This is a genomic window from Sphingomonas panaciterrae, assembly GCF_036890205.1.
GTDB lineage: Bacteria > Pseudomonadota > Alphaproteobacteria > Sphingomonadales > Sphingomonadaceae > Sphingomonas > Sphingomonas panaciterrae.
The window spans coordinates 55,436-156,433 of the sequence record NZ_JAKNQR010000006.1; the positions used below are offsets into that span (position 1 = coordinate 55,436).

A 100,998-nucleotide genomic window follows, 5' to 3' on the forward strand; every position below is an offset into this window, starting at 1 on the left:
GGCCGGGCGCGTCGGTTACGCTACCGCTTATCCCCATGTTATCCACAGATTCATGCCGATGACGGTTAAGCTGCATCTGCACCTTTTGTCGGATTCCACCGGCGAGACGCTGGAGAACATCGCAAAGGCGGCGCTCTCGCAATATGACGACGTGGAAACCGTCCGCCATTTCTGGCCGATGGTGCGCACCGAGGCGCATCTCGACCGCATCCTGCAGGAAATCGCGCAGAACCCGGGGCTGGTGATCTACACGCTGGTCAATCCGGCGACGCGCCGCGCGCTGGAGCAGCGCTGCCAGTCGCTGGGCCTGCCGCTGGTCGCGCCGCTCGACCCGGTCAACGACGCATTGTCCGCGCTGCTCGGGCAGCAGGCCAAGAACAAGCCGGGGCGCCAGCACGTGCTGGACGCGGCCTATTTCGCGCGCGTCGATGCGATCCAGTTCACCATTGCGCATGACGATGGCGTCCTGTGGGAAGAATGGGAGGACGCCGACATCGTGCTGGCCGGCGTCTCGCGATCGTCCAAGACGCCAACGTCGATCTATCTCGCCAATCGCGGGTTCAAGGTCGCCAATATCCCGATCGTGGTGGAAAGCCCGCCGCCCGCAAGCCTGTTCACGCTGAAGAACCCGCTGATCGTCGGGCTGACCACCAGTCCCGACCGGCTGATCCAGGTGCGGCGCAACCGCTTGCTGTCGCTGAACCAGGCGCCCGAGACATCCTATGTCGATCAGGAAGCCGTGATCCACGAGCTGAGCTATGCCCGGCGCATGTTCGCCGACCATGGCTGGCCGGTGATCGACGTCACCCGCCGCTCGATCGAGGAAACGGCCGCCGCCGTCATTTCCTTGTTCAACGAGCGCGCGGGCGGCACCGGCATGATGGAACGCTGAAGGAATAAAGACGCCGTGACGCCTGCTGCCCCCGGTTCGAGCGCGCTGACGCTTGTGCTTGCCTCCCAATCCGCCTCGCGCATGGCGATGCTGACCGCCGCCGGCGTGCCGTTCCACGCCGAGCCGGCGATGGTGGACGAGGATGCCGCCAAGGCGGCGCTGGGTGCGATCGCGCCGCGCGACCTGGCCGACGCGCTGGCCGAGATGAAGGCGCTGAAAGTGTCGCAGCGCCATCCGCAGGCACTGGTGCTGGGATCGGACAGCCTGGCGGTGCTGGAGGATGGCACGATCCTGTCCAAGCCGGAAAGCCGCGAGGATGCCGCGCGGCACCTGGCGATGATGTCGGGCAAGCGCCACGACCTCGTCAGCGCGGCGGTGATCGCCGAGGGCGGCCGCCCGGTGTGGCGGCATGTCGATCGCGCGCGGATGATGGTGCGGCCGCTGTCCGACGCCTTTATCGACACCTATCTCGGCGCCGAATGGCCGGCGATTTCGGGCTGTGTCGGCTGCTACCGGATCGAGGGGCCGGGCGCGCAATTGTTCAGCCGGATCGAGGGCAGCCAGTTCACCGTGCTGGGCATGCCCCTGTTGCCGGTCCTCTCTTACTTGCGTGAACGGAGCGTGTTGCCGGCATGACCAGGCCCTATGCCGAAGTGATCGGGGATCCGATCGCCCATTCCAAGTCGCCGATCATCCACGGCTTCTGGCTCGAGAAGCTGGGGATCGACGCCGAGTATCGCGCGACGCGCGTCACCAGCGATGACCTGCCGCGCTTCATTGCCGAGCGGCGCGCCGATCCGGCGTGGCGCGGGTGCAACGTGACCATCCCGCACAAGGTGGCGATGCTCGACCTGGTCGATGACCCTGGCGGGGTGCGCGATAGCATCGGGGCGATGAACACGGTGGTGCGGCAGGGGCCGGACACGCTGTTCGGGACCAATACCGATGCTGCGGGTTTCTATGCGCCGATCGCCGACGTCGACCTGACCGGCGCGCCGGTGGCGATCGTCGGCGCGGGCGGGGCGGCGCGCGCGGTGCTGTTCGCGCTGTCACGGATGAAAGTCGGCCCGGTGACGATCCTCAACCGATCGCCGCTGAAGGCCGCGGCGTTGCTGAGCCGCTTCAGGCTGAAGGGCGAGGTGCTGCCGCTCACGGGGCGGCTGCCGGCGGCGAAGCTGCTGGTCAACACCAGCGCGCTGGGGATGGAGGGGCAGCCGGCGCTCGACCTCGACCTGCTGCCGCTCCCCGCCGACGCGCTGGTCTATGACATCGTCTATGCGCCGCTGCACACGCCGTTGCTGGATGCGGCCGAGGCGCGCGGGCTGGAGACGATCGACGGGCTGGAAATGCTGGTCGGGCAGGCGGCGGCGGCGTTCGAATTGTTCTTCGGCCAACCGGCACCGCGCGAGCATGACGCCGAATTGCGCGCGCGGCTGATCGGCGGCGACGCCTGACGGCACGATGAAGCGCCGCCGCACGGGCGGGCGATGAGGGGAGAAAAGGGAATGCTGAAAGTGGGGCTCACCGGATCGATCGGCATGGGCAAGTCCACCGTCGCGGCGATGTTTGCCGACGAAGGCATTCCCGTGTTCGATGCCGATGCCGAGGTGCACAAGCTGCAGGGGCCGACCGGCCGCGTCGTTGCCGCGATCGAGGCGCGTTTTCCCGGCACGACAGGCGCGCAGGGGGTCAATCGCACCGCGCTCGCCGAGGCGGTGCTTGGCGACGATGCGGCGATGAAGGCGCTGGAGGCGATCGTCCACCCGGCGGTGGGGGAGGAGAGGGCGGCGTTCCTGGCGGCCAATGCCGATGCGCCGATGGTCATCTTCGACGTGCCGCTGTTGTTCGAGACCGGCGGGCAGCGCGCGATGGACAAGGTGGTGGTCGTCTCCGCCGCCCCCGAGGTGCAGCGCGCCCGAACCTTGCAGCGGCCGGGCATGTCGGAAGCGAAGCTGGACGCGATCCTGGCGCGGCAGGTGCCCGACGCCGACAAGCGCGCGCAGGCCGATTTCGTCATCCCGACCGACGTCCCCATCGAGGAAACACGTAGCCATGTTCGCCGGGTGATCGCTTGCCTGAACGAGGTGGAAGTCCGATAATCAGCGCATGCGCGAAATCGTCTTCGACACCGAAACCACCGGCTTCACCTTTGGCGAGGACCGGATGGTCGAGATCGGCTGTGTCGAGCTGATCAACCGCTGCGAAACAGGGCGCACCTTTCACGCCTATTTCCATCCCGAGCGCACGATGCCGCCGGGCGCGTTCGCGATCCACGGCCTGTCCGACGCGTTTCTCGCCGACAAGCCGTTGTTCCCCGCGGTGGCGGAGGAGCTGATCGCCTTTGTCGGCGACGCGCCGCTGATCGCGCACAATGCCTCGTTCGACTTCGGCTTTCTCAACGGCGAACTGGGGCGGTGCGGGCGCGACCTGATCTGCACCAGCCGGATGGTCGACACGCTGGCGATCGCCAAGCAGCGCCATCCCGGCGCGAAGCTGACGCTGGACGCCTTGTGCTCGCGCTATGGCATCGACCGGTCGCACCGCGTGCTGCACGGCGCATTGCTCGACGCGCAACTGCTGGCGCAGGTCTATGTCGAGCTGATGGGCGGGCGGCAGATCGGCCTGTCGCTGGTCAGCGATCTGGTGGTGGAGGAGGTGGCCGTCGCCGACGCTCCGCCGCGCCCGGTGCGCGCCCCGCGGCATTTCGCACCCAGCGATGCGGAACTTACCGCCCATTCAGCGTTCATGACAAAGATCAAGAATCCGATCTGGGGGGCCGCGGCGTCCGGTTGACGCCCAACGCACCGGCGCAAGCACGCCGGGCCAGCAATGGAGAATGAGTCGATGGAAATCCGGGTATCTGGTCACCAGGTGGAAACGGGTGATGCGCTGAAGGATCATGTCGACACTCGGCTGCAAGGCATGGCCGAGAAATATTTCAGTCGCGCGATTTCGGCGCAGGTGACATTTGGCCAGGGACCCAATGGCGGGTTCAGTTGCGACATCGTCGCGCATGTCATGCAGGGACTGGTGCTGAAGGGCCGGCATGACGCGCCGGACGCGCACCTCGCCTTTGACGGTGCGGCGGAGAAGATCGAGAAGCAGCTGCGCCGCTACATGCGCCGGCTAAAGGACCGCAACGCCGGGCAGGCGCAGGCGCTGGCGGAGAATGGCGCCTACGACAATCTGGACAATGCCGGGTACACGCTGTTCGCCGAGCGGATCGGCGAGGACGAGGAACAGGACGCCCCGCTGATCATCGCCGAAACGCGCGTCGACGTGCCCGATGCGACCGTGTCCGACGCGGTGATGATGCTCGACCTGCGCAACACCAATGCGCTTTTGTTCAAGAACAGCGGGACGGGCTCGTACAACATGGTCTATCGGCGCGGCGACGGCACGATCGGCTGGGTCGAGCCGCAACGAGCGGGGTAACGCCGACTACGATGGCGAGCGATTTGAGTGACCTCCTCCACCCCGACCTGGTCGTGGTCGGGGTGATGGCGAACAACAAGAAGATCCTGTTCCAGCAGCTGGGCGCGCTTGCCGGCCCGCCGCTGGGGCTGGATCCCAGCATGGTAACCAATGCGCTCGCCGAGCGTGAGAAGCTGGGCTCGACCGGCTTTGGCGGCGGCGTGGCGATCCCGCATGCGCGGCTGCCGGGGCTGTCGCGCATCGTGGTGATCGTCGCGCGGCTGGCGCAACCGATCGAGTTCAACGCGATCGACGACATGCCGGTCGACATCGTCGTCGGGATGCTGTCCCCCGCCAGCGCGGGAGCGGATCATCTGAAGGCGCTGGCGCGAGTTTCGGGCCGGTTCCGCGACCATGGCTTCGTCGCCAAGCTGCGCGGCGCGGGATCGCGCGATGCGATCTACGCCCTGCTGACGGCGGACGAGCCGGGGATGGGCCGGGATGCAGCCTGAAGGCGCCGAGGCGCATCATCGCGCGCTGGAATCGCTTTATGCGGCGGCGCCGATCAACCGCCTGTTCGCGTCCACCCTGTCGATTCCCGAGCCCGGCGTGGCGCGGATCAGTTTCGAGGTGACGCGCGATCATTACCATGCCGCCGGCGCGGCGCATGGCACGACCTATTTCAAGATGCTGGACGATGCGGCCTTCTATGCCTGCAACAGCCTGATCACCGATCGTTTCCTGCTGACCACGCAGTTCAACCTGCTGCTGACCCGCCCGCTGTCGGCGGGGCCGGTGGTCGCCGAAGGACGCTGGGTCAACGGCCAGCGGCGCGTGTTCGTCGGCGATGCGCGGCTGATCACGGCGGATGGCGAGGAGGTCGCGCGCGGCACCGGCACCTTCATGCGCAGCCGAATCGCGCTGGCCAGCCTGCCCGGTTATCGCAGCGCCTGACCCTATGACACGCCGCCTGCCCACCCATCTGCTGGTCGCGGCGCTGATCCGCCGCGTCAACGATGCGGGGGGAATCGCCGTCGTGCGGGCGCGCGGGGATGCCGATGCCGGCGCGATCCTGATCATCCTGGAGCGCGAAAACACCGTCGTCGAACGCGCGATCGGGCCCGATGGCGGGGACATTCTGGTCGAGAGCGGGCCCGGCGCGACGGGGGACGAGTCGATCGAGGATTATTGGAAACGGCGGCGCCAGCGCGATCCCGATCTATGGGTAGTGGCTCTGGACGTCGCGGACTCACAACGGTTCGCCGCTGAAACGATCCTGGCTTGATTGACTCGCCGCGCGGCCGGGGCAAATCCCGCCAGCATAGTTTCAAAGCGTTGTGCCGCGGTGGGTGCGATCCACATCGGTGACGCAGTCGGGGGGGTCCCGGTCGATCGCTGTTTCCACGGAAACCCGGTCGTGTCCGCGTAACCACCGCACTTGAATGTAGAAGATGTCGTTTCTTTCGCGGGCCGCGCTTGCCGCAGCCATGACGATCACCTTTTTCGGCCTGACTGCGCAGAGCACGGCCGGACTGGCTGCCGAGGTTGAGCACATGCTCCCCCAGCCGAACGCTACCGCACCGATGACCGCGACGGTTTTCACGCCGACGCCGACGACGGTACAGGTTCCCAATCCTACCGACCTCGCCGATGATGAACTCGCGAACGAGGAAACGGTTGCATATCCGTCGCTTGCCGCCGCCGTGGCTGCCCAGTCGACCCATGATGGCGACGATGAGGCGCTGCAGTGCCTGGCCGGTGCGATCTACTTCGAAACCCGCGGTGAGCCGCTGTCGGGCCAGCTGGCAGTGGCCGAGGTCATCCTGAACCGCGCCAAGTCGGGCCGTTTCCCCTCGGACGTCTGTGACGTGATCACGCAGCGTGGCCAGTTCGGCTTCGTGCGTGGCGGCCGCATCCCGTCGATCAACGAGGACAGCAAGGCCTATCGTACCGCCGTCGCGGTGGCGAAGGTCGCGCTGAACGACGCATGGGACGATCAGGCCGGTCCGGCGCTGTATTTCAACCGTGGCCGTCCGCCCGCATCGGGGCTGAAGAAGGTCGCGTCGATCGGCAACCACATCTTCTGGCGCTGAGCCGCCGTTGATGCCGATTGCGGGCTGAGCCCTTCTCATTGTTCCTGCAATGTTCTATGAAGCGGGCGTGCTGACCACGCCCGCTTCTTGCGTTGACGATCCCGATTCGCCGCTGTGCGCCGCCGATGTGGCGCGCGGGGTGACGCGATTGCTGCTGCGCCACGAACTTGTCGCCATGCCCGAGGTGCCGCTGGACGGCGGGCGGCGCGTCGACCTGATGGCGCTCGACGTGCGCGGCCAGATCACGATCATCGAGATCAAGGTGTCGCGCGCCGACCTGCTTGGCGACAACAAGTGGCAGGAATATCTGCCGCATTGCGACCGCTTCTTCTGGGCGGTGCCGGCCGGGTTCGATCACGGGCCGATCGCCGGCCCCGCCTTCCTGCCCGAGCGTACCGGGCTGATCGTCGCCGATCGCTATGACGCCGCCGTGGTGCGCGAAGCGAAGACCGAGGCGATGAACACGCATAGCCGCAAGAAATGCACGCTGGCGTTTGCCCGGCGTGCGGCCCGGCGGCTGATCGCCCAGGTCGATCCCGACGCGATCCAGGGCTGGTAGGCCAGCCGCGGTTCCAGGCTGGTAAGCCGCACACGGCCCCGGCTGGTAAGCCATACACGGCATAGCGTTGCTGTTGCCCCCCTGACGGATTCGTCATTTGCCTCCACCGCCGCGACGGCGCAGGACATTTGCCATGAGCGAGGGGGCGTCATGAGCGGGGCGGCGGGGGAGGGGCACCGAGCCCCCGATCCGCTGCGGGCGCGCTTTGCCGCCGCAGCAGCGCAGCATGAGCGGCACCGGCTGGCCGCGTGCGAGCGGCTCGGCACCCTGTTCGATGAGGGCACGATGATGCCGATCGCGGTCGGCGCGGGCGTGATCACCGCCGCCGGTCTGGTCGGCGGGCAGCGCGTGATGGCCTTTGCGCAGGACGTGACCGACCAGGGTGGGATCGCCACTGCCGATCAGGCCGCGCACATGGCAGAATTGCTGGCGCGGGCGCAGGCGGCGCAGGCGCCGGTCGTCGGCCTGTATGATTCGGGCGGGCTCGCGCTGGACGAGGCGCAGGCGGCGCTGGCCGGACAGGCGACGATCCTTCACGCATTGGCGAATGGCGGCCGCCGGCGTGTGCCGCATCTGGCGCTGGTGTTCGGCGATGCGATCGGCGCGGCAGCCTTCGCCCCGGCGATGGCGCATCTCACCTTCATGCTGGAGCGCGCGAGCCGGCTGTATGTGTCGGGGCCCGACGTGCTGCGCGACGCCACCGGCGAATTGGCGACGGCGGAGGCGCTGGGCGGGGCGATGCTCCACGCAACCACCAGCGGGATTGCGGATCGCATCTTTGCCGATGAGATCGAGCTGCTGTTCGCCGCGCGGATGGCGATTGGCTTGTTGGTGCGCGACGTCGCACCATCGGTTGATCCAGCCACCCGGGTCGCGGCGCATCTCGATACGCTGGTGCCGGCGGATCCGGCCGAACCCTATGACATGCGCGAACTGGTGCAGGCGATCTGCGATGATCGCGCGTGGCTCGAGCTTCAGCCCGATCGTGGCGGCGGGATGCTGTGCGGGATCGCCCGCATTGGTGGCCGCAGCATCGGCATCATGGCGAACCAGCCGATCGTGGCGGGCGGGGTGATCGACCGTGCCGGCATCGCCAAGGCGACGCGGCTGGCGGCGCTATGTGCCACCTGCCGGTTGCCGATCGTGACGCTGGTTGATTCGCCCGGGTTGATGCCGGGCGCGCAGGAGGAGGCGGGCGGGATCGTCGCGGCGGGCGCGGCGCTGCTGGCGACGGTTGCGCGTGCCGACGTGCCGGTGATCACCGTCGTCACGCGGCGGGCAACCGGGCCGGCGTGGCTGATGATGGCGCCGCGCGGCGCGGGCGGCGCGCGCTTCGCCTGGCCGACCGCGGAGATCGCCGCGATGAACGCCGCTGGCGCCGCGCGGCTGCTGCTGCGCCACGGTGATGATGCGGCGACACGCGAGAAAGTGCGTGACTATGCCGCCAGCATCGCTGATCCGGTCAATGCCGTAGCGTCAGGCATCATCGATGCGGTGATCCGCCCCGCCGATACGCGGGGCGCGATCGCACTGGCGCTGGCGCGCCATGATGCGCAAGGTTCCGGCAGATCACTGCCACACCCGGATCCCCAGGGGAGCGGGACATTGAAGGAGAGAGACCGAAATGGCTGATTACGAAACGATCCTGACCGAAAAGAAGGGCGACGTCCTGGTCATCACGCTCAACCGTCCCGAGCGGCTAAACGCGGCGTCGATCCAGCTGGCGGAGGATCTGACGGTCGCGCTGTACGATCTTCAGGGGGCGCGCGCCGTGCTGCTGACCGGCGGGGGCCGGGCATTCTGTTCGGGTGCCGACCTGCAGGCGCGCGGCGGCGGGGAAACCCGCATCAAGGGCGGCGACACCAGCCACCGGGCATTGATGAACTTCTACAACCCGCTGATGAGCCAGATCCTGAACCTGTCGGTGCCGGTGGTGACCGCAGTGAACGGTCCGGCGGCGGGCGTCGGCTGCTCCATGGGCCTGGCCGGTGACTTCGTGTTCGCGGGCAAGAGCGCCTATTTCCTGCAGGCGTTCGTCAACATCGGCCTCGTGCCCGACGGCGGTTCGACCTGGCTGCTGGCCAAGACGATCGGCAAGGCGCGCGCGACTCAGATGATGATGCTGGGCGAGCGGATCAGCGCCGAGCAGGCCGAGCAATGGGGCCTGATCTACAAGGCGGTCGATGATGCCGTGCTGATGGACGAGGCGCTGGCGCTGGCGACGCGCCTGGCGGCCGGCCCGACGGTCGCGCTGTCGGCGATGCGCCGCAACATCATGACGGCGCTCGACGGCACGTTCGACCAGGTGCTGCGCGCCGAGGCCGAGGGCCAGCGGCTGGCGGGCGGATCGGAGGATTCGCGCGAGGGCGGCATGAGCTTCCTCGAAAAGCGCAAGCCCGTGTTCAAGGGGCGGTGAACCGTTGGCGGCCGCCGTGCCGCCAGTGAACATCCATGGCGTTCCGGTGCGTTGAGCATCGGAACCGCTATGGAGACGATGATGATCAGGATGCTCACCCTTGCGACCGCGGCGACGCTGTCGATGGCAGCGCCGGCCGGCGCGCAGACCCAGGCGAGCATGAACGCGCAGGCCGCACAGGACCTGCGCCGCGCCGATGCGGCGCTCAACGCCCAGTGGAAGCGCACCTATGCGCAGATGAAGCAGCGCGATGCGCGCGGCGGGGCGGGTGGTTTCGGCTATGCGGCGGCGACGCTTGCCAGCCAGCGCGCGTGGCTGCAATTCCGCGACAAGCAATGCGTGATCGAGGGTGGCGAGTTCGCGGGCGGATCGCTGCAGGCGATGACGCGTGCGCAATGCCTGACCCGGCTCACCCAGGAGCGGACGGCGCAATTGAGGAACATGATGTGGACACGTTGAACCGGACGCACGCGAGCCCCAGCGACGGGACCCGCACCGACTGGACCCGCGAGGAAATCGCCGCGCTGTTCGACCTGCCGTTCGACGAGCTGATGTGGCAGGCGCAGGGCGTCCACCGCGCGCATCACGCGGCGGGGCAGGTGCAATTGTGCACGCTGCTGTCGATCAAGACCGGCGGCTGCCCGGAGGATTGCGGCTATTGCTCGCAATCGGTGCATGCCGACAGCGGGGTGAAGGCGACCAAGCTGATGGACGTGCGCGCCGTGCTGCAACGCGCGGCCGAGGCGCGCGATGCCGGCAGCCAGCGGTTCTGCATGGGTGCGGCATGGCGCAACCCCAAGGACCGCGACATGGACGCGATCGTCGCGATGATCGAGGGCGTGCGCGCGATGGGCATGGAAACGTGCATGACGCTGGGCATGCTGACGCCCGAACAGGCGGAGCGGCTGAGCCAGGCGGGGCTCGATTATTACAACCACAATATCGACACCGCGCCCGAGCGTTATGGCGAAGTGATCACCACGCGCAGCTTCGACGAGCGGCTCGACACGCTGGCGCATGTGCGCGACGCCGGGATCAACGTGTGCTGCGGCGGGATCGTCGGGATGGGGGAGACGCGCGCCGATCGCGTCGGGTTCGTCCATGCGCTCGCCACGCTGCCGCGCCATCCGGAAAGCGTGCCGGTCAACGCATTGGTGCCGGTGAAGGGCACGGTGCTGGGTGACATGCTGGCGGATACGCCGCTGGCCAAGATCGACGACATCGAATTCGTCCGCACCGTGGCGGTGGCGCGGATCACCATGCCGCGCAGCATGGTGCGCCTGTCCGCCGGGCGTGAATCGATGAGCGAGGCGACCCAGGCGCTGTGCTTCATGGCGGGCGCCAATTCGATCTTCACCGGCGACAAGTTGCTGACCGCGGGCAATCGCGGCGACAGCGCCGACGCATCGCTGTTCGCCAAGCTGGGGCTGCAGCCGATGGTGGCGGAGGAGCCGATGCGGGTGTGCGAAGCGGCTGCCTGACCGGGCGCTGGCGGCGGGCATGTTCGGCAAGATCCTGATCGCCAACCGGGGCGAGATCGCGTGCCGCGTGATCCGCACCGCGCGGCGCATGGGGATCGCCACCGTCGCGGTCTATTCCGACGCGGACGCGCGCGCGCCGCATGTCGCGATGGCGGACGAGGCGATCCGGATCGGGCCGGCACCGGCCGGCGACAGTTATCTTCACGGCGACCTGATCCTGGCGGCGGCGCGGGACAGCGGGGCGGAGGCGATTCACCCCGGCTATGGCTTCCTGTCGGAGCGGGCAGATTTCGCCGAGCAATGCGCGGCCGCGGGCGTGACCTTCATCGGCCCGCCGGCGCAGGCGATCGCGGCGATGGGCGACAAGATCCGGTCGAAGCAGATCGCCGCGGCGGCGGGCGTCAACGTGGTGCCGGGCCATCCCGGCCCGGTCGACGACCTGGCCGAGGCGCTGCGCGTCGCCGAAGCGATCGGCTATCCGGTGATGATCAAGGCGTCGGCCGGCGGCGGGGGCAAGGGGATGCGGCTCGCCCGGGACGCGGCGGGCGTGCGCGACGGTTTCGACGCCACCCGGCGCGAGGCCGCGGCGGCGTTCGGCGACGACCGCGTGCTGATCGAGAAGTTCATCGATCGGCCGCGCCATATCGAGATCCAGCTGCTCGGCGACCGGCACGGCAACATGGTATTCCTCGGCGAGCGCGAATGTTCGATCCAGCGCCGCCACCAGAAGGTGGTGGAGGAGGCGCCGTCGCCGTTCGTCACCCCCGCGATGCGCCGCGCGATGGGGGAGCAGGCGATCGCCCTCGCACGCGCGGTCGGCTATCATAGCGCCGGCACCGTCGAGTTGATCGTGTCGGGCGCCGATGCGAGCGGCAGCGGTTTCTACTTCCTCGAAATGAACACCCGGCTTCAGGTGGAGCATCCGGTGACCGAGGCGATCACCGGCATCGACCTCGTCGAGCAGATGATCCGCGTGGCGGCGGGTGAGCGGCTCGCGTTCACACAGGATCAGGTGGTGCTGAACGGCTGGGCGATCGAGACGCGCATCTATGCCGAGGATCCGTATCGCGATTTCCTGCCCAGCATCGGGCGGCTGACCCGCTATGCGCCGCCGCCGGCCGGCACGGACGGCGCGGGCGCGACGGTGCGCATCGACGATGGCGTGGCGGAAGGTAGCGCGATCATGCGTTTCTACGATCCGATGATCGCCAAGCTGATCACCTGGGCACCGGACCGCGACGGCGCGATCGACGCACAGGCGCGTGCGCTGGATTCGTTCGACATTGAGGGACCGGCGACCAACCTGGATTTCGCCGCCGCGCTGATGCGCCATCGGCGGTTTCGTGGCGGCGACCTGGAAGCCGGGTTCATTGCGCAGGAATATCCCGATGGCTTTGCCGGTGCGCCGGTCGATCCGGCGCGGCGACGCGGGTTGATCGGGCTGGCCGTTCTTCTGGAGGCAGAGCGGCTGGGCGGACGGATACCGCGCGACTGGTCGGTGCGGGTCGGCGCGGACGAGGTGCCGGTGAAAGTGACCGATGACGGCGTGCTGATCGATGGCGCGGCGCTGGCGATCGATCACGCCGCCATGCCGGGTACCGATACGATCCACGCCACCATCGATGGCGTTTCGGTCATCGCGCGGATGGTGCGAACGCCGCTGGGGATGGTGATGCGCAGCGGCGGCGCGCGTCTCGACATGCGCGTGCTGCCGGCGCGGATCGCGGCCTATGCCGATCATCTGAGGCACGGCGCGGATGACGACGCTGCGCGCCGCCTGACCGCACCGATGCCCGGCATCGTCGTGCAAGTCTCGGCGCGTCCGGGACAGCACGTACAGGCAGGTGAGCCGCTGGCTGTTATCGAGGCGATGAAGATGGAGAATGTCGTGCGCGCCGATCGGGACGGCATTGTTGCCGCGGTGCTGGTGACGCTGGGCCAGAATGTCGCGGCCGATCAGGGGATGATCCAATTCGCCTGATCCGCGTTGTGCTGCGTTCGGGTGTGGGGAATCTGCCGTGCGACATTTCGCGACACTAAAATGCTGGACCGTTTTTGCCGGCGCGGTCATGCCACGATGATGATGCGATCCAGGTCACCGTTTCTGCTGGCCGCCGTTGCGCTGGGCGCGCTGGTGCTGAGCGGCTGCACCGTCGGGCCGGATTACCGCCCGCGCGCGCCGGCCGAACTTGGCGTGCCCGATGCCTATTCGATCACCGCGCCGCCGACGCGGGAGGATCTGACGCGCTGGTGGCGCAGCTTCGACGATCCGGTGCTGGGCGACCTCGTCGAACGGGCGGCGGACGCCAATCTCGACATTGTGCAGGCGACCGCGCGGCTGCGGCAGGCGCGCGAGGCGCTGGTGCAGAGCCGCGCCAGCCTGCTGCCGACGATCAATGGTTCGGCGGGCTACAGCCGTTCGGAAACGCTGCGCGGCGGGACGACGGTGATCACGCTCCCCGACGGTACGACGCAAAGCATCGGCGGCGGCAGCGGATCGAACTTCTCGCTGGGGCTCGACGCGCAATATCAGCTTGGCCTGTTCGGCGAGATCCGCCGCACGGTGGAGGCGACAAGCGCGCAATATGAGGCGTCGGGGCTGGACCAGGCGACGGTGCTGCTGTCGGTGCAGGCGGAGGTTGCCCGCAATTACGTGCTGGCGCGGCTCTACCAGTTGCAGCTGGCCAATGCGCGCGACAGCCTGGCGTTGCAGGACGACAATCTCGAGATCGCGGGATTCCGCGTGCAGGCAGGGCTGGTATCCAGCCTCGACCAGGAACAGGCACGCGTGCAGCGCGCACAGACCGCCGCGTCGGTGCCGCTGATCGAGCAGCAATATAATGCCGCCGTGTCGCGGCTGGGCGTGCTGACCGGGCAGGCGCCCGGCGCGCTGAAGCCGATGCTGGCGGCGGTGAAGCCGATCCCGCGCGGGCCCGACACAGCCGGCGTCGGCATCCCGGCCGACGTGCTGCGCCAGCGCCCCGATGTCCGTTCCGCCGAGCGCAACCTGGCGGCGGCGACCGCGCAGATCGGCGTTGCCAAGGCGCAATTGTATCCGGCGCTGGCGATCAGCGGCAACATCAGCTCGCGCGCGGGGAATCTTGGCGGGCTGCTCGACACGATCACCGGCGGCCTGTTCGCCGGACTGACTCAGGCGATCTTCAACGGCGGCCGGCTGAACAGCCAGGTGCGCAGCGCGCAGGCGGCGACCGATGCGGCGCTGGCAGCCTATAAGCAGGCGGTGCTGACCGCGCTGGAAGATGTCGAGAACGCCGTGGTTGCGCTGCGTACCGCGGAAGCAAGGGAGCGCGAGTTCGCGGTGGCGCTGGAGGCGGCGAACAATTCCGCGATCCTCAGCCGCAGCCAGTATCGCACCGGCCTCACCGATTTCACCACGCTGAGCCAGCAGGAGGCGGCGTTGCTGTCCGCGCGCAACAGCGCGGCGCAGGCGCGCGCCGACCATGCCAATTCGCTGGTGCAGCTATATTCCGCGCTGGGTGGCGGCTGGGACGCCAATGTCATTCCGACGGCCCCCGAAGCGCGGGGCATTAGCCAGGACGAGAACCGCTGATGGCGACCGAGCAGCTCGACGAATTTCTTGGGACCAAGGAGCAGCCGGCGTGGCGGCGCTGGGTCAAATGGATCGCGATCGCGGTCGGCGTGATCCTGCTGGTGCTGCTCGCGTTCCGGCTGTTCGGCAAGGCGGAGGCGCCCGGCTATGCCACCGCCCCGGTGCGGCGCGGCGACCTGACCGTGACGGTGTCGGCCACCGGCAAGCTCGCGCCGACCAATCAGGTAACGGTGGGTTCGCAATTGTCGGGGCTGGTCACCCGCGTCGTCGTCGACGTGAACGATCGGGTGAAGGCGGGCCAGGCACTGGCGCTGATCGATCCCGAGCAGATCGACGATCAGATCCGCGCCGGGCAGGCGCAGCTCGCCGCGCAGGTCGCGGGGGTCAATCAGGCGCGCGCCACCGTCGCTGAGGCGCAGGCGCAGCTCGCGCGATTGCAGGAAGTGTACCGGCTGTCGAACGGGCGCGTGCCGTCCAAGACAGAGCTTCAGACCGGGCAGGCCAATGCGCAGCGCGCGGTCGCGGCGTTGCGCGTTGCCGAGGCGAATGTTGCGGCGGCCCGCGCGACTCTGGCGCAGAGCCAGACGCAGCGGCAGCGCGCGATCATCGTGTCACCGGTCAACGGCGTGGTGCTCGCGCGGCAGGTCGATCCCGGCCAGACCGTCGCGGCATCGTTCAACACGCCGACGCTGTTCGTGATCGCCGAGGATCTCAGCAAGATGAAGCTTGAGGTCGCGATCGACGAGGCGGATGTCGGATCGGTGAAGGAAGGGCAGCCGGCGACCTTCACCGTCGATGCCTTTCCCGGGCGCACCTTCCCCGCGGCGATCACCCGCGTCGATCTGGGATCGAACCTGACCGCGAGCACGGCAAGCGCGTCGAGCAGCACGACGGGAACGACCAGCACGGCGGGGCAGGTGGTGTCCTATGCCGCAGACCTGTCGGTGGCGAACCCGACGATGGAGCTTCGCCCCGGCATGACCGCGACGGCGGACATCGTCACCAGCGACAAGAAGAACGTCCTGCTGGTCCCCAATGCGGCGTTCCGGTTCAAGCCGACGCAGGCGGCAGCGGGCGGTGACCAGGGCGGCATCGCCGGGTCGCTGACCTTCCGCCCGCGTCGCGGCAGCCGGCCCGAGCGGGAGGCGACGCTGGGGCGTGGCGCGCAGCAGACGGTCTATGTGAAGGGTGCCGACGGCCAGTTGCAGCCGGTTCAGGTGACCACCGGCGATACCAACGGCAATGTGACCGAGGTGCTGTCGGGCGGGCTGAAGCCCGGCATGGAAGTGGTCACGGGCCAGCTTTCCGGCACTGAGGGCAGGGCGGCGGCCAAGGGCGCCGGGCAGCGGAGCGGCCAGCGTGCGGGAGGCGCCGGTGGCGCCTGACGCCCCCGCCGCGACGAATCACGCCCCCGCCGCTGCCGGGCGGGCGCCGGGCATGGCCGAACCGATAATCTCGCTGCGCAACGTGACCAAGGTATATGGCACCGGGCCGACCGCGTTTCAGGCGCTGAGGGGCGTCAACCTGGATATCTCGGCGGGTGATTTCGTCGCGGTGATGGGGCCGTCGGGATCGGGCAAGTCGACGACGATGAACATCCTCGGCTGCCTCGACGTGCCGAGCGGCGGCACCTTCCTGTTTCGCGGCCATCATGTCGAAACGCTGAGCCGCGACCAGCGTGCGCTGTTGCGACGGCGCTACCTCGGCTTCGTGTTCCAGGGGTTCAACCTGCTGAGCCGGACGAGCGCGCTGGAGAATGTCGAGCTGCCGCTGATCTACCGCGGCGACGATCGCAAGGCGCGGCGCGAATTGGGCATGGCGGCACTGGAAAAGGTCGGACTGGCGGATTGGTGGGACCATACGCCGGCGGAATTGTCCGGCGGGCAGCAGCAGCGCGTGGCGATCGCGCGTGCGATCGTCACGCAGCCCGAAGTGCTGCTGGCGGACGAGCCGACCGGCAACCTCGATTCGGAGCGGTCGGTCGAGATCATGCAATTGCTCACCAACCTGAACCAGGAAAGCGGGATCACCGTGCTGATGGTGACTCACGAACCCGACATGGCCGCGTTCGCGCACACCGTGATCCACTTCAAGGACGGGTTGGTGGAGCGGATCGAGGCCAACGATCACCAGCGCGGCGGCGCGGCATGAGCGCGCGCGCGCCCATTGCGGATCGGAGGTAGGCGAATGTTCGGCACGACCTTCGTCCTCGCCATCCGCTCGATCCGGCGGCACCTGCTGCGTTCGTTCCTGACGATCCTCGGCATCGTCATCGGTGTCGCCGCGGTTGTCGCGATGGTGACGCTGGGCAAGGCGACGACCAGCGCGGTGCAGGAGCAGATCTCCGCGCTCGGCACCAATGTGCTGCAGATCCGCCCGGGCCAGGGCTTCGGCCGCGGCGGCGGTGGCCCGCGCCCGCCCGACTTCGATCCGGAGGACGTAACCGCGATCGCGCGGCAGGTGGCGGGCGTCACGGCGGTTGCGCCGCAGGTGTCGACCAGCGCCACCGCGATCTACGAAGGGGCGAACTGGTCCACCACGGTGCAGGGCACCACCAACGACATCTTCGTCGTCCAGCCCTGGCCGCTGGCGCTGGGGCGGACATGGACGCCGGCGGAGGAGCAGGCGGGCAAGTCGGTCTGCATCATCGGCAATACCGTGCGGCAGAATCTGTTCCGCGGCGGCGATCCGATCGGCCGGCGGATGCGCATCGGCGCGATCAGCTGCGACGTGATCGGCGTGCTCAGCACGCGCGGGCAGGCGGGTTTTGGCGGCGATCAGGACGATACGGTGGTGATGCCGATCAAGGCGGTGCAGCGCCGCTTCACCGGCGACCGCAAGGTCCGACTGATGATGGTCGGAGTCGACCAGGCCTATTCGACCGAGGCGGTGCAGGCGGCGATCACCGACCTGTTGCGCGAGCGGCGCCATATCAGCGGGACCAAGCAGAACGATTTCAACATCTTCGACACCAAGCAGATCAGCGACACGCTGACCGGCACGACGACGCTGCTGACCCGCATTGTCGCGGCGGTGGCCGCGATCAGCCTGGTTGTCGGTGGCATTGGCATCATGAACATCATGCTGGTGTCGGTGACCGAGCGGACGCGTGAGATCGGCATCCGGCTGGCGATCGGTGCGGTCGCCAATGAGGTGCTGATGCAATTCCTGGTCGAGGCGGTGGTGCTGTCGATGCTGGGCGGGCTGATCGGGCTGGCGCTGGCGCAGGTGGTGATCCTGATCGCGACGCCGCTGATGCAGGTGCCGTGGACGTTCGATCCGCAGATCAACATCATCGCCTTTGCCATCTCCGCAGTGATCGGCGTGGTCTTCGGCTACTTCCCCGCGCGCCGCGCGGCATCGCTGAACCCGATCGACGCGCTGCGCCACGAATAGCGCCGCCTGACCGATCGGGCGGTGGCCGTGGCTGCGTGGCTCGCCTACATCATCGGGCATGAACACGCGCTTCGACAATGTGCCCAACCGTCGCGCGATCGTGGATCGCCGCGCGCTCGCCGAGGAAATCGCCGCGATCGCCACCGACGATCCGGCGCTGCTGCGCCGTGACGCGATCGGCAAGCTGAAGGACGCGCTGGACGCCGGCCGCGCGGAAATCGCGCGGCGGCTCGCCGACCGGCCCTCGCGCGGGCTGGAGGCGGCGAATGCGCAGGCGTTCCTGATCGATCAGCTGTTGCGGCTGCTCTACGATCTGGCGACTCAGCGGCTGTACCCGCTGAGCAACCCGACCGCGTCCGAACGGCTGACGCTGATGGCGGTCGGTGGCTATGGCCGCGGCGAGATGGCGCCGTTTTCCGACGTGGACATCGCCTTCCTCACCCCGTGGAAGCAGCCGCCCTGGGCGGAGCAGGTGATCGAGACCCTGCTCTATTCGCTGTGGGACATGGGGCTGAAGGTCGGCCATTCGTCGCGCTCGCTGGACGACATGGTGCGTCAGGCGAAGGGCGACGTGACGATCCGCACCGCCCTGCTCGAGGGGCGCCACGTCTGCGGCGACGTGCCGCTGTACGAGGAGGCGATCGGCCGCTTCAAGGCGGAGGTGACGCACGGGACCGAGCGTCAGTTCATCGCTGACAAGCTGGCCGAGCGCGAGGCGCGCCACGTGAAGATGGGCGACACGCGCTATGTCGTCGAACCCAATGTGAAGGAGGGGAAGGGGGGCCTGCGCGACCTCCACGCCCTCTTCTGGATCGGCAAATATGTCTATGACGTCGATCGCGCGGCGCAGCTGGTCGACGTCGGCCTGTTCACCCCGGCCGAATATAAATTGTTCCACCGCGCGGACAATTTCCTGTGGGCGGTGCGCTGCCATTTGCACCTGGCGGCGGGGCGCGCGGAGGATCGGCTGACCTTCGACATGCAGCGCGAGATCGCCGAGCGGATGCGCTATTCCGACCGGCCGGGGAAGGCCGCGGTCGAGCGGTTCATGCAATATTACTTTCTGCAGGTGAAAACCGTCGGCGCGCTGACCGGCACCTTCCTGACGCATATCGACGAGCAATTCGCCGCGCGCGGCCGCCGGTTCGGCCTGCCACAGCTGCGCCGACGCCCGCGCAAGCTCAACGGTTTCGTGCTGGAGCGGGGGCGACTGGCGCTGCCGAGCGATGATTTCTTCATCGAGGATCCGGTGCGCCTGATCGAGATCTTCCACCTCGCCGACCTGCACGAGCTGGAGATTCACCCGCAGGCGCTGCGTGCCGCAACGCGCGACGCGAAGCTGGTCGACGATGTGCGCACCGATCCGCGCGCCAATGCGCTGTTCCTCGACGTGCTGACCAGCCGGCGCGACCCGGAACTGGTGCTGCGCTGGATGAACGAGACGGGCGTGTTCGGCCGCTTCGTGCCCGATTTCGGCCGTGTCGTCGCGCAGATGCAGTTCGACATGTACCACCATTATACCGTCGACGAACACACCATCCGCGCGATCGGTCTGCTGGCGCGGATCGAGCGCGGCGATCTGGCGGCGGAGCATCCGCTGGCCACCGCGATCATGCCGCAGATCGTCTCGCGCCGCGTATTGTATGTCGCGGTGCTGCTGCACGATATCGCCAAGGGGCGCGGCGGCGACCATTCGATCCTGGGCGCCGCGGTGGCGCAGAAACTGTGCCCGCGTTTCGGCCTGACGCGCGCGGAGACCGAAACCGTATCGTGGCTGGTCCGCTACCACCTGCTGATGTCGGCGACCGCGTTCAAGCGCGACCTGTCGGATTTCAAGACGATCCTCGATTTCACCGCCACCATCCAGTCGCCGGAGCGGCTTCGCCTGCTGCTGGTGCTGACCATCGTCGATATTCGCGCGGTGGGGCCGGGGACGTGGAACGGGTGGAAGCGCCAGTTGCTCGGCGATCTGTTCGAGGCGGCGGAGGAAGTGCTTCGGCTGGGCCACAAGCAGCGCGGCCGCGAGGAGCGGATCGCCGCCAAGCAGGAGGCGCTGGCCGAGGCGATGGGCTGGAACGAGGCGCAGATGTCCGCCTATGTCCGCCGCTTCCCGGAGGCCTATTGGATCGCCGAGCCCGACGACGTGCTGGCGCATAACGCGCGCTTCGTGGCGTCGGTGGGCGATGCGCAGCTGGCGATCGACGCGCAGGTCTATGCCGAGCGTGGGGCGACCCTGGTCACGGTCTATGCCGCGGACCATCCGGGCATCTTCTATCGCATTGCGGGCGCGATCCATGTCGCGGGCGGCAACATCATCGACGCGCGGATCCACACCACGCGCGACGGCATGGCGCTGGACAATTTCCTGGTGCAGGACCCGGTCGGCCGCCCGTTCGACGACGAGGGGCAGCTGACCCGGCTGCGCACCGCGATCGAGGATGCGCTCGCCAATCGCGGCAAACTGGTCGAGCGGCTGAAGGCCAAGCCGCTGCCGCGGATGCGCGCCGACGCCTTTCGCATCGAGCCCAATGTGCTGGTCGACAATCGCGCGTCCAACCGCTTCACCGTGGTGGAGATCAACGCGCGCGATCGGCCAGCGCTGCTCAACCAGCTCGCCCATGCGCTGTTCCAGTCCAAGGTGACGATCCATTCGGCGCATGTCGCGACCTATGGCGAGCGCGCGGTCGACACTTTCTATCTGACCGACCTGACGGGCGACAAGATCGCCAGCGGGCCGCGGCTGAAGACGCTGGAGCGGCGCTTGCTGGACGCGGCGGCGGGCAAGCCGCTGGACGAGGCGGCCTGATTCACCGCGCCGCGTCGGCCGCCCGCTTTTCCTGCCAGACAAAAAGAAACCCCCGGGGGCGAACCCGGGGGTGAAGGTGTCCGTAATGGACGGGCGCCGGCGGGCGGCGCCCGATCCGATCAGAAGCGCTTGCGCAGCGTCAGACCGTAGGTGCGCGGCTCGGCGAGGAACGACGAGAAGATCTGGTTCCCGACCCCGCCGAAGCGCTGCACCTGAGCCAGGCTGCCTGCACCCTGGAACGGCGCGTTGAAGGCGACCTGCTGATAGTTTTCGTTGAGCAGGTTCTGCGCGAAGGCTTCGATCGCCCAGTTGGAGTCGAGGCCGCGCAGGCCGATGCGGGCGTTCATCACGAAGAAGCCGTCCTGCTCCTTCTCGATGAACAGGTCCGAGCCGGTGTTGTAGTCGCTCGACAGACGGCCATCGACATAGAACAGCGCGCTGAGGCCCGAGTCACCGATTTCCGGCGTCCAGCTGACCGACGAGGTCACCACGTTGCGCGGCGCGTTCGACATCTGGCGACCGGCGAGCAGGAACAGCGCCGGATCGAGCGGCTCGCCCGAGGCCGAGCCGACCAGGTTGCGGCGGAACTTGGTGTCGGCCAGCGTGTACCCGAGGTTCACCGCAAAGTTGCGCGCCGGATAGATGCCAAGCTCAAGCTCGACGCCCTGGCTGCGCACGCCCGGACCAACGTCACCCGAGCAGGCGCCCGTGGTGGCCGAATTGTCCTGATCCGCACCGTTCAGGCTGACCGAGCACGAGCCGATGTTCTGGACGACGAAGTTCGTGCCGTTGAACGTGTTCAGCTGGAAGTTCTCGAAGTCCGAACGGAACACGGTCAGGTTCGCGGTGAACTGACGCGTGGCGTATTTGATGCCCGCTTCGTAGCTGTTCACCAGTTCCGGATCGAAGCGCAGGCGCGCCGCGCCGGCGTTGGTCACCGGGGTGAAGGCGTTGGGCGCCAGTTCCGAACGATCGAGGTTGTAGCCGCCCGCCTTGTAGCCGCGCGAGTAGCTCGCATAGACCATCAGGTCGCGCGTCGGCTTCCACGAGATGACGCCGGTGCCGGTGAACTCGCTCTCGTCGAAGCTGTTGCGCAGGTCCAGCCCGTTGAGGGCGGTCGACGAATTGCCGGTGCAGCCCAGCGTGATGATGCCGCCGGCGAGTGCCGCGGTCGCCGGGTTGGCGAGCAGCGGGCCGAGGCCCTGCTGAAGCTGCGGGCAGACGGTGTTGGTGTTGTCGAAGTTGGCGCGGAAGTCCTTCGACTCATGCGTCCAGCGCAGGCCGGCGGTGATCGACAGCGTATCGGTCAGCTTGAAGATGTTGTGCGTGAAGAACGCGTAATTCTCGCTGTCCTGGTAATAACGCGCGTTGCGATCGCCCAGGTTGTTGAGCGTCGACAGCGTGCGCAGGCCGTTGAGCAGTGCCGGGCCGGCGATCGGACCAAAGGCGCCGCTCAGCGTTGCGGTGCCGGCGGGGCTGAGGCAGCCCGGTGCCGCCGGGTTGCGCAGCGCCGCGACCGGGCTGACCGTGGCGACGATGCGGCAGGCGGCAAAGGCACCGTACTGCGAACCGAACTGGAGGTTGTCGCCAATCACCAGGTCTTCGTTCGAGTAGAAGCCGCCGACGAGCCAGTCGAGGCGATCGTCGAACAGCGAACCCTGCAGGCGGACTTCCTGCGTGAAGGTGTGGAACTGGCGGAAGGCGCGGCCGTCGTCGGCGCGATAGCCCAGGTCGACATTGCCATAATCGATGTCGGCGGCGTTGCCGGCCTTGTACTCACGATAGGCGGTGATCGACGTCAGCGAGGCGTTGCCGAAATTGTAGTCGATCTGCATCGACCCGCCGTAATCCTTCGTCTCGTTCGAATACGCACGACCCGGCGAGAAGGCGATGCGGCGGTTGTACGGATCGCCCGCGCTCGGGAACACGCCGCCCAGGCTCTGCAGCACGTCGACGATGCGGTTGCCGGCGGGGTTGATCGTGACCTCGCCCGGCTGGCCCGGCACGGCCTGCTTCTCGCGCAGGTCGACATAGACCGCGCCGCAGCACTTTTCGTCACGCCACGTATAGTCGCCGATCAGGCGGACCGACAGGTCGGTGGTCGGTTCGAACAGCAGCTGGCCGCGGACAAACCAGCGGTTGCGGTTGTTGTAATCGGTGTCGTTGACGACATCGCGGTAGAAACCGTCGCGCTTGTTCCACACGCCGTCGAGGCGGAACGACAGCACGTCCTCCACCACCGGGCCGGTGATCGCGCCGGCGATGCGGACGTTGTCGTAATTGCCGTAGGTGCCCTCGACATAGCCGCCGAAGGTCTGCGACGGCGCCTTGGTGTAGACGTTGATCGCGCCGGCCGATGCGTTGCGGCCCGACAGCGTGCCCTGCGGCCCGCGCAGCACTTCGATCCGGTCGACCTCGCCGATGTCGTTGAGGCCCGAGCCGGTGCGGCTGCGGTACACGCCGTCGATGAACACCGCGACCGAGCTTTCGAGGCCGGGGTTGTCACCCACGGTGCCGATGCCGCGGATACGGGCAGAGGCGTTCGCCTCGCTGCCGGTGGAGGAGATCAGCAGCGACGGGGCGAGCTGCACCACACCGCGGATGTCGTTCGCGCCCGAATTCTGCAGCGATGCCTGGCTGACCGCGGAGACGGCGATCGGCACGTCGGCAAGGCGCTCGGCACGGCGGGTCGCGGTAACGACGATGTCACCGGCGCCGGTCTGGCTCTGGTCAAGATCGGTATCCGCGGCGGGAGCGCTCTGCGGCTGCTGGACCGAACCGGCGGCGAGCGGATCAGCGCTGGGCTGTTCCTGCGCGAGCGCGGGCAGGGCAACGAAGATCGCGGCAGTAGATAGAAGCGAAGCAACGCGGCGCATGAGCTCTCCTGAATCTCGTTTTTGAACTTTGGGTTTGGAGCGCAGCGTTTAGTGGGAGTGCGGTTCACGCCTAAGTGATTTTCACGCAACCTCTTGTTTTTAAATGTGGCTGTCGCGGAAATGCAACCATTGGTCCGAAACGGTACTGTCACAAATGACAGTTGACGCTACGGCAACACGCAAAAAAGCCGCGCCCGGTGGGGGGCGCGGCTCTTTTCAGCCGGTGGTGGCGAAAAATTTTACTTCGGTGCCAGGACCATCAGCATCTGGCGGCCTTCCATGCGCGGGTAAGCCTCCACCTTGGCGACCTCGGCCACCTGCTCGGCAACGCGCTGCAGCACGTTCATGCCCAGCTGGCCATGGCTCAGCTCGCGGCCGCGGAAGCGCATGGTGACCTTCACCTTGTCGCCTTCCTCGATGAACTGCACGACCTTCTTCATCTTGGTGTCATAGTCGTGGTCATCGATGTTCGGACGCATCTTGATCTCCTTGATCTCCTGCGTCTTCTGGCTCTTGCGGGCGAGATTCGCCTTCTTCTGGGCCTCGTACTTGTACTTGCCCACGTCCAGGAACTTGGCGACCGGCGGATCGGCGTTCGGCGACACCTCCACCAGGTCGAGCCCGACCTCCTTCGCCTGCGCAATAGCCTCGCGAGTGTACATCACGCCGAGATTCTCGCCCTCGTGATCGATCACGCGGACCTTCTGGCTCTGGATCCACTCGTTGAATCGGGGGCCGTTCATCGGCGGCGCCTGCATTGGCCGGCGCATCATGGGCGGACGTATGGTCAATTCTCCTGTTGCTTCAATCTCCCATATATAATGCCTGATGCGGCCAATCAAAAGGCATCAATCGCGGGGCCGGTGCGAGAAGATGCGCGCAGCCCTCAGGCGGTCATCCGGCGGCGGTTGCGCAGCACCTGCGCGCTGTGGCCGATCGTCGCGCGCGGGCTGCGGGTGCGCACCGTGTCGACGAAATGCCAGTCGTTGCTGACCCGGTCGGGCGCGACGGTCAGCGTCATGTAGCCGCGCCGGCTGGTGTCGCACCATTTCAATTCCGGGCTGGCGGCGACCAGCGCGCGCGCGACGGTGGCGGGATCGACCGCCAGCGCCGTCTCGAACCCGCTGGAGGTGACCGACTGGCCGGCGAACTCCACACCGACAGGCGCGCCCTTGCCGCCGTCCAGCGCCAGATCGAACGCCCAGGCATTGTGGCTGTCGCCGCACAGCACCACCAGATTGGCGTCCGCTGCCTGCGCGGAGCCGAGGAACCGCTGGCGCGCCGCGGGATAGCCGCCCCAATTGTCGAGGTCGGTCGGCAGCCCCGCCTGCCCCGCGGCGACCGCGGCCTGGATATAGGGCGCGGCGCCGGGGCGTGCCTGCGAGATCCAGCCCGCGGTTTCGGGCGGCACGCGCATCGTGCCCATGATCGTGCCGAAGCCGACCAGCTGCCACGCCGCGCCGCGCTTCACCGATTGCGCCAGCGCATGGTGCAGCCATGCCTCCTGCTGGGTCCCAAGCATGGTGCGCGCCGGATCATGCCATTCACTGTCGCGGTACTGCGCCATCGCGCGCACCGGATCGCCCGAGCGCAGCATGGTGGAGAGTTCGGGCGAGGCCGAGCGGCCGGCGAGCCGCGTGTCGGTGCGGAACAGTGTCGCCAGCGTGCCGATGTCATAGGCCTTCCACGGCTCGTCGGAGACCGGCATCCATTCGCGCCATGCCTGGATCGCGGCGGCCTTTCGTTCGTGCCATGCGCCCTCGCTCGCCGGATCATGGTTCTGCGCGCCGCCTTCCCAGCTGTTGTTCGCGCTTTCATGGTCATCCCAGGAGGCGATCATCGGCAGGCGCGCATGGAGCGCCTGAAGGTCCGGGTCGGCGCGGTAGCTGGCGTAGCGCAGGCGATAATCGGCCAGATGGATGCTCTCGCCCTTCGGCTGGGGCAGGCGATCGGCGATCACCTCGGCCAGAGCCGGGTAGGTGCCATTGGCATATTCGTAGAAATAATCGCCGAGGTGCAGCGCGAGATCGAGGTCGTCGCGCGCCGCGGCATGGGCGTAGGCGTTGAAGAAGCCGAAGCCGATGTTGGAGCAGGAGAAGATCGCGGTGCGGAACCGCTGCGCGCGATCATCGGGCAGGGTGCGCGTGCGGCCGACCGGCGAGACGGTGCCGTCGGGCGCAACGAAGCGATAATGATAGGCGCGGCCCGGCTGGAGCCCCAGCACCGTCACCTTCGCCGTCCAGTCGCGCCACGGCCCCGTCACCGCCTCCACGCCAGCGGCGATGCGCGCGAAATCAGGCGTCTCGCTCAGTTCGACCCGCAGCCGGGCATGATCGCCGCTGGCAGGAACGTAGCGCGTCCATAGCAGGATCTCGTCCGCCCCCGGCTCACCGCTCGCCACCGAATGGGTGAAGCCGCGCGCCGCCAGGATCGTGTCGGCGGCAGCAAGACCGCTGATGCCGAGCGCCCCCGCGCCGAACATTCCGGTGGCGAGAAGGCTGCGGCGGCTCAGGTCGATCATCTGTTCGCTCCCGACAAGGAGGGTTGGTCAGCGGCCCATGGCGCAGGAAGGTGACAGATCGGTGTCGCGGGGCAATAGTCGGCGGCGATGGAAGGGCGCGGCGCACAGCGGCATCGCGTGGCGATCTTGACCGCGGTCGCGGTGGCGGCGCGCGCGGGCACGTTCGGCAACCCCAACATCCATGTCGACGAGCAATTCTACCTCTATGTCGCGCGCCGCATGCTGGAGGGCGCGCGGCCGTTCGTCGACGTGTGGGATCGCAAGCCAATCGGGCTGTTTGCCCTGTACCTGCCGGCGGCGGCGCTGCCCTATTCCTGGTCGATCTGGGCCTATCAGGCGCTGGCGCTGGTCGCGGTGGTCGCGACCGGCTGGCTGGTCATGCGGATCGCCCAAGTGGTCGGCTGGGGCCGCGGCGCGCTTGCTGCCGGTCTTGCCTATATCCTGCTGCTGAACTGGTTCGGCGGGCAGGGCGGGCAGGCGCCGGTATTCTACAATACGCCGGTCGCGCTCGCCATGCTGCTGATCCTGCGCGGCGGCGCACGGCGGGAACTGGCCGCCATGGCGCTGATCGGCCTTGCGCTTCAGATCAAATATTCGGTGGTGGTCGAGGGCGTGTTCGCCGGCCTCTGCATATTGTGGCGGCATTGGCGCGCGGGGGAGCGTGGCGGGCTGCTGCGGCGCGCCGTGTTGCTGGTGCTGGTGGCGCTGGCGCCGACCGCGGCAGTATGGCTCTGGTACGCGGCGCAAGGCCAGTCGGCGGCGTTCGTCCATGCCAATTTCGTGTCGATCCTGCAGCGCGGCGGTGATCCGGCGGCGCCTCGGCTGGCGTTGCTGCTGACGCTGCTCGGCTGGATGGCCGTGCCGGTCGCGATGGCGGTGATGGGCCTGCGCGGCGGTGATGCGGGGGGGCGGCGCTTCGTCGCCGGATGGCTGGCCGCCGCGCTGGTCGGCGTCGCCGTACCGGGCGGGTGGCTGCTCCATTATGCGCTGCCGGTCATGCTGCCGGTGTCGGTGGCGATCGCCGGGCTGTTCTGCGTGCGCCCGCGGCTGACGATCGGCTTCCTCGTCGTCGCCGCGTTGGTGGGGCAGGGCGTCCTGTGGTCGAACCGGCAGGGGCGCGGCACGCCTGCCGCGTTCGACGCCCTCGCCGCTCGCCTGCGCGCGCCGCCGCCGGGTTGCCTTTATATCTATTCGGGTCCGCCCGGCCTGCTCGATGCCAGCGGGCGCTGCGCCTCGTCGCGCTATGTCTTTCCCGCGCATCTCTATCGTATCCACGAATCGCGCGCGGTCGGCGTCGACCAGGCGCAGGAGGTGAAGCGAATCTTCGCCCGGCGACCGGCCGTGGTCGTGCTGCGACCATTTTCCCCCGGTGAGCGGCCGGAAATCCGCGCGCTGGTGGAATCGCACCTCGCCAGCGCCTATCGCCCGTTGCCGCCGGCACGATTGGGAAGCGAGACGCTGCAGATATGGGTTCACCGATGACCGGCGCGGCCGCACGTTTCGGCTGGCACGCCGACAGCTACGACACATCGCTCGCCTCGATCCGCTATCGCCTGCTGATGCCGCTGGAGGCATTGCAGGCGCAGGGCGTGCCGATCGCGCGCTTCGATCCCGCGCGTGATCCCGCAAGCTATGATGCGGTGATCTTCTCCAAGTCGCACTCCGCCGGGGCGGTGGCGGCGGCGCAGGCGCTGCGGGCGGCGGGGCGCGGCGTGATCTTCGACCTGTGCGACAATCTGATCGCTGCCCATGCCGTGCGGCATGTCAGCGACGCGCGGCTCGCCCGCTTTCGCGCGATGCTCGACGCGGCGACTCACCTCACCTTTTCCACCGCCATGCTGGCCGAGCAGATCGGCGCTGCCGTGCCCGGTGTCACCGCCGATCGCCGGGTCATCCCTGATGCGCTCGACATGCCGGATACGCTGCCGCCGCCCAGCTCGCGCGATGGACTGCGGCAGATGGCGGCGCTCGACCGCTTTCTCGCCCGCCGCCCGGATGCGCTCCACGCCATCTGGTTCGGCAAGAGCCTGGGCAGCGTGTCGGGCTATGCCCACCTTCACGCCGTCGCCGACCTGCTCGCGGCGCAGCCCTTCCCGATCACGCTGACCGTGGTCAGCAACGCGCCGCTGCGCTGGCTGCTCGGCCGCTGGCGCTGGCGGCTGCAGGTCCATTATGTCGGCTGGCGGCAGGAGACGGCGCATGCCGTGCTGCAACGGCACCGGGTCGCCGTGCTGCCGGTCGCGTCGAACGATTATACCGTGGGCAAGACGATCAACCGCCCGGCCACCGCGCTGCTCGCGGGGCTCGGCGTCGTGGCCGATTCGATTCCCTCCTATGAGGAACTGCGCCCGTTCGTCGCGCTCGACGATTGGGAGGGGGGACTGGCCCGCTACCACCACCAGTGGGAGGCTGAACAGCCGCTGCTCGCGGCGGGCCGCGCGCATCTTGCGGCGCGTTACAGCCCGCTGGCCGTCGCGCGCCAGTGGCGGGTCGTTCTCGACCGCCTCTAGGCCGCGCGCGCCTGCTTTGCGGCCAGTTGCGCGGCATAATAGGCCATCAGGTCGACGGTATGCTCGCGGTCGGTGCGCACCTGGCCGGCGGCGACGATCGCCGCCCGGCGCAGCATCGCCGGGTCGCGCGCCTGCATCCGGGTGATCGCGCGGGCGCAGTCGATCGGGTCGCGCGCGGTGTACAATTCGGCGCAATGCGGATCGGCCACCTCGGCGCAGCCGCCGGTGTCGGGCACGATCAGCGGCAGCCCCGACGCCATCGCCTCCGACGCGACCAGCCCGAACGGCTCCGCCTCCGACCCGTGGATCAGCGCGTCGCAGCTCGCCATGATCCGCGCCAGCCGGTCGCGGTCATAGACCGGCCGGAACAGGCGGATATGCGGCGATCCCGCGATCCGTTTCTCCATCCGCTCGGTATCCACGCCCTGCCCCAGCAGGATCATGCCGACCGGCAGGCGGGCGCCCGCGCGCTCGACCGCGTCGATCACCATCGGCCAGCGCTTTTCGGGATGGTGGCGGCCCAGCCCCAGCAGCAACAGGCCGTCCGCCGGCAGCCCGCATTGCGCCAGCAGCGCCTCGCGCAGCCGTTCATCGCGGAAGGTGGGTGAAAAGTGGCTGCGCTCGATCCCCAGCGCCATCGCCGCATCGATCCTGAGGCCGCGCGCGCGCAGCCGCTTTTCCAGCGCCGGGCCGTTGGTCACCACGCAATCATACAGGTCGAGGAAGCGCGCCATGTAGCGCGTGTACCAGCCGAACGCCCGCTCGATCCGCTCATGGCTGGCGACGCCTTCGAACCAGCGCTGCGCATAAGCGGCCATATTGTCATTGTGCATGAAGAAGGACTTGAGCGCGCGTCCTTCCCACTGGCCGACGAACCACGCCGGGCGCCACGGTGACGAACACTCGACCACATCGGGATCATAATGGTCGAGCAGCCGGGTGATCGCCTCGCGATCCCAGAACAGGCCGTAATTGCTGTCGAACGGCAGCCGCGGCGAGCGAACGTAATGGATCGCGCCGCCGCCGGGGCGCTCCTCGATCCGATCCTCGGTCCCCGCGGCGAGCACGATCAGCTCATGCCCCAGATCGTTCATGATGCCGATCTTGCGGTCGATATACGTCCGCACCCCGCCGCCAGTGGGGGAGTAGAATTCGTTGACGTCGACGACGCGCATGATCAGCGCCCCACCGGACCGAAGCTGGGGATGACGCCGCGCAGATATTGCGCGCGCACGGTGACTCGCGCGACGCCGCGCGGCACGGTGACGATCGCCTGCGACAGCTTGGGCTTTGATCGGCCGAGCCGCTCGTTCGATGGCACGCCGGCGCCGTCGGTCCAGACGTTGAACTTGTTCTTGCCGTCGCGATCATGCGTCACGAACAGCGCGTAGCGGCCCGGTGCGGGCGCCTTGATGCACAGGGTGATCGGGTCGGCGGACGGTGTCGGCACGCGTACCCGGCGGAAGAACTTGCCCTCCTTGATCAGATCGCGGTCGTCCTTGAGGAAATCCTCCTCCGTCGCGGGGTACAGCTCCAGCTTCAGCGATCCGGTGCGATCCTTCAGCCCCTGGATCGTGACCTCGATCGCCGACCCGTCGCGCTGGACACAGGAGGCCGCGTCACTGCCGAGCACGCGCGCCTGCGCCGCCAGCGGCATGGAGGCGGCGGCGAGCGCAGCCGCGGCGAGGATCATGCGCGCCATAGCTTCAGTCCCTTCCATCCGGCGACAGCCGCAAATGCCGCCATCAAAATCACATGCACGCCCAGCGTCAGCGCCGAGACAAAGGCGATCATCTCGCTGAGCGCCTGATCCTGGCCAATCAGTAGGATCGCGAAGCTGGCGAACAGCAGGTCCTTGTTGGGCACCAGCGGCAATCGTGACACCAGCAGCCGCGCGGCCGACAGGAACAGCCACATCCACAGGGGAACGTCGGGCATCGCGAAATGCCACGCCAGCGCCAGCAGCATCGAGCTGACCGCGATTCGCGCGCAATGGACGAGGAAGATGAACCACAGGTCGCGGCGCGGCAGCGAGAAGACGCGCTTGGAAAACAGCAGCAGGGCAAGGCTGATGCCCAGCGTGATGATAGCGGAACCGACGATGGCGTGCAGCACGGTCGCCGGCATCAGCTGATAGCCGACCGGCAGCGCCAGCGCGCACAAGAGGATCGTCGCGGCGTTGCCGGCAATGGCCGACAGCAGCGATACGTCCTTCACCGCGCCGAACGGCGCCGCCACCAGCCGAGCGCGCGCCCGCGCCCAGGCGTAGAAATAGGCCTCGCCCGAATAGCCGAGCACCACGTCGTTCGCGATCCGCTTCTTGTGGAGCGCGACAAAGCCGGCGGCGGGAATCCGCCACAGCCGGCGAAAGATGATGAAATCCCCGGTCGGCGCCGTCATGTAGAGCGCAAGGAAGGCGACGTAGAACCAGGGGGAGGTGGGCGTGGCGCGGCTGAGCCCGGCCAGCCCGGAATCCAGCAGCTCACGACCGAGCATCACCACCATGGCAACGCTCAGCACGCCGCCAAGGATGGTGGGCCAGCGACGCTTCAGCGTCCGGGTCGGTTCCAGAGCGGCGATGTCGGGCAGATCGCTGTCGATCACGCCCGCCGGCACGCTGGTGGCTTTCGCGGTCAAAACGTTGAACTTCCTTTGCACGCATTCCGCATAACGCCCCCGCGGAATGGTTCGGGCAGATGCCGGGGGAATGTGGTTTCTTTTCGGCGGAAATCTGGGCGGGAGGTAGCAGGATACAAGATGAGCAGCGCCGAACACATCCTCAGCTACGCCCAGACGCTTCGTGGCGGCGGGGTGGAACGGGCATTGTTGCGGCTGGCTGGCGAGTGGATTGCGCTGGGGCGACGCGTCACGCTGGTGATCGGAAGCAAGGAGGGGCCGCTGGCACGCGAGCTTCCCGGAGGCGCCGATGTCCTGTTGCTCGATTCGCCCGCATACCGCGCCTTGCTGTCGCTGCCGCGCCATGTGCGCGCGACGCGCCCCGACGTGATCTTCTGCCCCGGCAGCCATTATACCGGCGTCGCGGCCTGGACCCGCTGGCGGCTCGGCGGGGCGACGCCGCCGATCGTCGGCAAGGTTTCCAATGCGCTCGCCCGGCCCGATCATGGCGCCGTGACCGGCCTCGCCCATGCGCTGTGGCTGCGGCAGCACCCACGATTCCTTGACCGGGTGGTGGCGATGACCCCGGCGAGTGCGGCGGAAACGGCGGCGGCGATGCGGCTGACGCCATCATCGGTGCCGATCATCCCCAACCCGCCGGCGCGGCCGATCGCGGGTGCCCCCCAACTCAATCTGCCGCCGCGCTATGTGCTCGGCGTCGGCCGACTCGCGCCGCAGAAACGGTGGGACCGGCTGGTGTCGGCGGTCGCCGCGATGCGTGAGCGCGTGCCGCTCGTCATCCTGGGCGAAGGGGAGGGACGCGACACGTTGATGGCGCAGGCGCGCGCGGTCGGCGTCGACCTGATCCTCCCCGGCCATGCGGCCGATCCGCTGCCCGCCATGGCCGGCGCCGCGCTCCTCGCGCTGACCTCCGACTTTGAAGGCACGCCGGGCGTGCTGCGCGAAGCGCTGTCGATGGGGGCGCCGGTGGTATCGACCGATTCATCGCCCGCCGTGGCGGAGATCATCGCCGACCCGGCCTGGGGTGCGGTGGTGCCGCGCGAGGATTCGGCAGCGTTGGTCGCGGCACTCGACCATTGGATGGCCGCGCCGCGCCCCGCGCCGGTCACGCCGCCGGGCAGCGATTCGGCGGCGCGCTACCTCGCGCTGTTCGATTCGCTCATGCCGGCTTGACCCGCTCCGGGGCGGCAGCCTGCACCGCGGGCAGCGCCAGATTGGCTGCCTCGGCGGCGCACAGCCGGGGATAAGGCGTCAGATCCATCTCGAACCGGCGTGCATTGTACAATTGCGGCACCAGGCAGATGTCGGAAATGTCCGGGCTGTCGCCGCCCAGGAAAGGGCCATCGCCGGCCATTTGCTCGAGCGCGGTCAGCCCCTCGGCCACCCAGTGGCGGTACCATGAATCCTTGGCCGGCTGATCGGCGCCGAATTGTGATTCCAGCCGCTTCAGCACGCGCAGATTGTCGATCGGGTGGACATCCGCCGCGATCACCAGCGCGCGGGCGAGCTGGCCGGCGCGCACGAACGGATCCTTCGACACCATCGGGGGATCGTCGAAGTTTGCGTCCAGCCAGTCGACGATGGCCAGGCTCTGCACCAGCGGACGGCCATCGACGACCAGCGTCGGAACCAGCCCCTGCGGGTTGAGCGCGCGGTTCGCCGCCGCCGCCTGCTCCCCCGCCACCAGGTTCACCGGCACGCTGTCGTACCGCACGCCCTTCAGGTTGAGGCAGATCCGCACGCGATAGGCGGCGGACGAGCGCCAGTAATCGTGCAGGACGATCTTCATGCTTCTGGCGCCTCGTCATCGTCGCGCACCGTTTCGCTGCGACGCTCCATCGCCGCCTTGATCATCGCGGTCATCGGGTCGGCAAGCGCCAGGCCGAGGATGCCGAACAGCGCGCTGGCGAGGATCTGCGCGCCCAGCGTCAGCGCCGGCGGCATGTCGACGGTGCGCTTCGCCACCATCGGGATCAGTACATAGCCGTCGAACGTCTGCACGATCACATAGGTGCCGATCGCCCACAGCCCGGTGTCGACCCCGGCGGAAAAGCCCACCGCGATCATCAGCGCGCCCGAGATGAAGGCGCCGATATTGGGGATGAAGGCGAGGATACCGGTCAGGATGCCAAGGATCATCGCCATCGGCACGCCGCCCAGCATCAGCGCGAGCCAGGTCAGCACGCCCTCCGCGATCATGCCGAGGATGCGGCCGAACAACAGGCGGCGCAGCGTGTCGCCCATCCGTTCGGTGGTGATGGCGAATTCCTCGCGCTGATCCTGCGGGATCATCCACTGCAGCCCACGTTCGTACACGCGCGGGTCCATCGCGATGAACAGGCCGATCACGACGATCATGAACAAGGTGGTGAGCGCGCCCACCGCGGTGCCAACCCAGGAGGTCAGCCGCCCGACGGAGCTCATCGCTTCGCGCGCGAGGCCGCTGAAATCGGACGCGCCCGGCATCAGCCCCTGTTCGGAGAGGAAGCTGGTGAGCCTGATCGCCTGCGCCTCCAGCGTGGTGCGCAGTTCGTTCACCTGCTCGGCCACCTGCACGCCGGTGAGGACAAAGGTGCCGACCAGGAACACGACGGTCAGCAGGCAGACGATGAGCAGGCGCCACGCCCGGCCGATGGGAAGAACCCGGCCCAGCAGGCGTACCCCGCCGTCCAGCAGCGAGGCAAAGACCAGCCCGGCGAAGATGATGAGCAGCGGCTGCACCAGCAGCACGACGAGCGCAATCGCCGATGCCATGCCCAGCCATACTGCCGCTCGTCTTATTTCCCGGCGTGTCTCGGGATTGCGCACTTCATTCGGGCTGGCACCTTCGACCAGCCTGACCTGCCCCTCGCTCACTCGCCCTCCGGTCGCAGCGAAGTGCCGGCACGGCCGCTGCGCAGCGATCCAAACCATGTCAGCGGGTTAATGGTTGCCGATCCATCGACGGAGAAGGTGATGAATTCGGCACGACCGCCGATATTCTCCCACGGCACCGGCCCGCCGAGCCCCTTTTCGCTGCCACCAAGCGCGAAGCGGCTGTCGGCCGAACGATCGCGATTGTCGCCCATCAGGAAGACGTGATCGGCCGGAATCTTGATCGGACCATAATAGTCACCCGGGCTGGCGCCCAGCTCGACCGTGTCGAAGCGGCGACCGTTGGGCAGCGTCTCGGTGACGATCGGCAGGCGGCAGACGATCTTGCCGTCTGGGCGGGTGATGCGCGCGCCGGGATATTGCCAGGGATCGCAGGTCGCATTCTTGTCCACCGGCATGTCGCGATAGTGGATCGGGCCGCGCTCGACCGGCTTGCCGTTCAGGATCACCGTGCCCGCGCGCACCTCCAGCGTGTCGCCCGGCAGGCCGATGACGCGCTTGATATAGTCGCTGGTCTGGCCCGGCGGGGTGACGATGACGACGTCGCCGCGCTCGGGCATCTTGCCCCACACGCGGCCGCGCCACGCCGGGAGCTGCACCGACCAGCTTTCCACCGGCCGCCGCAGCACCACGTTCTCGACGATCGCGGCCGGATTGGGGATCGTCGGCGACACGAACGACCAGCCATAGGCATATTTGGACACGACGAGGCGGTCGCCGACCTCCAGCCCCGGCAGCATCGATTCGCTGGGGATGTAGAACGGCTTGGCGAGCAGGCTGTGGAAGCCGAGCACCGCGATGATCAGCCAGAACATCCCCTTGGCCTCGCCCCACCAGTCGAACCGGCTGGCGTGGCGACGCGGCGCGTCGTCGGCGGGCGGCTCGGTCGTCTGCAGTTTTTCAGCCAGGTCGTTCACAGGATGGGGATCACTTGTCCGGGATCGCCTCGATGATCACAAAGGCCTGCGCCCAGGGATGATCGTCGGTCAGGGTGAGGTGGATGGCGGCGCGGTGGCCGAGGGGAATCATCGCGTCGAGCCGCGCCTTGGCGCCGCCGGTCAGCGCCAGCGTCGGCGCGCCCGATGGAGCGTTGACCACGCCAATGTCCTTCATGAACACGCCGCGGCTGAAACCTGTGCCGACCGCCTTGGAGAACGCCTCCTTGGCGGCAAATCGCTTGGCATAGGTGCCCGCGACGGTGAATGGCCGGCGGCGCGCCTTGGCACGCTCGACATCGGTGAAGACGCGGTTTTCGAACCGTTCGCCGAAGCGGTCGAGCGAGTTGCGGATCCGCTCGATGTTGCAGAGGTCGGATCCCAGCCCGATGATCACCGCGCCACGTCCATCGCCGCGCGCATGCGGCGGATCGAGTCCGCGAGGCCGATGAAGATCGCCTCGCCGATCAGGAAATGGCCGATGTTGAGCTCAACCACCTGCGGGATCGCCGCGACCGGCGCAACATTGTCGAAGGTGAGGCCGTGGCCGGCATGAACCTCGATCCCGTTCTTCGCGGCCAGCGCGGCGGCATCGGACAGGCGGCGCAGCTCCTCGGCGCGGGCCGGACCGTCGAGCTCGCAATAAAGCCCGGTGTGAAGCTCCACCACGGGCGCACCCAGGCGCAGCGCAGCGTCGATCTGGCGCGCGTCGGGCTCGATGAACAGCGACACGCGCGAACCAGCGGCGGTGAGTTCCGCCACCATCGGCTGCAGGCGATCGTGGAGCCCGGCGGCATCGATGCCGCCCTCGGTCGTCCGCTCCTCGCGCTTCTCGGGGACGATGCACACCGCATGCGGCCGGTGCTTCAGCGCGATGGCGAGCATTTCCTCGGTCGCCGCCATTTCCAGGTTCAATGGGATGGTCAGTTGCTCGGTCAGCCGCGCGATGTCGTCATCGGTGATGTGGCGCCGGTCCTCGCGCAGGTGAGCGGTGATCCCGTCCGCGCCCGCGTCCGCCGCCAGCAGCGCGGCGCGCACCGGATCGGGGTACGTACCGCCGCGCGCATTGCGCACGGTGGCGACGTGATCGATGTTGACCCCCAGGCGCAGCTTCTGGCTCACGCGGCGGCCCGGCTCCCCGGCTTGATCGCCGGAATTGCCGCCAGTTCGGGCGGAACCTCATCCGGCTGGTAGGTCGGAACCTCCAGCTTGATCAGCGGGAAGAACGGGACGCCGATGTCGGCAGCGCCGTTCGAACGATCGACCAGCGCGGCGCCGGCGATGACCCGGCCACCTGCCGCCTCGATCGCCTTGATCGCCTCGCGGGAGGACAGCCCGGTGGTGACGACGTCCTCCATCATCAGCACTTCCTGCCCCTCGCGCAGGCGGAATCCACGGCGCAGCTCAAAGGTGCCGGTCGGGCGTTCGACGAACATCGCCTCGACGCCCAGCGCGCGGGCCATCTCGTGCCCCGCGATCACCCCGCCCATCGCCGGGGAAACGACCGCCGTGATCCGCTCGCGCAGGTCGGCGGGCAGGCGCGCGGCCAGCGCCTCGGCCAGGCGCGCACCGCGGCGCGGGTCCATCAGGACGCGGGCACATTGCAGGTAGCGGGACGACCGTAGGCCCGATGACAGGATGAAATGCCCCTCTAGAAGCGCGTCCGCCGCGCGAAATTCGGCCAGCACATCGTCGTCGGTCACTCTACGCCCTTTCGTAATGTCTCGATGAATAAGGTCGCGCCGGGCGCCGCGCAACAAAGCGAAACGCCCTGTGGGCAAATAATGGCACATGCGTGCTTGAGGCGCGCGAAACCCCTCCGTATAGGCGGCAGAGTCTAAGGGTCTGCGCAGGGGGTGCGCTGGCCGCACACCGGAGAGGTAAGGTTACCGCACGGATGAGAAGCGCGTTCAAGGGATGGATGCTGGCCGCTGGGCTCGCGCTGGCAGGCCTTGCGCCTGCGGCTGCCCAACCGGCCGCAACGGAGGGCAATGCCGCAAGCGCGCCCGCAGCAGTGGGCACGATCGGCAATTCGGCCAACACGGCAGAGCGGGCGCCTGACCAGGCACCCACCGCGCCGCAAGTTGCCGCCGACGGCGCACCGGTATTGTCGGCGGAACCGATCATCGGCCAGCCGACCGATCGCCTGATGTCGATCCAGCCGCAGGTGACCAAGAACGGTCAGCGCGCGATGGGTTTCCACAACAACATCCTGCTGCCGCTGATCGTCATCATCTGTCTGCTGGTGCTGGTGCTGCTGGTGTGGGTGGTGATCCGCTACCGCCAGGCCGCCAACCCGATCCCGTCCAAGACCAGCCACAACACCATCATCGAAGTCGTGTGGACGCTGGCGCCGGTGCTGATCCTGGTGGCCATCGCGGTGCCCTCGATCGGTCTGCTCTCCGCCCAGTACAAGCCTGCCCCGGCGGGCGCGGTGACGCTGAAGGCGATCGGCAACCAATGGTATTGGAGCTATCAGTATCCGGATCATGGCGGCGTCGAAATCACCGCCAACATGCTGAAGGAAAAGGACGAGGTCGCCGCTGGCGAGCGCTTCCGCACCGACGCTGACGGCCCCCGCCTGCTTGCCACCGACAACCGCGTCGTCCTGCCGGTCGGCGTGCCGATCCGCCTCATCACCACGGCCAATGACGTGATCCACAGCTGGGCGATCCCGGCCTTCTGGATCAAGCTGGACGCCGTGCCGGGCCGCCTCAACGAAACCAGCTTCACCATCGAGAAGCCGGGTGTCTATTTCGGCCAGTGCTCCGAACTGTGCGGCGCGCGCCACGCGTACATGCCGATCGCGGTCGAAGCCGTCCCGCCGGCGCAGTTCGCGGCGTGGATCCGTTCCAAGGGTGGCTCGATGCCGGGTGCGGCGCAGCCGTCATCGGCCGAGATTCCGCAGCCGGGCGCCGACAATTCGGCGAGCGTCGCGGCTGACGCGAACACCGCCGACATGATGACCGGCCCGACGCAGAACGCGACGGCCGAACCCGCCACCTCGCCTCAGGGCGCCACCGGCAATCCGGGCGGCACCGGCGACACGGGACGCTGAGACCATGACCGATACCGCACTTCAACCATCCGCCTTCCAGGCGCATGACGATCACGCGCACCACCATGACGCGGATCACAAGCCGTCGTTCTTCGCGCGCTGGTTCATGTCGACGAACCACAAGGACATCGGCACGCTCTACCTGATCTTCGCGATCTTCGCGGGGATCATCGGCGGCGCGATTTCCGGCCTGATGCGCGTCGAGCTGCGCGATCCGGGCATCCAGTATCTGCCGACATGGCTCGCCATGCTGCATGGTCCCGGCACGTTCGACGACGCGCTCCACCTGTGGAACGTCCTGATCACCGCGCACGGCCTGATCATGGTGTTCTTCATGGTCATGCCGGCGATGATCGGTGGCTTCGGCAACTGGTTCGTCCCGCTCATGATCGGCGCGCCGGACATGGCGTTCCCGCGCATGAACAACATCAGCTTCTGGCTGCTGGTCCCATCGTTCATGCTGCTCCTTGCCTCGCCGTTCTTCGGCGCGGGGGCGGGCACCGGCTGGACCGTCTATGCGCCGCTTTCCACTTATGGTGAGCCGGGGCCGTCGGTCGACATGGCGATCCTGTCGCTGCACCTGTCGGGCGCCTCGTCGATCCTGGGTGCGATCAACTTCATCACCACCATCTTCAACATGCGCGCGCCGGGCATGACGCTGCACAAGATGCCGCTGTTCGCCTGGTCGGTGCTGGTCACCGCGTTCCTGCTGCTCCTGTCGCTGCCGGTTCTCGCCGCGGCGATCACGATGCTGCTGACCGACCGTAACTTCGGCACGACCTTCTTCGATCCGGCCGGCGGTGGCGATCCGGTGCTCTACCAGCACCTGTTCTGGTTCTTCGGCCACCCCGAAGTGTACATCATGATCCTGCCGGGCTTCGGCATCATCAGCCACATCATCGCGACGTTCAGCCGCAAGCCGATCTTCGGCTACCTCGGCATGGCCTATGCGATGGTTGCGATCGGCGTCGTTGGCTTCGTCGTGTGGGCGCACCACATGTTCGCCACCGGCCTCAGCGTGAACACGAAGATGTACTTCACCGCGGCGACGATGGTGATCGCGGTGCCGACCGGCATCAAGATCTTCTCGTGGATCGCGACGATGTGGGGCGGCTCGCTCACCTTCAAGACCCCGATGGTCTGGGCGATCGGCTTCATCTTCATGTTCACCGTGGGCGGCGTGACGGGCGTCGTGCTCGCCAACGGCGGCGTCGACGATTACATGCACGACACCTATTACGTGGTGGCGCACTTCCACTACGTGCTGTCGCTGGGCGCGGTGTTCGCGCTGTTCGCGGGCTTCTACTACTGGTTCCCCAAGATGTCGGGGAAGATGTACAACGAGTTCCTCGGCCAGCTGCACTTCTGGGTGTTCTTCGTCGGTGTGAACATCCTGTTCTTCCCGATGCACTTCCTGGGCCTGCAGGGCATGCCGCGGCGCTACCCGGACTATCCGGACGCCTATGCCTATTGGAACCAGATCGCGACCCACGGCTATGAGATCATGGCGCTGGGCATGGTGATCTTCTTCATCAACCTGATCTGGTCGCTGGCGGCCGGCAAGAAGGCGCCCGACAACCCCTGGGGTGAAGGTGCGACGACGCTGGAGTGGACGCTGTCCTCGCCGCCGCCGTACCACCAGTTCGAGACTCTGCCGGTGATCGAGGACAGCAAGCACCATTGATCCCCAGCCGTCACGGCACCAACGAAGCGCCCCGCGAGGAAACTCGCGGGGCGTTTTCGTTTGGGGAAATGGCCGGGTGGCGCGCGCTGCCGTCGGCGGCACGCGCAGGCCGACCTGGGGCACGAACGGGCCCAGCCACGACCAGGGCAGCAGGAAAGGGCCAGACGCGCGTGCAGCGCGCCACATGTGCCGTGAGATAAGAGGGGCAGCCGGCACGCCACATCGCGCCGCAGGCATCACGCTGCGGCTACCGGGTCACCATCGCTGTCAGGAAGAAGATGGTGCCCAGGGACGGGATCGAACCGCCGACACTGCGATTTTCAGTCGCATGCTCTACCAACTGAGCTACCTGGGCACACCGACAGAACGTCGGGGAGCGGTCCCCCTAGTCGGCTGAAGCGCCGCTGTCCAGCCCATCCGGGTCGATCTGTCGTCCGGGAATGCGATATCCTTCACCCAGCCATTGCAGCAGGTCGCGATCCTTGCATCGGCGGGAGCAGAACGGGGCATTGGCGGCGTCGCTGGGCTGCGCGCACAGGGGGCAGGTGTCGGTCATTCGTCGAATATGGGAACGCGCCCGGTGCGTTGCAGCAGGGCGGCGAGCCAGTCGGGGCGGGCAAGGATTCGCGCGCGTACCGCCGGCGGCAGGCGGAAGCGGTTGGGTGACGACGCTGGCGTGCGCTCGATCTGGCGCAGCGCCGCCCGTGCGGCGGCACCGACGGGGTCCGCACGAAGCAATTCGGGCAGCGAGGCGCGCGACCGGCCGCTCACGATCTGCAGGAAGCCGAAGCCGTTGACCGCGGTACGCTCGAACGGCTGCGTCAGCCGCGAATCGATCGCCGCAGCCACCGCCTGCCGCGCCTCGCGCCCCGCCAGCGTCGGAAAGTCGATCCCGATCGATCCGCCGATGTCGAGCCGCTCGATCGCGGCGGCAACCGCGGCCGCGGCGCGCACTGCCAGCACGTCGAGCGGCGGATCGCCATCAACGTCGAACAGCGCCATTGCCGGCGTCGGCCAGAAGCGCAGCATGCCCCCGGGGAAGGCTATGTCGCCCGTCACCGCTTCCTCCAGCACCTCGGACCATCCCGCAGCCTCCAGCGCGTCCGGTTCGTGCGCCCGCAACGTGCGGACCGGTGCGTCGCGCAGCCGCTCCAGCAGCGTCGGGGCGGGGCAGGGGGCCGCATCAGTGATCCGGCCCCGCGGCGGCTTGGGGCGGCCGGGCTCGGGGATGGCAGCGCGCGTCACCTCGACCCGGACCGCGGCGCCCAGCGTCGCGCCAGCGGCGGGGCGGACCAGCGCAATGTCCTCGCCGGAGTCGAGCCGGGCAAGATCGCGTTCGATGAGGCGGGCGGGCGCGATCAGCCCGGGTTGCGGGCCGGCATCGTCGCACGCGATGCGGGCGCGAAGAATATGGCCGTCATCGTCGATCAGGGCGGCGCGCTGCTCGCCGATCCCCGCTTCGTACAGCCACTCAGCCAAGGATCACGCCGGCCGTGGCCAGCAGCGTGCGCGTTTCGAACAGCGGCAGGCCGACGACACCGGAATAGGAGCCGTCGATGCGGCGCACATGGGCCTCCGCGCGGCCCTGGATGGCATAGCCGCCTGCCTTGCCCAGCCCCTCTCCGCTCGCGACATAGCTGCGGATCTCCGCCTCCGTCAGCGGCTTGAAGGCGACCATCGTGTCGGAGAGCCGCGTGCGCATCGTGCCCTCGCTGTCGACGACGACCACGGCGGACAGGCAATGGTGACGCCGGCCGGACAGGAGCCGCAGCATCCGCGCGAGATCGTCCTCGTCGGTGGGCTTGCCAAGGATGCGGGGTCCGACTGCGATGCTGGTGTCGGCGGCCAGCACGACTTCGCCGTCGCGGCGCGGCACCGCGGCTGCCTTGGCGGCAGCGACGCGCAGGACATAGTCGCGCGGGCGTTCCGCCTTCAGCGGCGTTTCGTCGACGTCGGGCGCGACCACGCGCGCGGGCACGACGCCGATCTGCGCCAGCAGCGCGAGGCGCCGCGGCGAAGCGGAGGCTAGGATCAGATCGGCCGCCATGCGCCGACCCCCGTTACGTTACAGGCCGCGCTTATTGCGGGCCGGGGCCGCCACGGCCGGGCATGAAGCGGTAGGTGATGCGCCCCTTGGTCAGATCATAAGGGGTCAGCTCGACGAGCACTTCGTCACCGACCAGCACGCGGATGCGGTTCTTGCGCATCTTGCCTGCCGTATGGCCGAGGATCTCGTGATCGTTCTCCAGCCGGACGCGGAACATGGCGTTGGGCAGGAGCTCGACCACCTGGCCGCGCATTTCGAGGAGTTCTTCTTTCGCCAAAAAATCGATCTTTCTGCGGATAAGGGCGCGCGGGCGCTTAGCCGAAGCAACGCCAAAAGAAAAGGCGCGCGGCGAAAGCGCAGGCGGCAACGCAGCCAAAATGTGGCTGGGCGGGGAATGTTTCAACCACCGTGGCGCAATTGCCGCGGTGGTGCCGGTCGGTGGCGACCGGCACGCCAGCGCCTAGCGCGTCGGGACGGGCGCGTCGCCGCTATAGTCGTAGAAGCCGCGCCTGGTCTTCTTCCCGTACCAGCCGGCCTCGACATATTTCACCAGCAGGGGGGCCGGGCGGAACTTGGGATCGCCGGTCGACTCGAACAGCACGCGGGTGATTTCCAGGCAGGTGTCGAGGCCGATGAAGTCGGCCAGCGTGAGCGGCCCCATCGGGTGGTTCAGGCCGAGCTGGCAGGCAAGATCGATGTCGCGGATCGTGGCGACGCCCTCGCCCAGCGCGAAGCACGCCTCGTTCAACATCGGCATCAGGATTCGATTGACGATGAAGCCCGGCGCATCATTGGCGTGGACCACGGCCTTGCCCAGCGCGGTGGCATAGGTCTCGACCGTCTTGACCGTCTCGTCGGCAGTCGCGAGACCGCGGATCACCTCGATCAGGCCCATGACCGGCACCGGATTGAAGAAATGCACGCCGATGAAGCGCGCGGGATCGGGCGAGGCCTGCGCCAGCCGCGTGATCGGGATCGACGAGGTGTTTGAAGCGAGGATCGCCTGATGGCCGAGCACGGTGCCGACCTCGGCGAAGATCGCGCGCTTCACTTCCTCGCGCTCGGTCGCCGCCTCGATGATGAGGCCGCACGACGACATGCCCTGCACGCCCTCAATCGGCTCGATCCGCGCCAGCGCCTGTTCGCGCGCCTGCGGCTCGATCTTACCCTTCTCGACCGCACGATCGAGTTGCCGCGCGATGCCGGCCTTGCCGGCCTCGGCGCGCGCCTTGTCGACGTCGGTCAGGAGGACGCGATAGCCGGCCTGGGCGGAAACCTGCGCGATCCCCGCGCCCATCTGCCCTGCGCCGATGACGCCGACTGCCTGCATGATTGTCTTCCCTTGTTCGAACTCACGAGGGGAGCGCTCTAGCCGCTTGTGACACGATTTGTCGAAGCGGGAATCAACGACGGGTGCGGTTCGGCGTGCGGCGCAGCCCGGTCAGGAAGCGGAAAGGAGAGCGTGCCGCTCCCCGTCTTGATTGTCGCTCAGGCGGCCTTGCGCAGGTCCAGCCGGTCCCAGATCTCGACCAAGGCGTCGGTCAGTTCCTGCATCATCGCTTCGCTGTGCGCAGGACCCGGCGTAAAGCGCAGCCGCTCGGTACCGCGCGGGACCGTCGGGTAATTGATCGGCTGAACGTAGATGCCGTATTCGGCCAGCAGCACGTCGCTGATCTTCTTCGCCTTTACCGGGTCGCCGACCATCACCGGCACGATATGCGTGTCGCCGATCATCACCGGCAGGCCGGCCTCGGTCATCATTTCCTTCAATCGTGCAGCCGCAGCCTGCTGGCCCTCGCGCTCGACCGAGGAGCTCTTGAGGTGGCGCACGCTCGCCAGCACGCCGGCGACCAGCACGGGCGAGAGCGAGGTGGTGAAGATGAAGCCGGGCGCATAGCTGCGGATGACGTCGATGATCGTCTTGTCCGCGGCGATATAGCCGCCCATCACGCCGAACGCCTTGCCCAGCGTGCCCTCGATGATGGTCAGCCGGTGCGCGACCTCGTCACGCTCCGAAATGCCGCCGCCGCGCGCGCCGTACATGCCCACGGCATGGACTTCGTCGAGATAGGTGAGCGCATTATACTTGTCGGCGAGGTCACAGATCGCCGCGATCGGGGCGACATCGCCCTCCATCGAATAGACGCTCTCGAACGCGATCAGCTTGGGCGTCGCGGGATCGTCGGCGGCGAGCAGTTCCTCGAGATGCGCCAGGTCATTGTGGCGGAACACGCGCTTCTCGCAGCCCGCGTTGCGGATGCCGGCGATCATCGAGGCGTGATTCAGTTCGTCGGAATAGATGATGCAGCCCGGCAGCACTTTGGCCAGCGTCGCCAGCGTCGCTTCGTTGGAAACATAGCCCGACGTGAACAGCAGCGCGCCTTCCTTGCCGTGCAGGTCGGCGAGCTCGGCCTCCAGGTCGACATGATAATGCGTGTTGCCACCGATGTTGCGCGTGCCGCCGGAGCCCGCGCCGACATCGTGCAGCGCCTCTTCCATCGCCGCGATCACCTTGGGGTGCTGCCCCATCGCGAGATAATCGTTGGAGCACCAGACGGTGATCGGCTTCGGGCCATTGTGGCCGGCGAAGCACCGCGCGCTGGGATAATGGCCCTTGTTGCGCAGGATATCGATGAAGACGCGGTAACGGCCTTCGGCGTGGAGACGGTCGATCGCCTGCGAAAAGGCGCGGGTGTAATCGACCGGCTTGGCCGAAAGAGCGTCGATGGACATGGGGGCGCACTTACTCTCCCCAACCCGCAGTTTCCAGCGGATTCGGGCTTTTTCAGTGATCGGCCGGGTCGCTAACTCGGCTCCGCGGCATCGGTTCCCGCCGGCATGTGGCGGAATCAGAGCCGCTCGACGCGATCGAAACCATAGCGTGCCAGCGCCCGATCGAGCCCGGGCGCAACATCGCCGGTGAAGACCGCGAGGTCGGCCTGATCGCGGGCGAACGTCTGCCCCTGCGTCAGATAGGCGACGCGCCGCGCAATGCCCGGACCGCCATCGACAAAGGTGACCGGCCGGCCTACGGCCTCGGCCAGTTCCTCGCTCAGCAGCGGGAAATGGGTACAGGCGAGCACGATAGTGTCGATCGCGTCGCCGCCGGGCGCGGCGAGCATCGGCGCGATCGCGTCGCGCACCGCGTCGGGCGACACCGCCTCACCGCGCAGCTTCGCCTCCGCCAGCGTGACCAGGTCGGCCGAGCCGTGGCGGATGACCTGGCAGTCGCTGGCGAAGCGGGTGGCGAGGTCGTCGACATAGGCCTGCCGCACCGTCGCCGCCGTGCCAAGGACGCCGATCACGCGCGTCCGGCTAATCGCCGCGGCCGGCTTGATCGCGGGCACGGTGCCGACGATCGGCACGTCGAGCGCGATGCGCACGGCGCCCAGCGCAATCGTCGAGGCGGTGTTGCACGCGATCACGATCAAGCGAGGCCGATATCGCTCCGCAAGGCGGCCGAGCAGCGCCGGAACGCGGCCGGCAATCTCCGCTTCCTGCTTCACCCCATAGGGAAAACCGGCCGAATCGGCGGCATAGATCAGGCGCGCGGCGGGCAGTTCGCGGCGGGCGGGGGCGACGATCGACAGGCCGCCGACACCCGAATCGAAGAACAGGATCGGGCGCGGATCGCTCATCCCCGCCTCTTACGGATCCGACGCGCGGGGGAAAAGCGCGAGTCGCGGCCGGCCCTGTCGCGTTGCTCGCCAAAGGGCGGCATTAATGCATGTTAGTAGTAACAGCCGTTTCGTTCGGCTAACGTCACGAGCAACGGAGGAAATGTCTCTGCCGACCGAGATCATCTGGGGACCACCGCTTCTTGCGCTGGTGATTGGCTATCTGCTGGGATCCATTCCCTTCGGCGTTCTGCTCACCCGGGCGAGCGGCGCTGGGGATCTGAGGCAGATCGGCTCCGGCAATATCGGCGCGACCAATGTGCTGCGCACCGGCCGCAAGGGGCTGGCAGCCGCCACGCTGCTGCTCGACCTTGCCAAAGGCTGGGCGGCGGTGGTGATCGTCGCAGCGCTGCTACCGGGCGACGAACAACTCGCCGCGGCCGGTGCTTTCGTCGGCCATTGCTATCCCGTGTGGCTGCGTTTTCGCGGCGGCAAGGGCGTCGCGACGTTGATGGGCATCGTGCTGGCGCTGCATCCGCCGCTGGCCTTGGTCTATGCGATCGTCTGGCTGGGTTTGCTGGCGACGCTGCGCATTTCCTCGGTGGCGGGGATGGCCGCTGCGGCCAGCGCGCCGGTGGCGGCCGCCGTGTGCGACCGGTTCGATCTGGTCCCCCTGCTGCTCGCGCTCGCGCTGATCGTGATCTGGAAGCATCGTGACAATATCGGGCGATTGCTCGACGGGGCGGAGCCGCGGGTCGGCCGCAAGGGTGGCTGACGCCGATCCGCGCGACGATGGTGCCGACCGACTTCGGCTGATCCGGACGCCGGGCGTCGGGCCGGTCACCTACCGCCAGCTGCTGCGCCGCTTCGGCACCGCGCGCGCCGCCATCGAGGCGCTGCCTGAGCTATCCCGCCGCGGCGGTGGGCGGGTGCGAACCGCGGCCGATCCGCGCGTGATCGCTCGCGAGATGGAGACGGTGGCGCGGCTCGGCGCGCGGCACGTGTTCCATGACGATCCCGACTATCCGGCGCTGCTTGCCACCTTGGCTGATGCGCCTGCGGTGCTGACGGTTCGCGGGCATTTCCCTGACCCTGCCGCCAACAGCGTCGCGATTGTCGGTGCCCGCAACGCCTCGGCCGCGGCATGTCGCTTCGCACGCGGTCTGGCGCATGATCTGGCCGCGGAGGGCACGGTGGTCGTGTCAGGACTGGCGCGCGGGATCGACACCGCCGCCCATGTCGGCGCCGGCCCTGCCACGGTCGCGGTCATCGCGGGCGGGATCGACGTCGCCTACCCGCCCGAAAACGCCGCGCTGCAGGAACGGATCGCGGCGGAAGCGCTGCTCGTCGCCGAAATGCCGGTCGGTACCGAGCCGCGCGCGCGCCACTTTCCCCACCGCAACCGGATCATCGCCGGCTGGGCGCAGGGCACGTTGGTGGTGGAGGCGGCGCCCAAATCGGGCTCGCTGATCACCGCGCGGCTGGCGGGCGAGGCGGGGCGCGACGTGATGGCGGTGCCGGGCAGCCCCCTCGATCCACGGGCGCAAGGGTGCAATCTTCTGATTCGCGACGGGGCCACGCTGATCCAGAACGCCCACGACGTGCTGGAGCAGATCCGGCCGTTCGATCCCCGCGTCGTCCGCGCGCCATTCGTGCCGTTCGAGGCGCAGCCGCCCGCCGACGCCGATGATCAGGCGCGCCGCGCCGTGGTCGCGCTGCTCGGCCCGGTGCCGACCCCGGTGGACGAGGTGATCCGCCAATCCGGTGTGCCCGCCGCGGTGGTGCAGATGGTGCTTCTGGAACTGGAGATCGCCGGTCGGCTCGATCGTCATGCCGGCGGGCGAATCAGCCTGACGATGTGACCGGCGCGCCCGCGTCGATCAGGCCGCGGGCGGCAGCCACGACAGATCGAGCCCCGCCAGCCGGTCGGTGTAATTGGCCGACCGCCCCAGCCGTCCTTCATCGAGAAGCGTCACACGGCCCGAATCGCGCCGGATCAACGCCTCGTCCTCCAACTGGCGCAGCATGCGGTTGACGTGCACCGCAGTCAGCCCGGTCGCATCGCCAATCTCTTCCTGCGTCAGCCCCAGGATGAAGCTGTTGTCGATCGTAGGATCGAGCCGCCTCAGGCGATTGCGTACGTCGAGCAGCACCGAGGCAACGCGCGCCTTGGCCGACGTGCGGCCGAGCGCGGCGATCCGATCGGTCAGCATCGCCCGTTCCGCCTGATCGAAGGCGACGATGACCGCGAACAGCCGCGGCTGTTCGAGTGCAAGCTGAGTCATCAACGGCCGGTCGAATGGGCACACCACGCTGTCCGCCAGCGCGCCCACCGTCTCCGGCACGCGTGAGAACACCAATGCAGGCAGTGCGATGACGTCGCCGGGAAAAATGAAGCGCAGGATCTGACGACTGCCATCGGGCAGGATGACATAGCTCATCATCATGCCGCTGCGCAGGATGAACAGCTCCCCGGCCGGGTCATTCTCCCGCACCAGCGTCGCGCCGCGGCGAAGCGTGCGCTCACGCTCCTCCAGACGCAGAAGCGCTGAGCGTTCGCCAGTGGATAATGGGACAAAGTCACCGAGACGTTCGGCAAAACAGCTACTTGGCACGCGTGGAGGGCCCCCTTGGGAACAAAGAACGCTAGTCGCCTCGGGGCCGGTGCTGCATTAAAGTCGATCAACATCGTTACGCGGCCGTCGCTTGGCGAGCGCGCCTGCGTTCGGTAGATGCGTGCCGATGGACCGTATCCTTATTCGCGGTGGCAATCGCCTGTCGGGCAAGCTGCCGATCTCCGGCGCGAAGAATGCAGCGCTCACCCTCATGCCCTGTGCGCTGCTGACCGATCAGCCGTTGACGCTACGGAATCTGCCGCGGCTGGCCGATGTCGATGGCTTCGGCCACTTGCTCAATCAGCTTGGCGCCTCCACCGCGATCGAGGGGACCCGCCCCGAGGAATTCGGCCGCGTCATGACCATCCGCGCGGGGCAGCTGACCTCTACCGAGGCGCCCTATGACATCGTGCGAAAAATGCGTGCGTCGATCCTTGTGCTGGGGCCGATCCTGGCGCGGGCCGGCGAGGCGCGGGTGTCGCTGCCGGGCGGCTGCGCGATCGGCAACCGCCCGATCGACCTTCACCTGAAGGCGCTGGAGGCGATCGGCGCCGAGCTGGAGATGAGCGCGGGCTATGTCACCGCGCGCGCGCCCAAGACGGCGTCCGGCAGCGCCCGGCTGAGCGGCGGGCGCTATCGATTCCCGGTGGTGTCGGTCGGCGCGACCGAGAATGTCGTGATGGCGGCGGTGACGGCCAAGGGCAGCTCGCGGATCGAGAATGCCGCGCGCGAGCCGGAGATCGTCGACCTGTGCCGCTGCCTCGTCGCGATGGGCGCGCAGATCGAGGGGATCGGCACCGAGACGCTGGAGATCGAGGGCGTCGATCGGCTTCACGGCGCCACCTATGCCGTGATGCCGGACCGGATCGAGGCGGGCAGCTATGCGTGTGCGGCCGCGATCACCGGCGGCAGCCTGGAACTGGTCAACGTCGACGCCGAAAGCATGGGTGCAACGCTGACCGCGCTCGCCGATGCGGGCGTGCTGATCGAGCTGAAGAAGAATGCGGTATGCGTGACGGCGCAGGGGCCGCTGCAGCCGCTGACGCTGACCACCGCGCCCTTCCCGGGCTTCGCCACCGATATGCAGGCGCAGTTCATGGCGACGCTGTGCAAGGCGGGCGGTGCCAGCGTGCTGACCGAGACGATCTTCGAGAACCGCTACATGCACGTGCCCGAACTGGCGCGGATGGGCGCGGACATCACCGTCAGCGGGCGGACTGCCGTGGTGCGCGGCGTCGAGCGGCTGGTCGGCGCGCCGGTAATGGCGACCGACCTTCGCGCATCGATGAGCCTGATCCTCGCTGGCCTCGCCGCCGAGGGTGAGACCTCGGTCAACCGCGTCTATCACCTCGACCGCGGCTATGAGCGGCTGGAGGAAAAGCTGTCGGCGGTGGGTGCGGATATCGAGCGCGTCAGCGACGGCTGAGACGGGAGCTGATGTCTTCCAGCCTCTCCCCTGACGGGGAGGGGCTGTTCCCCGATCACCGCAGCGCGACGGCCTCGCGGTCAAGCTCCGCAGTCTCGGCCGCGTAGCTGGCGCAATCGCCGGCCCAATTCTGGTACACGCGGCCGTTGGCGGCCTTGTACCAACTGCGGCAGTGCGGGTCCGACCAGACGGTCGCGGACAACAATTGCGTGATCCGCTCGTTGAAGCGGCGCTGGCCATCGGGGGTGACGCCGGCCGCCTTGGCCTCTTCCGCCTCCAGTGCCGCCAGCGTCTTCAGCATGTAGCCGACCTGCTGTTCGATCATGAAGCTGATCGAATTGTGCCCCAGGTTGGTGTTCGGGCCGTACAGCATGAACATGTTGGGGAAGCCCGACACCATGATGCCGAGATAGGCCTCAGGCCCTTCCTTCCACGTTTCCTTGAGCGTCGCGCCATTCTCCCCGACCACGTCCATGGACCAGTCCCATTGCGTGGTTTCGAAGCCGGTGGCGAAGATCAGCACGTCGAGTTCGTGGAAGCCGTCCCTGGTGCGCACGCCATTGGCCTCGATCGCCTCGATCCCGGCGGTTTCCAACGTCACGTTGTCGCGCATCAGGGCGGGATAGAAATCATCGGTAATCAGGATTCGCTTGCACCCGATCGGATAGTCCGGCGTCAGCTTTGCCCGCAGTTCGGGATCGGGCACCTGCGCCTCGAGATGGTCGAGCGCGGTGCGGGTGTAGGCGGCGCGCCCCTCCGGCGTCCATTTGAACGCCTGCCAGAAATAGGTGTCGGCATTGTCGAAGATCGCCGCACGCTGCTGCGCACCGAGCTTCATGGCCATTTCGAGGTTGGTCGCCATCAGCGCCTTCACCTCGGGCGTGACGTGGCTGTCGTTGCGCGGCACCACCCAATTGGGCGTGCGCTGGAAGACGGTGAGGTGGCCGGCAATCTTGGCCACCTCCGGGATGAGCTGCACGGCGCTGGCGGCCGATCCGATCACGCCGACCCGCTTGCCCGTCAGGTCGACGCTGTCGTCCCATTCGGCGGCGTGCCATTTCGGCCCGGCGAAATCATGAACGCCGGCGATTTCAGGAAAGCAGGGGCGGCTGAGCTGCCCGAGCGCAGGGACGATCGCGTCGAAGGTTTCGCGCGCGCCCTTTTCCGTTTCGATCGTCCAGGTGCCGTCGCTCTCGTTCCAGGCCGCCTTTGTCACCCCTTCGTTGAGGCGCAATGCGTCCGCTAGGCCGAACTGGTCGACGAGGCTCTTCGTATAATCGTGGATTTCCGGACCGCGCGCGTAATTGTGGCTCCAGTTCGGATTGGGCGCGAAACTGAACTGGTAGAGAATGGCCGGTACGTCGCAGGCAACGCCCGGATAGCGATTGGCGCGCCAGGTACCGCCAACCGAGTCGGCATGTTCGAACACGGTCACGTCATGGCCTGCCTCGCGACCCTTGATGGCCGCGCACAAGCCGCCCATGCCTGCACCGATTACCGCGATCCGCTTGCTCATCCACTCTCTCCGCTCGCGGTCTTTGCCGCTCTGCGTGCACGATGCCGCGTCCTGCCGCGGGAGGGAAGAGGTTTTAAGTCGATCGCGTTAGATCTCGCCCGCCTGACCGCGCGATGCGGGCAGGCAGGCGAGCATCTATCTTAACGGCAGCGGACGTTGTCCTTGTCGATCGCCTGGCCCAGCGCTGCGCCGCCCGCACCGCCCAGGATCGCGCCCAGCACGCCCGAGCCGCCGGGCTTGATCACGGTGCCGAGCACGCCGCCGGCGATACCGCCAACGATCAGGCCGGTCGTGCCATCGTCGCGACGGCAGTAGTATCGACCATCACGGCCGGCGTAGATGCGATCGTTAGCACCCAGGCGGCGCTCACGATAGCGGCGGTCGTCGCGATAATAGCGTGCCGCATCATAATCGCCGTAGGCGGGATCGGGCCGGTTATAGTCATAGCCGCCGTAGCCGCCGCCCCAGCCGCTACGCGGACCATTGTCGTTGACACACCCAGTTACCATTACCGCCGCGCCGATGGCGGCCAACGCAACACTCCGCATCGCTTCCTCCGTTCCGTTTTGGATGAAGCGGTAATGGCTGGAGCAGGAAAATGGTTGCGCTACCGATATCGAGTTTGCGCAGCCAGGCCATTGCCGCGATGTGCCAGACTCGCGTCGGGGCGAGGCCGGGCGGCTGGGGCCTCAACGCCCCCGCCGCCCGGTATGTCACTGAATCAGCGCGCGATCCCGCCCGCCGCCAGTACGGCCAGCGTCATCAGATCGCTGGCGGTCGACGTCATGGGCGCGATCTGCACCGGCTTCTCCATCCCGATCAGCATCGGGCCGATCACGCTGTCGCCGCCCAGCTCGCGCAGCAGCTTGGCGGAGATGTGCGCCGTCTGCAGCCCCGGCATGATCAGCACGTTGGCGGGGCCGGACAGGCGCGCGAACGGGTAATTTGCCATCTGCTTGGGGTTGAGCGCGACGTCGGGCGTCATCTCGCCCTCATATTCAAATCCGACGTTGCGCTTGTCGAGCTCGGTCACGGCATCGCGGATCCGCTCCAGGAACGTGCCCTTGGGATTGCCGAAGGTCGAATAGCTGAGGAACGCGACGCGCGGCTCATGGCCCATGCGACGCGCAACTGCCGCGGTCTGCTCCGCGATGTCGGCCATCTGCTCGGCGGTGGGCCGCTCGTTCATCGTCGTGTCGGCGATGAAGACGGTGTGGCTCTGGCCGACCATCAGGTGGATGCCGAACGGCGTGCGGCCGGCCTCCGGATCGATCACGCGGCGCACTTCGCGCATCGACTGTGCCCAGGTGCGGGTGATGCCGGTGATCATCGCATCGGCATGGCCCAGCTGCAGCAGCACCGCGCCGAAGATGTTGCGATCCTGGTTGATCATCCGCTCGCAATCGCGGCGCAGATAGCCGCGGCGCTGGAGGCGGGCGTAGAGGAAGTCGACCATCTGCGGCACCAGCGGCGAGATGCGACTGTTGTGCAGCTCATATTCCTCTGGATTGCGGATGCCGAGCGCGCGCAGCCGATCAGGCACGTCGTCGCGCCCGACCAGCACCGGCGTGCCATAGCCGCCTTCCTTGAAGGCGATGGCGGCGCGCAGCACGACTTCTTCCTCGCCCTCGGCGAACAGCACGCGCTTGGGATGCGCGCGGGCGCCCTCGTACGCGAGGCTGAGGACCGAGGTGGTGGGGTTGAGCCGCGCGCGCAGGCTCTGGCGATAGCCTTCCATGTCGAGGATCGGGCGCGTCGCGACGCCCGAATCCATCGCTGCCTTCGCCACGGCGGCGGGCACGATCTCCATCAGGCGCGGGTCGAACGGCGCCGGGATGATATATTCGGGGCCGAAGACGTGCTGCACCCCGTATGCCGCCGCCACTTCCTCCGGCACCCGCTCACGCGCCAGCTCCGCAATCGCCTGCGCCGCGGCGATCTTCATCGCATCGTTGATCGCCGAGGCGCGCACGTCGAGCGCGCCGCGGAAGATGAACGGGAAGCCCAGGACATTGTTGACCTGGTTGGGATAATCCGACCGGCCGGTGGCGATGATCGCGTCCGGGCGCGCTTCCTTGGCCACTTCGGGGCGGATCTCCGGCTCCGGATTGGCCATGGCGAAGATGATCGGCGCCGGCGCCATGTCCTTCACCATCTCCGGCTTCAGCGCGCCGGCGGCGGAAAGGCCCAGGAACACGTCGGCGCCGTGCAGCGCCTCGGTCAGCGTGCGGCGGTCGGTGACGGCCGCGTGCGCCGACTGCCACTGGTTCACGTCCTCGCGGCCCTGGTAGATGACGCCGGTGCGATCGCACATGATGACATTGTCATGCTGCACGCCCATCGCCTTCATCAGCTCGGTGCAGGCGATCGCGGCCGCGCCCGCGCCGTTCACGACGATCTTGACGTCGCGCAGCGACCGCTTGGTCAGCAGGCAGGCGTTGATGAGGCCGGCGGCGGTGATGATCGCGGTGCCGTGCTGGTCATCGTGGAACACCGGAATGTTCATGCGTTCCCGAAGGGTCTGCTCGATGATGAAGCATTCGGGTGCCTTGATATCCTCAAGGTTGATGCCGCCGAACGACGGCTCGAGCAGGGCGACGCAGTTGATGAAGGCGTCGACGTCCTCGGTCGCGACCTCGAGGTCGATCGAATCCACATCGGCGAAGCGCTTGAACAGCACCGCCTTGCCTTCCATCACCGGCTTTGACGCGAGCGCGCCGAGGTTGCCCATGCCCAGGATCGCGGTGCCGTTGGAGATAACGGCGACCAGATTGCCCTTGGCAGTATAGTCGTAGGCGGTGGCGGGGTCGTCGGCGATCGCCTGCACCGGTACCGCGACGCCGGGCGAATAAGCGAGCGACAGGTCGCGCTGCGTCGCCATCGGCTTGGACGCGATGATCTCGATCTTGCCGGGGCGTCCTTCGGAGTGGAACAGCAGCGCCTCGCGCTCCGAGAACTGGATGGTGTTGCTGGTCTTGTCGGTCATTGCGCCCCCGGCCCACGGTTTCGAGCCGGACCTTTAGGGCGAAGGCGGGAGGATGAAAACCGCAGGAATGGGATCAAAGCAGCGCGGCTTCTCCGCGTTCGAGCGCGAGCAGCAATTGCTTGTTCGGCAGCCCGCCGCCGAAGCCGGTGAGCGTGCCGTTGCTGCCGATCACGCGGTGACAGGGCGTGACGATGGGGAGCGGGTTGCGCCCGTTCGCGGCGCCGACCGCGCGGGTGGCGGTGGGGCGGCCGATCGCGCGGGCGATGTCGGCGTAGCTGCGCGTCTCGCCATAGGGAATCGTCAGCAGCGCGCGCCACACGTCGCGCTGGAAATCCGTGCCGACCGGATCGAGCGGCAGATCGAAGGTGGTGCGAGTGCCGGCGAAATATTCCTCCAGCTGGCACACGGTGGCGGCGATCACGGGGTGATCCGGATCGGCCCGCCGGGGTGAATAGCGCGCCTGCATCGCCGCATTGTCATCCCACAGGATCGCGGCGAGGCCGGTGTCGCTGGCGATCAGCGTCAGATCGCCGGTGGGCGAGGGGATGGTGGCGGTCGCAAAGGTCATGGCGCGGCTCCTTCGGCGTCACCCCTAATAGCGGCACGGCGAGCGTGCGTCCCGCTGCTTGCGGCCAAAGCGCCACTCGTCAGCGGCGGCATGTCTGGCTAGACGGGGGTGATCCGGCGGGTGGCGTGACATCTGCCGACCCGCATCCGCACCTCATCCGTTTCGACACCCGGAAACCATGGCCGAACCCACCGCTCCGACGCCGATGATGGCGCAATATCTGGCGCTGAAGGAAGAAGCGGGCGATTGCCTGCTGTTCTATCGCATGGGCGATTTCTTCGAATTGTTCTTCGAGGATGCGCGGATCGCAAGCCAGGTGCTCGACATCGCGCTGACTGCGCGCGGCGAACATGCCGGCGCGAAGATCCCGATGTGCGGCGTGCCGGTCCATGCGGCGACGGCCTATCTCCAGCGGCTGATCAAGGCGGGCCATCGCGTCGCCATCGCGGAGCAGACCGAAAGCCCGGAGGAAGCGCGCAAGGCGCGTGGATCGAAGGCGCTGGTCAATCGCGCGATCATCCGCTTCGTCACCGCGGGGACGCTGACCGAGGAAGCGCTGCTGGATGCGCGCAGCGCGAACTGGTGCGTGGCGGTGGGCGAGGCGGCGGGCGGCGTCGCGATCGCGGCGGCGGATGTGTCGACCGGGCGGTTCGAGGTGATCGCCTGTTCGCCCCGGGCGCTGGGCGCGGAGCTCGCCCGGCTGGCGGCGGCGGAAGTGGTCGCGGCGGAAGGGAGCGACGCGCCGGCGACGGTGTGGCGGCCACGCGGCGAGTTCGACAGCGCGCGCGGCGAAGAACGACTGAAGCGCCTCCACGGCGTCGCGACGCTCGACGGCTTCGGCCAGTTCGACCGCGCGATGCTGGCCGCGGCGGGCGGGCTGATCGCGTACCTCGACCATAATGGGAAGGGCACGCTGCCGTTCCTGCGCGCGCCGGTGATCTGCCGCAGCGCGGAGACGATGGCGATCGACGCCGCGACACGCGAGAGCCTAGAGCTGACGTGCACCGCCGGCGGCACACGCAAGGGCAGCCTGCTCGATGCGGTGGATCGCACGGTGACCGGGGCGGGCGCACGGCTGCTCGCCGCCGATATCGGCGCGCCGCTGATGGACAAGGCGGCGATCGAGGCGCGGCTGGCGCTGGTCACGCTCTTCCACGACGATGGCGACATGCGCGCCCGCCTGCGCGAGCGGTTGCGCGCGCTGCCCGACATCGGCCGCGCGATCGGGCGGCTGGTCGCGGGACGAGGCTCCCCGCGCGATCTGGGGCAATTGCGCGATGGCCTCGACGGTGCGTGGTTGCTGGCGGAGACGCTGCAATCGATCGAGGCGCAGCTGGTCGATGGTGCGGGTGGCGACCTGCTCGCGCAATTGACGCCGCGGCTGCGCGGTCATGGCGAGCTCATCGACCTCCTCAAGCGCGCGCTGGTGCCCTCGCCGCCGATCGATGCGGCGAACGGCGGCTTCATTGCGGAGGGCTATGACGCGGCGCTCGACGATCTGCGCGACGCGGGGTCGGGCGGGCGCAAGGCGATTGCGGCGCTGGAGGCGCGCTATCGCACCGAAACCGGGATCAATGCACTCAAGATCCGGCACAACAATGTGCTGGGCTATCATGTCGAGGTGCCGGCGAAGAATGCCGAGGCGCTGATGAAGCCCGACAGCGGCTTCACCCATCGCCAGACGATGGCCGGGGCGGTGCGCTTCAACGCGCCCGAGCTTCACGAAGTGGCGAGCCGGGTGACTCAGGCCGGCGCGCACGCGGTGGCGGCGGAGGCGGCGCATCTCGAGGATCTGATCGCTGCGGCGCTGGCGCGCGCGGAGCCGATCGCGGCGACCGCGGATGCGCTGGCGCGGCTCGACGTCGCGGCCGGGCTGGCGGAGCGCGCCGCCGAAGGCGGCTGGGCGCGGCCCGCTCTGGTCGAGCATCCGTGCTTCGAGATTCTCGGCGGGCGGCATCCGGTGGTGGAGGCGGCGGTGGCCAAGGCTGGCGAGCGGTTCGTCGCCAATGATTGCACGCTGTCCGAAAGCTCGCGGCTGTGGCTGGTGACGGGGCCGAACATGGGTGGCAAGTCGACGTTCCTGCGGCAGAATGCGCTGATCGCAGTGCTGGCGCAGGCGGGAAGCTATGTGCCCGCCACCAGCGCGACGTTGGGATTGGTCGACCGGTTGTTCAGCCGCGTCGGCGCGTCGGACAATCTGGCGCGCGGGCGCTCCACGTTCATGGTCGAGATGGTCGAGACAGCGGCGATCCTGGCGCAGGCGACGCCGCAAAGCTTCGTCATCCTCGACGAAGTGGGGCGCGGCACCTCCACCTATGACGGCCTTGCCATCGCCTGGGCGGTGGTGGAGGCGATCCATGAGGACAATCGCTGCCGTTGCCTGTTCGCGACGCATTACCACGAACTGACACGGCTGGCGGAGCGGTGCGACGCGCTGTCGCTGCACCATGTGCGGGCGCGCGAGTGGAAGGGCGAACTGGTGCTGTTGCACGAACTGGCCGACGGGCCGGCGGATCGCAGCTATGGCCTTGCCGTCGCGCGGCTGGCGGGAATGCCGCCGGCGACGGTGGCACGGGCCAAGGCGGTGCTGGCGAAGCTGGAGGCGGGGCGCGCGAAGACCGGCGGGCTGGCCGCGGGGCTGGACGACCTGCCGCTGTTCGCTGCGGCGGCGGCGGCCGTGCCGGAGGAGACGGTGGACCCGCTGCGCGCGGCGTTGGAGGAGCTGGACGTCGATGCGCTGTCCCCGCGCGAGGCGCTGGACCAGCTCTATCGGCTGAAGGGGATCGTACGGGAGGCGTGAAGGCACGCGCGCCCGCTTGATCCCCTGCCACCGCGCCCCGATATGCGGGCGCGATGAAGGACACACTTACCCCCAAGGCAATCGTCGCCGCGCTCGACGCGCATATCATCGGACAGAAGGACGCGAAGCGTGCCGTTGCGGTGGCGCTGCGCAACCGCTGGCGCCGGCAGAAGCTCAGCCCCGATCTGCGCGACGAGGTGACGCCCAAGAACATCCTGATGATCGGCCCGACCGGCTGCGGCAAGACCGAGATCAGCCGCCGCCTGGCGAAGCTTGCCGATGCGCCGTTCGTGAAGGTGGAAGCGACCAAGTTCACCGAGGTCGGCTATGTCGGGCGCGACGTGGAGCAGATCGCGCGCGACCTGGTCGAGGAAGCGGTGCGGCTGGAAAAGGAACGCCGCCGCAACGCGGTGAAGGACAAGGCCGAGGAAGCGGCGATGGACCGGCTGCTCGATGCACTGGTGGGCAAGGATTCCAGCCAGGCGACGCGCGAGAGCTTCCGCCAGCGCTTCCGTGACGGCCATCTCGACCAGACCGAGATCGAGCTTGAGCTTCAGGTCGCGCCGCAGATGCCGTTCGAAATGCCGGGCGGCGGCCAGATGGGCATGATCAACCTTGGCGAAATGTTCGGCAAGCTGGGCGGCGGGCAGACCAAGCGGCGCAAGCTGCTGGTGCCGGCGGCGTGGGAAAAGCTGGTCGAGGAAGAGGCCGACAAGCGGCTTGACCAGGACGAGGTGAGCCGCGTCGCGCTGGCCGATGCCGAGGCGAACGGGATCGTCTTCCTTGACGAGATCGACAAGATCGCGGTGAGTGACGTGCGCGGCGGTTCGGTGAGCCGCGAAGGCGTTCAGCGCGACCTGCTGCCGCTCATCGAGGGCACGACCGTCTCGACCAAATATGGCCCGATGAAGACGGACCATATCCTGTTCATCGCGTCGGGCGCCTTCCATGTCGCCAAGCCGAGCGACCTATTGCCCGAGCTTCAGGGCCGCCTGCCGATCCGCGTCGAGCTGAAGGGCCTGACCGAGGATGATTTCGTCGCGATCCTCTCCGACACCAAGGCATCGCTGCCGGCGCAGTACAAGGCGCTGATCGGCACCGAGGGCGTGACCGTCGAGTTCACCGAAGACGGCATTCGCGCGGTGGCGCGGATCGCGGCCGAGGTGAATGGCGAGATCGAGAATATCGGTGCCCGCCGGCTGCAGACGGTGATGGAGAAGCTGCTGGAGGAAGTGAGCTTCGACGCCGAGGACCGCGCGGGCAGCTCGGTCACGGTGGATGCGGCTTATGTCGAGCAGCATCTCGCCGGTGTTGCGCGCAACACCGATCTCAGCCGCTTCGTGCTGTAATCGACGGGCGGGCGGCCCGCTGCGTGGCCGCCCGCTCGCCGCTCAGAGTTGCAGTTCCTGCCGCATCAGCGCGGCATAGCGTTTCGCATGATGGTCAGCCGCGCCGAACTGCTGTTCGATCGCGGTGGCGCGGCGGAAATAATGGCCCACCGCCAGCTCGTCGGTCATCCCCATGCCGCCATGAAGCTGAACCGCATTCTGGCCGACGAAGCGGACCGCGTCCGCCACGGTCGCCTTGGCCGCCGCGACCGCGCGGGCGCGTTGCTCGGCCGGTCCCTCGACATGCAGCGCGGCGAGATACGCCGCGGAGGTCGCCTGTTCGACGGCAATGAACATGTCGACCATGCGATGCTGCAGCGCCTGGAAGCTGGCGAGCGGCTGGCCGAATTGCCTGCGTTCCTTGGTGTAAGCGACGGTATCCGCCAGCAGCTTTCGCGTCAGCCCGGCGGCCTCGGCGCATAAGGCGGCAATCCCTTCATCCCGCGCCTGTTCCAGCAGCGGCAGCGCGCCCCCTTCCGCGCCGAGCAGCGCGTCCGTCGGCACCGTCACGTTGCTGAGCGTCAGGTCGGATGCGGGCAGGCCGTCGATCAGCGCATAATCATGCCGCGACAGGCCGGCGGCATCTGCGGGGACCAGGAACAAGGAGACACCGCGCACGTCGCGCGGGCCACCCGACGTCCGCGCCGTAACCAGCAGCCACTCGGCCCCCGGCGCGCCCGCGACCACCACCTTTTCGCCATTGATCGCCCAGCCGTCCGCATTCTTTTTCGCCGTCGTCGTGACCGCCTCCAGCGCCTGCCGGCTGTCAGCCTCGCCCGCGGCGAGGACCGCGCGTACGCTGCCGTCGGCCAGCTGCGGCAACAGCGCCGTCGCCCGTTCCCCGCCGGCGCGTTTCAGCAGCCCGGCGGCGATCACGGCCGTCTCGATATAGGGGACGGGCGCCAGCGCCTCGCCCAGCGCGTCGGCGATCACCATCGTCTCGACCGCGCCTCCGCCCAGGCCACCCGCCTCGACCGGCAGCGCCGCGCCGAGCACGCCGAGATCACGGCCAAGCGCCTGCCACAGCGCCCCGGCGTCGCGCGGCCGATGCGGATCGAACGCGAAGCTTTGCGCCAGATAGCGCGTGAGCGTGTCACGCAGCATCACCTGCTCGTCGCTGAGCGAAAGATCCATGGCCCTCTCCCGACTTATTCTTGGAACGCGCTATGAATTGGCGCGGGAGAGGACGCAAGGCTCAGTCGGCGGCGACGGGACCCGCCCCATTGGCGGCCGGGCGGCGGCAGAACCAGACGATGATCAGCAGCGCCGCGCTGAGCCAGGCGGAGAGGCGGAAGAGGTCGGTGGAGGCGAGGAGGTACGCTTGGCCGACCATCTGCCGCGTGATGACCGCGGCTGCCTGCGTTGCGTTCAGCCCCAGGTTCATCAGCGCCTCGCTCGCCATTTGATAGGGCGTGCCGTTGCCGATCGCTTCGGACAGGCGCCCCTGGTGCAGCGCCTCGCGGCGGTCCCACGCGGTGGTAATCATCGATGCGGCAAAGGCACCGGCGACGATGCGGGTGAAGTTGGAAAGGCCGGTGGCGGACGGCAGGCGCTCGGGCGGGATGCGATCGAGCGATATGGTCAGCATGGCGAGGAAGAAGGTCGACATTGCAACGCCCTGCACCAGCAGCGGCAGCACGAAATCCCAGAACCCGGCATAGGTGGTGTAGCCCGACCGCATCCAGTAACTGATCGCAAAGGCGACAAAGGCAACGCTGGCGAGGATCCGCGCGTCGATCTTGCCCGACAATCGCGCGCTCAACGGAGTGAGCAGCACCGCGACGATCCCGCTTGGCGCGGCGACCAGACCCGCCCACGTCGCGGTGTAGCCGAGCTGGGTCTGCAGCCACAGCGGCAGCAGCAGGATGTTGGCGAAAAACACCGCATAGCCAAGGCAGAAAGCGAGGTTGCCGATCGCGAAATTGCGGTTGGCGAACAGCGACAGGTCGACGATCGGGTTGGCGTCGGTCAGTTCCCAGATCAGCCACGCGACGAAGCCGACCCCGGCGATCACCGTCAGCGCCACGATCATCGGATCGTTGAACCAGTCGGCGTTCTTGCCGAGATCGAGCATCACCTGAAGGCAGCCGACCCACAGCACCAGCAGCACCAGCCCGATCGTGTCGATCGGGACCTTGGCGGTCGGCGTCTCGCGGTTCTTCAGGTTCGACCAGCAGATCGCGATGGTGAAGATGCCGAAGGGCACGTTGATCAGGAAGATCCAGCTCCAATGGTAATTATCGGAGATGTAGCCGCCGAGGATCGGCCCCATGATCGGCGCCACCAGCGTCGTCATCGACCAGATGCCCAGCGCAGTGGCGCGCTTTTCCGGCGGGAAGACCGAGATCAGGAGGGCCTGGCTGCCCGGCATCATCGGTCCGGAGACGGCGCCCTGCAGCACACGAAACGCGATGAGCGAGGGCAGGCTCCACGCGATGCCGCACAGGAAAGAGGCCAGCGTGAACAGCGCGAGCGACGTGCAGAAGGTGCGTACCACGCCGAAACGGCGCATCAGCCAGCCGGTGAGCGGCACCGAAATGCCATTGGCGACGGCGAAGGCGGTGACGATCCAGGTCGAATTGTCCGAGCTGACGCCGAGATTGCCCGCGATGGTGGGCAGCGATACGTTGGCGATGGTGGTGTCGAGCACCATCATGAAGGTGCCGAGCGCCAGCGCGAAGGCGACGAGGCCGAGCCGCGCACCCGACAGCGGCACCGGACCAGCGCCAGCGGGGGCCGCCGCGCTAGCCATGTGGCCGCACTTTCGTTGATCCGGGCGTGGAACGGGCGCGCGTCATCGGATCAGCGGTTCGCCGCGATGATCTCGGCGATCTTCGCCTCGACCGCCGGATCCGCCTCGCTGATGGAGCCGCGATAAGGTTGAGCAGCCGGCTGGGCCAGGCGTGGCCCGCTGGTGTCCGCAGTATCTACTGTGGCCATCACCGACAGGCCGATGCGCAACGGGTTGGCGCGAAGCTCCTTCGGGTCGAGCATGATCCGCACCGGAACGCGCTGAACGATCTTGATCCAGTTGCCGCTGGCATTCTGCGGCGGGAGGAGGGCGAAAGCGTTGCCGCTGCCGGCGGACAGACCGACGACGCGGCCGTGATACACCACCTCGTCGCCATAAGCGTCGGCGACCACCGTCGCCGGCTGGCCGATGCGCAGGTCCTTCAGCTGCGTTTCGCGGAAGTTCGCATCGACCCACAAGCGCCCGAGCGGCACGACTGCCATCAGCGGCGTACCGGCCGCGATCTGCTGGCCGAGCTGCGCCTGGCGCTGCGCGACGACCCCGTCGATCGGCGAGACGATATGCATGTGGCTGCGCACGATCGCGGCGCGGCGGTAATTGGCGATCGCGGCGAGCACTGCGGGGTTGGTCCCGACGGCCGTTCCCTGCACCGTGGCCTGCGCCTGGGTGCGGCGGCTGCGCGCCAGATTGAGCGCGGCGCTGGCGACCTTCACCTGGTCGGCGGCGTGGCTCAGTTCCTCGCCCGACACTGCGCCTTCACGCGCCGCCCCTTCGCGGCGGGCGTAATCGGCGCGCGCGGCGGCGAGCTGCGCCTCTGCCTGGACTACGGCCGCGTTCGCCTCGCCGACGCGCGAGAAGTCCGATCGCGTGCCGCGCACTGCCCGCGCCAGCTCCGCCTCGGCAGCAGCCAGGTTGACGTCGGCGGTGGTGGGATCGAGGTCGATCAGCGGCTGCCCTGCCCTTACCGCCTGGGTGTTGTCGGCATGAAGCGCCACGATCGTGCCGGGGTCGCGCGCGGTGATCGCCACCACGTCGCCCGCGACATAGGCGTCGTCGGTTTCCTCCTCGGGCTTTGCCAGCAGGAAGTGGAACACGGCCCAGATCGCGAGACCCACCAGTACGATGATCGCAAGGGCGGTCAGCAGCCGGCGGCGCAGCAGGGGGCGGCCCGCGGGCGGCGGGGCAGCGGTGTCGGTCATGGTGTCGGGGTCCGCGTGAGGAGGGTCGGTCGGGAAGGATCGAAGCCGCCGCCCAGCGCGACGGCCAGGCGCGCGCGGGCCGCCAGCGCGTCGACCGCGAGCGTCGCTTCGGCCAATTGCGCGTCGAGCAGGCGGATATCGGTGTCGATGCCACTCAGTCGGGAGTCGAGTCCGGCGCTGATGCGGATGGCGTTCAGCCGGTTGGTTTCGGCGAAGCCCCGCACCACCGCGGCCTGCGCGCGCGCTTCATTGGCCGCGGCGTCGATGGCGGCCAGCGCATCCGCGGCCTCGCGCACGGCGCGCACCACACTGGTGTTGTAATCGGCGATCGCCACGTCGACGCCGGCGGTGGCGTTGTCCAGATCGGCGCGCAATCGGCCCGAATCGAAGATCGGCAGGTGCAGCGCGCCGCCCGCGCCCAGCGTGCCCGCTTCGGGATCGAACAGATTGCCGATGCCGACTGCCTGAAGCCCGGCAAGCGCGATCAGATTGACGTTGGGGTAGAAGGCGCGCCGCGCGACCTGCCGATTGGCGGCGGCCGCATCGACCCGCGCGGCGGCGGCGGCAATGTCGGCGCGGCGCGCGATGAGGTCGGCCGGGATCGTCGCGGGCAGCGGCAGCCCGGCCGGATCGGCCAGCCGCGTCGCACCGATGCCGGCGGCATAATCCGGCCCGCGTCCGACCAGCGCCGCCAGCGCATTGACCGCCAGCACACGCGCCGCCTCCGCCCGGGTCAGCGCGACGCGCGCCTGCGCCAGCAACGTGGTGGCTGCCTGCACGTCGATCTGGCTGGCGAGGCGGTTGTCGCGGCGCACGTTGATCAGTCGCACGGCGCGTTCGCGGGTGGCGATCGTCTGTGCCGCCAGCGCGCCGACGCGCTCGGCGCGAGCAACCTCGGCATAGGTCGACACAATCGACCCGGCCAGCATCAGCCGCGCCGCCTCGGCATCCAGCGCGGTGGCTTCGAGCGCGGCACGTGCGCCCTCGATCGCTGCGCGCTGGCGTCCGAACAGGTCGAGGTTCCACGACAGGTTCGCCGTCGCATTGCCAAGGAAGCGCACGCTGCCGGCAAACGGCGGCGGGATGGTGTAACGGCCCGAAATGCGCGCTTCTTGCGCGGTCACGTCGGCAGTGAGATCGGGCCCGCGCTCGGCATCACGGCGCGCCAGCGTCGCCTGCGCCTGGCGCACCCGGGCGAGCGCGGCATCGAGCGTCGGGCTGCCGGCCAGCGCATCCGCCACAACCCGGTCGAGCTGCGGATCGCCGAACGCCGTCCACCAGGCGGGATCGATCACCGGCATCGGCGCGCTGCTCAGCCCGAGGTCGGCCGGCGCACGCTGCGTCAGCTGCGGCCGGGTATCGGGCGGCGTGCAGGCGGCGAGTCCCGTCGACAACAGCGCCAGCACGGCGAGCGACCGCGCACTGCGGCGACGACGGGCGTCAGCCAGGGTTGCCACGCTTATCCCTGACATGCGTCGCCTTCCTCCATGGTGTTCCGCAGGCGCTGCAGCATGTGCACCAGATCCTCCACCTCTCGCTCGCTCCAGTCCGCGAGAAAGCCGTTCCAGCAAGCGATCACCTTTTGCTTGGCGGAAAGCGCCGCCGCCCGGCCGGCGTCGGTCAGCGTCAGCCGCACGACTCGCCGGTCGTCGGGATCGCGCTGGCGCAGCACCCAGCCGTTCGCCTCGATCTGATCGATGATGCGCGTCATCGCGCCCTTGTCATGCGCCATCCGCCGCGCGAGCCCGGCGCAGGTATCGGCATGATTGAAGTAGAGCGACACCAGCGTCATCCACTGGGTCGCGGTCATCCCATCCTCCGCCAGCGTTCGGTCGATCGCCGCCACGCTCATCTGATGGATCACCCGCACCAGATATCCGGGCGACACATCGGGATAGAAGGACGAGTCGGTGAAGATCATATCCGTTGCTTAGGCAATGATTGTTTCGGCAGTCAATATTTGTATCGAAACGTTGCCGGCTTTCGCCCGTCGACGAGCAGCGTTAGGCTGGCGCATCTGTATGGAGTCTTCCGCCTTGCGTCTGATGATCCGTCTCACCGCGAGCGCCGCGGCGCTTGCGCTCGCCATGCCTGCTTTCGCGCAGAATGCCCCGGCCGCCCCGGCCACGGCGCGTGCTGCCTCCCTCCCCAAGGCCGCGCCGGTCGCCGATCTCGTCAAGGCGATCGACATTCCCTACGAGCAGTTCACCCTGCCCAACGGGCTGCGCGTGGTGGTGCACACCGATCGCAAGGCGCCGGTCGTCGCGGTGTCCGTCTGGTATGACGTCGGCTCCAAGCATGAGCCGAAGGGCAAGACGGGCTTCGCGCACCTGTTCGAACATCTGATGTTCAACGGCAGCGAAAATGCGCCCGGCGATTTCTTCGAGCCATTGAAGCAGGTCGGCGCGACCGATCTCAACGGCACCACCTATTTCGATCGGACCAATTATTTCGAGACGGTGCCGACCGCGGCGCTCGAACAGGCGCTGTACCTCGAAAGCGATCGCATGGGCTGGCTGACCGGCGCCATCTCGCAGGCGGTGCTCGATGAGCAGCGCGGCGTGGTGCAGAATGAAAAGCGCGAAGGCGACAACCAGCCCTATGGCCTGGTCTCGTACAAGCTGATCGAGGGCACCTTCCCGGCCGATCACCCTTATGGCCACAGCACCATCGGCTCGATGGCCGATCTCGACCGCGCGTCGCTCGATGATGTGAAGAGCTGGTTCCGCGACCATTATGGCCCCAACAATGCGGTGCTGGTGCTCGCCGGTGACATCGACGTCGCCACCGCGCGCCGGCTCGCCACCAAATATTTCGGCCCGATCAAGGCTGGTCCCAAGAGCGTCGCGCCCAATGCGCCGGTGCCGGTGCTGGCGCAGCCCAAGAGCGAGGTGATGAAGGACCGGGTCGCCGCACCGCTGATCGTCAAGAGCTGGCCCGTGCCCGGCCTCAACGATCCGGCGGCACCGGCGCTCGAGGTTGCGGCCTATGTGCTGGGCGGCCTCGCCAGTTCGCGCTTCGACAATGCGCTGGTGAAGGGCGACAAGACGGCCGTGCAGGTGAGCGCGAACTATTCCGATTTCGCGCAGGTCGGCACCTTCACCGTCCAGGCGGTGGTGCGCCCCGGCGTCGATCCGGCGGTGGTGCAGAAGCGGCTCGACGAACTGGTCGATGATTTCGTCCGCAACGGCCCGACCGCCGATGAAGTGCAGCGCACGCTGACGACCATGGTGTCGCGCCGCATCGGCGGGTTGGAATCGGTCGGTGGCTTCGGCGGCAAGGCGGTCGCGCTGGCCGAAGGCGCGCTCTATTCCAACGATCCGGGCTTCTACAAGAAACAGCTCGCCGCGCTTGCCGCGCAGACGCCCGCAACGGTCAAGGCGGCGGCGCAGCAGTGGCTGGCGCGCCCCGGCTACACGCTGACGGTCGTTCCCGGTGAGCGCGATGCCTATGATGAGGCGCAGGTGCCGCCGGCCGCGCCGCAGACCGCCGCGCCGGAGGTGGCCGCCAAGGGTACGCGCGAACCGATGCCCAAGGTGGGCGAGGTCGGCGCGCTTTCCTTCCCGACGGTGCAGCGGGCCAAGCTGCGCAACGGGATCGAGCTGGTCTATGCGCAGCGCACCGCCGTACCGGTGACTCAGATCGTCGCCAGCTTCGACGCCGGCACCGCCGCCGACGATGCGAACCGGCTGGGCACGCAGGCGACGACGCTGGCGATGATCGACGAGGGCACGCCGCGGCTGAATTCGATCCAGCTTGCAGAGGCGAAGGAGCGGCTGGGGCTCGACATCTTCACCGGTTCGTCCCCCGATCGCACCACCATCAGCTTCCGTGCGCCGAGCGCCAATCTCGCGCCGGCGGTGGACATCTGGTCCGACCTGCTGCGCGCGCCGACCTTCCCGGAAAGCGAGCTGCCGCGCGTCCGCGGGCAGGTGCTGGCGCAGATCGCGCAGGAGTTGACCGATCCCGCCGGCATTGCCCAGCGCATCGTGCCGCCGATCGCTTATGGCGCGGGCAGCCCCTATGCCAAGAACGTGGGCACGGGTGACGCCGCGGCAGTGCAGGCGCTGACGCGCAACGATCTGATCGCCTTCCAGCGCGCCTGGCTGCGGCCCGAAAAGGCCAAGATCTTCGTCGTCAGCGACCGGCCGATGGCGGAGGTGCAGCAGGTGCTGAACGCCCGCCTCGGTGACTGGCAGGGCACCGGCTTGGCGGGGACCAAGGTGTTCCGCGAGGATCGCAGCCTGCCGGCACCGCGCATCATCCTGGTCGACCGGCCGGATTCGCCGCAGTCGCGCATCACCGGCGCGCTGCGCACCAACCTGCGCGGCACGCAGGATCTGCTGCCCGTCATCACCGCCAATGACGCATTGGGCGGGGACTTCCTCGGCCGCATCAACATGGACCTGCGCGAAACGAAGCATTGGTCCTACGGCGCCTATGGCGCGTTCCAGCGCAATGCCTTTGCCGCGCCCTATCTGGTCAATGCCCCGGTGCAGGCGGACAAGACCGGCCCGGCGATTGCCTCGCTGCGGCAGGAGATCGGCGCGTTCGTCGGTGACAAGCCGCTGACCCAGGCGGAGTTCGATCGCAGCATCACCGGCGCGATTCGATCGCTTGCCGGCAATTTCGAGACCGCCGGCGATGTCCTGAGCGCGATGCAGGCCAATGACCTCTACCAGCGGCCCGACAATTATTACACGACCCTGCCGCAGGCCTATCGCGCGATGACCCGCGACGAACTGGCCGGCGCAATCCGTAGCGTCATCGATCCCGAGCGCTTCGTCTGGGTCGTGGTGGGTGATGCCAAGGTGGTCCGGCCGCAACTTGACAGCATCGGACTGCCGGTTGAGGTGATGAGTGCTGCGTCCGTGGCGGGCGCCCCACAGGAGAGAAAATGATGGCTGGAGTCGATGGCACCTACGACGTCGTGGTGAAGTCCCCGCTGGGCGACCAGAAGTCGACGCTGACCGTAAAGAGCGACGGCAACACCTTCACCGGCACCAATTCGGGCGCAATGGGCGCTGCCGATGTTTCGGGTGAGGTGAACGGCAACACGCTGACCTGGAAGCAGCAGATGACCGTGCCGATGCCGATGACGCTCGACATGAACGTGACGATCGATGGCGACACCGTTTCGGGCACCGTCGGCGCCGGCGCGTTCGGCAGCTTCCCGCTGACCGGCACCCGCACCGCCTGAACCAGGCGCGCGCCGCCCCGATCGATCGGTCGGGGTGGTGCGATTGGCGCCCATGGGCGTTAGGCGTCGTCCTGACGCGAAAAGTCCCCCGTGCGCACCGCGCCGTCACGCTCATAAACGGCCATGATCACCCCGGTGCCGCTCACCCGGTGATCCACCAGCCGCAGCCCCGCTGGCGCCCCGCCGGTCAATGCACGCCGCCCGGTCCCCAGGATGATCGGCACGATGGTCAGGAACAGCCGGTCGATCAGCCCCGCCCCCAGCAGCGCGGGGTAAAGCTGGCCGCTGCCCTGGATCAGCAGATCGGGCCCGTCCGCTTCCCGCAAGCGCGCGACCGCCACGGCCGGATCGCCGACCAGCGCCTGTGATCCCTCCCAGCCGAGCGTCCCGGGCGTCGACGTCACGACATATTTGGTGATCCGGGCGAACCGCTCGCCGACCGGATTGTCCCGGTGGCGCGGCCAGTAATCGGCGAAGATGTCATAGGTGCGCCGGCCGAGCAGCAGGTCGTATTCGGCTCCCATGATATGCTCGCCGATGAAACCGTCGGTGACGTCATCGTCATAGCCCGCCATCCACCCGCCATGGGCAAAGCCGCCGCTCGGGTCCTCCTCGGGCCCGCCGGGTGCCTGGATCACCCCGTCGATCGAGAGGAATAGGCCGCCGATGATCCTACGCATCGATCGCCGTACCCCGCCGTGCCCGTTCGATCGCTGCGATGTCGATCCGGCGCATCGTCATCATCGCCTCCATCGCGCGTTTCGCGGCGGCGCGGTCGGGATCAGCCATCGCCTCCATCAGCGCGCGGGGCGTGATCTGCCACGAAAAGCCCCAGCGATCCTTGCACCAGCCGCAATCGCTTTCCTGCCCGCCGCTGCCGACGATCGCATCCCAATAGCGATCGGTCTCCTCCTGCGTCTCGGTCATCACCATGAAGCTCACCGCCTCATTGGGGGAGAAGGCCGGGCCGCCGTTGAGGCCGAGGAACCGGCGCCCGAGCAACGTGAACTCGACCGTCAGCTCGCCCCCCGCAGCCATCGAGGGATTGTCCGCGGGCGACGTCTGGATGCTGTCGACATGGCTGTCGGGAAAGGTCGCGGCATAGAATTGCGCGGCGGCACGGGCCTCTCCCCGGTCGAACCAGAGGCAGGTGACCATCTTGTCGTGGCTCATGATGCGTCTCCGGGCGATGCGATGCCGAACGATGCGCCGTGTGGATCGCTGGCGACGATCACCCGGTCGCCGCCGGGTACCTCCATCGGCCCGGCGTGGACGGTGCCGCCCCCCGCCGTCACGGCAGCGGCTGCCTTCTCTATGTCGGGCGCGCGAAAGTAGAACAGCCAGCCCGGCGTCGGCTGATGCTGGTTGACCTGCATCGTCGCGCCGAATGTCTCCTCGCCCACGGCGGCAAAGACATAATCGCCCATGCCCTCGGGCATCGGCATCTTCCCCGGGAAGGTCCAGCCGAAGATGTCGGCATAGAAGGCGTTGGCCGCCGCCTGATCGTTGGTGACCAGTTCGTGCCAGTTGCACTTGCCCATGCCGGTCCGCTCCCACGCCGTGCTGGGCGCGTCGACCGCGCCGCGCATGACGTAGAAGGTGTTGCCCTGCGGATCGGCGACCATCGCCAGCCGGCCCACACCGGGCATGTCGAACGCGGGCAGGTGGATACTGCCGCCCGCCGCGGTGATCCGCGCCACTGTCGCATCGACATCGTCGACCCCGATGTAGAACAGCCATGTCGGCCGCGCGCCGCCCGCCACCATCGCCGGATCGAGCGACATCATCCCGCCGACATTGCTGCCGTCCGCCGTCACGAGCATCCGGTAATCCGGTCCCTCCGACGGCTTCGGCCCGATCGTCCACCCGATCGCCTGCCGATAGAACTCGCCCGAAGCGTCAGGATCGGTGGTCAGCAATTCGTACCAGATCGGCGTTCCATGCCCGTTGCGCATCGCCTTCCTCCCGCTCGCTCAGCCATCGACGGCGGGTACGAAGCCGCCGAACATCATGCGCTTGCCGTCGAACGGCCGGTCGCCGCCGCCCGACAGCCGCTCATCGTTCATCAGCGCTTCCCAGCCGCGATCGCGCACCGCCTTTGATGGCCATTCGATCCAGCCGAAGGCGACGGTTTCGCCATCCTGCACCCGCGCCGCGCGGCGGAAATCGGTGACCTTGCCGACCGGCACGTCGTCGCCGAAGCCATCGACCACGCGAGTGGCGCCATGATCGAGGAAGGCGGCGGCGGATGTTTCGGCAAAGCGCCGATAATCGTCGCGCCGCGTCACCGTGACCGGCAGGACGACGCCATCGACATAGCCGCAATCACCACCAGGCCCCGCCTCGCTGATGACCTCGAACCCGCCAAAGATCATGCGCTGGCCGTCGAAGGGCATTGGTCCCAGCTTCTCCATCCGCGGATCGCTCATCATCTGCTGCCCCGCGGCGTCGCGGCTCGCCTTGTCGGGATATTCGATCCAGCTGAACAGGACGGTCTCGCCGTCGCGCGCATCGACCGCGCCCCACAGGTCGTTGACCTCGCCACGCGGCACGTCATCGCCCCACCCCTCGACGTTGCGCGTCGCGCCGAACTCGCGCAGCAGCATCCGCGCTGCCTCGGCATGGGCGATGTAGCGATCCTTGTTGGCGGTCGGCGCGACCACCACGAAGCCATCGACATAGGTCATGCCGCCGCTCCTTCCCGCGCCGCGAGCCATTCGGCGATTTCCGGCGGCGGCGCGCCGGTGAAGCCGGCAAGCTGGTCGGCCAGCGCGCGCTGGAACGCCGGCCGGTCGGTCCCCCGCGCGACATAGGCGCGCAGATTGTTGTACCGATCGAGGTAGCCGTCATCCTCCAGGATGCGCACCACCGACACCATCAGCAGGTCGCCCGCGGTGAACACATCGTCCTCCAGCCAGGTGCGATTGCCCAGGCGGCGCGACAGTTCCCCCAGTCGCTCGTGGATTCGCGCCTCGACCGAGGGCAGCCGTGGGCGCGACCATGGCTGGTCTGCCTCGAACAGGGTGGCGATGGCATGATCCATGATCGGCGGCTCGACGGTGTTGAGCGCGGCGAACATCCATTCGATCGCCCGTGCCCGCGCGCCCGGCTCCTGCGGCAGCAACGTGCCGTGGCGCTGGGCGATATGCAGCACGATCGCGCCCGATTCGAACAGCACCAGATCGCCTTCCTCATAGGTCGGCACCTGCCCGAACGGCTGGCGCTGGCGATGCTCCGGATGCTTCTGGCTGCCCTGCGACAGATAGGTGACGTCATAGGGCTGTCCCACTTCCTCCAGCGCCCAGCGAACCCGCAGGTCGCGCACCTGCCCCTCGGCAAAGGGCGGCACCCAATCGAACGCGGTAATCCTTGGCCGTTCCATCCTCTCGCTCCTCGTCCTTCTGTGTCGTGGCGTGTCCGGGCGGGCGCGGCGGTTCAGGGGCGCGCGCTCATTCTTCCCGGTGCTCTTCAGGCGGCCGTCGTGTCCGGCTGCCCCATCGCCTCTTGCGCGGCGGCCATGTTCATGAACATCGGCTCCCACACATGGCCGTCGGGGTCCTCGAACGCGCGCCCGTACATATAGCCCATGTCCTGCCGCTCGCGCGTCTCCCGCCCACCGGCGGTCAGCGCGGCCTCGGTGATGGCGTCCACCTCTTCCCGGCTGTCCTGCGAGATGGCGAGGAGCACGCCCGAGGTCGTATGCGCGTCGATCAGCGTCTTGTCGGTGAAGGTCGCGTAAAAGGCACGATCGAGCAGCATCACGTTGATCTCGTCGGACCACACCATCGCTGATGCCTGTTCGTTGGAGAACATCGGGTTCCGGCGAAACCCCAGCGCTTCGTAGAAGGCGGCGGCGCGCGCCACATCGCTCACCGGCAGATTGACGAAGATCATTCTCGCCATCGCACCTCTCCCTTGCGACTCGTTGCTTGTGGTTTGTGCGCCTGGTAGTTATTAAAAGCAACAATGAAGTCAGAAAAAGTAACTGCGGAGTTTCTGGGCCGGCGCCGATGGTATGATGACGCCTGCGGCACGGCGCTGGCGATGGAACTGGTCGGCGAGCGCTGGTCGATGCTGATCGTGCGCGAATTGATGTTCGGCGCGCGCCGCTTCGGCGAGTTGAAGGCGTCGCTGCCCGGGATCAGCGCCAATGTCCTGACCCAGCGGCTGGAGGGGCTGGAGGCCGCACGCATCCTGAAACGGCACCGGCTGCCGCCGCCCGCCAGCGTGCAGGTCTATGAACTCACCGCCTGGGGCTATGAGGCGGAAGGCGCGATCAAGGCATTGGGCGCCTGGGCCGCGCGATCGCCCGATCATGATCCGATGCTGCCGTTATCCTCGGCATCGATGATGCTGTCGCTTCGCACCATGATCGATCCGGTTAAGGCCAAAGCGTGCCCGGATTGCACCGTCGCCTTCACCTTCGGGGCCGAATCATTCCTCGCCCGGCTGGTCGACGGCGACTTGCCGATCGTCCGCGGGGCCGGGGAGGCCGATGTGCATTTCACCACCAATGCGCGGATCATGGCCAACATCGTCTATGGCAAATGGCCGATCGAGGAGGCGGAGGCGGCCGGAGAATTGGTGTTCGCCGGCAACCGTGCGCTCGCCCGTCAGTTCATCGATCTCTTCCATCTGCCGGCAAAGGCAAAGGTTGAATAACCACCGGCGACGGGCCTAAGGCAGTCGTGTTAATTCCGAGGCGCGCATGACCGATATCCCGAACACGCTTCCCGACAGCCGCGAAACGACGATCCTCGACGCGCCCGACAAGATGGTCAGCGTGCGTGAGATGTTCGGGATCGACAGTGACATGCAATGCCCCGCCTTCAGCGAGGCGGATGAGCGGGTGCCCGATCTCGACCCCGCTTATGTGTTCGATCCGGACACGACGCTCGCGGTGCTGGCCGGCTTCGCGCACAATCGCCGCGTGATGGTGCAGGGCTATCACGGCACCGGCAAATCGACGCACATCGAACAGGTGGCGGCGCGGCTGAAATGGCCGTGCATCCGTATCAACCTCGACGCGCATATCAGCCGTATCGACCTCATCGGCCGCGACGCGATCGTGCTGAAGGATGGTCAGCAGATCACCGAGTTCCGCGAAGGGCTGCTGCCCTGGGCGCTGCAGACGCCGACCGCGCTGGTCTTCGACGAATATGACGCCGGCCGCCCGGACGTGATGTTCGTGATTCAGCGCGTGCTGGAGACGGAGGGCAAGCTGACGCTGCTCGACCAGAATCGCGTGATCCGCCCCAACCCCTATTTCCGCCTGTTCGCGACCGCCAATACGGTGGGCCTCGGCGACACCAGCGGGCTGTATCACGGCACGCAGCAGATCAACCAGGGTCAGATGGACCGCTGGAACATCGTCGTCACGCTGAACTACCTGCCGGCCGCGACCGAGGCGAACATCGTGCTCGCCAAGTCGGGCGAATATGACAAGCCGGAGGGCAAGAAGCAGGTCGAGGACATGATCCGCGTCGCGGACCTGACCCGCAAGGGCTTCATCAACGGCGATATTTCCACCGTGATGAGCCCGCGTACGGTGATCACCTGGGCGCAGAACACGCTGATCTTCAAGGACGTGGGCTTCGCCTTCCGCCTGTCGTTCCTCAACAAGTGCGACGAGGCGGAACGGCCGCTGGTCGCCGAATATTACCAGCGCGTGTTCGGCAAGGACCTGCCCGAAAGCGTGGTGGGCAAGGCTTGATGCCGCGGAGGGCCTGACCCACCTTGTCGACCGGGGAGACATGGCTGGCGACGCCTGCGCCCACCGTCCTTCCGGCGTGTCGCCCTGATCACCGGGGCGTACGCCGGGCCGGGCTCTCCCATGTACGTCGCGACGCCGGCATGGCGCGCAAGGAATACAGCTGATGGCCACCGAAACCCCGCTCGATCGGTTCAAGAACGTCCTCGGCGGCGCGTCGCGCGCCTTGTCGGAGGAGCAGGAGCTTGAACTCGCCTTCACCGCCGATGCGCCGACCCAGTCGGGCAAGCATCTGAAGGTGCCGATGCCGGCGCGCAGCCTGCCGGCCGACCAGGTGGCGGAAGCGCGCGGCTTCGCCGACGGTTTCGCGCTGCGGCTGAAGCACCATGATCCGGCGATGCATGCGCGCGGCGCCCCGCAGGAGGCGATTGCGCGCGCCGTGTTCGACGCGGTGGAGGGCGCCCGGGTCGAGGCGCTCGGCAGCCGCGGCTATGCCGGCATCACCAACAATCTGGCGCAGGCGCTCGACGTTCGCCTGCGCGCCGATCCCATCACCCGCGCACGCAACCGTGACGAGGTGCCGCTGTCCACCGCGCTCGGCCTGATGGTGCGTGAGGCACTGACCGGGCAGGAATCGCCGGCGAGCGCCGCCGCGGGCCTCGCGCTGGTGCGCGACTGGATCAACGAGCGGGCCGATCTCAGCGGCATGGCGCTGGCGCTCGACGATCAGCGCGCCTTCCAGAGCCTGGCGATGAAGCTGCTCGAAGATCTCGAACTGGTCGAGGGTGACCGGGCGCCAGAGGATGCCGATGACGGCGGCAACGAGGACGAGGGCACCGACAGCGAGCAGCAGGACGAGGGCGAGGAAGGCGAAAGCCAGGACGGCGAGGGTCAGGCCGAATCCGAGCAGCGCGGCGAGCAGCGCGAATCGGAGGATACCGAGGGCGAGGGGCAGGAGCAGGGCGAGGACAATCTCGACGACCTCGATGGCGATCCGACCGATGACGGGGAGGAGGGGATGCAGCCCGTCCGCCCGAACCGGCCCACCACCGATTGGTCGCCCGACTTCGACTATAAGATCTGGACCACACAGTTCGACGAGGTGATCGCCGCCACCGAATTGTGCGACACGGACGAACTGGCGCGGCTGCGCGGCTATCTCGACCAGCAGCTCGTGCCGCTTCAGGCTGTGGTATCGCGGCTCGCCAACCGGCTGCAGCGGCGGCTGATGGCGCAGCAGAGCCGGTCGTGGGATTTCGACCAGGAAGAAGGGCTGCTCGACGCCGCCCGTCTCGCCCGGGTCGTCATCAACCCGATGCAGTCGTTGTCGTACAAGGTGGAAAAGGACACCGAGTTCAAGGACACGGTGGTCACGCTGCTGATCGACAATTCCGGCTCTATGCGCGGCCGCCCGATCTCGATCGCGGCGATCAGTGCCGACATCCTCGCGCGCACGCTGGAGCGGTGCGGGGTCAAGACCGAGATCCTCGGCTTCACCACCCGCGCGTGGAAGGGCGGGCAGAGCCGCGAGACATGGCTTGCGGCGGGCCGTCCGCCGCAGCCCGGCCGCCTCAACGACGTCCGCCACATCGTCTACAAACAGGCCGACGAGCCGTGGCGCCGCGCGCGCAATTCGCTCGGCCTGATGATGCGCGAAGGGTTGCTGAAGGAGAATATCGACGGCGAGGCGCTGCTGTGGGCGCACGGCCGCCTGATCGCCCGGCCCGAGGAACGCCGAATCCTGATGGTGATCTCGGACGGCGCGCCGGTCGACGATTCAACGCTGTCAGTGAACAGCGGATCGTATCTCGAGCGTCATCTGCGGCAGGTCATCGACTGGATCGAGCGCCGCTCACCGGTGGAGCTGATCGCGATCGGCATCGGCCACGACGTAACGCGCTATTACAATCGCGCAGTGACGATCATGGATGCCGAGCAGCTCGGCGGCACGATCATCGAACAACTCGCGGCATTGTTCGACGCTGAATAAGCAGCGCGTGGCAAGCGCCTTTCAGTAAACAGCCGCGGCCTTAATGTCCGTAACGCTTGATCCCGCGGCGCCGCAGCTTCTCCCGCTTTCGGCGCCGGACTAACGCGATGATGACCGGAGTCGCAACGAGCGCGACCGTTCCGATCAAGCCGTAGGCAATCATCTCCCGACTGACATCAATCACGTTTGCAGAATCCGGAATGGCTAAAGGGCTGAGATTGAACAAATCCTCTGCCAGCGCGGCGGGACAAAGAACAGCCCAAAAACGGCGCCGTTTCGGAGGGAAAACGAAACTAGCCGTCAATTGTTCCGAACCGGGATCATCTAATGGCAGTTGGGCGCGCTGATGTTGATCGTGATCAATGTCGGTTGATCTTCATCAGCGGTTGACCGTGCAATCTGATCAGCGCGCAGATCGCACCGCGACGGTGGCGACGGTTGATGCGCTGGAACACACTGCGTACAGAACCCGTCCCGGGCAGCGGAAGGCACTGCCATAACGAGGGCCATACATGCGTATCACGATGATCGGTTCGGGCTATGTCGGACTCGTTTCGGGGGCCTGTTTTGCCGATTTCGGCCATCAGGTGACCTGCGTCGACAAGGACGACAGCAAGATCGCGGCGCTCGACGCTGGGCGGATGCCGATCTATGAGCCAGGTCTCGACCAACTGGTGGCGAACAACGTCGCCGCTGGCCGACTGACCTTCACCACCGATCTTGCCGCCGGTGTCGCTGGCGCGGACGCGGTGTTCATCGCGGTCGGCACGCCCTCGCGCCGCGGTGATGGCCACGCCGACCTCTCCTACGTCTATGCCGCGACCGAGGAGATCGCGCGCGCGGCAACCGGACCGCTGGTGGTCGTCACCAAATCGACCGTGCCGGTGGGTACGGGCGACCGGGTGGAGGAGATCCTGCGCGAGACGCGGCCCGACATCGACTTTGCTGTCGTATCCAATCCCGAGTTCCTGCGCGAAGGCGCCGCGATCGGCGATTTCAAGCGCCCTGACCGCATCGTCGTCGGCACTGACGACCCGCGCGCGCGGGAGGTGATGAGCGAAATCTACCGCCCGCTGTATCTTGGCGAGAGCCCGATCCTGTTCACCGGCCGTCGCACGTCCGAACTGACCAAATATGCCGCCAACGCCTTCCTCGCGACCAAGATCACCTTCATCAACGAAATGGCGAACCTGTGCGAAGCGGTCGGCGCCGATGTGAAGGACGTCGCGCGCGGCATCGGCCTCGACAATCGCATCGGGCGCAAGTTCCTCCATGCCGGCCCCGGCTATGGCGGCTCGTGCTTCCCCAAGGACACGCTGGCGCTGCTGAAGACGGCGGAGGATTATGACGCGCCGGTCCATGTCGTTGAGGCGGTGGTCAAGGTGAACGACGCGCGCAAGCGGGCGATGGGCCGCAAGGTGCTGGCGCAACTCGGCGAGGAGCCGCGTGGCAAGACCGCTGCCATCCTGGGCCTTACGTTCAAGCCCAACACCGACGACATGCGCGATGCGCCGTCGATCGCGATCGTGCAGAGCCTGGTTGATGCCGGCGTGACGGTGAAGGCCTATGATCCCGAAGGGATGGAGGCGGCCCGATCGGTGATGCCGGCTTCCCTGACCTATTGCAGCGGGCCGTATGAGGCGGCCGAGGGCGCGGACGTGGTGGTGATCGTCACCGAATGGGATGCGTTCCGCGCGCTCGACTTTCAGCGGCTGAAGTCGACCATGGCGGCGCCGGTGCTGGTCGATCTGCGCAACATCTATGATCGCGAAGACGTGGAGCGCGTCGGCTTCCATTACACGGGTGTCGGCCGGTGATGCGCCCGCGCATCGCCGGGCTGCTCGAAACCGCGCTTTATGTCGATGACATGGCGCGGTCGGTCGGGTTCTTCCGCGATGTGCTCGGCCTTGCTCCGATGATCGAGAGCGACCGTCTGACCGCTTTCGACGCCGGGCATGGCGGTGTCCTGCTGGTGTTCGCCCGCGGCCAGTCGACTGAGGATGTCGCGACCCCGGGGGGCACCATCCCGGGGCATGATGGCCACGGACCGCTCCACATGGCCTTTGCGATTGCGGCCTCGGATCTCGATGCCTGGCGCGCGCATCTCGCCGGCTGCGGCGTTGCCGCGACGGAGGAGGTGAGCTGGCCCGCTGGCGGTCACAGCCTCTATTTCAACGATCCCGACGGCCATGTGCTCGAACTGGCGACGCCCGGCCTGTGGAAGAACGATGCGGATCGCCCGAAGCGGGCGGGAGGCTGACCCCACGCCCGCAAGCGTCGGCGATAGCGTGCCCGCGCCATCACACCCGGGCGGGAACCGCCCTCCGCCCGGCGCCCCCGGCTTGACGAGCGAGTCCGCCAGGCAGATGATCGTCGCCGATTATTTCACGACATTGTTGGGGGCGTAGAGGCATGGCGAGCAAGGCGCAAACGTCCTTGTGGCGCGAAACGGTGAAGGCGGGGGCGGTTCGCAGCGGCGCGCTGGCGACCGCGATCGTGCTGTTCATCGCCACCGCGCTGATGGCGCTCGCTCTGGCCAGCTATCGTCCGGGCGACGGGTCGCTCAATACCGCGTCGGCGGACGTCACGGGCAATCTGATCGGCGTGCCGGGTGCCTGGTTCGCTGACCTTGCGCTCACCCTCTTCGGCCCCGCCGTGGCGCTTCTGCTCCCGATACCGGCGATTGTCGCCATGCGCCTGTGGCGTGACCGGCCAGCGGGCGCGTGGAAGCGGATGCTGCGCCAGGCGCTGATCGGCGTCGCGCTGATGGCGATCGCCTTGGCCTGTGTCTCGGATGATGCGGTGCTGGCGCTGCCCTTCGGCTGGGGCGGCGCCATCGGCCTGGGCGGCGTGGCCGCGGCACGCTGGGCGCTCGCCTTTGCCAACAACCCTCAGGTCACCTGGTGGAGCATCATCGCGCTGGGCGTGGTGAGCGGCCTGTCCGGTGCGATCGTCTGGGGGCGCAGCCTTGAGGTGGACCTGCCGCGCGGCTGGATGCCCCGCCCCCGGCTGCGCATCGCCCGGCGCTCCGCCGATGGTGGTCCGGTCGACGACGAGGGGCTGGACGACGACGCGGAGGAACTGCCCCGCCGCGGGATTGAGCCGCGCGCGACCGCCCTGCCCGATTCCCGCCCGGCCCCGGTCATCAACGATCGCCCGGCGCCGCCAGCCACCGGCACCGGAAGCAAGGAACCGCGCCAGACGAAGCTCGCGCTGCGCGACGATTACGAGCTTCCCACGCTCGAGATGCTGACGCCCGCGCCCCCGTCGCAGAACCCGCAGATCGACAAGACCGCACTGGAACGCAACGCGCGCCTGCTCGAAACCGTGCTCGACGATTTCAACGTCAAGGGCGCGATTGTCGAGGTGCGCCCCGGTCCCGTCGTGACGATGTACGAACTGGAGCCCGCGCCGGGCATCAAGGCGACCCGCGTCATCAGCCTGGCCGACGATATCGCCCGCAACATGAGCGCCATTTCGGCGCGCGTGGCGACGATCCCCGGCCGCACGGTGATCGGCATCGAACTGCCCAATCCGAAGCGGGAGACGGTGTCGCTCCACGAACTGATCGGCAGCCAGGCGTTCGAGGATCAGAACGCCCAGCTCCCGGTGATCCTGGGCAAGAACATCGCCGGCGATCCGGTGATCGCCGATCTCGCGCCGATGCCCCACCTGCTGGTCGCCGGCACCACCGGTTCGGGCAAGTCGGTCGGGCTCAACGCGATGATCCTGTCGCTGCTCTATCGGCTTACCCCCGATCAGTGCCGCATGATCATGATCGATCCCAAGATGCTCGAACTGTCGATGTATGACGACATTCCGCATCTTCTCTCCCCCGTCGTCACTGATCCGGCCAAGGCGGTCCGCGCGCTGAAATGGGCGGTGGAGCAGATGGAGGATCGCTATCGCCAGATGTCCTCGCTCGGCGTGCGCAGCCTCGGCGGCTTCAACGAAAAGGTGCGCGCGGCCAAGGCCAAGGGCGCGCCGTTGGGGCGCAAGGTCCAGTCCGGCTGGGACGAGAATGGCCGCCCCGTCTATGAGGAGGAACAGCTCGATTATCAGGTGCTGCCGCAGATCGTCGTGATCGTCGACGAGCTCGCCGACCTGATGATGACGGCGGGCAAGGAAGTCGAATTCCTCATCCAGCGCCTCGCGCAAAAGGCGCGCGCCGCCGGCATCCACCTCATCATGGCGACGCAGCGCCCCTCGGTCGACGTCATCACCGGGGTCATCAAGGCGAATTTGCCGACCCGCATCAGCTTCCACGTCACCTCGAAGATCGATTCGCGCACCATCCTGGGCGAACAGGGCGCCGAGCAGCTGCTGGGCAAGGGCGACATGCTCTACATGCCCGGCGGCAAGGGTATCGTGCGCGTCCACGGCCCCTTCGTCAGCGACGAGGAAGTGCAGCGCGTCACCGATCACTGGCGCTCGCAGGGGACGCCGGACTATATCTCTTCCGTCACCGAGGAGCCGGAACAGAGCTTCGAGATCGAAGGCGCCCCCACCGGCGAGGATTCGGCCGAGGACCAGCAATATCGCGCCGCGATCCAGCTGGTGTGCGAAAGCCAGAAGGCGTCGACATCGTGGCTGCAGCGCCAGCTTCGCATCGGCTACAATTCGGCCGCGCGCCTCATCGAGCGGATGGAGAAGGACGGCATCGTCAGCCGCCCCGATCACGTCGGCCGGCGCGAGGTGCTGCGCGATACGGAGGGGCATCCGGTCTGAGCCGCACCGGACGGATTCGTCCTTATTGACTACGGCCGTAAACGGTGCGACCACAGATGTAGTTGCAGGAGAGTCGAGTCGTGGCCGAACGGATCAGCGATGCCGAACATGCGGTGATGGAGGTGCTGTGGGACGAAAGTCCGCTCACCGCGCAGGACGTGGCGGAGCGGGTCGACCCCGACCGCGGCTGGAGCGCTAATACCGTCAAGACCTTGCTCGGCCGGCTCCTCGCGAAGAACGCCATCACCCATGAGGAGGATGGCCGTCGCTATCTCTATCGCCCGGCGGTCCAGCGTGGCGATTATGTCGCGGGCGAATCGCGCCGGCTGATCGACCGGCTGTTCGGCGGCAAGCTGACCCCGCTGGTCGCGCATCTCGCGGAACGCGATGAGCTTTCCGCGCAGGATATCGCGGAAATCGAAACCCTCCTCAAGGCGCTGAAACAATGAGCGCGCTCGGAGGCTCGGCAGGCGTCTCGTGGATGGTCGAGGCGCTCGCCGCCTCCGCGCTTCTCATCGCCTTGGTGCTGCTCGTGCGCGGACCCGTGCGCCGCAGCTTCGGCGCGCCGGTCGCCTATGCGCTCTGGTCGCTCCCGCTGCTGCGCCTGGTGTTGCCCCCTTTGCCGGAAAGCGTCCGCGAACAGGTGGCCACCCCCATTTCTACGACGTTAGCCGCTCCGCTTGGCGAGGTCGGCCAGCAGGTGACGGTGTTGATCGTCCCTGCCGCCGGCGACGCTGCCGCGCCCTCCTTCCTCACGCTCGGTTCTTCCCTTGCCCTGCTGTGGGGGCTGGGCGCGGCGGCGTTCATCGGCTGGCACCTGCTTGCCTATCACCGCTTCCGCCGGCGTCTGCTGACGCGGGCGAGCACGATTGACCGGATCGATGGCGTAACGATCGTCGAAAGCGCGGCGGCGACCGGCCCCCTGGCGTTCGGCGTGCTGCGCCGCTTCGTTGCCTTCCCGCGTGATTTCACTGCCCGCTACGATGCCGACGAACGCCGCCTCGCGCTGGCGCATGAGCTGGGTCACCATGCCCGCGGTGACCTTGTCGCCAATTGGCTCGCGCTGGCCGTGCTGGCGCTGCACTGGTTCAACCCGCTTGCCTGGTACGCCTTCCGCGCGTTTCGCGCCGATCAGGAGATGGCCAATGACGCGCGCGTGCTGGCGCGGCTCGGCAGCGACGCGCGCCATGCCTATGCCTGTGCGATCGTGAAGGCGGCGCATGGCGGCGCGATCGCCGCCGCCTGCCACCTCCACACCGCTGACGATCTCAAGGGCCGTCTGCGGATGCTGGGCACGATGCGCATCTCGCGCACGCGCACGCTCGTCGGGCTCGCCGCGGTATTCGCCACCGGTGCCGGCGCGCTTGGCCTCACCGCCTCCGGGACGCGCGCGGCGGAACGGGTGCGCGCCAGCGTCGAAACCGCGGCCGAGGCCGCGCTGCCGGCCATTGCGCCGACGCCCGCACCGACGGCGCACGACGTGCGCGTCGTGGTCGAGCGCGACGGCAAGCGCCGCGTGTTGGAGGGCGAGGCTGCAGAGGCCTGGATCGCCGCCAACCCGGTGCCCGAGTCACCGGAACCCCCGCTCGCGCCGGAGCCGTCGTCGGACGAAAGCCCGCTGGCCGCCGCCGCCACGCCCCCCGCTCCGCCGGCGCCGGCCGCAGCGCCGATCCCCCCGGACCCGCCTGCCGTTCCGCGTTGGACCAGGGACGGCCACGTCTCCGTCACCGTTCCGACTGTCCGCTCAGCCGCCTGCGCCGGTGACGTGATCGAGCCGACCGTCGTCCATGATACCGAGGCCGGTCGTCCGCGCGTGACCATCTGCACCGACCGGATCGAACGGCGTAGCGCCCGGGCGCGGGCCGAGGCGCAGCATCGAGCCGAGGCCGCCTTGCACGAGGCCGAAATTGCCCGGAAAGCGGCCATGGCAAGCGCCCGCGAGGCCATGCATGCCGCGCGCGCGGCCGTCCGTGCCAACGGTCATCTGACACTCGCGGAGCGCGACCACGCCCTTCACGCGCTCGATCGCGAAACATCCCGGATGGATGACGCGGCGCATCATTGATCCGCAGCGCTGATCGCGCCGCCCTTGCCTTCACCTGACGAACCGGCCATCTGCGGTCTCATGGAGGCACCGCCAACCGGTATTCCGATCGTGCTAGAGCCGCTCGTCACGCGCGTGCTCGCGCCGAACGCCTCGGCCTACACCTACACGGGTACCCAGACGCACGTCGTCGGGACGACCGATCTCGCGATCATCGATCCCGGCCCTGCCGATGAGGCGCATCACGCCGCGCTGCTCGCGGTGGTGGCGGGTCGCCCGGTGCGTGCGATCGTCATCACCCACCACCATCGGGATCACAGCCCCGGCGCCCCCCGGCTCGCCGCCGAACTGGACGCGCCGGTCGTCGGCGCTGCGCCCTTCGCGCTGGAGGATGACGGACCCCGCTCCGACGCCTCGTTCGACCATGATTACGCGCCGGATCGCGTGCTGGCGGAGGGCGATACGATCGCCGGCGATGGCTGGACGCTGGAAGCGATCGCGACGCCGGGCCACACGTCCAACCACCTTGCCTTTGCCCTTCGCGAGACAAAGGCGCTGTTTTCCGGCGATCATGTGATGGGCTGGGCGACCAGCGTCGTCTCGCCCCCCGATGGCGACATGACGCAATATATGGCCAGCCTCGAGAAGCTGATCGGCCGCGACGACCGCATCTATTACCCCGGCCATGGTGAGGCGATCGAGCGGCCGCAACGCCTGGTGCGCGGCCTGCTGGGGCACCGCAAACAGCGCGAAGGGCAGATCCTGCGCCTGCTGCGCGCCGGCACCGTCGATATCCCGGCGATGGTGAAAAAGATGTACGTCGGCGTCGACCCCCGGCTCTATCCGGCGGCCGAACGCTCTGTCCTCGCGCACCTCATCGATCTGGAGCGGCGCGCGCTGGTGCGCAGCCACGGCGGCCGCTGGGAAAGTGTGGATGCGGCCTGACGGGCGATCGATTGCGATCGCCGCGGTGGGGCTTGCCATCGCCTTCGCGATCGTCGTCGCGACGATTGCCAGCTACCGCTGGTGGGACGATCGCCACGTCGTCGCGACCGATGACAGCGGCCTGGCGGTCGCGCGGGTTGTCGCGGCGACCCTTCATACCAGTGCGGACCTGCGCGTCAGTCGCCTCACCGGCACGGTTCAGGCAACCGGGGCGACCAGCCGACTGTGGGGCTGGCTCAGCTCGACACGCGTGGTGAAAGCGCCGTTCGAGGTCGATTATTTCGTCAATCTGCGCCGCCTCGCGCCGCGTGACTTTCGCTATGACGAACGCAGCGGGACGCTGACCGTCGAGGTGCCGGACGTCAGCGCCGGCAAGCCGAACATCGACCATGCGCGCGTGACGCTGGATCAGACCAGCGGGGTCTATGTGTCGCGGGACGCGATGGCAGACCTGCAGCGCAAGGTCGCAACCACGGCGGCGACAGCGGTCGCGGACCGGGCGAACGATCCGGAGAACATCGCCAAGGCGCGGGAGAATGCGCGCAGCGCCATATCACGATTGTTCGGCGGCGCCCTTTCGGCCGCCGGCCTGCCGGTAAGCGTCAACGTGCGCTTCGCCGGGGAGCCCGTGCCCAGGAACGGCGAGCAGTGGGACATGAGCCGCAGCCTTCAGGAAGTGCTGGCGAACGCGCAATAGTCGCTGCCCGGCCTTCAGCCGAACACCAATGCTATCTTGATCGAATGGGCCAGCCGGGCCATCTGCGTCGCCATGGAACAGCCGCAGAACCTGAAGGGCGTCGACATCCGCGCCGAGATCGAACGCCTCCGCAAGGAGCGCAATGCGGTGATCCTCGCGCATTATTATCAAAAGCCAGAGATTCAGGACATCGCCGACTTTGTCGGGGACAGCCTTGATCTGTCGCGCAAGGCGCAGGCGACCGATGCAGACGTGATCGCCTTTTGCGGTGTGCGCTTCATGGCGGAGACGGCGAAAATCCTCTCGCCGCAGAAGACCGTGATCCTGCCCGACATGGATGCCGGCTGCTCGCTCGAGGACAGCTGTCCGCCCGAGCAATTCGCCGCGTTCCGCGCGCAGCACCCCGATGCGATCGCGCTCACCTACATCAACTGCTCGGCCGCGGTGAAGGCGCTGTCCGACGTGATCGTCACCTCGTCTTCGGCGGAAAAGATCCTCTCGCAGATCCCCAAGGACCAGAAGATCATCTTCGGTCCCGATCGGAACCTCGGCGGCTATCTCGCGCGCAAGACCGGGCGTGACCTCATCCTGTGGCCCGGCGTGTGCATCGTGCACGAGGCGTTCAGCGAGACCGAGCTCCTGAAGCTGAAGGCGCAGCATCCCGGCGCGCCCATCGCGGCGCACCCGGAGTGCCCGGCCGTCATTCTCGACCACGCCGATTATGTCGGCTCGACCCGCGGCATCCTCGAATATGCCATGGCAATGCCGGGCGACACGCTGATCGTCGCGACCGAGCCGCACATCATCCACCAGATGGAAAAGGCGCTGCCGGGCAAGACCTTCATCGGTGCGCCGGGCGCCGACGGCAACTGCAACTGTAACATCTGCCCGTACATGGCGCTCAACACGATGGAGAAGCTCTACGTCGCGCTGCGCGATCTGGAGCCCCGGATCGAGATGGACGAGGATCTGCGCGTCAAGGCGAAAAAGAGCCTGGACGCGATGCTGGCCATGGCGAGCGGCACCATCGGCCAGGGTGATCTGGGGCCGGCGAAAGTGACCGGCGACTGACCATCGGCGCGCCCTCCCCGGAGGGGGAGGGCGACGAGCGCAGCCGACAGCGCGCCGCTGTCCGCGATCGGGTTACGCGGCGGCGCGAACCGCCTCGCACACGCGATCGACCACCGCTTCCACCTGCGCGGCATCCTCGCCTTCGGCCATGACGCGGATTACCGGCTCCGTCCCCGATGGCCGGATCACCAGCCGGCCGCTGTCGGCCAGTTCCGCCTCGGCCGCTGCGATCGTCTGCTTGACGCTGTCGACTTCCAGCGGCTTGCCGCCACGGGCATAGCGCACGTTCTTCAGCAGCTGCGGCAGCGGCTCGAACCGATGCAGCACCTCGCTCGCCGGGGCGCCCGCGCGCTTCACTTCGGCCAGTATCTGCAGCGCGGCGACCAGACCGTCGCCGGTCGTGCCATAATCCGACAGGATGATGTGCCCGGACTGCTCGCCGCCGACGTTGAAACCGCGGGCGCGCATCGCCTCCAGCACATACCGGTCGCCGACGGACGTGCGGACGAGGCCAAGGCCCTGCGCCGCCAGATGCCGCTCCAACCCCAGGTTGGACATGATGGTCGCGACCAGCCCGCCACCGGCCAGCTCACCACGACGGGCAAAGCTGGTTGCGATCGTCGCCATCAATTGGTCACCGTCGACGACACGGCCATGTTCGTCGACCACGATCAGCCGGTCGGCATCACCGTCAAGCGCGATGCCAATGGCGGCGCCGCTTGCCACGACCGTCTCGGACAGCGTCTGCGGCGCGGTCGAGCCGACGCGGTGATTGATGTTCTTGCCGTTCGGCGCGACGCCGATCGCCACCACTTCCGCGCCAAGCTCCCACAAGGCGGATGGCGCGACCTGATAGGCCGCGCCATTGGCGCAATCGATCACCACCTTCAGCCCGTCGAGCCGCAGGTCCGCCGGGAAGGTCGATTTCGCGAAGTGAATGTAGCGGCCACGCGCGTCCTCGACGCGGCGGGCGCGGCCGATATCGCCCGCGGGCGCCAGCGCGATGTCGCCGTCGATCAGCGCCTCGATCGCCATCTCGGCCTCGTCTGACAATTTGTAGCCGTCCGGGCCGAACAGCTTGATGCCATTGTCGTCGAAGGGATTGTGGCTGGCCGAGATCATCACGCCCAGGTCAGCGCGCATCGACTGGGTAAGCATCGCCACGGCAGGGGTCGGCAACGGGCCGAGCAGCACAACATCCATGCCCACGGAGGTGAAGCCCGCGACCAGCGCGTTCTCGAGCATATAGCCCGACAGTCGCGTGTCCTTGCCGATCACCACGCGGTGACGATGATCGCCGCGCAGGAAGTGGGCGCCGGCCGCCATGCCGACCTTCATCGCCATTTGCGCCGTCATCGGCGACAGGTTAGTCAGTCCACGAATACCGTCCGTGCCGAAATATTTGCGTGCCACACGCGATCTCCACCCTTTTGGCGTCCCCCCGCGCGTCGATCGGCGCGTTGTCAGGACAGGCTTGCTCCCGCCACCTTGGTGCCGCAGAACCATAACTTTCTTGGCTCTTGCCCCGTGGTGGGCTGAGGGACAAGTCCAAGGTGACGAACAGTTCGAAAGGCGTGATGTCCCAATCTACTCGTATTCTCCTGGCGCTGATCGCCGGGCTGCTCGTCGGGATCGTGCTGGCTGCTTACGCTCCGGAATCGGTGGATCCGGTGATCTCGGTCGCGCAGCCGGTGGGCCAGTCGTGGCTCAACGCCTTGCAGATGACCATCGTCCCGCTGGTCTTTTCGCTGCTGGTCACCGGCGTCGCCGCGACGGCCAAGGCGGCACAGGCCGGGCGGCTCGCGGGGCGCGCGGTCGCGCTGTACGTCACCGTCATGGTCGCCTCCGCGCTGTCGGCCGCCTTTCTGACGCCCCTGTTCCTGGGACTGGTGCCGCTGCCCACCGAATCCGCCGCCGCACTCCGCGCTGCCCTCACCGGGGTCGGGCCTAATCCGCCGGTGCCGCCACTTGGGGAATTCCTGTCGGGCATCATCCCCAACAACATCATCAAGACCACCGCTGACAGCAACTTCCTGTCGATGATCATCTTCGCGCTGATCTTTGCGTTCGCGCTGATGCGGATCGACGTCGAGCTGCGCGAACTGCTGGTGCGGGTGTTCACCGCGGTGCGTGACACGATGCTGGTGGTCATCGGCTGGGTGCTGTGGGTCGGTCCGCTTGGCGTCTTCGCGCTCGCGCTGGTGGTCGGCGCCCGCGCGGGCAGCGGCGCCTTCCATGCGTTGGTCCATTACATCCTGATCGTCGTTTCGGTCGGCCTGGTGGTAACGTTGTGCGCCTATCCGATGGCGATGTTCGGTGGACGCGTGTCGCTGGCGCGCTTCTCGCGCGCGGCGCTGCCGAGCCAGGCGGTCGCCGTATCGACGCAGTCGTCGCTCGCCTCCTTGCCCGCCATGCTCGCCGGTGCGCAGTCGCTGGGGACACATGTCACGACCGCAGGCGTCACCTTGCCGCTCGCTGTTGCCCTGCTGCGGGCGACCGGGCCCGCGATGAACTTCGCGGTAGCGATCTATATCGCGCATTGGTTCGGCGTACCGTTGTCACTGGGCGCGCTAGCGGTCGGCACGCTGGTGGCGGCGCTGATGTCGCTTGGCGCAGTCAGCCTGCCGGGCACAGTCAGTTACGTCAGCTCGGTCGCGCCCGTCTGCGCCGCGATCGGCGCGCCCACCGCCCCCTTGGGGTTGCTGGTGGCGGTGGAGACACTGCCGGATATCATGCGCACGCTCGGCAACGTCATGTGGGATCTGGCGACCACCCTGACGCTGGCGCGCGGCGAGCAGATGCCGGGGGATGAGGCGGACACGCTTGTCGAGCACATGATCGACTGAGCGAGCCGTCGCTCGCACCGGCGCGCCTGCGATCAGCGGCGCAGCGCCCAGCGCACCACATTGCTCATGCCCCGCGCTCCGAAGCGGATGGCCGGGCGGCCGATCGCGCTGGGCGCGCGACCGTGCATCGCCGCCGCCCAGGGGGGCAGTAGCTCGATCGCCGCCGGCGCGACGATCGCCAGCGCACTGGTCGTCAGCGCATCGGGGCCGCTCGCCAGCAAGGCATCCGCCACCTCGCGGCTGCGCGCGTCGCAGCGTAACGCCGGGCGCAAACGGCGATAATAGGATTCCACCGCCCGCCGCGATGTCGGCACGTCGCGCGCGCCCAGCCGCTCGGCGACGATGGCGGTCTCGGCAAGGTAGCGATCCTGCTCGGTCCCGGTTAGCGCGGGATCGCGATAGCGTAGATACGCGCGAAGGAAGCTGTCGACCTCCGCCACATGGACCCAGGTGAGCAGTTCCGGGTCATTGGCGTCATAGGGGGTGCCGTCCGGCAGCGTGCCCGACACCCGATCATGGATCGCCCGAACGTGGTCGATCGCGCGCGTTGCCGCCGCGCTACTGCCAAAGGTGGTCAGCGAGATGAATTGCGCGGTGCGGCGCAGGCGGCCCAGCCGGTCGCGGCGGAAGTCGCTGTGATCCCAGACGCCGGCTAGTGCCAGCGGATGCAGCATCTGCAGCAGCAGCGCGGAAACGCCGCCGATCATCATGGCGGAAAAATCGCCGTGGATGCGCCACGCCATCGATCCCGGCCCGAACAGCCCGGGATCGCCGGGCGGGCGGGACAGGTCGACCGATCCGGATCCGACGAGCGCACGAATGCGCCCGCCGATCGCATCACGCATGCCGGGCAGCGGCGCTGCCCCGGCCATGCGCCCTTACTCCTCGCTCGCCGCCGGCGCTGCTGCCTTGCGGCCGCGCTTTGCCGTGCCGCCTTCGTTGCCGCCACGGGTCATGCCCGGCTTGCGGCCGAGGCCGATCTTCTTGGCCATGGCGCGGCGCGCTTCCGAATAGTTTTCGGCAACCATCGGATAGTCGGGCTTCAGGCCATAACGCTGGCGGTATTCCGCCGGCGTGAGGCCGTGGCCGGCAAGATGGCGACGCAGCGTCTTGTACGGCTTGCCGTCGATCATCGAAATGATGTGATCCTTGGAAGCAAGCGACTTACGCACCGAAACTGCCGGCGTGTATTCGCCGACGGGTTCCTCATCGGTCGCGATCTGCGTGTTGGTCGACAGCTGATTCACCGCTTCGTGCATCTTGTGCAGAAATCCCGGCACCTCATCGCTGGATGCACGCGTATTGGGATTCGACAGCCAAGCGATGGTCAGCTCGGTGGCGAGCTCAACCGCGTTGATGTCGGCGGAATCTTCGGTCATTTTTACACTCCTTACTTTTTTGTTGCCTAAGCGCGCCATCTGTGCGGGTCAACAAAATCGTGGGTCGAAAATACCGCTTTTCTTGAAGTGGTATCGCGTTCTAAATTTTTAGTCGCAGCTTTGTTGTTAGGGAAAACCACAGTTAACTACATTCATCCTGAGTTAAGCCTTTGCGAGTAATGGTTGTTACCCCTCGCCGACTGCGCTCTTGGATCGTATTGATCGGCAATGGTGCGAATTCCTGCTTCTGCCGTATCGCCAGCCGTCGCCTTTCTGGTCGCGGCTCTCGGCATTGCCCTGTTCTCGGTCATGGACGCGCTAATGAAGGGGCTGGTGCTGGCGATCGGCGTCTACAACACCATGCTGTGGCGATCGCTTGGTAATATTGCGCTGGGCGCCGCCGCCTGGGGGGTGGCCGGCGTACGGCGGCCAAGTCGCCGGGCCATGCTGCTTCATCTTTCGCGCGGGACGATCACTTGCGCGATGGGGCTGCTGTTCTTCTGGGGATTGGCGCGCGTGCCGATGGCGCAGGCGATTGCGCTCTCCTACATCGCGCCCATTCTGGCGCTGATCCTCGCGGCATGGTGGCTGGGGGAACGGGTGTCGATCCGGACGATCGGTGCCGTCGTCGCCGCCAGCCTTGGTATTGCCACCATCTTCGCCGGTCAGGCACGCACGGCTTTGGGCCCGGAGGCGTTCCAGGGTGCGCCGGCCGTCCTGACATCGGCGATCCTCTATGCCGTGAACCTGATCCTGACGCGGCTGCAGTCGCTTGCCGCACGGCCGGCGGAGACTGCCTTTGTCCAATCGGTGGTCATCTTCCTCATCCTGCTCTGCGCCGCCCCCTGGCTCGCGGTGCTGCCGCCCGCGTCGACGCTCCTGCCGCTCATCGGCGCGGCGTTGCTTGCCTTCGCGTCGATGATGCTCCTGTCCTGGGCCTATGCGCATGGCGAGGCGGGCTATCTGGCGATGACGGAATATACGTCCTTCGTTTATGCCGCGGTGCTGGGCTTCCTGGTCTTTGGGGAGCGGGTGTCGCCTTATACCCTCTTTGGCGCGGCGGTGATCGTCGTCGCCTGCGTGATCGCCGCGCGCAGGCGTGACATTGCCGCGCAAACGATCGATCAGGCGGCATGACCATCACCATCCGGCCGGCCGTTCCCGCCGACATTCCCACCATCCTGCGTTTCGTGCGCGAGCTTGCCGCCTATGAACGCGAACCCGACGCGGTCGAGGCGACCGAGGCGATGTTCCAGGAGGCGTTGTTCGGCCCCTCGCCAGCGGCCGAGGTGCTGCTCGCGGCGCAGGGCGGCCTCAGCATCGGTTTCGCGCTGTTCTTCCACACCTTTTCGACCTGGACCGGGCGCCGGGGCCTGTGGCTGGAGGATCTCTACGTCACGCCCGAGGCGCGTGGATCCGGGGCAGGCGGTGCATTGCTTCAGGCGCTGGCGCAGGTCGCGCTCGATCGCGGCTGCCCGCGGCTGGAATGGACGGTGCTCGACTGGAACACCCCCGCGCTCGACTTCTACCGCGCGAAAGGCGCCCTGCCGCAGGACGAATGGACCACGCAGCGCGTCACGGGGGAGGCGCTGCGCCGCCTGGCGGGTCAGGCCGCCTGAACATGACAATGGGCGCCGCCCGTCCAGGGGTGGCGCCCGTCATCACTCTACCGGCTGAGGGTGATCAGCGACCCGGAACGTCGTGGTCGTGCGGCTCTTCGCCCTGCTTCTTGGCCTCGTTGTAGCGCTCGATCGCCTCGACGGTAATCTGCCGCGCTTCCTCGGCGCCGCCCCACTTGCCGATGCGGACCCACTTCTTCTTCTCCAGGTCCTTATAGTGGGTGAAGAAATGCTCGATCTGCTCGAACACGATTTCGGGCAGATCGTCCTTCTCGCCGACCTTGGAATAATAAGGGAAGGTCTGATCCACCGGCACGCACACCAGCTTCTCGTCGCCGCCGGCCTCGTCCTCGAGGTTCAGCACTGCGATCGGCCGTGCGCGCACGACGCAGCCCGGGATGAACGGCGAGCGCGACACCACCAGCGCGTCGAGCGGATCGCCGTCGGGCGACAGCGTGTGCGGCACGAAGCCGTAATTCGCCGGATAGCGCATCGGCGTGTGCAGGATGCGATCGACGAACAGCGCGCCGCTGGCCTTGTCGAACTCATATTTCACCGGCTCGCCACCGGTCGGCACTTCGATGATGACGTTCAGGCTGTGCGGCGGGTTGTCGCCCGTCGGCACCATGTCGATGCGCATGCTGTAAGTCCCTTGTCCTTGAATGTGTCTGGTTGCCGCCCCGCGGGTCAGCGCGGTGCGAGCAGCCGATCGAGACCGGTCTCTCCCGCACCGGTCTTTTCCAGCCGCGGGTAGCGCAGCCCGCCGCGCCAGTCGAGCGCCACCTGACGGTAGGTATCGCCGTTCTTGACCCACAATTGTACCGGCTGCTGGTTGTCCTTGGCCGCGGTGATCGCTGCCTTCAGCCGGTCGTCGGAATAGCTCTGGCCGTTGACCGACACGATCGTGGTGCCGATCGTCAGCCCGGCGTCGAATGCAGGCGATCCCCAGGTGACGCCGGTAACGTCGCCGCCCTGGCCGACCACGAACCCGCCGGAATAGGTCAGGTCGGTGTGCTTGCGGGTCTTTTCGTTGGCACGGAACGACGCCGTCGGCTCGGCCGCATAGACCAGCCGGTAACCGTTGCGCTCGAACCCGGACAGGGGCGCGCCCTTGGCATTTTCAGTCAGCCGCTGCGTCAGCAGCCCGCGCCAGTCGTGCGGCTGGATCTTGTCCAGCGTCGCGACGACATCGTCGAACGTATAGGTCAGCACGCCCCAGTCGCCGTCACGCACGCCGAAAAACGCCTTGGCGAAATCGTCGATCGATTTCTTGCCGCCCGACAACTGGCGCAGCATCGAATCGACCTCGAGCCAGACCAGCAGGCCCTCGTTGTAATAATCCTCGCTGCGCTGCCAGCTCGACCAGCCCTTGGGCCGACGGGCGGAGATCACCGGATCGTTGGTGGTGTCGATCAGGGGGCGCCACTGCCGCGCAGGCTGGCTGTCATACAGCGCCGCAATCGCCGCCAACTGGTCCAGCGTATCCTGCTTCGAGACGAGACCCGAACGCGCCTGGAGGACATAGCCCCAGAATTGCGTCTGCCCTTCGTACACCCACAACAGCGAATTGCGCGTCGGCATCCGGAAATCGGGCGTCCACGAATCCGCGCCGCGCCGGAACTTGCCGTTCCAGCTGTGGGTGAACTCGTGCGGCAACAGGTTGCGCCGGCCGGGCCCGTCATTCCACTTGGTGAAATAGCCCGGCGTCACGCCATTCTCGCTCGACCGGTGATGTTCCAGCCCGATGCTGCCGAGGTTGTCGGTGATCGACAGCAGGAATGTGTAATTGTCGTAATGCTGCGCGCCGAATGTTTTCACCGCCTGATCGACCAGTCGCTTGTGCGCGTCGATCTGCGCCGGCGTGGCGGCAAGCTCGCCCGGCGTGTCGGCATAAACCGCCAGCTTCACCCGGTTGCTGAGCGGCCATGTCTTGCCATAGCGCCCGGCAAGGATCGGCGAATCGACCAGCGTGTCATAGTCGGTCGTCTGGTAGACATAGGTCGAACCGTTCACCTTTGCCGGCACCGCGCCGGCCGCGGTCCAGCCCTCCGGATAGGTGACCGTCATCTGGATCGGGATCTGCCGGGTGAAATAGCCGGCCGGATAGAGGCTCACCGAATTGGGCTGAAGGCTCAGCATGTCCGGCGTCATCACCACGCGGCCCTGATCGGGCTTGGTGGCGGAAATGAACTGGAAGCTCGCCTCGATCGTCTTGGTGCCCTGCGGCACGTCGAGGTGGAAGGCGAAGACATCGACCGTGTCGCGCGTCCACGGAATGACCTTGCCATCGGCCTTGAACACCAGCCCTGCCAGCTTCTCGATCTCGCCGCGCGGCCCGTGCTTGCCGGGCAGCCATGCCGGGTACAGCAGCACCGTCGGCCCGGCCTTTGCCACCGGGATCGTCTGCGTGACGCGAAAGATGCGGCGGCCGATGTCGGTCGCATCGACCTTCAGCGCGATCGTGCCGGGATAGGGCTGGTCGACCGGCGCCGGGATCGTGTCGACGATGGCGGCGGGCTGGGGAGTCGAGTTGCCGGCGGGAACCTGGGCGACAACGGCGGCAGTGGACGCGAGCAGCGCGCCCGCAATGACGATACGGAACATGGCTGACCCCGCTAGCGGCCAACGCCGCGAAGCTCAATTGCCCAGCATGTTGATCGTGAAGGCGACGACGCCCAGGTTGAAGATGAACGCCGCCAGCCCGTGGCCGATCACCACCCGGCGCATCGCGCGCGACTGGATCGCCACGTCGGCGGTCTGGAACGTCATGCCCAGCGTGAAGGCGAAATAGATGAAGTCCCAATAATCCGGTGCGTCGCCGGTCGGGAAATCCAGCCCCCTGGCGTCCTTCCCCCCATCCTGAGTGTAGAAGAGATGGGCATAGTGCAGGGCGTAAGCGATATTCGAGAACAGCCATGCCGCCGCCAGCGTGATGATGATCAGCACCCGGTCCTTGTCGACGCGCTCGGCGCTCAGTTCACTGGCCACCGTCACCAGGATTACGGCCATCACCAATGCCGTCAGGACAAGCAGGGCGGATCGGTTGGCGTCGTTGCGCTCGGCCGTCCGCCGCATGTCCGCGGTCTTGTCGTCGAGCAGCGGCCATAGCGAGACGAGGAAGACCACGCTCGCCGTGTCGAAACCGATCATCAGCGCGCGCCCGGGCGTGGTGCCGACAATCACCGCAATGCCGCAGGCGATGATCAGCAGGCCGACGAAGGCCAGGAAGCGCGCCGGAGCGATCCTGTTGCCGACCCGCCACTCGCTGCGTGCCCTTGTCATGCGTCAGGTGCTAGCGCGCCGCGCAACGCGCGCCTAGATGCGGCCGTGATGGCCCGTATCCAGACTCCCAATCGCGTGCGCGGCACGCAGGACATTTTCGGCAGCGACCAGCGCCGCTTCGCGCAGGTGCTCGACACCTTCGATCGCGTGCGCAAGCTCTATTGCTTCCAGCGTGTCGAGATCCCGATGTTCGAGGCGACCGAGGTGTTCGCCCGCTCGATCGGCGAGACGACCGATGTCGTGTCGAAGGAAATGTACACCTTCCCCGATCGCGGTGGCGATTCGCTGACGCTGCGGCCGGAACTCACCGCCGGCATCGCGCGCGCTTATCTGACCGAGGGGTGGCAGCAGTTCGCGCCCCTGAAGGTCGCGACCTCTGGCGCGGTGTTCCGCTACGAACGCCCGCAGAAGGGCCGCTATAGGCAGTTCCACCAGATCGATGCCGAGATCCTCGGCGCGCCCGAACCGGCGGCCGATGTCGAATTGCTGACGCTCGCCGATCAGCTGCTCCACGAACTCGGCATCGCCGATGGCGTGACGCTTCAGCTCAATACCTTGGGCGACGCGGAAACCCGCGACGCCTGGCGCGCGGCGTTGGTCGCCCATTTCGAGGCGCATCGCGGCGACCTGTCTGAGGACAGCCTGACCCGGCTCGACAAGAATCCGATGCGCATCCTCGATTCGAAGGATCCACGCGATCGCCCGATCGCCGATGCCGCGCCCGGGATCGACGACTTCCTGACCGAGGTGGCGCGCGCCTTCTTCGATGCGGTGACCGCCGGCCTCGATGCGGCGGGCGTGAAGTGGACCCGCAACGACCGGCTCGTCCGCGGCCTCGACTATTACCGCCACACCGCGTTCGAGTTCGTCACCGATCGCCTCGGCGCGCAGGGCACGGTGCTGGCCGGCGGGCGCTATGACGGCCTCGTCGAAAGCCTGGGCGGCCAGCCGACCGCTGGCGTCGGCTGGGCAGCTGGCGTCGAGCGGCTGGCGATGCTGCTGGAAGAGCCGGAATTCGCCGGCCCGGTCAACGTAATCGCTGAGAGCACCGGGCTTGAGCTGCTGGCGACCGCGGCTGTCGCCGCGCTTCGCCGCGGCGGTGTCGCGGCCGAAGCGACGATCGAGGGCAGCCCGCGCAAGCGGTTCGACAAGGCGCTCAAGCGCAAGCCCTCGCAGACGATGAGCCTGTCGCTGCGCGACGGCGCGCTTCAGGTGTCGCAGCGCGGCTATGGCGCCGGGCAGGACGAGATCGATCAGGTGCGCGCCATCGTCGATCCGGTGATCGCAGCCAATCAATGACCGCCATCTCGCTGGACCGGATCCGCCAGATCGAGGCGCGGCGGGACGAACTCGCCGCGCTGATGTCGACCGGCGATTTGCCGGGCGACCGCTTCGTCGCGGTGTCGAAGGAATATGCCGAGCTGGAGCCCGTCGCGCAGGCGGCGGCCGAAGTACGTCGGCTGCGGCAGGAGGCCGAAAGCCTCGCGCACATGACCGGCGACGGTGACGCAGAGCTTCGCGCCATGGCCGAGGACGAACTGCGCGAGAACAAGGTCGCGCTCGAGGCGGCCGATCGAAAGCTCGCGCTGGCGCTGCTGCCGCGCGACGCGGCGGACGAACGCTCGGCCATGCTCGAAGTGCGCGCCGGCACCGGCGGCGACGAAGCTGCGCTGTTCGCCGGCGACCTGTTCCGCATGTACCAGCGCTATGCGGAGCGCCAGGGGTGGCGCGTCGAGCTGATCTCCGCCTCGGAAAGCGATGCCGGCGGCTACAAGGAAGTGGTCGCCTCCGTAACCGGCACCGGCGTGTTCGCGAAACTGAAGTTCGAAAGCGGCGTCCACCGCGTGCAGCGCGTGCCCGTCACCGAAAGCGGCGGGCGGATCCACACCTCGGCGGCCACGGTCGCGGTGCTGCCGGAGGCGGAGGACGTCGACGTGCAGATCGACGACAAGGATCTGCGCATCGACATCTATCGCTCGTCCGGCCCCGGCGGCCAGTCGGTCAACACGACCGACTCCGCGGTGCGCATCGTCCACATCCCCACGGGGCTGACGGTGATCCAGCAGGATGAAAAGTCGCAGCACAAGAACAAGGCCAAGGCGCTGAAGGTGCTGCGCACGCGCCTTTATGAAATGGAGCGCGAGCGGCTTCACGCGGAACGCGCCGGGGCGCGCAAGTCGATGGTCGGCAGCGGCGACCGGTCGGAGCGGATCCGCACCTACAATTTCCCGCAAGGGCGCGTGACCGATCACCGCATCAACCTGACGCTGCATCGCCTGCCCGAAATCCTCGCCGGCGACATGGACGAGCTGATCGGCGCCTTGATCGCGGAGGATGAGGCGGAGCGGCTGGCCACGCTCGATGGCTGAGGCGCGCGCCGCGCTCAATGCCGCGGCGGCGCGCTTCGGCTTCTCCGAAACGCCGCGGCTCGATGCCGAGCTGCTGCTCGCCCACGCGCTTGGTATCACCCGCGAACGCCTGTTGCTGACCCTCGGCGATCAGCCGGTCCCCCCCGGTTTCGCCGATCTGGTGGAGCGCCGCGCCGCGCATGAGCCCATCGCCTATATCACCGGCACGCGTGCCTTCTGGACGATCGACCTCGCCGTCGCTCCCGGCGTCCTCATCCCCCGTCCTGACAGCGAGACGCTGATCGAGGCCGCGGTGGACTTTTTCGCCGGCACATCGGGACCCGGCACGATCCTCGACCTGGGGACAGGCTCCGGCGCGTTGCTGCTCGCCGCGCTGGACCAGTGGCCGGCTGCGACCGGGGTCGGCATCGATGCGTCGCCGGCCGCGCTCGACATTGCGGCGGCCAATGCAGCCCGGATTGCGCCCGGCCGCGCCACGATCCTGGCCGGCGACTGGCACGGTACCGGCCAGCAATTCGACCTGGTTCTGTGCAACCCGCCTTATATCGCGCGTGATGCCGCCCTCCCGGTCGAGGTTGCCGGGCACGAACCCGCCTCCGCGCTCTATGCGGGCGCCGACGGGCTCACGGATTATGCGCGGATCGCGCCGTTGCTCCGGCGTCAGATCGCGCCGGGCGGCGTCGCCTGTGTGGAGATCGGCGCGGATCAGCGTCACTCCGCCGGTGCGTTGTTCACGGCGGAGGGACTTCACGTCACATGTCGGCAGGACTTGGCGGGACGTGACCGTTGCCTTGTTATCACGCCTTGAAACGACACGGCCGGTTCACAATATTTCTCTTTGAGATAGCCCGCTCAGCAGCTATGGCGAGCGCAGGGGCACGCAAATCAACATTGTCTGTTGAATTGGGCGGATCGCCCACCCTTCGTCATCAGCCGCTGCAGTCCGGCGGCCATGGCAGGCCTTGAAGGTGCGGCGTTACCCGCCGCTTCCGCCCGGGCCGGGGAATGTTGCACCGAATATCCCGGGAGCAAGGCCGTTTTTGGTTTGAGGACGAGGACAGTATTTTGATCAACAATCGTCAGAACGGCCGTCGTCGCGGCCGCGGTGGACAGCGCCCGCAAGGTGGCGGGAACCAGGGTTCGCGCGATAACGGCAATCGGATTGACAGTCGCGCGCGCGGCAACGCCAGCCAGTTGTACGAAAAGTACAAGAACATGGCGTCGGACGCGCAGCGCCAGGGCGATCGGGTAAACACCGAATATTACCTCCAGTTCGCTGACCATTATTTCCGCGTGCTCGCCGACCAGCGCGGCCGGTACGAGGATAATAACCGCGAACGCCGCCCGCAGAACGACTTCGACGGCGACGAGGAATATGGCGACGAGGGCGAGGCGATCCGGGCGGATGAGCAGGGTCGTGGCGGTCAGGACGACCGCGGTGACCGCAGTGCGCGCCAGCGTGATGATCGTCCCCGCGGCCAGCGCGATGACGATCGTGCCCGCATGCACCGCGACGACGAACAGCGCGCCGATGGTGAGCAGGGTGCGGTGCAGCGCTCCGACAATCGCCGATCGGATGGTGATCGCCAGCGCGAACGCCGCCCGCGGTATAATGGGCAGCGCGACGGCCAGCCGCGCGAGGAATTTGGCGGCGACGTCGCTTCTTCGGGCAATGATGCCGGCGCGCCGGATCGTGCACTGACCAGCGACGCCGAAGCGCCGACGAGCCAGCCGCCGGTGAGCCAGTCTTCGGTAGCGGGCGAGGGATCGGCCGATGCGACGCTGGCGCCCAAGCGTCGCGGTCGCCCGCGCAAGGTGGTGGCCGAGGACGGCGATCAGCTTGGCTTCGATGCCAGCGCGCTGCCGCCGGCAATCGGCGCTGAGGATCCGGCGGGGGATGCGTCGCCCAAGCCGCGGCGCCGTCGGACGATCGTGGCACCGGCGGAAGTCGACGCCTGAAGCGAACCGATTGGCGATTGCTGATCAACCAGGGGCCGGTGACGCAAGGCGCGTCACTGGCCCTTCGTCATTTCTGACCCGTCATCGGGGGCCGGGTTGTTGATGATCGGATTCGCGGGAAACGCTGGGCGCGTCAGGGGCGGCCCACATTCCCTGCATTGTCGCGTTCCTCGAAATCGCGCGTGTCGACCGCCTCGTCATGGCCGGTTCCCGACGACAGGAAGGTGAGGCCCATCAGCGCGCCCGCCATCAGCACCGATCCTGTCACACCGCCCACGGTGGCAAGCGCCGCGATCCAGTTAAGCTCGCCATAGGCGCGTCCGACCAGCCAGATCGCCAGGACCGATGCGATCACGCCGATGACGCCGCTCCAGCTCAACAGGCGGCGAAATCGTGCCCAGGCGAAACGGGCGTATTCAGGGTCATCAAGGCGGCTCATGCTTTCCATTTGCCGTGAAATGGCGCAGTCTTCCAGCATGAAGGCGCCCGCGATCGGCTCCTGAGCCGTCGCACGGGCCCTCTGACGATAAGGAGAGAGGCGTTGACGATCGCGGCAATCCTGAGCGGCAAGGGTCACGACATCGTGACGGTAACGGCTGGCGATTCGGTTCGCGACGCAGTGGCGCTGCTGGCCAACCGACGCATCGGCGCGGTGCCCGTGCTCGATGGCGGAGAGGTCGCCGGCGTATTTTCGGAACGCGATGTCATCTATTGCCTGAAGGAAGGCGACACGAGCGTGCTGGATCGCCCCGTGCGCGAGGTGATGACCGCACCCGCCGTCACCGTCTCGCCGCAGGATGCGGTGATGGGGGCGCTGTCATTGATGACGCGGCGCCGCATCCGCCACCTGCCGGTGATCGAGCAGGGGCGGATGGTCGGCATCGTCTCGATCGGTGATCTCGTCAAATACCGCATCGATCGTGTGGAGGCGGATGCCGCGGCGATGCGCGACTATATCCAGCAGGCCTAGCTGCGCGTCACACCCGGTTGCGCACCAGCGCGACTGTCTCGCGCACCAGCGGGCGCGCCACCACCAGCAGCATCGCGCCATAGGTCGCGGCGCCGACGCTCACCAGCATCAGCAGCCGCGGCACCGGCGGCCAATCCACCGCGCGATCGACCAGCACGACAATGCCGGCCATCACCCCGGCGGACACCAGCGTCGGCGCGATCGCCCGCGCCATGTCGCGCACCCGCGCGCCGATCACCGGGAGGGCCAGCGAGCAGCTGATCGCCAGGTAGAGCGGATAACAGATGATCCAGGTCAGGCTGAGGCCGGTTACGCCCCAGCGCACGCCCACCAGGAAGCCGGCCGCCAGGATGATCGAGCCGATCGCGCCCGTCCGCACGCCGATCCCGGGCCGACCCAGCGCATCGCACGCCGGGGAAAATAATACCTGGAGCGTCATGAACGGCATGGCCAGCGCCAGCAGCCGGACGACCGGGGCGGCGCCCGCCCATTTCTCCCCCAGCATCACCAGCACCAACGGCTCTGCCGTCACCGCCAGCCCGACATAGAAGGGCAACGCGGCCAGCATCACAATGCGCACGCCCTTGATGAAGGCGGCGGCGGTCGCCGTACGATCATGCTGGATGCGCGCAAAGGCGGAAAAGGCGACTTCGTTCAGCGGGGGCACGAACTTGGACACGAAGATCTGCGCCAGGAACAGGCTGGTCGTATAGATGCCCAGATCATAGACGCTCAGATGCCGCCCCGCGATGAACACGTCAGCCTGGCTCTGGAGGAACCAGAACAGCTGGCTCGCAGCCATCATTCCGCCGAACCGGGCCAGCGCGCCGGCCCCGCGAAAGTCGAATATCGGCCGGATCCACATGCGCGCCGCGATCGTCATGCCCAGCGCGCGCGTCGCGAACAGCACCATGGGCGCGAACACCAATGTCCATACGCCCCAGCCGGCATAAGCCCCGCCCAATGCGGTCGTTGCGCCCGCTACGGAGGAAAGGATGTTGACCCGGCCCTGCAGGCGGAAATCCATCTCTCGGCTCAGCAGCGCCTGGGGGAGGGCGATGAACGGCGTGCCGCAATAGATCAGCGCCTGGACACGCAGCAGATGCGCGACCTCCGGCTGGCGGTAATAAGCGGCGGCGAGCGGCGCGAGCAGGAACTGCGCCGCGCCCAGCGACAGGTTCAGCACGATCAGCATGCCGAACAATTGCTGGACCTGCCGACTGGTGATGTGGCGCTGCTGCACCACCGCGCTCGCCAGCCCGTAGCCGTTCAGCATGTTGAGAAAGGCCATGACGACCCCGGTCATGGCGAACAGCCCATAGTCGCCGGGTGACAGGATCCGGATGACCAGGAACGTGGAGGCCCATTGCACCAGCTGCGCCGCGATCTGCGTGCCCGAGCGCCAGATAACCGCATTGCGCACCTGGCTGGCGAACGATTCGACCTGTTTTGGCGGGCTGGCGGGGGCGTCCATGGCTGATTCGCTACAGCAGTGCGGCTTCAGGGCAAGTTAAAACCCGCGGAAAAGCGTGGTTTTGTTGGAGTTGTGTAG

General features: G+C 67.6%; 95 protein-coding genes and 1 tRNA gene. 52 read left to right on the top strand and 44 right to left on the bottom strand.

Translation table 11 applies throughout. From position 1 onward, the window contains the following. Nucleotides 1–58: 58 nt before the first annotated feature. The 21 genes from L8F96_RS14085 (at nucleotide 59) to L8F96_RS14185 (ending at nucleotide 20,628) form a co-directional block, all read left to right on the top strand. Nucleotides 59–892, top strand: coding sequence for a pyruvate, water dikinase regulatory protein (locus tag L8F96_RS14085; protein WP_046409657.1), 834 nt, complete (start codon nucleotides 59–61; stop codon nucleotides 890–892). A 45-nt stretch (nucleotides 893–937) separates the two neighbouring features. Continuing rightward, on the top strand, nucleotides 938–1,528 hold the full coding sequence (locus L8F96_RS14090) for a Maf family protein (RefSeq protein ID WP_334656380.1): 591 nt from the start codon (nucleotides 938–940) through the stop codon (nucleotides 1,526–1,528). After that, a complete protein-coding gene (gene aroE / locus L8F96_RS14095; protein ID WP_334656331.1) occupies nucleotides 1,525–2,346 on the top strand; it encodes a shikimate dehydrogenase in 822 nt (273 codons plus the stop codon). Before L8F96_RS14090 ends, aroE begins: the two co-directional genes overlap by 4 nt. A gap of 51 nt (nucleotides 2,347–2,397) precedes the next feature. Beyond that, a complete protein-coding gene (coaE, locus tag L8F96_RS14100; RefSeq protein ID WP_334656332.1) occupies nucleotides 2,398–2,991 on the top strand; it encodes a dephospho-CoA kinase in 594 nt (197 codons plus the stop codon). A gap of 7 nt (nucleotides 2,992–2,998) precedes the next feature. Beyond that, entirely contained in the window at nucleotides 2,999–3,685 is a 687-nt protein-coding gene (dnaQ, locus tag L8F96_RS14105; protein ID WP_046409462.1) for a DNA polymerase III subunit epsilon, read from the top strand. Between the two features lie 51 nt (nucleotides 3,686–3,736). Continuing rightward, nucleotides 3,737–4,327 carry a ribosome hibernation-promoting factor, HPF/YfiA family gene (gene hpf, locus L8F96_RS14110; RefSeq protein WP_046409660.1) on the top strand — a complete coding sequence of 197 codons (591 nt, stop codon included), beginning with the start codon at nucleotides 3,737–3,739 and terminating at the stop codon, nucleotides 4,325–4,327. 11 nt (nucleotides 4,328–4,338) lie between these two features. Next, nucleotides 4,339–4,818 (top strand): PTS sugar transporter subunit IIA, encoded by a 480-nt coding sequence (locus L8F96_RS14115; protein ID WP_125945320.1) that lies wholly within the window; start codon nucleotides 4,339–4,341, stop codon nucleotides 4,816–4,818. After that, nucleotides 4,808–5,260, top strand: a complete 453-nt coding sequence (locus tag L8F96_RS14120; protein WP_046409466.1) for a PaaI family thioesterase — start codon at nucleotides 4,808–4,810, stop codon at nucleotides 5,258–5,260. The genes L8F96_RS14115 and L8F96_RS14120 overlap by 11 nt, the downstream gene beginning before the upstream one ends. 4 nt (nucleotides 5,261–5,264) lie before the next feature. Beyond that, entirely contained in the window at nucleotides 5,265–5,591 is a 327-nt protein-coding gene (locus L8F96_RS14125) for a DUF1491 family protein (protein WP_334656333.1), read from the top strand. A gap of 166 nt (nucleotides 5,592–5,757) precedes the next feature. Continuing rightward, on the top strand, nucleotides 5,758–6,399 hold the full coding sequence (locus tag L8F96_RS14130) for a cell wall hydrolase (protein ID WP_046409470.1): 642 nt from the start codon (nucleotides 5,758–5,760) through the stop codon (nucleotides 6,397–6,399). 49 nt (nucleotides 6,400–6,448) lie between these two features. Continuing rightward, nucleotides 6,449–6,958 carry an MmcB family DNA repair protein gene (locus L8F96_RS14135; protein ID WP_334656334.1) on the top strand — a complete coding sequence of 170 codons (510 nt, stop codon included), beginning with the start codon at nucleotides 6,449–6,451 and terminating at the stop codon, nucleotides 6,956–6,958. A gap of 150 nt (nucleotides 6,959–7,108) precedes the next feature. Then, a complete protein-coding gene (locus L8F96_RS14140; RefSeq protein ID WP_334656335.1) occupies nucleotides 7,109–8,590 on the top strand; it encodes a carboxyl transferase domain-containing protein in 1,482 nt (493 codons plus the stop codon). Continuing rightward, a complete protein-coding gene (locus L8F96_RS14145) occupies nucleotides 8,583–9,374 on the top strand; it encodes an enoyl-CoA hydratase-related protein (RefSeq protein WP_046409474.1) in 792 nt (263 codons plus the stop codon). Before L8F96_RS14140 ends, L8F96_RS14145 begins: the two co-directional genes overlap by 8 nt. A gap of 81 nt (nucleotides 9,375–9,455) precedes the next feature. Beyond that, nucleotides 9,456–9,833, top strand: a complete 378-nt coding sequence (locus L8F96_RS14150) for a lysozyme inhibitor LprI family protein (RefSeq protein ID WP_231621949.1) — start codon at nucleotides 9,456–9,458, stop codon at nucleotides 9,831–9,833. Continuing rightward, complete coding sequence (gene bioB / locus L8F96_RS14155; protein WP_301091451.1) at nucleotides 9,821–10,855, top strand: biotin synthase BioB; 1,035 nt, start codon at nucleotides 9,821–9,823, stop codon at nucleotides 10,853–10,855. The genes L8F96_RS14150 and bioB overlap by 13 nt, the downstream gene beginning before the upstream one ends. A 19-nt stretch (nucleotides 10,856–10,874) precedes the next feature. Next, entirely contained in the window at nucleotides 10,875–12,836 is a 1,962-nt protein-coding gene (locus tag L8F96_RS14160; RefSeq protein WP_334656336.1) for an acetyl/propionyl/methylcrotonyl-CoA carboxylase subunit alpha, read from the top strand. A 102-nt stretch (nucleotides 12,837–12,938) separates the two neighbouring features. Continuing rightward, a complete protein-coding gene (locus tag L8F96_RS14165) occupies nucleotides 12,939–14,426 on the top strand; it encodes an efflux transporter outer membrane subunit (RefSeq protein WP_334656381.1) in 1,488 nt (495 codons plus the stop codon). Continuing rightward, nucleotides 14,426–15,811: an efflux RND transporter periplasmic adaptor subunit gene (locus tag L8F96_RS14170; protein WP_334656337.1), complete on the top strand. Its 1,386-nt coding sequence runs from the start codon at nucleotides 14,426–14,428 to the stop codon at nucleotides 15,809–15,811. Before L8F96_RS14165 ends, L8F96_RS14170 begins: the two co-directional genes overlap by 1 nt. Before the next feature lie 52 nt (nucleotides 15,812–15,863). Then, nucleotides 15,864–16,577 (top strand): ABC transporter ATP-binding protein, encoded by a 714-nt coding sequence (locus L8F96_RS14175; RefSeq protein ID WP_125945315.1) that lies wholly within the window; start codon nucleotides 15,864–15,866, stop codon nucleotides 16,575–16,577. Between the two features lie 36 nt (nucleotides 16,578–16,613). Next, nucleotides 16,614–17,822 (top strand): ABC transporter permease, encoded by a 1,209-nt coding sequence (locus L8F96_RS14180; RefSeq protein WP_046409482.1) that lies wholly within the window; start codon nucleotides 16,614–16,616, stop codon nucleotides 17,820–17,822. 58 nt (nucleotides 17,823–17,880) lie between these two features. Beyond that, entirely contained in the window at nucleotides 17,881–20,628 is a 2,748-nt protein-coding gene (locus L8F96_RS14185) for a [protein-PII] uridylyltransferase (RefSeq protein ID WP_334656338.1), read from the top strand. A gap of 119 nt (nucleotides 20,629–20,747) precedes the next feature. Here L8F96_RS14185 and L8F96_RS14190 read toward each other — a convergent pair whose 3' ends face one another. The 3 genes from L8F96_RS14190 to L8F96_RS14200 form a co-directional block, all read right to left on the bottom strand. After that, a complete protein-coding gene (locus tag L8F96_RS14190) occupies nucleotides 20,748–23,504 on the bottom strand; it encodes a TonB-dependent receptor (protein WP_334656339.1) in 2,757 nt (918 codons plus the stop codon). A gap of 239 nt (nucleotides 23,505–23,743) precedes the next feature. Further along, on the bottom strand, nucleotides 23,744–24,277 hold the full coding sequence (gene infC / locus L8F96_RS14195) for a translation initiation factor IF-3 (RefSeq protein WP_046409487.1): 534 nt from the start codon (nucleotides 24,275–24,277) through the stop codon (nucleotides 23,744–23,746). Nucleotides 24,278–24,390: 113 nt separating this feature from the next. Continuing rightward, complete coding sequence (locus L8F96_RS14200) at nucleotides 24,391–26,025, bottom strand: alkaline phosphatase D family protein (RefSeq protein ID WP_334656341.1); 1,635 nt, start codon at nucleotides 26,023–26,025, stop codon at nucleotides 24,391–24,393. Nucleotides 26,026–26,142: 117 nt separating this feature from the next. Between L8F96_RS14200 and L8F96_RS14205 the strand changes: the two genes are divergently transcribed. Beyond that, a complete protein-coding gene (locus L8F96_RS14205; RefSeq protein WP_334656342.1) occupies nucleotides 26,143–27,507 on the top strand; it encodes a hypothetical protein in 1,365 nt (454 codons plus the stop codon). Further along, nucleotides 27,504–28,535, top strand: a complete 1,032-nt coding sequence (locus L8F96_RS14210; protein ID WP_334656343.1) for a hypothetical protein — start codon at nucleotides 27,504–27,506, stop codon at nucleotides 28,533–28,535. Before L8F96_RS14205 ends, L8F96_RS14210 begins: the two co-directional genes overlap by 4 nt. Here L8F96_RS14210 and L8F96_RS14215 read toward each other — a convergent pair. From L8F96_RS14215 to L8F96_RS14225, 3 genes are read right to left on the bottom strand one after another with little or no spacing between them, the layout of a single operon-like run. Continuing rightward, on the bottom strand, nucleotides 28,532–29,710 hold the full coding sequence (locus L8F96_RS14215) for a glycosyltransferase (protein WP_046409495.1): 1,179 nt from the start codon (nucleotides 29,708–29,710) through the stop codon (nucleotides 28,532–28,534). The genes L8F96_RS14210 and L8F96_RS14215 overlap by 4 nt on opposite strands. A gap of 2 nt (nucleotides 29,711–29,712) precedes the next feature. Further along, a complete protein-coding gene (locus tag L8F96_RS14220; protein ID WP_046409497.1) occupies nucleotides 29,713–30,237 on the bottom strand; it encodes a DUF2141 domain-containing protein in 525 nt (174 codons plus the stop codon). Then, nucleotides 30,225–31,172, bottom strand: a complete 948-nt coding sequence (locus L8F96_RS14225) for a hypothetical protein (RefSeq protein ID WP_136450894.1) — start codon at nucleotides 31,170–31,172, stop codon at nucleotides 30,225–30,227. Before L8F96_RS14225 ends, L8F96_RS14220 begins: the two co-directional genes overlap by 13 nt. Before the next feature lie 120 nt (nucleotides 31,173–31,292). Between L8F96_RS14225 and L8F96_RS14230 the strand changes: the two genes are divergently transcribed. Beyond that, the gene (locus tag L8F96_RS14230; protein ID WP_334656344.1) at nucleotides 31,293–32,345 is read left to right on the top strand and encodes a glycosyltransferase; all 1,053 of its coding nucleotides are present in this window, start codon (nucleotides 31,293–31,295) and stop codon (nucleotides 32,343–32,345) included. Here the strand turns inward: L8F96_RS14230 and maiA are convergent. From maiA to pyrE, 6 genes are read right to left on the bottom strand one after another with little or no spacing between them, the layout of a single operon-like run. Next, nucleotides 32,332–32,961, bottom strand: a complete 630-nt coding sequence (gene maiA, locus L8F96_RS14235) for a maleylacetoacetate isomerase (RefSeq protein ID WP_334656346.1) — start codon at nucleotides 32,959–32,961, stop codon at nucleotides 32,332–32,334. The two genes, L8F96_RS14230 and maiA, sit on opposite strands and share 14 nt — an antisense overlap. Continuing rightward, nucleotides 32,958–34,028: an AI-2E family transporter gene (locus L8F96_RS14240; RefSeq protein WP_046409506.1), complete on the bottom strand. Its 1,071-nt coding sequence runs from the start codon at nucleotides 34,026–34,028 to the stop codon at nucleotides 32,958–32,960. Before L8F96_RS14240 ends, maiA begins: the two co-directional genes overlap by 4 nt. Next, nucleotides 34,025–34,942: a signal peptidase I gene (gene lepB / locus L8F96_RS14245; protein ID WP_046409669.1), complete on the bottom strand. Its 918-nt coding sequence runs from the start codon at nucleotides 34,940–34,942 to the stop codon at nucleotides 34,025–34,027. The genes L8F96_RS14240 and lepB overlap by 4 nt, the downstream gene beginning before the upstream one ends. Before the next feature lie 31 nt (nucleotides 34,943–34,973). Further along, a complete protein-coding gene (gene acpS / locus L8F96_RS14250) occupies nucleotides 34,974–35,378 on the bottom strand; it encodes a holo-ACP synthase (protein ID WP_046409508.1) in 405 nt (134 codons plus the stop codon). Continuing rightward, nucleotides 35,375–36,103 carry a pyridoxine 5'-phosphate synthase gene (locus tag L8F96_RS14255; protein WP_145117628.1) on the bottom strand — a complete coding sequence of 243 codons (729 nt, stop codon included), beginning with the start codon at nucleotides 36,101–36,103 and terminating at the stop codon, nucleotides 35,375–35,377. Before L8F96_RS14255 ends, acpS begins: the two co-directional genes overlap by 4 nt. Beyond that, nucleotides 36,100–36,684, bottom strand: a complete 585-nt coding sequence (gene pyrE / locus L8F96_RS14260; RefSeq protein ID WP_136450889.1) for an orotate phosphoribosyltransferase — start codon at nucleotides 36,682–36,684, stop codon at nucleotides 36,100–36,102. The genes L8F96_RS14255 and pyrE overlap by 4 nt, the downstream gene beginning before the upstream one ends. Before the next feature lie 194 nt (nucleotides 36,685–36,878). On the opposite strand from pyrE, the gene coxB reads away from it, so the two are divergent. Further along, nucleotides 36,879–38,039 carry a cytochrome c oxidase subunit II gene (gene coxB, locus L8F96_RS14265; protein ID WP_046409514.1) on the top strand — a complete coding sequence of 387 codons (1,161 nt, stop codon included), beginning with the start codon at nucleotides 36,879–36,881 and terminating at the stop codon, nucleotides 38,037–38,039. A 4-nt stretch (nucleotides 38,040–38,043) separates the two neighbouring features. Then, nucleotides 38,044–39,723, top strand: coding sequence for a cytochrome c oxidase subunit I (ctaD, locus tag L8F96_RS14270; RefSeq protein WP_046409516.1), 1,680 nt, complete (start codon nucleotides 38,044–38,046; stop codon nucleotides 39,721–39,723). Nucleotides 39,724–40,002: 279 nt separating this feature from the next. On the opposite strand, the gene L8F96_RS14275 is transcribed toward ctaD, so the two are convergent. The 8 genes from L8F96_RS14275 to murI form a co-directional block, all read right to left on the bottom strand. Next, nucleotides 40,003–40,078, bottom strand: a tRNA-Phe gene (locus tag L8F96_RS14275). A 30-nt stretch (nucleotides 40,079–40,108) separates the two neighbouring features. Beyond that, entirely contained in the window at nucleotides 40,109–40,279 is a 171-nt protein-coding gene (locus L8F96_RS14280; protein ID WP_082103002.1) for a DNA gyrase inhibitor YacG, read from the bottom strand. Beyond that, complete coding sequence (locus L8F96_RS14285) at nucleotides 40,276–41,202, bottom strand: ribonuclease (protein ID WP_334656347.1); 927 nt, start codon at nucleotides 41,200–41,202, stop codon at nucleotides 40,276–40,278. The genes L8F96_RS14280 and L8F96_RS14285 overlap by 4 nt, the downstream gene beginning before the upstream one ends. Beyond that, the gene (locus tag L8F96_RS14290) at nucleotides 41,195–41,770 is read right to left on the bottom strand and encodes a Maf family protein (protein ID WP_334656349.1); all 576 of its coding nucleotides are present in this window, start codon (nucleotides 41,768–41,770) and stop codon (nucleotides 41,195–41,197) included. The genes L8F96_RS14285 and L8F96_RS14290 overlap by 8 nt, the downstream gene beginning before the upstream one ends. 31 nt (nucleotides 41,771–41,801) lie before the next feature. After that, the gene (infA, locus tag L8F96_RS14295; RefSeq protein WP_026325702.1) at nucleotides 41,802–42,047 is read right to left on the bottom strand and encodes a translation initiation factor IF-1; all 246 of its coding nucleotides are present in this window, start codon (nucleotides 42,045–42,047) and stop codon (nucleotides 41,802–41,804) included. Between the two features lie 183 nt (nucleotides 42,048–42,230). Further along, nucleotides 42,231–43,100: a 3-hydroxyacyl-CoA dehydrogenase NAD-binding domain-containing protein gene (locus L8F96_RS14300; RefSeq protein ID WP_125945305.1), complete on the bottom strand. Its 870-nt coding sequence runs from the start codon at nucleotides 43,098–43,100 to the stop codon at nucleotides 42,231–42,233. A 158-nt stretch (nucleotides 43,101–43,258) separates the two neighbouring features. Continuing rightward, on the bottom strand, nucleotides 43,259–44,503 hold the full coding sequence (hemA, locus tag L8F96_RS14305; protein ID WP_046409528.1) for a 5-aminolevulinate synthase: 1,245 nt from the start codon (nucleotides 44,501–44,503) through the stop codon (nucleotides 43,259–43,261). A gap of 116 nt (nucleotides 44,504–44,619) precedes the next feature. Next, a complete protein-coding gene (gene murI / locus L8F96_RS14310; RefSeq protein WP_136450887.1) occupies nucleotides 44,620–45,408 on the bottom strand; it encodes a glutamate racemase in 789 nt (262 codons plus the stop codon). A gap of 142 nt (nucleotides 45,409–45,550) precedes the next feature. Here murI and plsY point away from each other — a divergent pair, with 142 nt between their 5' ends. Further along, nucleotides 45,551–46,162 carry a glycerol-3-phosphate 1-O-acyltransferase PlsY gene (plsY, locus tag L8F96_RS14315; RefSeq protein WP_334656352.1) on the top strand — a complete coding sequence of 204 codons (612 nt, stop codon included), beginning with the start codon at nucleotides 45,551–45,553 and terminating at the stop codon, nucleotides 46,160–46,162. Further along, nucleotides 46,155–47,249: a DNA-processing protein DprA gene (dprA, locus tag L8F96_RS14320; RefSeq protein ID WP_334656353.1), complete on the top strand. Its 1,095-nt coding sequence runs from the start codon at nucleotides 46,155–46,157 to the stop codon at nucleotides 47,247–47,249. The genes plsY and dprA overlap by 8 nt, the downstream gene beginning before the upstream one ends. Nucleotides 47,250–47,267: 18 nt before the next feature. On the opposite strand, the gene L8F96_RS14325 is transcribed toward dprA, so the two are convergent. Continuing rightward, nucleotides 47,268–48,002, bottom strand: coding sequence for a Crp/Fnr family transcriptional regulator (locus L8F96_RS14325; RefSeq protein ID WP_046409533.1), 735 nt, complete (start codon nucleotides 48,000–48,002; stop codon nucleotides 47,268–47,270). A 127-nt stretch (nucleotides 48,003–48,129) separates the two neighbouring features. On the opposite strand from L8F96_RS14325, the gene murA reads away from it, so the two are divergent. Next, on the top strand, nucleotides 48,130–49,428 hold the full coding sequence (murA, locus tag L8F96_RS14330) for a UDP-N-acetylglucosamine 1-carboxyvinyltransferase (RefSeq protein ID WP_334656355.1): 1,299 nt from the start codon (nucleotides 48,130–48,132) through the stop codon (nucleotides 49,426–49,428). Nucleotides 49,429–49,483: 55 nt separating this feature from the next. Here the strand turns inward: murA and L8F96_RS14335 are convergent, their stop codons facing one another. The 4 genes from L8F96_RS14335 to L8F96_RS14350 form a co-directional block, all read right to left on the bottom strand. Further along, nucleotides 49,484–50,944 (bottom strand): flavin-containing monooxygenase, encoded by a 1,461-nt coding sequence (locus L8F96_RS14335; protein WP_046409537.1) that lies wholly within the window; start codon nucleotides 50,942–50,944, stop codon nucleotides 49,484–49,486. Nucleotides 50,945–51,084: 140 nt separating this feature from the next. Continuing rightward, complete coding sequence (locus L8F96_RS14340; RefSeq protein ID WP_046409539.1) at nucleotides 51,085–51,492, bottom strand: hypothetical protein; 408 nt, start codon at nucleotides 51,490–51,492, stop codon at nucleotides 51,085–51,087. 173 nt (nucleotides 51,493–51,665) lie between these two features. Continuing rightward, complete coding sequence (locus tag L8F96_RS14345) at nucleotides 51,666–53,930, bottom strand: NADP-dependent malic enzyme (protein ID WP_046409540.1); 2,265 nt, start codon at nucleotides 53,928–53,930, stop codon at nucleotides 51,666–51,668. Nucleotides 53,931–54,003: 73 nt separating this feature from the next. Continuing rightward, the gene (locus tag L8F96_RS14350) at nucleotides 54,004–54,498 is read right to left on the bottom strand and encodes a methylated-DNA--[protein]-cysteine S-methyltransferase (RefSeq protein WP_145117615.1); all 495 of its coding nucleotides are present in this window, start codon (nucleotides 54,496–54,498) and stop codon (nucleotides 54,004–54,006) included. A gap of 205 nt (nucleotides 54,499–54,703) precedes the next feature. On the opposite strand from L8F96_RS14350, the gene mutS reads away from it, so the two are divergent. Both mutS and hslU read left to right on the top strand, forming a co-directional pair. Continuing rightward, nucleotides 54,704–57,298, top strand: a complete 2,595-nt coding sequence (mutS, locus tag L8F96_RS14355; RefSeq protein ID WP_334656383.1) for a DNA mismatch repair protein MutS — start codon at nucleotides 54,704–54,706, stop codon at nucleotides 57,296–57,298. 53 nt (nucleotides 57,299–57,351) lie between these two features. After that, nucleotides 57,352–58,647, top strand: coding sequence for an ATP-dependent protease ATPase subunit HslU (gene hslU, locus L8F96_RS14360; RefSeq protein WP_046409542.1), 1,296 nt, complete (start codon nucleotides 57,352–57,354; stop codon nucleotides 58,645–58,647). A gap of 42 nt (nucleotides 58,648–58,689) precedes the next feature. Here hslU and L8F96_RS14365 read toward each other — a convergent pair whose 3' ends face one another. The 5 genes from L8F96_RS14365 to L8F96_RS14385 form a co-directional block, all read right to left on the bottom strand. Further along, nucleotides 58,690–59,820: an acyl-CoA dehydrogenase family protein gene (locus tag L8F96_RS14365; protein ID WP_334656356.1), complete on the bottom strand. Its 1,131-nt coding sequence runs from the start codon at nucleotides 59,818–59,820 to the stop codon at nucleotides 58,690–58,692. Nucleotides 59,821–59,881: 61 nt separating this feature from the next. Beyond that, entirely contained in the window at nucleotides 59,882–61,438 is a 1,557-nt protein-coding gene (locus L8F96_RS14370) for a DHA2 family efflux MFS transporter permease subunit (protein ID WP_046409544.1), read from the bottom strand. A 50-nt stretch (nucleotides 61,439–61,488) separates the two neighbouring features. After that, nucleotides 61,489–62,637 (bottom strand): HlyD/EmrA/EmrK family protein, encoded by a 1,149-nt coding sequence (locus L8F96_RS14375; RefSeq protein WP_136450882.1) that lies wholly within the window; start codon nucleotides 62,635–62,637, stop codon nucleotides 61,489–61,491. After that, nucleotides 62,634–64,094 (bottom strand): efflux transporter outer membrane subunit, encoded by a 1,461-nt coding sequence (locus L8F96_RS14380; RefSeq protein ID WP_231621952.1) that lies wholly within the window; start codon nucleotides 64,092–64,094, stop codon nucleotides 62,634–62,636. The genes L8F96_RS14375 and L8F96_RS14380 overlap by 4 nt, the downstream gene beginning before the upstream one ends. Nucleotides 64,095–64,096: 2 nt before the next feature. Then, entirely contained in the window at nucleotides 64,097–64,558 is a 462-nt protein-coding gene (locus tag L8F96_RS14385) for a MarR family winged helix-turn-helix transcriptional regulator (protein WP_046409547.1), read from the bottom strand. Nucleotides 64,559–64,658: 100 nt separating this feature from the next. Here L8F96_RS14385 and L8F96_RS14390 point away from each other — a divergent pair, with 100 nt between their 5' ends. After that, nucleotides 64,659–67,538: a M16 family metallopeptidase gene (locus tag L8F96_RS14390; protein WP_334656357.1), complete on the top strand. Its 2,880-nt coding sequence runs from the start codon at nucleotides 64,659–64,661 to the stop codon at nucleotides 67,536–67,538. Continuing rightward, entirely contained in the window at nucleotides 67,538–67,837 is a 300-nt protein-coding gene (locus L8F96_RS14395; RefSeq protein WP_046409550.1) for a hypothetical protein, read from the top strand. Before L8F96_RS14390 ends, L8F96_RS14395 begins: the two co-directional genes overlap by 1 nt. A 59-nt stretch (nucleotides 67,838–67,896) precedes the next feature. On the opposite strand, the gene L8F96_RS14400 is transcribed toward L8F96_RS14395, so the two are convergent. The 6 genes from L8F96_RS14400 to L8F96_RS14425 all read right to left on the bottom strand — a co-directional run bounded on the left by L8F96_RS14400 (nucleotide 67,897) and on the right by L8F96_RS14425 (nucleotide 71,740). Then, nucleotides 67,897–68,517: a dihydrofolate reductase family protein gene (locus tag L8F96_RS14400; protein WP_334656359.1), complete on the bottom strand. Its 621-nt coding sequence runs from the start codon at nucleotides 68,515–68,517 to the stop codon at nucleotides 67,897–67,899. Further along, the gene (locus L8F96_RS14405) at nucleotides 68,510–69,010 is read right to left on the bottom strand and encodes a VOC family protein (RefSeq protein ID WP_136450879.1); all 501 of its coding nucleotides are present in this window, start codon (nucleotides 69,008–69,010) and stop codon (nucleotides 68,510–68,512) included. The genes L8F96_RS14400 and L8F96_RS14405 overlap by 8 nt, the downstream gene beginning before the upstream one ends. Further along, complete coding sequence (locus L8F96_RS14410) at nucleotides 69,007–69,792, bottom strand: VOC family protein (protein WP_296218863.1); 786 nt, start codon at nucleotides 69,790–69,792, stop codon at nucleotides 69,007–69,009. The genes L8F96_RS14405 and L8F96_RS14410 overlap by 4 nt, the downstream gene beginning before the upstream one ends. Before the next feature lie 18 nt (nucleotides 69,793–69,810). Beyond that, nucleotides 69,811–70,524: a DUF1428 domain-containing protein gene (locus L8F96_RS18660; RefSeq protein ID WP_334656361.1), complete on the bottom strand. Its 714-nt coding sequence runs from the start codon at nucleotides 70,522–70,524 to the stop codon at nucleotides 69,811–69,813. Then, nucleotides 70,521–71,219 carry a glutathione S-transferase family protein gene (locus L8F96_RS14420; protein ID WP_334656362.1) on the bottom strand — a complete coding sequence of 233 codons (699 nt, stop codon included), beginning with the start codon at nucleotides 71,217–71,219 and terminating at the stop codon, nucleotides 70,521–70,523. Before L8F96_RS14420 ends, L8F96_RS18660 begins: the two co-directional genes overlap by 4 nt. An 86-nt stretch (nucleotides 71,220–71,305) precedes the next feature. Next, nucleotides 71,306–71,740 (bottom strand): VOC family protein, encoded by a 435-nt coding sequence (locus L8F96_RS14425; RefSeq protein ID WP_334656363.1) that lies wholly within the window; start codon nucleotides 71,738–71,740, stop codon nucleotides 71,306–71,308. 63 nt (nucleotides 71,741–71,803) lie between these two features. On the opposite strand from L8F96_RS14425, the gene L8F96_RS14430 reads away from it, so the two are divergent. The 11 genes from L8F96_RS14430 (at nucleotide 71,804) to nadA (ending at nucleotide 85,022) form a co-directional block, all read left to right on the top strand. Next, entirely contained in the window at nucleotides 71,804–72,499 is a 696-nt protein-coding gene (locus L8F96_RS14430) for a helix-turn-helix domain-containing protein (protein ID WP_334656364.1), read from the top strand. 46 nt (nucleotides 72,500–72,545) lie between these two features. Beyond that, nucleotides 72,546–73,550, top strand: coding sequence for a cobaltochelatase subunit CobS (cobS, locus tag L8F96_RS14435; RefSeq protein WP_046409563.1), 1,005 nt, complete (start codon nucleotides 72,546–72,548; stop codon nucleotides 73,548–73,550). A 163-nt stretch (nucleotides 73,551–73,713) separates the two neighbouring features. Continuing rightward, the gene (gene cobT, locus L8F96_RS14440; RefSeq protein WP_136450873.1) at nucleotides 73,714–75,537 is read left to right on the top strand and encodes a cobaltochelatase subunit CobT; all 1,824 of its coding nucleotides are present in this window, start codon (nucleotides 73,714–73,716) and stop codon (nucleotides 75,535–75,537) included. A gap of 512 nt (nucleotides 75,538–76,049) precedes the next feature. Further along, on the top strand, nucleotides 76,050–77,354 hold the full coding sequence (locus L8F96_RS14445) for a UDP-glucose dehydrogenase family protein (protein WP_046409567.1): 1,305 nt from the start codon (nucleotides 76,050–76,052) through the stop codon (nucleotides 77,352–77,354). Next, on the top strand, nucleotides 77,354–77,797 hold the full coding sequence (locus L8F96_RS14450; protein ID WP_334656367.1) for a VOC family protein: 444 nt from the start codon (nucleotides 77,354–77,356) through the stop codon (nucleotides 77,795–77,797). The genes L8F96_RS14445 and L8F96_RS14450 overlap by 1 nt, the downstream gene beginning before the upstream one ends. A 152-nt stretch (nucleotides 77,798–77,949) precedes the next feature. Then, nucleotides 77,950–80,265 (top strand): FtsK/SpoIIIE family DNA translocase, encoded by a 2,316-nt coding sequence (locus L8F96_RS14455; RefSeq protein WP_145121251.1) that lies wholly within the window; start codon nucleotides 77,950–77,952, stop codon nucleotides 80,263–80,265. A gap of 80 nt (nucleotides 80,266–80,345) precedes the next feature. Next, nucleotides 80,346–80,714 carry a BlaI/MecI/CopY family transcriptional regulator gene (locus tag L8F96_RS14460; protein WP_046409571.1) on the top strand — a complete coding sequence of 123 codons (369 nt, stop codon included), beginning with the start codon at nucleotides 80,346–80,348 and terminating at the stop codon, nucleotides 80,712–80,714. Then, nucleotides 80,711–82,330, top strand: coding sequence for a M56 family metallopeptidase (locus L8F96_RS14465; protein WP_334656368.1), 1,620 nt, complete (start codon nucleotides 80,711–80,713; stop codon nucleotides 82,328–82,330). The genes L8F96_RS14460 and L8F96_RS14465 overlap by 4 nt, the downstream gene beginning before the upstream one ends. A 60-nt stretch (nucleotides 82,331–82,390) precedes the next feature. Then, on the top strand, nucleotides 82,391–83,254 hold the full coding sequence (locus L8F96_RS14470) for an MBL fold metallo-hydrolase (RefSeq protein ID WP_334656369.1): 864 nt from the start codon (nucleotides 82,391–82,393) through the stop codon (nucleotides 83,252–83,254). Further along, nucleotides 83,244–83,951, top strand: a complete 708-nt coding sequence (locus L8F96_RS14475) for a DUF4230 domain-containing protein (protein WP_334656370.1) — start codon at nucleotides 83,244–83,246, stop codon at nucleotides 83,949–83,951. Before L8F96_RS14470 ends, L8F96_RS14475 begins: the two co-directional genes overlap by 11 nt. A gap of 72 nt (nucleotides 83,952–84,023) precedes the next feature. Further along, a complete protein-coding gene (gene nadA / locus L8F96_RS14480) occupies nucleotides 84,024–85,022 on the top strand; it encodes a quinolinate synthase NadA (RefSeq protein ID WP_125946545.1) in 999 nt (332 codons plus the stop codon). Between the two features lie 72 nt (nucleotides 85,023–85,094). On the opposite strand, the gene glmM is transcribed toward nadA, so the two are convergent. Further along, nucleotides 85,095–86,435, bottom strand: coding sequence for a phosphoglucosamine mutase (gene glmM / locus L8F96_RS14485; protein ID WP_046409575.1), 1,341 nt, complete (start codon nucleotides 86,433–86,435; stop codon nucleotides 85,095–85,097). A gap of 164 nt (nucleotides 86,436–86,599) precedes the next feature. Here glmM and L8F96_RS14490 point away from each other — a divergent pair, with 164 nt between their 5' ends. After that, nucleotides 86,600–87,868, top strand: a complete 1,269-nt coding sequence (locus L8F96_RS14490; RefSeq protein WP_334656372.1) for a dicarboxylate/amino acid:cation symporter — start codon at nucleotides 86,600–86,602, stop codon at nucleotides 87,866–87,868. A 32-nt stretch (nucleotides 87,869–87,900) separates the two neighbouring features. Here the strand turns inward: L8F96_RS14490 and L8F96_RS14495 are convergent, their stop codons facing one another. Continuing rightward, nucleotides 87,901–88,740, bottom strand: coding sequence for an oxygenase MpaB family protein (locus L8F96_RS14495; protein WP_206430615.1), 840 nt, complete (start codon nucleotides 88,738–88,740; stop codon nucleotides 87,901–87,903). Nucleotides 88,741–88,746: 6 nt separating this feature from the next. Next, nucleotides 88,747–89,247: a Ros/MucR family transcriptional regulator gene (locus tag L8F96_RS14500; protein ID WP_046409579.1), complete on the bottom strand. Its 501-nt coding sequence runs from the start codon at nucleotides 89,245–89,247 to the stop codon at nucleotides 88,747–88,749. A gap of 228 nt (nucleotides 89,248–89,475) precedes the next feature. Between L8F96_RS14500 and L8F96_RS14505 the strand changes: the two genes are divergently transcribed. After that, complete coding sequence (locus tag L8F96_RS14505; RefSeq protein ID WP_334656374.1) at nucleotides 89,476–90,384, top strand: DMT family transporter; 909 nt, start codon at nucleotides 89,476–89,478, stop codon at nucleotides 90,382–90,384. Beyond that, nucleotides 90,381–90,866 (top strand): GNAT family N-acetyltransferase, encoded by a 486-nt coding sequence (locus tag L8F96_RS14510; RefSeq protein WP_125946532.1) that lies wholly within the window; start codon nucleotides 90,381–90,383, stop codon nucleotides 90,864–90,866. The genes L8F96_RS14505 and L8F96_RS14510 overlap by 4 nt, the downstream gene beginning before the upstream one ends. A gap of 64 nt (nucleotides 90,867–90,930) precedes the next feature. On the opposite strand, the gene ppa is transcribed toward L8F96_RS14510, so the two are convergent. The 3 genes from ppa to L8F96_RS14525 are packed head-to-tail and all read right to left on the bottom strand — an operon-like array spanning nucleotide 90,931 to nucleotide 94,148. Next, nucleotides 90,931–91,506: an inorganic diphosphatase gene (gene ppa, locus L8F96_RS14515; protein WP_046409585.1), complete on the bottom strand. Its 576-nt coding sequence runs from the start codon at nucleotides 91,504–91,506 to the stop codon at nucleotides 90,931–90,933. Between the two features lie 47 nt (nucleotides 91,507–91,553). Then, complete coding sequence (locus L8F96_RS14520) at nucleotides 91,554–93,470, bottom strand: M61 family metallopeptidase (protein ID WP_046409587.1); 1,917 nt, start codon at nucleotides 93,468–93,470, stop codon at nucleotides 91,554–91,556. A 33-nt stretch (nucleotides 93,471–93,503) separates the two neighbouring features. Continuing rightward, on the bottom strand, nucleotides 93,504–94,148 hold the full coding sequence (locus L8F96_RS14525) for a DUF1345 domain-containing protein (RefSeq protein WP_046409589.1): 645 nt from the start codon (nucleotides 94,146–94,148) through the stop codon (nucleotides 93,504–93,506). A gap of 48 nt (nucleotides 94,149–94,196) precedes the next feature. On the opposite strand from L8F96_RS14525, the gene hisS reads away from it, so the two are divergent. From hisS to L8F96_RS14545, 4 genes are all read left to right on the top strand, one after another. Continuing rightward, entirely contained in the window at nucleotides 94,197–95,447 is a 1,251-nt protein-coding gene (hisS, locus tag L8F96_RS14530; protein ID WP_334656375.1) for a histidine--tRNA ligase, read from the top strand. Continuing rightward, nucleotides 95,444–96,517 carry a peptide chain release factor 1 gene (gene prfA, locus L8F96_RS14535; RefSeq protein WP_125946528.1) on the top strand — a complete coding sequence of 358 codons (1,074 nt, stop codon included), beginning with the start codon at nucleotides 95,444–95,446 and terminating at the stop codon, nucleotides 96,515–96,517. Before hisS ends, prfA begins: the two co-directional genes overlap by 4 nt. Continuing rightward, on the top strand, nucleotides 96,510–97,325 hold the full coding sequence (prmC, locus tag L8F96_RS14540; protein WP_125946527.1) for a peptide chain release factor N(5)-glutamine methyltransferase: 816 nt from the start codon (nucleotides 96,510–96,512) through the stop codon (nucleotides 97,323–97,325). Before prfA ends, prmC begins: the two co-directional genes overlap by 8 nt. A gap of 257 nt (nucleotides 97,326–97,582) precedes the next feature. Continuing rightward, nucleotides 97,583–98,476 carry a DUF4167 domain-containing protein gene (locus tag L8F96_RS14545; RefSeq protein WP_296222667.1) on the top strand — a complete coding sequence of 298 codons (894 nt, stop codon included), beginning with the start codon at nucleotides 97,583–97,585 and terminating at the stop codon, nucleotides 98,474–98,476. Nucleotides 98,477–98,609: 133 nt separating this feature from the next. On the opposite strand, the gene L8F96_RS14550 is transcribed toward L8F96_RS14545, so the two are convergent. Further along, nucleotides 98,610–98,915, bottom strand: coding sequence for a hypothetical protein (locus L8F96_RS14550; RefSeq protein WP_231621953.1), 306 nt, complete (start codon nucleotides 98,913–98,915; stop codon nucleotides 98,610–98,612). A 102-nt stretch (nucleotides 98,916–99,017) separates the two neighbouring features. On the opposite strand from L8F96_RS14550, the gene L8F96_RS14555 reads away from it, so the two are divergent. Further along, nucleotides 99,018–99,446 carry a CBS domain-containing protein gene (locus L8F96_RS14555; protein ID WP_125946525.1) on the top strand — a complete coding sequence of 143 codons (429 nt, stop codon included), beginning with the start codon at nucleotides 99,018–99,020 and terminating at the stop codon, nucleotides 99,444–99,446. Nucleotides 99,447–99,453: 7 nt separating this feature from the next. On the opposite strand, the gene L8F96_RS14560 is transcribed toward L8F96_RS14555, so the two are convergent. Further along, nucleotides 99,454–100,920 (bottom strand): lipopolysaccharide biosynthesis protein, encoded by a 1,467-nt coding sequence (locus L8F96_RS14560; protein ID WP_334656377.1) that lies wholly within the window; start codon nucleotides 100,918–100,920, stop codon nucleotides 99,454–99,456. Nucleotides 100,921–100,998 lie beyond the last annotated feature (78 nt).

Bases quoted from the DNA above. Each gene is read 5' to 3' on its own strand.
- L8F96_RS14300 (WP_125945305.1), bottom strand. From the start codon at position 43,100: ATGCAGGCAGTCGGCGTCATCGGCGCAGGGCAGATGGGCGCGGGGATC.
- L8F96_RS14175 (WP_125945315.1), top strand. From the start codon at position 15,864: ATGGCCGAACCGATAATCTCGCTGCGCAACGTGACCAAGGTATATGGC.
- L8F96_RS14370 (WP_046409544.1), bottom strand. From the start codon at position 61,438: ATGGCTAGCGCGGCGGCCCCCGCTGGCGCTGGTCCGGTGCCGCTGTCG.
- L8F96_RS14385 (WP_046409547.1), bottom strand. From the start codon at position 64,558: ATGATCTTCACCGACTCGTCCTTCTATCCCGATGTGTCGCCCGGATAT.
- L8F96_RS14150 (WP_231621949.1), top strand. From the start codon at position 9,456: ATGATCAGGATGCTCACCCTTGCGACCGCGGCGACGCTGTCGATGGCA.
- L8F96_RS18660 (WP_334656361.1), bottom strand. From the start codon at position 70,524: ATGACCTATGTCGATGGCTTCGTGGTGGTCGCGCCGACCGCCAACAAG.
- L8F96_RS14405 (WP_136450879.1), bottom strand. From the start codon at position 69,010: ATGAGCCACGACAAGATGGTCACCTGCCTCTGGTTCGACCGGGGAGAG.
- L8F96_RS14400 (WP_334656359.1), bottom strand. From the start codon at position 68,517: ATGCGTAGGATCATCGGCGGCCTATTCCTCTCGATCGACGGGGTGATC.
- L8F96_RS14165 (WP_334656381.1), top strand. From the start codon at position 12,939: ATGCGATCCAGGTCACCGTTTCTGCTGGCCGCCGTTGCGCTGGGCGCG.
- L8F96_RS14510 (WP_125946532.1), top strand. From the start codon at position 90,381: ATGACCATCACCATCCGGCCGGCCGTTCCCGCCGACATTCCCACCATC.
- L8F96_RS14475 (WP_334656370.1), top strand. From the start codon at position 83,244: ATGCGGCCTGACGGGCGATCGATTGCGATCGCCGCGGTGGGGCTTGCC.
- L8F96_RS14130 (WP_046409470.1), top strand. From the start codon at position 5,758: ATGTCGTTTCTTTCGCGGGCCGCGCTTGCCGCAGCCATGACGATCACC.
- L8F96_RS14445 (WP_046409567.1), top strand. From the start codon at position 76,050: ATGCGTATCACGATGATCGGTTCGGGCTATGTCGGACTCGTTTCGGGG.
- ctaD (WP_046409516.1), top strand. From the start codon at position 38,044: ATGACCGATACCGCACTTCAACCATCCGCCTTCCAGGCGCATGACGAT.
- ppa (WP_046409585.1), bottom strand. From the start codon at position 91,506: ATGCGCATCGACATGGTGCCGACGGGCGACAACCCGCCGCACAGCCTG.
- L8F96_RS14230 (WP_334656344.1), top strand. From the start codon at position 31,293: ATGAGCAGCGCCGAACACATCCTCAGCTACGCCCAGACGCTTCGTGGC.
- L8F96_RS14335 (WP_046409537.1), bottom strand. From the start codon at position 50,944: ATGAGCAAGCGGATCGCGGTAATCGGTGCAGGCATGGGCGGCTTGTGC.
- L8F96_RS14455 (WP_145121251.1), top strand. From the start codon at position 77,950: ATGGCGAGCAAGGCGCAAACGTCCTTGTGGCGCGAAACGGTGAAGGCG.
- L8F96_RS14160 (WP_334656336.1), top strand. From the start codon at position 10,875: ATGTTCGGCAAGATCCTGATCGCCAACCGGGGCGAGATCGCGTGCCGC.
- hslU (WP_046409542.1), top strand. From the start codon at position 57,352: ATGAAGGACACACTTACCCCCAAGGCAATCGTCGCCGCGCTCGACGCG.
- coxB (WP_046409514.1), top strand. From the start codon at position 36,879: ATGAGAAGCGCGTTCAAGGGATGGATGCTGGCCGCTGGGCTCGCGCTG.
- hisS (WP_334656375.1), top strand. From the start codon at position 94,197: ATGGCCCGTATCCAGACTCCCAATCGCGTGCGCGGCACGCAGGACATT.
- coaE (WP_334656332.1), top strand. From the start codon at position 2,398: ATGCTGAAAGTGGGGCTCACCGGATCGATCGGCATGGGCAAGTCCACC.
- L8F96_RS14410 (WP_296218863.1), bottom strand. From the start codon at position 69,792: ATGCGCAACGGGCATGGAACGCCGATCTGGTACGAATTGCTGACCACC.
- L8F96_RS14185 (WP_334656338.1), top strand. From the start codon at position 17,881: ATGAACACGCGCTTCGACAATGTGCCCAACCGTCGCGCGATCGTGGAT.
- L8F96_RS14420 (WP_334656362.1), bottom strand. From the start codon at position 71,219: ATGGAACGGCCAAGGATTACCGCGTTCGATTGGGTGCCGCCCTTTGCC.
- L8F96_RS14120 (WP_046409466.1), top strand. From the start codon at position 4,808: ATGCAGCCTGAAGGCGCCGAGGCGCATCATCGCGCGCTGGAATCGCTT.
- L8F96_RS14495 (WP_206430615.1), bottom strand. From the start codon at position 88,740: ATGGCCGGGGCAGCGCCGCTGCCCGGCATGCGTGATGCGATCGGCGGG.
- plsY (WP_334656352.1), top strand. From the start codon at position 45,551: ATGTCTCTGCCGACCGAGATCATCTGGGGACCACCGCTTCTTGCGCTG.
- hemA (WP_046409528.1), bottom strand. From the start codon at position 44,503: ATGTCCATCGACGCTCTTTCGGCCAAGCCGGTCGATTACACCCGCGCC.
- L8F96_RS14550 (WP_231621953.1), bottom strand. From the start codon at position 98,915: ATGAGCCGCCTTGATGACCCTGAATACGCCCGTTTCGCCTGGGCACGA.
- L8F96_RS14280 (WP_082103002.1), bottom strand. From the start codon at position 40,279: ATGACCGACACCTGCCCCCTGTGCGCGCAGCCCAGCGACGCCGCCAAT.
- L8F96_RS14560 (WP_334656377.1), bottom strand. From the start codon at position 100,920: ATGGACGCCCCCGCCAGCCCGCCAAAACAGGTCGAATCGTTCGCCAGC.
- L8F96_RS14180 (WP_046409482.1), top strand. From the start codon at position 16,614: ATGTTCGGCACGACCTTCGTCCTCGCCATCCGCTCGATCCGGCGGCAC.
- L8F96_RS14490 (WP_334656372.1), top strand. From the start codon at position 86,600: ATGTCCCAATCTACTCGTATTCTCCTGGCGCTGATCGCCGGGCTGCTC.
- L8F96_RS14365 (WP_334656356.1), bottom strand. From the start codon at position 59,820: ATGGATCTTTCGCTCAGCGACGAGCAGGTGATGCTGCGTGACACGCTC.
- prmC (WP_125946527.1), top strand. From the start codon at position 96,510: ATGGCTGAGGCGCGCGCCGCGCTCAATGCCGCGGCGGCGCGCTTCGGC.
- L8F96_RS14465 (WP_334656368.1), top strand. From the start codon at position 80,711: ATGAGCGCGCTCGGAGGCTCGGCAGGCGTCTCGTGGATGGTCGAGGCG.
- murI (WP_136450887.1), bottom strand. From the start codon at position 45,408: ATGAGCGATCCGCGCCCGATCCTGTTCTTCGATTCGGGTGTCGGCGGC.
- L8F96_RS14170 (WP_334656337.1), top strand. From the start codon at position 14,426: ATGGCGACCGAGCAGCTCGACGAATTTCTTGGGACCAAGGAGCAGCCG.
- mutS (WP_334656383.1), top strand. From the start codon at position 54,704: ATGATGGCGCAATATCTGGCGCTGAAGGAAGAAGCGGGCGATTGCCTG.
- L8F96_RS14350 (WP_145117615.1), bottom strand. From the start codon at position 54,498: ATGACCTTTGCGACCGCCACCATCCCCTCGCCCACCGGCGATCTGACG.
- L8F96_RS14395 (WP_046409550.1), top strand. From the start codon at position 67,538: ATGGCTGGAGTCGATGGCACCTACGACGTCGTGGTGAAGTCCCCGCTG.
- L8F96_RS14190 (WP_334656339.1), bottom strand. From the start codon at position 23,504: ATGCGCCGCGTTGCTTCGCTTCTATCTACTGCCGCGATCTTCGTTGCC.
- L8F96_RS14290 (WP_334656349.1), bottom strand. From the start codon at position 41,770: ATGGCGGCCGATCTGATCCTAGCCTCCGCTTCGCCGCGGCGCCTCGCG.
- L8F96_RS14390 (WP_334656357.1), top strand. From the start codon at position 64,659: ATGGAGTCTTCCGCCTTGCGTCTGATGATCCGTCTCACCGCGAGCGCC.
- prfA (WP_125946528.1), top strand. From the start codon at position 95,444: ATGACCGCCATCTCGCTGGACCGGATCCGCCAGATCGAGGCGCGGCGG.
- L8F96_RS14505 (WP_334656374.1), top strand. From the start codon at position 89,476: ATGGTGCGAATTCCTGCTTCTGCCGTATCGCCAGCCGTCGCCTTTCTG.
- infC (WP_046409487.1), bottom strand. From the start codon at position 24,277: ATGATGCGCCGGCCAATGCAGGCGCCGCCGATGAACGGCCCCCGATTC.
- cobT (WP_136450873.1), top strand. From the start codon at position 73,714: ATGGCCACCGAAACCCCGCTCGATCGGTTCAAGAACGTCCTCGGCGGC.
- L8F96_RS14145 (WP_046409474.1), top strand. From the start codon at position 8,583: ATGGCTGATTACGAAACGATCCTGACCGAAAAGAAGGGCGACGTCCTG.
- L8F96_RS14430 (WP_334656364.1), top strand. From the start codon at position 71,804: ATGAAGTCAGAAAAAGTAACTGCGGAGTTTCTGGGCCGGCGCCGATGG.
- L8F96_RS14200 (WP_334656341.1), bottom strand. From the start codon at position 26,025: ATGATCGACCTGAGCCGCCGCAGCCTTCTCGCCACCGGAATGTTCGGC.
- L8F96_RS14085 (WP_046409657.1), top strand. From the start codon at position 59: ATGACGGTTAAGCTGCATCTGCACCTTTTGTCGGATTCCACCGGCGAG.
- L8F96_RS14375 (WP_136450882.1), bottom strand. From the start codon at position 62,637: ATGACCGACACCGCTGCCCCGCCGCCCGCGGGCCGCCCCCTGCTGCGC.
- L8F96_RS14425 (WP_334656363.1), bottom strand. From the start codon at position 71,740: ATGGCGAGAATGATCTTCGTCAATCTGCCGGTGAGCGATGTGGCGCGC.
- L8F96_RS14520 (WP_046409587.1), bottom strand. From the start codon at position 93,470: ATGTTCCGTATCGTCATTGCGGGCGCGCTGCTCGCGTCCACTGCCGCC.
- dnaQ (WP_046409462.1), top strand. From the start codon at position 2,999: ATGCGCGAAATCGTCTTCGACACCGAAACCACCGGCTTCACCTTTGGC.
- L8F96_RS14340 (WP_046409539.1), bottom strand. From the start codon at position 51,492: ATGCGGAGTGTTGCGTTGGCCGCCATCGGCGCGGCGGTAATGGTAACT.
- L8F96_RS14215 (WP_046409495.1), bottom strand. From the start codon at position 29,710: ATGCGCGTCGTCGACGTCAACGAATTCTACTCCCCCACTGGCGGCGGG.
- maiA (WP_334656346.1), bottom strand. From the start codon at position 32,961: ATGAAGATCGTCCTGCACGATTACTGGCGCTCGTCCGCCGCCTATCGC.
- nadA (WP_125946545.1), top strand. From the start codon at position 84,024: ATGGAACAGCCGCAGAACCTGAAGGGCGTCGACATCCGCGCCGAGATC.
- cobS (WP_046409563.1), top strand. From the start codon at position 72,546: ATGACCGATATCCCGAACACGCTTCCCGACAGCCGCGAAACGACGATC.
- murA (WP_334656355.1), top strand. From the start codon at position 48,130: ATGGACCGTATCCTTATTCGCGGTGGCAATCGCCTGTCGGGCAAGCTG.
- L8F96_RS14345 (WP_046409540.1), bottom strand. From the start codon at position 53,930: ATGACCGACAAGACCAGCAACACCATCCAGTTCTCGGAGCGCGAGGCG.
- L8F96_RS14115 (WP_125945320.1), top strand. From the start codon at position 4,339: ATGGCGAGCGATTTGAGTGACCTCCTCCACCCCGACCTGGTCGTGGTC.
- L8F96_RS14470 (WP_334656369.1), top strand. From the start codon at position 82,391: ATGGAGGCACCGCCAACCGGTATTCCGATCGTGCTAGAGCCGCTCGTC.
- L8F96_RS14500 (WP_046409579.1), bottom strand. From the start codon at position 89,247: ATGACCGAAGATTCCGCCGACATCAACGCGGTTGAGCTCGCCACCGAG.
- L8F96_RS14125 (WP_334656333.1), top strand. From the start codon at position 5,265: ATGACACGCCGCCTGCCCACCCATCTGCTGGTCGCGGCGCTGATCCGC.
- L8F96_RS14140 (WP_334656335.1), top strand. From the start codon at position 7,109: ATGAGCGGGGCGGCGGGGGAGGGGCACCGAGCCCCCGATCCGCTGCGG.
- aroE (WP_334656331.1), top strand. From the start codon at position 1,525: ATGACCAGGCCCTATGCCGAAGTGATCGGGGATCCGATCGCCCATTCC.
- L8F96_RS14220 (WP_046409497.1), bottom strand. From the start codon at position 30,237: ATGGCGCGCATGATCCTCGCCGCGGCTGCGCTCGCCGCCGCCTCCATG.
- L8F96_RS14450 (WP_334656367.1), top strand. From the start codon at position 77,354: ATGCGCCCGCGCATCGCCGGGCTGCTCGAAACCGCGCTTTATGTCGAT.
- L8F96_RS14525 (WP_046409589.1), bottom strand. From the start codon at position 94,148: ATGACAAGGGCACGCAGCGAGTGGCGGGTCGGCAACAGGATCGCTCCG.
- L8F96_RS14135 (WP_334656334.1), top strand. From the start codon at position 6,449: ATGTTCTATGAAGCGGGCGTGCTGACCACGCCCGCTTCTTGCGTTGAC.
- hpf (WP_046409660.1), top strand. From the start codon at position 3,737: ATGGAAATCCGGGTATCTGGTCACCAGGTGGAAACGGGTGATGCGCTG.
- L8F96_RS14210 (WP_334656343.1), top strand. From the start codon at position 27,504: ATGACCGGCGCGGCCGCACGTTTCGGCTGGCACGCCGACAGCTACGAC.